This is a genomic window from Bradyrhizobium sp. CCGUVB4N (genome assembly GCF_024199945.1).
Taxonomy (GTDB): Bacteria; Pseudomonadota; Alphaproteobacteria; order Rhizobiales; family Xanthobacteraceae; genus Bradyrhizobium.
Genome location: NZ_JANADP010000001.1, coordinates 848,743 through 962,140 on the forward strand (window position 1 = coordinate 848,743; position 113,398 = coordinate 962,140).

At 65.1% G+C, this 113,398-nt stretch carries 105 protein-coding genes, 1 tRNA gene and 1 other RNA gene (1 of these 107 cut by a window edge); 54 read left to right on the forward strand and 53 right to left on the reverse strand.

What is annotated here, in order from left to right:
- From NLM31_RS03990 to NLM31_RS04005, 4 genes are all read left to right on the forward strand, one after another.
- Window positions 1-481: the final stretch of a UDP-glucose/GDP-mannose dehydrogenase family protein gene (locus NLM31_RS03990; protein ID WP_254191535.1), read on the forward strand. The gene continues 836 nt to the left of window position 1, outside the view; the window shows 481 of its 1,317 coding nt (coding positions 837-1,317); its start codon lies off the left edge, out of view; the stop codon is at window positions 479-481.
- A 142-nt stretch (window positions 482-623) separates the two neighbouring features.
- The gene (gene hrpB, locus NLM31_RS03995; protein WP_254191536.1) at window positions 624-3,098 is read left to right on the forward strand and encodes an ATP-dependent helicase HrpB; all 2,475 of its coding nucleotides are present in this window, start codon (window positions 624-626) and stop codon (window positions 3,096-3,098) included.
- Between the two features lie 239 nt (window positions 3,099-3,337).
- A complete protein-coding gene (locus tag NLM31_RS04000) occupies window positions 3,338-3,850 on the forward strand; it encodes a TIGR02281 family clan AA aspartic protease (protein ID WP_254191537.1) in 513 nt (170 codons plus the stop codon).
- A gap of 201 nt (window positions 3,851-4,051) precedes the next feature.
- Complete coding sequence (locus NLM31_RS04005) at window positions 4,052-5,551, forward strand: phosphomannomutase/phosphoglucomutase (protein WP_254191538.1); 1,500 nt, start codon at window positions 4,052-4,054, stop codon at window positions 5,549-5,551.
- Window positions 5,552-5,702: 151 nt separating this feature from the next.
- Here NLM31_RS04005 and NLM31_RS04010 read toward each other — a convergent pair whose 3' ends face one another.
- The 10 genes from NLM31_RS04010 to NLM31_RS04060 all read right to left on the reverse strand — a co-directional run bounded on the left by NLM31_RS04010 (window position 5,703) and on the right by NLM31_RS04060 (window position 15,157).
- Window positions 5,703-7,172, reverse strand: a complete 1,470-nt coding sequence (locus tag NLM31_RS04010; protein WP_254191539.1) for a methyl-accepting chemotaxis protein — start codon at window positions 7,170-7,172, stop codon at window positions 5,703-5,705.
- A 525-nt stretch (window positions 7,173-7,697) separates the two neighbouring features.
- Window positions 7,698-8,207, reverse strand: a complete 510-nt coding sequence (locus NLM31_RS04020) for an Lrp/AsnC family transcriptional regulator (RefSeq protein WP_200470386.1) — start codon at window positions 8,205-8,207, stop codon at window positions 7,698-7,700.
- Between the two features lie 97 nt (window positions 8,208-8,304).
- The gene (locus NLM31_RS04025) at window positions 8,305-9,228 is read right to left on the reverse strand and encodes a sugar kinase (protein WP_254128020.1); all 924 of its coding nucleotides are present in this window, start codon (window positions 9,226-9,228) and stop codon (window positions 8,305-8,307) included.
- A 6-nt stretch (window positions 9,229-9,234) separates the two neighbouring features.
- Window positions 9,235-10,173 (reverse strand): NAD(+) diphosphatase, encoded by a 939-nt coding sequence (nudC, locus tag NLM31_RS04030; RefSeq protein ID WP_254128021.1) that lies wholly within the window; start codon window positions 10,171-10,173, stop codon window positions 9,235-9,237.
- An 11-nt stretch (window positions 10,174-10,184) separates the two neighbouring features.
- Window positions 10,185-10,604 (reverse strand): HIT domain-containing protein, encoded by a 420-nt coding sequence (locus NLM31_RS04035; protein ID WP_148751635.1) that lies wholly within the window; start codon window positions 10,602-10,604, stop codon window positions 10,185-10,187.
- A gap of 173 nt (window positions 10,605-10,777) precedes the next feature.
- Complete coding sequence (locus NLM31_RS04040) at window positions 10,778-11,905, reverse strand: muconate cycloisomerase family protein (RefSeq protein ID WP_254191540.1); 1,128 nt, start codon at window positions 11,903-11,905, stop codon at window positions 10,778-10,780.
- The gene (locus NLM31_RS04045; protein WP_254128023.1) at window positions 11,902-12,657 is read right to left on the reverse strand and encodes an SDR family NAD(P)-dependent oxidoreductase; all 756 of its coding nucleotides are present in this window, start codon (window positions 12,655-12,657) and stop codon (window positions 11,902-11,904) included. The genes NLM31_RS04040 and NLM31_RS04045 overlap by 4 nt, the downstream gene beginning before the upstream one ends.
- A complete protein-coding gene (locus NLM31_RS04050; RefSeq protein WP_254128024.1) occupies window positions 12,657-13,451 on the reverse strand; it encodes an amino acid ABC transporter ATP-binding protein in 795 nt (264 codons plus the stop codon). Before NLM31_RS04050 ends, NLM31_RS04045 begins: the two co-directional genes overlap by 1 nt.
- On the reverse strand, window positions 13,448-14,110 hold the full coding sequence (locus NLM31_RS04055; protein WP_254123809.1) for an amino acid ABC transporter permease: 663 nt from the start codon (window positions 14,108-14,110) through the stop codon (window positions 13,448-13,450). Before NLM31_RS04055 ends, NLM31_RS04050 begins: the two co-directional genes overlap by 4 nt.
- A gap of 192 nt (window positions 14,111-14,302) precedes the next feature.
- On the reverse strand, window positions 14,303-15,157 hold the full coding sequence (locus tag NLM31_RS04060) for a transporter substrate-binding domain-containing protein (RefSeq protein WP_254128025.1): 855 nt from the start codon (window positions 15,155-15,157) through the stop codon (window positions 14,303-14,305).
- 184 nt (window positions 15,158-15,341) lie between these two features.
- Here NLM31_RS04060 and ffs point away from each other — a divergent pair.
- From ffs to NLM31_RS04085, 5 genes are all read left to right on the forward strand, one after another.
- Window positions 15,342-15,438: signal recognition particle sRNA small type (ffs, locus tag NLM31_RS04065), an RNA gene on the forward strand.
- Between the two features lie 94 nt (window positions 15,439-15,532).
- Entirely contained in the window at window positions 15,533-17,374 is a 1,842-nt protein-coding gene (locus tag NLM31_RS04070) for a DNA polymerase III subunit gamma/tau (RefSeq protein ID WP_254128026.1), read from the forward strand.
- Between the two features lie 27 nt (window positions 17,375-17,401).
- Window positions 17,402-17,722, forward strand: coding sequence for a YbaB/EbfC family nucleoid-associated protein (locus tag NLM31_RS04075; protein WP_027530442.1), 321 nt, complete (start codon window positions 17,402-17,404; stop codon window positions 17,720-17,722).
- Window position 17,723: 1 nt separating this feature from the next.
- Window positions 17,724-18,326 carry a recombination mediator RecR gene (gene recR, locus NLM31_RS04080; RefSeq protein WP_027561562.1) on the forward strand — a complete coding sequence of 201 codons (603 nt, stop codon included), beginning with the start codon at window positions 17,724-17,726 and terminating at the stop codon, window positions 18,324-18,326.
- A gap of 88 nt (window positions 18,327-18,414) precedes the next feature.
- Window positions 18,415-18,852, forward strand: coding sequence for a hypothetical protein (locus NLM31_RS04085; protein WP_254128027.1), 438 nt, complete (start codon window positions 18,415-18,417; stop codon window positions 18,850-18,852).
- 103 nt (window positions 18,853-18,955) lie between these two features.
- Here the strand turns inward: NLM31_RS04085 and NLM31_RS04090 are convergent, their stop codons facing one another.
- The 3 genes from NLM31_RS04090 to NLM31_RS04100 all read right to left on the reverse strand — a co-directional run bounded on the left by NLM31_RS04090 (window position 18,956) and on the right by NLM31_RS04100 (window position 22,027).
- Entirely contained in the window at window positions 18,956-20,320 is a 1,365-nt protein-coding gene (locus NLM31_RS04090; RefSeq protein WP_254191541.1) for an MFS transporter, read from the reverse strand.
- A gap of 113 nt (window positions 20,321-20,433) precedes the next feature.
- The gene (locus NLM31_RS04095; RefSeq protein WP_254191542.1) at window positions 20,434-20,736 is read right to left on the reverse strand and encodes a GIY-YIG nuclease family protein; all 303 of its coding nucleotides are present in this window, start codon (window positions 20,734-20,736) and stop codon (window positions 20,434-20,436) included.
- Between the two features lie 88 nt (window positions 20,737-20,824).
- Window positions 20,825-22,027: a DNA recombination protein RmuC gene (locus NLM31_RS04100; RefSeq protein ID WP_254191543.1), complete on the reverse strand. Its 1,203-nt coding sequence runs from the start codon at window positions 22,025-22,027 to the stop codon at window positions 20,825-20,827.
- Window positions 22,028-22,198: 171 nt separating this feature from the next.
- Here NLM31_RS04100 and def point away from each other — a divergent pair, with 171 nt between their 5' ends.
- The 3 genes from def (at window position 22,199) to truA (ending at window position 24,587) form a co-directional block, all read left to right on the forward strand.
- Window positions 22,199-22,723 (forward strand): peptide deformylase, encoded by a 525-nt coding sequence (gene def / locus NLM31_RS04105; RefSeq protein WP_254191544.1) that lies wholly within the window; start codon window positions 22,199-22,201, stop codon window positions 22,721-22,723.
- Window positions 22,724-22,926: 203 nt separating this feature from the next.
- Window positions 22,927-23,850: a methionyl-tRNA formyltransferase gene (fmt, locus tag NLM31_RS04110; RefSeq protein ID WP_254191545.1), complete on the forward strand. Its 924-nt coding sequence runs from the start codon at window positions 22,927-22,929 to the stop codon at window positions 23,848-23,850.
- Window positions 23,850-24,587, forward strand: coding sequence for a tRNA pseudouridine(38-40) synthase TruA (gene truA, locus NLM31_RS04115; RefSeq protein ID WP_254191546.1), 738 nt, complete (start codon window positions 23,850-23,852; stop codon window positions 24,585-24,587). The genes fmt and truA overlap by 1 nt, the downstream gene beginning before the upstream one ends.
- Window positions 24,588-24,763: 176 nt before the next feature.
- On the opposite strand, the gene dapE is transcribed toward truA, so the two are convergent.
- From dapE to rpmH, 11 genes are all read right to left on the reverse strand, one after another.
- Window positions 24,764-25,930: a succinyl-diaminopimelate desuccinylase gene (gene dapE / locus NLM31_RS04120; protein ID WP_254191547.1), complete on the reverse strand. Its 1,167-nt coding sequence runs from the start codon at window positions 25,928-25,930 to the stop codon at window positions 24,764-24,766.
- Window positions 25,927-26,583: a DUF805 domain-containing protein gene (locus NLM31_RS04125; RefSeq protein ID WP_254191548.1), complete on the reverse strand. Its 657-nt coding sequence runs from the start codon at window positions 26,581-26,583 to the stop codon at window positions 25,927-25,929. The genes dapE and NLM31_RS04125 overlap by 4 nt, the downstream gene beginning before the upstream one ends.
- A 236-nt stretch (window positions 26,584-26,819) precedes the next feature.
- On the reverse strand, window positions 26,820-27,665 hold the full coding sequence (gene dapD, locus NLM31_RS04130; RefSeq protein ID WP_254128035.1) for a 2,3,4,5-tetrahydropyridine-2,6-dicarboxylate N-succinyltransferase: 846 nt from the start codon (window positions 27,663-27,665) through the stop codon (window positions 26,820-26,822).
- A gap of 186 nt (window positions 27,666-27,851) precedes the next feature.
- Window positions 27,852-28,547, reverse strand: coding sequence for a pyrimidine 5'-nucleotidase (locus tag NLM31_RS04135; protein ID WP_254191549.1), 696 nt, complete (start codon window positions 28,545-28,547; stop codon window positions 27,852-27,854).
- 187 nt (window positions 28,548-28,734) lie between these two features.
- Window positions 28,735-29,721, reverse strand: coding sequence for a DUF1036 domain-containing protein (locus NLM31_RS04140; RefSeq protein ID WP_254196132.1), 987 nt, complete (start codon window positions 29,719-29,721; stop codon window positions 28,735-28,737).
- Window positions 29,722-29,876: 155 nt separating this feature from the next.
- Window positions 29,877-30,764 (reverse strand): acetylglutamate kinase, encoded by an 888-nt coding sequence (gene argB / locus NLM31_RS04145; protein ID WP_254128037.1) that lies wholly within the window; start codon window positions 30,762-30,764, stop codon window positions 29,877-29,879.
- A gap of 276 nt (window positions 30,765-31,040) precedes the next feature.
- Complete coding sequence (locus tag NLM31_RS04150; RefSeq protein ID WP_254135207.1) at window positions 31,041-31,400, reverse strand: DUF423 domain-containing protein; 360 nt, start codon at window positions 31,398-31,400, stop codon at window positions 31,041-31,043.
- The gene (gene yihA, locus NLM31_RS04155; RefSeq protein WP_254128038.1) at window positions 31,400-32,053 is read right to left on the reverse strand and encodes a ribosome biogenesis GTP-binding protein YihA/YsxC; all 654 of its coding nucleotides are present in this window, start codon (window positions 32,051-32,053) and stop codon (window positions 31,400-31,402) included. Before yihA ends, NLM31_RS04150 begins: the two co-directional genes overlap by 1 nt.
- Before the next feature lie 89 nt (window positions 32,054-32,142).
- Window positions 32,143-33,996 (reverse strand): membrane protein insertase YidC, encoded by a 1,854-nt coding sequence (gene yidC / locus NLM31_RS04160; protein ID WP_254191550.1) that lies wholly within the window; start codon window positions 33,994-33,996, stop codon window positions 32,143-32,145.
- A gap of 16 nt (window positions 33,997-34,012) precedes the next feature.
- Window positions 34,013-34,417, reverse strand: coding sequence for a ribonuclease P protein component (rnpA, locus tag NLM31_RS04165; RefSeq protein ID WP_254191551.1), 405 nt, complete (start codon window positions 34,415-34,417; stop codon window positions 34,013-34,015).
- Between the two features lie 27 nt (window positions 34,418-34,444).
- Window positions 34,445-34,579, reverse strand: a complete 135-nt coding sequence (gene rpmH / locus NLM31_RS04170) for a 50S ribosomal protein L34 (protein WP_008542748.1) — start codon at window positions 34,577-34,579, stop codon at window positions 34,445-34,447.
- Window positions 34,580-34,941: 362 nt separating this feature from the next.
- Between rpmH and NLM31_RS04175 the strand changes: the two genes are divergently transcribed.
- A complete protein-coding gene (locus tag NLM31_RS04175; RefSeq protein ID WP_254128041.1) occupies window positions 34,942-36,471 on the forward strand; it encodes a sensor histidine kinase in 1,530 nt (509 codons plus the stop codon).
- A 164-nt stretch (window positions 36,472-36,635) separates the two neighbouring features.
- Window positions 36,636-36,712: transfer RNA gene (locus NLM31_RS04180), tRNA-Arg, on the forward strand.
- Between the two features lie 116 nt (window positions 36,713-36,828).
- On the opposite strand, the gene NLM31_RS04185 is transcribed toward NLM31_RS04180, so the two are convergent.
- The 7 genes from NLM31_RS04185 to NLM31_RS04215 all read right to left on the reverse strand — a co-directional run bounded on the left by NLM31_RS04185 (window position 36,829) and on the right by NLM31_RS04215 (window position 50,241).
- Window positions 36,829-37,770, reverse strand: coding sequence for a sensor domain-containing diguanylate cyclase (locus tag NLM31_RS04185; protein ID WP_254191552.1), 942 nt, complete (start codon window positions 37,768-37,770; stop codon window positions 36,829-36,831).
- A 209-nt stretch (window positions 37,771-37,979) separates the two neighbouring features.
- The gene (locus NLM31_RS04190; protein WP_254191553.1) at window positions 37,980-39,761 is read right to left on the reverse strand and encodes a tetratricopeptide repeat protein; all 1,782 of its coding nucleotides are present in this window, start codon (window positions 39,759-39,761) and stop codon (window positions 37,980-37,982) included.
- A gap of 155 nt (window positions 39,762-39,916) precedes the next feature.
- Window positions 39,917-43,027 (reverse strand): efflux RND transporter permease subunit, encoded by a 3,111-nt coding sequence (locus tag NLM31_RS04195; protein WP_254191554.1) that lies wholly within the window; start codon window positions 43,025-43,027, stop codon window positions 39,917-39,919.
- A complete protein-coding gene (locus NLM31_RS04200; RefSeq protein ID WP_254191555.1) occupies window positions 43,024-46,209 on the reverse strand; it encodes an efflux RND transporter permease subunit in 3,186 nt (1,061 codons plus the stop codon). Before NLM31_RS04200 ends, NLM31_RS04195 begins: the two co-directional genes overlap by 4 nt.
- A gap of 8 nt (window positions 46,210-46,217) precedes the next feature.
- Window positions 46,218-47,453, reverse strand: coding sequence for an efflux RND transporter periplasmic adaptor subunit (locus tag NLM31_RS04205; protein ID WP_254135208.1), 1,236 nt, complete (start codon window positions 47,451-47,453; stop codon window positions 46,218-46,220).
- A 196-nt stretch (window positions 47,454-47,649) separates the two neighbouring features.
- On the reverse strand, window positions 47,650-48,747 hold the full coding sequence (locus NLM31_RS04210; protein ID WP_254191556.1) for a glycoside hydrolase family 3 N-terminal domain-containing protein: 1,098 nt from the start codon (window positions 48,745-48,747) through the stop codon (window positions 47,650-47,652).
- 198 nt (window positions 48,748-48,945) lie between these two features.
- On the reverse strand, window positions 48,946-50,241 hold the full coding sequence (locus NLM31_RS04215) for an MFS transporter (RefSeq protein WP_254191557.1): 1,296 nt from the start codon (window positions 50,239-50,241) through the stop codon (window positions 48,946-48,948).
- Between the two features lie 90 nt (window positions 50,242-50,331).
- Here NLM31_RS04215 and NLM31_RS04220 point away from each other — a divergent pair, with 90 nt between their 5' ends.
- On the forward strand, window positions 50,332-50,928 hold the full coding sequence (locus tag NLM31_RS04220) for a TetR/AcrR family transcriptional regulator (RefSeq protein WP_254191558.1): 597 nt from the start codon (window positions 50,332-50,334) through the stop codon (window positions 50,926-50,928).
- A 264-nt stretch (window positions 50,929-51,192) separates the two neighbouring features.
- Window positions 51,193-52,512, forward strand: coding sequence for an aminotransferase class V-fold PLP-dependent enzyme (locus tag NLM31_RS04225; RefSeq protein WP_254191559.1), 1,320 nt, complete (start codon window positions 51,193-51,195; stop codon window positions 52,510-52,512).
- A 19-nt stretch (window positions 52,513-52,531) separates the two neighbouring features.
- Here NLM31_RS04225 and NLM31_RS04230 read toward each other — a convergent pair whose 3' ends face one another.
- On the reverse strand, window positions 52,532-52,930 hold the full coding sequence (locus tag NLM31_RS04230) for a VOC family protein (RefSeq protein WP_254191560.1): 399 nt from the start codon (window positions 52,928-52,930) through the stop codon (window positions 52,532-52,534).
- Window positions 52,931-53,159: 229 nt separating this feature from the next.
- Here NLM31_RS04230 and NLM31_RS04235 point away from each other — a divergent pair, with 229 nt between their 5' ends.
- Entirely contained in the window at window positions 53,160-53,600 is a 441-nt protein-coding gene (locus tag NLM31_RS04235; protein WP_254128053.1) for a hypothetical protein, read from the forward strand.
- Window positions 53,601-53,781: 181 nt separating this feature from the next.
- Here the strand turns inward: NLM31_RS04235 and NLM31_RS04240 are convergent, their stop codons facing one another.
- Window positions 53,782-54,867 carry an AraC family transcriptional regulator gene (locus tag NLM31_RS04240; RefSeq protein ID WP_254191561.1) on the reverse strand — a complete coding sequence of 362 codons (1,086 nt, stop codon included), beginning with the start codon at window positions 54,865-54,867 and terminating at the stop codon, window positions 53,782-53,784.
- Window positions 54,868-55,096: 229 nt separating this feature from the next.
- Here NLM31_RS04240 and NLM31_RS04245 point away from each other — a divergent pair, with 229 nt between their 5' ends.
- Window positions 55,097-55,435, forward strand: coding sequence for a hypothetical protein (locus NLM31_RS04245; protein ID WP_254128055.1), 339 nt, complete (start codon window positions 55,097-55,099; stop codon window positions 55,433-55,435).
- Window positions 55,436-55,471: 36 nt separating this feature from the next.
- Window positions 55,472-55,759, forward strand: coding sequence for a DUF1488 family protein (locus NLM31_RS04250; RefSeq protein WP_309143668.1), 288 nt, complete (start codon window positions 55,472-55,474; stop codon window positions 55,757-55,759).
- A 15-nt stretch (window positions 55,760-55,774) separates the two neighbouring features.
- On the opposite strand, the gene NLM31_RS04255 is transcribed toward NLM31_RS04250, so the two are convergent.
- Together NLM31_RS04255 and NLM31_RS04260 are read right to left on the reverse strand one after the other, a co-directional pair.
- Window positions 55,775-56,797 (reverse strand): LLM class flavin-dependent oxidoreductase, encoded by a 1,023-nt coding sequence (locus NLM31_RS04255; RefSeq protein ID WP_254191562.1) that lies wholly within the window; start codon window positions 56,795-56,797, stop codon window positions 55,775-55,777.
- Window positions 56,798-56,959: 162 nt separating this feature from the next.
- Entirely contained in the window at window positions 56,960-58,660 is a 1,701-nt protein-coding gene (locus NLM31_RS04260) for an ATP-binding protein (RefSeq protein WP_254128059.1), read from the reverse strand.
- 310 nt (window positions 58,661-58,970) lie between these two features.
- On the opposite strand from NLM31_RS04260, the gene NLM31_RS04265 reads away from it, so the two are divergent.
- Entirely contained in the window at window positions 58,971-59,264 is a 294-nt protein-coding gene (locus NLM31_RS04265; protein ID WP_254191563.1) for a DUF718 domain-containing protein, read from the forward strand.
- A gap of 16 nt (window positions 59,265-59,280) precedes the next feature.
- On the opposite strand, the gene NLM31_RS04270 is transcribed toward NLM31_RS04265, so the two are convergent.
- Window positions 59,281-61,302 carry a YgiQ family radical SAM protein gene (locus tag NLM31_RS04270; RefSeq protein ID WP_254191564.1) on the reverse strand — a complete coding sequence of 674 codons (2,022 nt, stop codon included), beginning with the start codon at window positions 61,300-61,302 and terminating at the stop codon, window positions 59,281-59,283.
- A gap of 271 nt (window positions 61,303-61,573) precedes the next feature.
- Between NLM31_RS04270 and NLM31_RS04275 the strand changes: the two genes are divergently transcribed.
- The 3 genes from NLM31_RS04275 (at window position 61,574) to NLM31_RS04285 (ending at window position 63,094) form a co-directional block, all read left to right on the forward strand.
- Window positions 61,574-61,858, forward strand: a complete 285-nt coding sequence (locus NLM31_RS04275; protein ID WP_254191565.1) for a hypothetical protein — start codon at window positions 61,574-61,576, stop codon at window positions 61,856-61,858.
- On the forward strand, window positions 61,839-62,783 hold the full coding sequence (locus tag NLM31_RS04280; protein ID WP_254191566.1) for a DMT family transporter: 945 nt from the start codon (window positions 61,839-61,841) through the stop codon (window positions 62,781-62,783). Before NLM31_RS04275 ends, NLM31_RS04280 begins: the two co-directional genes overlap by 20 nt.
- 110 nt (window positions 62,784-62,893) lie before the next feature.
- Entirely contained in the window at window positions 62,894-63,094 is a 201-nt protein-coding gene (locus NLM31_RS04285) for a hypothetical protein (RefSeq protein ID WP_254191567.1), read from the forward strand.
- Window positions 63,095-63,161: 67 nt separating this feature from the next.
- Here the strand turns inward: NLM31_RS04285 and NLM31_RS04290 are convergent, their stop codons facing one another.
- Together NLM31_RS04290 and NLM31_RS04295 are read right to left on the reverse strand one after the other, a co-directional pair.
- On the reverse strand, window positions 63,162-63,827 hold the full coding sequence (locus NLM31_RS04290; protein ID WP_254191568.1) for a GntR family transcriptional regulator: 666 nt from the start codon (window positions 63,825-63,827) through the stop codon (window positions 63,162-63,164).
- 8 nt (window positions 63,828-63,835) lie between these two features.
- Window positions 63,836-65,248, reverse strand: coding sequence for an FAD-binding oxidoreductase (locus tag NLM31_RS04295; protein ID WP_254191569.1), 1,413 nt, complete (start codon window positions 65,246-65,248; stop codon window positions 63,836-63,838).
- Between the two features lie 181 nt (window positions 65,249-65,429).
- Here NLM31_RS04295 and NLM31_RS04300 point away from each other — a divergent pair, with 181 nt between their 5' ends.
- Window positions 65,430-66,314, forward strand: a complete 885-nt coding sequence (locus NLM31_RS04300) for a dihydrodipicolinate synthase family protein (protein ID WP_254191570.1) — start codon at window positions 65,430-65,432, stop codon at window positions 66,312-66,314.
- Window positions 66,315-66,323: 9 nt separating this feature from the next.
- Here the strand turns inward: NLM31_RS04300 and NLM31_RS04305 are convergent, their stop codons facing one another.
- From NLM31_RS04305 to NLM31_RS04320, 4 genes are read right to left on the reverse strand one after another with little or no spacing between them, the layout of a single operon-like run.
- Window positions 66,324-67,541 (reverse strand): MFS transporter, encoded by a 1,218-nt coding sequence (locus NLM31_RS04305; RefSeq protein WP_254191571.1) that lies wholly within the window; start codon window positions 67,539-67,541, stop codon window positions 66,324-66,326.
- 8 nt (window positions 67,542-67,549) lie between these two features.
- On the reverse strand, window positions 67,550-67,879 hold the full coding sequence (locus tag NLM31_RS04310) for a hypothetical protein (protein WP_254191572.1): 330 nt from the start codon (window positions 67,877-67,879) through the stop codon (window positions 67,550-67,552).
- On the reverse strand, window positions 67,876-68,445 hold the full coding sequence (locus tag NLM31_RS04315) for an isochorismatase family protein (protein ID WP_254191573.1): 570 nt from the start codon (window positions 68,443-68,445) through the stop codon (window positions 67,876-67,878). Before NLM31_RS04315 ends, NLM31_RS04310 begins: the two co-directional genes overlap by 4 nt.
- A 34-nt stretch (window positions 68,446-68,479) precedes the next feature.
- Entirely contained in the window at window positions 68,480-68,932 is a 453-nt protein-coding gene (locus NLM31_RS04320) for a MarR family winged helix-turn-helix transcriptional regulator (RefSeq protein ID WP_254191574.1), read from the reverse strand.
- A 397-nt stretch (window positions 68,933-69,329) separates the two neighbouring features.
- Between NLM31_RS04320 and NLM31_RS04325 the strand changes: the two genes are divergently transcribed.
- The 3 genes from NLM31_RS04325 to NLM31_RS04335 are packed head-to-tail and all read left to right on the forward strand — an operon-like array spanning window position 69,330 to window position 73,949.
- Window positions 69,330-71,666, forward strand: a complete 2,337-nt coding sequence (locus NLM31_RS04325; protein ID WP_254191575.1) for a TonB-dependent siderophore receptor — start codon at window positions 69,330-69,332, stop codon at window positions 71,664-71,666.
- 8 nt (window positions 71,667-71,674) lie between these two features.
- Window positions 71,675-72,697, forward strand: coding sequence for an extracellular solute-binding protein (locus NLM31_RS04330; RefSeq protein WP_254191576.1), 1,023 nt, complete (start codon window positions 71,675-71,677; stop codon window positions 72,695-72,697).
- Entirely contained in the window at window positions 72,690-73,949 is a 1,260-nt protein-coding gene (locus NLM31_RS04335) for a PepSY domain-containing protein (protein WP_254191577.1), read from the forward strand. Before NLM31_RS04330 ends, NLM31_RS04335 begins: the two co-directional genes overlap by 8 nt.
- Here NLM31_RS04335 and NLM31_RS04340 read toward each other — a convergent pair.
- Window positions 73,830-74,693 carry a LysR family transcriptional regulator gene (locus NLM31_RS04340; RefSeq protein WP_254128074.1) on the reverse strand — a complete coding sequence of 288 codons (864 nt, stop codon included), beginning with the start codon at window positions 74,691-74,693 and terminating at the stop codon, window positions 73,830-73,832. The genes NLM31_RS04335 and NLM31_RS04340 overlap by 120 nt on opposite strands.
- 162 nt (window positions 74,694-74,855) lie before the next feature.
- Here NLM31_RS04340 and NLM31_RS04345 point away from each other — a divergent pair, with 162 nt between their 5' ends.
- The 6 genes from NLM31_RS04345 (at window position 74,856) to NLM31_RS04370 (ending at window position 82,912) form a co-directional block, all read left to right on the forward strand.
- The gene (locus NLM31_RS04345) at window positions 74,856-75,767 is read left to right on the forward strand and encodes an alpha/beta fold hydrolase (RefSeq protein WP_254191578.1); all 912 of its coding nucleotides are present in this window, start codon (window positions 74,856-74,858) and stop codon (window positions 75,765-75,767) included.
- 80 nt (window positions 75,768-75,847) lie between these two features.
- Window positions 75,848-77,080, forward strand: a complete 1,233-nt coding sequence (locus NLM31_RS04350; protein WP_254128076.1) for a rhodanese-like domain-containing protein — start codon at window positions 75,848-75,850, stop codon at window positions 77,078-77,080.
- Between the two features lie 239 nt (window positions 77,081-77,319).
- Window positions 77,320-78,564 carry a phosphoglycerate dehydrogenase gene (gene serA, locus NLM31_RS04355; protein ID WP_254191579.1) on the forward strand — a complete coding sequence of 415 codons (1,245 nt, stop codon included), beginning with the start codon at window positions 77,320-77,322 and terminating at the stop codon, window positions 78,562-78,564.
- Between the two features lie 115 nt (window positions 78,565-78,679).
- Window positions 78,680-79,699, forward strand: coding sequence for a patatin-like phospholipase family protein (locus NLM31_RS04360; protein WP_254128078.1), 1,020 nt, complete (start codon window positions 78,680-78,682; stop codon window positions 79,697-79,699).
- Window positions 79,700-79,702: 3 nt separating this feature from the next.
- Complete coding sequence (locus NLM31_RS04365; RefSeq protein ID WP_254128079.1) at window positions 79,703-81,157, forward strand: GntP family permease; 1,455 nt, start codon at window positions 79,703-79,705, stop codon at window positions 81,155-81,157.
- A 93-nt stretch (window positions 81,158-81,250) separates the two neighbouring features.
- A complete protein-coding gene (locus NLM31_RS04370; RefSeq protein WP_254191580.1) occupies window positions 81,251-82,912 on the forward strand; it encodes a tannase/feruloyl esterase family alpha/beta hydrolase in 1,662 nt (553 codons plus the stop codon).
- 28 nt (window positions 82,913-82,940) lie between these two features.
- Here the strand turns inward: NLM31_RS04370 and NLM31_RS04375 are convergent, their stop codons facing one another.
- From NLM31_RS04375 to NLM31_RS04385, 3 genes are all read right to left on the reverse strand, one after another.
- Window positions 82,941-84,662: an ATP-dependent Clp protease adaptor ClpS gene (locus NLM31_RS04375; RefSeq protein ID WP_254191581.1), complete on the reverse strand. Its 1,722-nt coding sequence runs from the start codon at window positions 84,660-84,662 to the stop codon at window positions 82,941-82,943.
- Between the two features lie 111 nt (window positions 84,663-84,773).
- On the reverse strand, window positions 84,774-86,390 hold the full coding sequence (locus NLM31_RS04380; protein ID WP_256561022.1) for an MDR family MFS transporter: 1,617 nt from the start codon (window positions 86,388-86,390) through the stop codon (window positions 84,774-84,776).
- Complete coding sequence (locus tag NLM31_RS04385) at window positions 86,338-87,594, reverse strand: HlyD family secretion protein (protein WP_254191582.1); 1,257 nt, start codon at window positions 87,592-87,594, stop codon at window positions 86,338-86,340. Before NLM31_RS04385 ends, NLM31_RS04380 begins: the two co-directional genes overlap by 53 nt.
- A gap of 90 nt (window positions 87,595-87,684) precedes the next feature.
- Here NLM31_RS04385 and NLM31_RS04390 point away from each other — a divergent pair, with 90 nt between their 5' ends.
- From NLM31_RS04390 to NLM31_RS04420, 7 genes are all read left to right on the forward strand, one after another.
- Complete coding sequence (locus NLM31_RS04390) at window positions 87,685-88,344, forward strand: TetR/AcrR family transcriptional regulator (protein ID WP_254191583.1); 660 nt, start codon at window positions 87,685-87,687, stop codon at window positions 88,342-88,344.
- Window positions 88,345-88,391: 47 nt separating this feature from the next.
- Complete coding sequence (locus NLM31_RS04395; protein WP_254191584.1) at window positions 88,392-88,853, forward strand: MarR family winged helix-turn-helix transcriptional regulator; 462 nt, start codon at window positions 88,392-88,394, stop codon at window positions 88,851-88,853.
- 12 nt (window positions 88,854-88,865) lie between these two features.
- On the forward strand, window positions 88,866-89,636 hold the full coding sequence (locus NLM31_RS04400) for an enoyl-CoA hydratase (RefSeq protein ID WP_254191585.1): 771 nt from the start codon (window positions 88,866-88,868) through the stop codon (window positions 89,634-89,636).
- A gap of 124 nt (window positions 89,637-89,760) precedes the next feature.
- Window positions 89,761-91,842, forward strand: a complete 2,082-nt coding sequence (locus NLM31_RS04405) for a methyl-accepting chemotaxis protein (protein WP_254191586.1) — start codon at window positions 89,761-89,763, stop codon at window positions 91,840-91,842.
- 132 nt (window positions 91,843-91,974) lie between these two features.
- Window positions 91,975-92,913 carry a dihydrodipicolinate synthase family protein gene (locus tag NLM31_RS04410; protein WP_254191587.1) on the forward strand — a complete coding sequence of 313 codons (939 nt, stop codon included), beginning with the start codon at window positions 91,975-91,977 and terminating at the stop codon, window positions 92,911-92,913.
- 378 nt (window positions 92,914-93,291) lie between these two features.
- Entirely contained in the window at window positions 93,292-94,692 is a 1,401-nt protein-coding gene (locus NLM31_RS04415) for a selenium-binding family protein (protein ID WP_254191588.1), read from the forward strand.
- An 83-nt stretch (window positions 94,693-94,775) separates the two neighbouring features.
- Window positions 94,776-95,369, forward strand: coding sequence for a hypothetical protein (locus NLM31_RS04420; protein WP_254191589.1), 594 nt, complete (start codon window positions 94,776-94,778; stop codon window positions 95,367-95,369).
- On the opposite strand, the gene NLM31_RS04425 is transcribed toward NLM31_RS04420, so the two are convergent.
- From NLM31_RS04425 to NLM31_RS04435, 3 genes are read right to left on the reverse strand one after another with little or no spacing between them, the layout of a single operon-like run.
- Window positions 95,347-96,072 (reverse strand): DUF1045 domain-containing protein, encoded by a 726-nt coding sequence (locus tag NLM31_RS04425; RefSeq protein ID WP_254191590.1) that lies wholly within the window; start codon window positions 96,070-96,072, stop codon window positions 95,347-95,349. The genes NLM31_RS04420 and NLM31_RS04425 overlap by 23 nt on opposite strands.
- Window positions 96,073-96,090: 18 nt before the next feature.
- On the reverse strand, window positions 96,091-97,284 hold the full coding sequence (locus NLM31_RS04430) for an alpha-D-ribose 1-methylphosphonate 5-triphosphate diphosphatase (protein ID WP_254191591.1): 1,194 nt from the start codon (window positions 97,282-97,284) through the stop codon (window positions 96,091-96,093).
- Window positions 97,281-97,940 (reverse strand): chloramphenicol acetyltransferase, encoded by a 660-nt coding sequence (locus NLM31_RS04435; RefSeq protein ID WP_254191592.1) that lies wholly within the window; start codon window positions 97,938-97,940, stop codon window positions 97,281-97,283. The genes NLM31_RS04430 and NLM31_RS04435 overlap by 4 nt, the downstream gene beginning before the upstream one ends.
- A gap of 175 nt (window positions 97,941-98,115) precedes the next feature.
- On the opposite strand from NLM31_RS04435, the gene phnC reads away from it, so the two are divergent.
- From phnC to phnE (NLM31_RS04455), 4 genes are all read left to right on the forward strand, one after another.
- On the forward strand, window positions 98,116-98,925 hold the full coding sequence (phnC, locus tag NLM31_RS04440; RefSeq protein WP_254191593.1) for a phosphonate ABC transporter ATP-binding protein: 810 nt from the start codon (window positions 98,116-98,118) through the stop codon (window positions 98,923-98,925).
- Between the two features lie 60 nt (window positions 98,926-98,985).
- Window positions 98,986-99,924, forward strand: a complete 939-nt coding sequence (gene phnD, locus NLM31_RS04445; RefSeq protein ID WP_254191594.1) for a phosphonate ABC transporter substrate-binding protein — start codon at window positions 98,986-98,988, stop codon at window positions 99,922-99,924.
- 75 nt (window positions 99,925-99,999) lie between these two features.
- Window positions 100,000-100,884, forward strand: a complete 885-nt coding sequence (gene phnE, locus NLM31_RS04450) for a phosphonate ABC transporter, permease protein PhnE (RefSeq protein ID WP_254191595.1) — start codon at window positions 100,000-100,002, stop codon at window positions 100,882-100,884.
- Window positions 100,881-101,726: a phosphonate ABC transporter, permease protein PhnE gene (gene phnE / locus NLM31_RS04455; RefSeq protein WP_254191596.1), complete on the forward strand. Its 846-nt coding sequence runs from the start codon at window positions 100,881-100,883 to the stop codon at window positions 101,724-101,726. The genes phnE (NLM31_RS04450) and phnE (NLM31_RS04455) overlap by 4 nt, the downstream gene beginning before the upstream one ends.
- A gap of 169 nt (window positions 101,727-101,895) precedes the next feature.
- Here the strand turns inward: phnE (NLM31_RS04455) and phnF are convergent, their stop codons facing one another.
- Window positions 101,896-102,624: a phosphonate metabolism transcriptional regulator PhnF gene (gene phnF / locus NLM31_RS04460; protein ID WP_254128096.1), complete on the reverse strand. Its 729-nt coding sequence runs from the start codon at window positions 102,622-102,624 to the stop codon at window positions 101,896-101,898.
- 120 nt (window positions 102,625-102,744) lie between these two features.
- On the opposite strand from phnF, the gene phnG reads away from it, so the two are divergent.
- The 10 genes from phnG to NLM31_RS04510 all read left to right on the forward strand — a co-directional run bounded on the left by phnG (window position 102,745) and on the right by NLM31_RS04510 (window position 110,332).
- Window positions 102,745-103,209 (forward strand): phosphonate C-P lyase system protein PhnG, encoded by a 465-nt coding sequence (gene phnG / locus NLM31_RS04465; RefSeq protein WP_254191597.1) that lies wholly within the window; start codon window positions 102,745-102,747, stop codon window positions 103,207-103,209.
- A 4-nt stretch (window positions 103,210-103,213) separates the two neighbouring features.
- Window positions 103,214-103,822 carry a phosphonate C-P lyase system protein PhnH gene (phnH, locus tag NLM31_RS04470; RefSeq protein ID WP_254191598.1) on the forward strand — a complete coding sequence of 203 codons (609 nt, stop codon included), beginning with the start codon at window positions 103,214-103,216 and terminating at the stop codon, window positions 103,820-103,822.
- A 3-nt stretch (window positions 103,823-103,825) separates the two neighbouring features.
- Window positions 103,826-104,941, forward strand: a complete 1,116-nt coding sequence (locus NLM31_RS04475; RefSeq protein WP_254128099.1) for a carbon-phosphorus lyase complex subunit PhnI — start codon at window positions 103,826-103,828, stop codon at window positions 104,939-104,941.
- Window positions 104,938-105,846 carry an alpha-D-ribose 1-methylphosphonate 5-phosphate C-P-lyase PhnJ gene (locus tag NLM31_RS04480; protein ID WP_254191599.1) on the forward strand — a complete coding sequence of 303 codons (909 nt, stop codon included), beginning with the start codon at window positions 104,938-104,940 and terminating at the stop codon, window positions 105,844-105,846. The genes NLM31_RS04475 and NLM31_RS04480 overlap by 4 nt, the downstream gene beginning before the upstream one ends.
- On the forward strand, window positions 105,839-106,636 hold the full coding sequence (gene phnK / locus NLM31_RS04485) for a phosphonate C-P lyase system protein PhnK (RefSeq protein ID WP_254128101.1): 798 nt from the start codon (window positions 105,839-105,841) through the stop codon (window positions 106,634-106,636). The genes NLM31_RS04480 and phnK overlap by 8 nt, the downstream gene beginning before the upstream one ends.
- Before the next feature lie 8 nt (window positions 106,637-106,644).
- Window positions 106,645-107,343: a phosphonate C-P lyase system protein PhnL gene (gene phnL / locus NLM31_RS04490; RefSeq protein WP_254191600.1), complete on the forward strand. Its 699-nt coding sequence runs from the start codon at window positions 106,645-106,647 to the stop codon at window positions 107,341-107,343.
- A gap of 12 nt (window positions 107,344-107,355) precedes the next feature.
- Window positions 107,356-108,513 carry an alpha-D-ribose 1-methylphosphonate 5-triphosphate diphosphatase gene (locus tag NLM31_RS04495; protein WP_254191601.1) on the forward strand — a complete coding sequence of 386 codons (1,158 nt, stop codon included), beginning with the start codon at window positions 107,356-107,358 and terminating at the stop codon, window positions 108,511-108,513.
- Window positions 108,510-109,106, forward strand: a complete 597-nt coding sequence (phnN, locus tag NLM31_RS04500; RefSeq protein ID WP_254191602.1) for a phosphonate metabolism protein/1,5-bisphosphokinase (PRPP-forming) PhnN — start codon at window positions 108,510-108,512, stop codon at window positions 109,104-109,106. Before NLM31_RS04495 ends, phnN begins: the two co-directional genes overlap by 4 nt.
- 25 nt (window positions 109,107-109,131) lie before the next feature.
- Window positions 109,132-109,743 (forward strand): pyridoxamine 5'-phosphate oxidase family protein, encoded by a 612-nt coding sequence (locus tag NLM31_RS04505; RefSeq protein WP_254128105.1) that lies wholly within the window; start codon window positions 109,132-109,134, stop codon window positions 109,741-109,743.
- Between the two features lie 367 nt (window positions 109,744-110,110).
- The gene (locus NLM31_RS04510; protein WP_254191603.1) at window positions 110,111-110,332 is read left to right on the forward strand and encodes a hypothetical protein; all 222 of its coding nucleotides are present in this window, start codon (window positions 110,111-110,113) and stop codon (window positions 110,330-110,332) included.
- A 22-nt stretch (window positions 110,333-110,354) separates the two neighbouring features.
- Here the strand turns inward: NLM31_RS04510 and NLM31_RS04515 are convergent, their stop codons facing one another.
- The 3 genes from NLM31_RS04515 to NLM31_RS04525 form a co-directional block, all read right to left on the reverse strand.
- Window positions 110,355-111,137: an alpha/beta fold hydrolase gene (locus NLM31_RS04515; protein WP_254191604.1), complete on the reverse strand. Its 783-nt coding sequence runs from the start codon at window positions 111,135-111,137 to the stop codon at window positions 110,355-110,357.
- 4 nt (window positions 111,138-111,141) lie between these two features.
- Window positions 111,142-112,437, reverse strand: a complete 1,296-nt coding sequence (locus tag NLM31_RS04520; protein WP_254191605.1) for an O-acetylhomoserine aminocarboxypropyltransferase — start codon at window positions 112,435-112,437, stop codon at window positions 111,142-111,144.
- A gap of 97 nt (window positions 112,438-112,534) precedes the next feature.
- Window positions 112,535-113,329 carry an IclR family transcriptional regulator gene (locus tag NLM31_RS04525; protein ID WP_254191606.1) on the reverse strand — a complete coding sequence of 265 codons (795 nt, stop codon included), beginning with the start codon at window positions 113,327-113,329 and terminating at the stop codon, window positions 112,535-112,537.
- Between the last annotated feature and the right edge of the window lie 69 nt (window positions 113,330-113,398).

Below are 113,398 nucleotides of genomic sequence, written 5' to 3' on the forward strand. Positions count from 1 at the left end.
CGTGTCCTTGCGCATCGTCGAATCCGTGCTGGCGGTCAACGAGAACCGCAAGCGCGCGATGGCACGGAAAGTCAGCCAGGCGCTCGGCGGCTCTTTGCGCGGCAAGACCATCGCCGTGCTCGGCCTCACCTTCAAGCCCGACACCGACGACATGCGCGATGCGCCGTCGATTCCGCTGGTCACCGGCCTCCTCGACATGGGCGCAAAGGTGAAGGCGTTCGATCCGGTCGGCATGGAGCAGGCCAAGGGCGAGTTGCCGAGCATCGCCTATAGCGAGGACGCCTATTCCTGCGCCCAAGGCGCCGATGCGCTGGTCGTCGTCACCGAATGGGTGCAATTCCGTGGTCTCGATCTCGACCGGCTGAAGAGCGTCATGGTGCAGCCCGTCGTGGTCGACCTCCGCAACATCTTCAGCCCCGAAGACATGGCTGCCGCCGGCTTCACCTATGAGAGCGTCGGCCGGCCGTCGGTTCAGGGCTGATAGCCACATATGATTGTCATACCCCGCGAAGGCGGGGTATCCAGTACGCTGGGATCTTCGGAATGGCCGGGATCCGACATGACTGGATCGTCTGCCCCGGCGCATAATTGCGCTCACGGCGGACGATGACGGACCGAGACTTTTGCCCCGCACCTTCGACACGCCCCTCCCCATCGATGCCGTGCTCGACGACCTCTCGCGCACGCTGGAGGCGCACAACGCGGCTGTGCTGGTTGCCCCGCCCGGCGCCGGCAAGACCACGCGGGTGCCGCTGGCGCTGCTCGATGCGCCCTGGGCCAAGGGCAAAAAGATCATCGTGCTGGAGCCGCGGCGCATTGCGGCCCGCGCCAGCGCCGATCGCATGGCCAAGTCGCTCGGCGAGCGCGCCGGCGAAACCGTGGGCTACCGCGTCCGCTTCGGCTCGAAGATCTCGCGGGCCACGCGCATCGAGGTCGTGACCGAAGGCATTTTTACGCGCCAGATCCTCGACGATCCCGAGCTCTCGGGCGTTGCCGCCGTCCTGTTCGACGAATTCCACGAACGCTCGCTCGACGCCGACATGGGCCTGGCGCTGGCGCGCGATGCGCAGCTGGGCTTGCGCGAGGATCTGCGCATCCTCGTGATGTCGGCCACGCTCGATGGTGCGCGCGTCGCAAAGCTGCTTGGCGAGGCGCCCGTCGTCGAGAGCGAGGGCCGCGCCTTTCCGGTCGAGACGCGCTATCTCGGCCGCAAGGCGGATGCGCCGATCGAGCGGCAGATGGCGGATGCGATCGCGTCGGCGCTCCGTGCCGACAGCGGCTCGGTGCTCGCCTTCCTGCCGGGTGCCGCCGAAATCCGCCGCACCCAGAATTTCCTCGGTGAGCGCGTGCAGGATGCCAGCATCGAGATCGTGCCGCTGTTTGGCGCGCTCGATGCCGCCGTGCAGGACCGCGCCATCGCGCCGGCGCCGAAGGGGACGCGCAAGGTGGTGCTCGCGACCTCGATCGCGGAGACGTCGCTCACCATCGAAGGCGTGCGCATCGTCGTCGATTCCGGTCTCGCCCGTGTGCCGCGCTACGAGCCCGACATCGGCCTGACCCGGCTCGAGACCGTGCGCGCCGCGCGCGCCGCGGTCGACCAGCGCCGCGGCCGCGCCGGCCGTACCGAGCCCGGCGTCTGCTACCGGCTCTGGGACGAGCCGCAGACGGCGTCGCTTGCGCCCTATACCCAGCCGGAAATCCTGAGCGCCGACCTCTCCTCGCTGGTGCTCGATCTCGCGCAATGGGGCGTCGCGGACCCTGCCGCTTTGTCGTTTCTCGATCCGCCGCCGCAACCCGCGTGGAAGGAAGCCAAGAGCCTGCTCGAAGAGCTCAACGCGCTCGACGGCGACGGCCGCATCACGGCGGAGGGCAAGAGCCTGCGCGCGCTGGCGCTGCCGCCGCGGCTGGCGCGCATGATCGTGGATTCGCATCGCGCAGGCAGCGGCGAAGAAGCCGCCGAGATCGCGGCCATTCTCACCGAACGCGGACTTGGCGGCGACAGCGCCGATCTCGAGCACCGGCGCGACCAGTTTCGCCGCGACCGTTCGCCGCGGGCGGCAAGCGCGCGCGATCTGGCGCGGCGCTGGGCCTCGCAGGTCGCGGCGTCCGAGAAGTCGGGACAGCAGGAAGACCTCTCGACCGGCCTGATGCTCGCCTATGCGTTTCCGGATCGCGTCGCGCGCAACCGCGGCAACGGCAGCTTTGTGCTTGCCAACGGCCGTGGCGCCGCGGTGGAGCAGACGTCCTCGCTCGCCCGCGCGCCCTATATCGCGATCGGCGAGATGACGGGGACGGCTGCGAGCGGCCGCATCCTGCTCGCGGCCCAGATCGCCGAGGACGACATCGAGCGGCATTTTGCCGAGCATATCGACACGGCCGACGAGATCTCCTTCGACCGCGGCGCGATGGCGCTACGCGCGCGGCGCAAGCGCGTGCTGCATGCGATCACGCTGTCCGAGGCCACGCTTGCCGTGTCGCCCTCCGAAGACACCGCGCGCATCTTTGCCGATGGGCTGATCGCCGCCGGCCTCGATCGGTTGCCCTGGTCGAAGGCCGCAAAGCAATGGCGCGACCGCGTGATGTTCCTGCGCAAGGCGGAAGGCGACAGCTGGCCCGATCTCTCCAACGACGGGTTGATCGCGCGGCGCGACGACTGGCTGGTGCCGGCGCTCTACGACAAGATCGCGCTGAAGGATATCTCCGCCGGCGATCTCTCCGATGCGCTGATGGCGCTGCTGCCGTGGGAGATGCGCGCGCGGCTCGACCGCGAGGCGCCGACGCATTTCGAGGCGCCCACGGGAAGCGTGCTCGCGATCGACTACGAGGCCGAGCAGGGGCCGACCATCGCGGTGCGCCTCCAGGAATTGTTCGGCCTCAACACCCATCCGTCGATCGCTGCCGGCAGGGTGCCGCTGGTGCTGGAATTGCTGTCGCCGGCGCAACGCCCAGTGCAGGTGACGCGCGATCTCCCCGGTTTTTGGCGCGGCAGTTACGCTGCGGTCCGCTCCGACATGCGCGGCCGCTATCCCCGCCATCCCTGGCCCGAAGATCCGGCAAGCGCGCTGCCCACCCGGCGGGTCAAGCCGCGCGGGACGTGAAAGTGTCGACCCTCATGGTGAGGAGCGCGGAACGCGCGTCTCGAACCATGCAGGCCCAGCTCTCGCCCGTGGCCATCCTTCGAGACGCCCGCTTTCAGCGGGCTCCTCAGGATGAGGACGGGTCGCATTAACCGTACGCTCATCCTTTTCGTCAAAATAGCACCGGCTCGGCCGCGGCGTCGCTCGCGAACGGGCGCGCCGCATGGTGAAATCGAGCGTTCCGGCTCGGAAGTGGTGTGATGCGTAACATTATGATCATCGCGGCTGTCATGATCGGCCTCGGCACTTTCATGGCGCAGATGGCGGACAAGATGAGCTCCGCCTCCGCCACGTCGGCGCCGCAGACGACGGTCGCGGTTGCCACCGTGGCGCCGGTCGGCGGCCGCAGCCTCAACATTCCCCGCGATGGCCGTGGCCACTTCCAGACCGAAGGCCGCATCGACGGCCAGCGCATCGGCTTCATGGTCGACACCGGCGCCTCCGTGGTGGCGCTGAACGAAACCTCGGCCGCCCGCTTCGGCCTGCGTCCCTCGCGCAGCGACTACAACGCCACCGTCACCACCGCCAACGGCACCATCAAGGCCGCGCGCACCCGCATCGCCATGCTGGATGTCGGCGGCCTGATCGTGCGCGACGTCGATGCCATGGTGCTGCCGGATGAAGCGTTGTCCGAGAATCTGCTCGGCCTCTCCTTCCTGTCCCGTCTGAAGCGTTTCGAATACGCCAACAGCCAGATGGTGCTGGAGCAGTAAGAGCGCCCTGTCGCGCTGACGAACCGCCATTCGCACGAATTTCCTGGGACGGCCCCAAGCGGAAGGTCTCGCGCCCGGCCGCGCTTTTCCGTTACCAAACTGCCGCAATTATCGGCCATAAGCCTTCATTCCCGCCTTCCGCTGCGGCCCGGCATTCGCTAAGGCTGCACCAAATCCTGCCCTTTTCACGAGATTGTCTCAATGTTTCCCAAGCCGAAATCCGTCTTGTTGCCCAACACTTACGCCTTCGAATCCGAGCCGATGGTGAAGCCCACCGGTTTTCGCGAATACGACGCGCGCTGGTTGTTCCAGAAGGAAATCAACCTCATGGGCGTGCAGGCGCTCGGCATGGGGCTGGGCGCACTGATCGCGGAGCTCGGCGTCAAACAGGAGATCGTGACCGGCCATGATTTCCGCGGCTATTCGGCCTCGATCAAATATGCGCTGATCTCCGGCCTGATGGCGGCGGGCTGCAAGGTGCACGACATCGGCCTTGCGGTGACGCCGATGGCCTATTTCGCGCAGTTCGATCTCGACGTGCCCTGCGTCGCCATGGTCACGGCCTCGCACAACGACAATGGCTGGACCGGCGTGAAGATGGGCGCCAACCGCCCGCTGACCTTCGGCCCCGACGAGATGACGCGGCTGAAGGAGATCGTGCTCAACGCCGATTTCAAGAACAAGGCCGGCGGCTCCTACCAGTTCCACGAGAATTACCCGGCGCGCTACATCGCCGACCTCACCAATCGTCCGAAGCTCAAGCGCAAGCTCAAGGTCGTCGCGGCCTGTGGCAACGGCACGGCCGGCGCATTCGCGCCGCAGGTGCTGGAAGCGATCGGTTGCGAGGTGATCCCGCTCGACACCGAGCTCGATCACACCTTCCCGAAATACAATCCGAATCCGGAAGACATGGAGATGCTGCACGCGATCCGCGACGCGGTGCTGCATCACAAGGCCGATGTCGGCCTCGGCTTCGACGGTGACGGCGATCGCTGCGGCGTCGTCGACAACACCGGCGAGGAGATCTTCGCCGACAAGGTCGGCGTGATGCTGGCGCGCGACATGTCGGCGATCCACAAGGATGCGCAGTTCATCGTCGACGTGAAGTCGACCGGCCTGTTCATCACCGATCCCGTTCTGCAGAAGCAGGGCGCCAGGACCGCCTATTGGAAGACCGGCCATTCCTACATGAAGCGCCGCACCAACGAGACGGGTGCGCTCGCGGGCTTCGAGAAGTCCGGCCACTTCTTCTTCAACAAGCCGTATGGACGCGGCTATGACGACGGCCTCGTCTCGGCGATCGCGATCTGCGACATGCTCGACCGCGCCCCCGGCAAGTCGATGGCCGATCTGAAGGACGCGCTGCCGAAGACCTGGTCGTCGCCGACCATGTCGCCGCATTGCGCCGACGAGACCAAGTACGGCGTCATTGACCAAGTGGTGAAGCACTTCGAAGGCCTGCAGGCCAAGGGCGCCAAGATCGGGGGACAGTCGATCCGCGACCTCGTCACCGTCAACGGCGTGCGCGTCACGGTGGAGGACGGCAGCTGGGGCCTGGTGCGCGCGTCTTCGAACAAGCCGGAGCTCGTGGTCGTGGTCGAGAGCCCGGTCTCCGAGCAGCGCATGCACGACATGTTCGAGATGGTGAACAGCGTGCTGCGTAATCATCCGGAAGTCGGCGAGTACAATCAGAAGATTTGAGGCGCGCGTCTGCGCTTGCCGTATGCTGCGCTGTCATTCCCCGCGAAAGCGGGGAATCCAGTACGCCGCGGCTTCTCGGTGAATCACAGGCGTCTCGGAGTACTGGATCGCCCGGTCAAGCCGGGCGATGACAGCGCTTTTCAAGCGAGACTCACGCCGTCCGCAGCGACCCCAGAAAACCATCCACTTCGGCCTTGAGGCGCTCGGACTGCGAGGACAGTCCGGCGGCGGCCTGGTGCATCTTCGAGGCGGCCGCGCCCGTTTCGTTGGAGGCCTTGCTGACGCTCGTGATGTTGTCGTTGACCTCACGGGTGCCGGTGGCGGCCTGCTGCAGACTGCCGGCGATCTCGCGCGTTGCCAGGCCCTGCTGATCGACTGCGGTGGAGATCTGGCCGGAGATCTCATCGATCTCGGCGATGGTCGCACCGATCGCCTGGATGGCGTTGACGGCATCGCCGGTGGCGCTCTGGATGTTCTGCACCTGCGCCGAGATTTCCTCGGTGGCTTTTGCGGTCTGGTTCGCCAGCGCCTTCACTTCGCTCGCGACCACCGCAAAGCCCTTGCCGTGCTCGCCGGCGCGCGCCGCCTCGATAGTGGCGTTCAGCGCGAGGAGATTGGTCTGGCTTGCGATGTTCTGGATCAGCGTGACGACCTCGCCGATCTTCTGCGTGCCGCTGGCGAGCCCCTCGACCACCTGATTGGTGCGGCGCGCTTCGTCCGCGGCACGCGCGGCGATCTCGGCGGAGCGGGCGACCTGCTGCGTGATGCTGGTGACCGACGCGGTCAATTCCTCGGTCGCGGCGGCCACCGTCTCGACATTGCCCGAGGCGCGGGTCGAGGCTGCCGCTGCGGCTGCGGTCTGACGTGCCGTGTCGGCGCTGTTGCTGCTCATCGCGGACGACAGATGCTGGACCTGGCCGGCTGCGATCGCCACCGCTTCGACGATGCCGCCGATGCTGCGTTCGAAATTGGTCGCAAGCCGCTGCTTGGCCGCTTCACGGTCCTGCTTGGCGCGCTGCTCGACCTCGCCGCGCTCCTGGTTGGCGCGCGCTTCCGCGGCCATCGCGGTCTGCGCCTCGGCGGTCTTCACCGCCGTCGTCTCGAACAGCTCCTGGAGCTTGTGCGCCAGCGCGATCAGCACGCCGGCCTCGATCAGCAGGATCACCGCATGCAGCACGACGCGGCCGAAATCGGAGCCGCCGGGATAGATCGCCGCGGGCAGCAGGAAGTTCAGCGCGATGTGATGCAGCGCGACCGCAACCGTTGCGGCGACGATCGGCCGGTAATCGCAATAGGCGACCGTGCAGGCCAGCGCCGCGAAGAAGTACATGTGCATGTCGATCTGCCAGGGATGTCCCTCGAACTGCCAGGTGAACATCGACACGCCGCTCATCAGTGCGACGGAGAACACCAGACGCGTGGAGAGGCCATTGCCCGACATGCGCCAGGACAGGGTCGCGACGAGCGCGAAGATCGCCATGAAGATTGCGGGGATGAGCCAGGCCTTGCCGAGTGCAAGGCCGACCGTCACGCTGATCGGCACGTGCAACCAGAGCACCGCGACGAGAATTCTGCTGGTGGTCTGACGCAGCGATTCCAGTCCGTCGTTCTCGACAACCATCTCATCCTCTCCAGGACTGCGAGCCGAATGGCTCCACGCCAAAAGGCTACCTACCGAAACATGCTGAGACCGCTTGCGCGTCCATCACGAACCATGCGCCGGCATCATGCAGGCGGGTCAGTCCGTCATGGTCATCCGGGCGGACGACGAGGAGAGTGGGAAGGGCGGTTGCCCCGACGATCGCCGCTTGCGCGGATCCCGCAGCCTGAAAAACCTGCTGCGTGCTCCACCAGGGCGGAAACGCAACCGCGACAACAGTCGCACCCGGACGAACCTGTAGGGTGAGGATAGCCAGCGCGATCCAGCCTGCGACCAGCAATGCAGTCGCATTTGCCCAGGCGGGCCACCGCCGGGACGGATTCGCCGTTCTCCCCTCCATGGCGCGACAATAGGCGAGCGGACCTAATTCTCGGTAAATGCTTGCTTACCGAGGTGCCGAATCGGGCGAGGAATTGGAGTCGAACGGAAATCAGCGGCGCTTTGCCGCTGATTCGAATTGATGGGGTCCGGAGCTGAACGCCGGATTTACGCCGCGACCACGGCCGGGATCGGCAGCGCGGTGACCGACTTGATCTTCTCCATCGCGAAGCGCGAGGTGACGTTCTTCAGCGGCACGGCGCTGATCAGCTTCTTGTAGAAGATGTCATAGGCCTGCATGTCCGCGACCACGACGCGCAGCATGTAATCGACATCGCCGGCCATGCGGTAGAATTCCATCACCTCGGGCATGGCGCTGACGGCCTCGGCGAACTTCTTGAGCCAGGCGTCGGAATGATCGGAGCTCTCCACCGAGACGAACACGGAGATGCCGAGCCCGATCTTGTTCTGGTCGACCAGCGCCACCCGCTTCAGGATGACGCCGTCGGCCTCCAGGCGCTGGATGCGCTTCCAGCAGGGAGTCGAGGACAGCCCGACGCGGTCGCCGATTTCGGCAACGGACAGGGAGGCATCCTCCTGGAGTACCATCAGGATCTTGCGGTCGATGGCGTCGAGGCGGCGGCTGGTCTCGGGGAGTTGGACAGCGACGTCGGTCATTTGAAGAACTTTGTTCCAATATGAGGGCTGAATTCCGTCATATAGAGGAAAATCTTCTACCGCAAGCCCATAATCTCGGCGGGAAGCCAGAATGGCTCTAATACCTGTCTCGTAAAAACCCTTCAACTTCAATGCGTTGCGGCGCGGCCGGGCCGCCGCCATGGCGGGTGCATTTCAGGGCTGCGGCGGCCGCGGCGAATCGCAGCGCCTCCCGCACGCCGCTGCCCTCGGCAAGCCCAAGCGTGAAGGCGCCGTGGAAGACGTCGCCGGCGCCGAGCGTATCGACGGCGTCGACCGGAAAAGCCGGGGTTTCCTCCAGCGTGCCCGCCTCGTTCAGCCAGATCGTGCCGCGCGGGCCGCGGGTGGCGGCGAGGAAGGCAGGCGTCAGCCCGGCCAGCCGCTTCAAGGCCTCGCCGTCGTCAGCGACGCCGGCGGTCTCCTGGACCTGCTCGCTGGAGAACAGCAGATGCGAGGCGGCCGTGAGCAGACTGTCGGTGAGCGCCATCGCGCGGTCGACGCCGACGATGACGGGAATGCCGCGCCGGCGTGCTTCAATGCAGAGATCGATGCAGAAGGTGCCGCAACGGCTTTCGACGAGGACAGCCTGACAATCGGCGAGGAGTTCGTCGGCATCCGATAGCGTCACGGCCCACAGCGCGGGATCGCGATAGATCGTCAGCGTTCGTTCGCCGGTCGCGTCGATGATGATCGCGGAGACGGGCGTGGCCGCATCCCTCATGCGCACGATATGCCCGACGTCGATGCCCTCGGCAGCCATCCGCTCGAGGATGAAGCTGCTCGACGTCTCCCGCGCATCGCCCATCGGCCCGGCAAACGCGATGCGACCACCGAGCCGCGCCATCGCGATCGCGGCATTGAGCGCATTGCCGCCGCAGATCTCGGCAAGATGCGTGGCATTGGCCTTGCTGCCGCGCTTCGGCACCGCCTCGACCCGAAAGGTCAGGTCGCGCACGGGAATGCCGATGCAGAGGATGCGCGGCGCGATCTCGGAGAGCGCCATCGGCGGTCAGCTCTTGTCGTGCACCCAGCGGCCGAGCAGATGATGCGCGATCGCGAAGGGGTGCGGGCCGGCGAGCCCGTCCGGATGCGTGCGCTTCAGCATCAGCGCCGCCTCCTCGCGCGTGAACCAGCGTGCATCCTCGAGCTCGGAATGATCGACGACGACGTCCTCGTTCAGCGCACGTGCGCTGCAGCCGATCATCAGCGACGACGGATAGGGCCAGGGCTGCGTCATGTAATACTGCACGTCGGTGCAGCGAATGCCGGATTCTTCGAGGATCTCGCGGCGCACCGCGTCCTCGATGGTCTCGGCGGCTTCGACGAAGCCGGCAAGGCAGGAATACATGCCCGGCGGAAACTGCTTCTGGCGGCCGAGCAGGCACTTTTCACCGGACGCCACCAGCATGATCACGACGGGATCGGTGCGCGGAAAGTGCTCGGCCTTGCAGGCCGGGCAATCGCGCTTCCAGCCGCCTTCCTTCATCGCGCTGCGGGTGCCGCAATTGGCGCAATAGCCGTGGCGCTGGTGCCAGCTGACCATCGACTTCGCCATCGCGATCGCCGACAGCTCCTCGGGCGGAATCGCGCCCTGCATCGCCATGCCGCGCAACTCGGTGACGGTAAAATCCTCGCGGCCGATCAGCTTTTCGGCGGCCGCTTGCGGCATGCCCATGCCGAAGATCGCCGCGTCGTCGCGCAGGCCCAGAAAGATCGTGCCGGGATTGGCGCCGCATTTCAGCGCCTCGTCGATCGACAGCAGCGCGCGGGTCCTGTCGCCGTCGCGCTTCACCAGCAGCGAGTCGCGGTAGACGACATAGGCGCGCGACGACGGCTTCTGCTCCATCGCGAACAGTTTTTCGTCATCGCGGCGCAGATGCGCGGCGCGGTCGAGGATGTTGGTGACGAAGGCCGGCTGCCCGAGCGGAAACGAGTCGAATGCTGACATTTCTTGTTCTTTCAACCCAACCAGATTTTTCGGCGAAGTGCGCTGATGAAATTCTGTACTTCAGTGGCGTCATGCGCGAGCGGCGGCATCACGCCCCAGACCGGCCGCGGCCAGGCGGCGTCACCGGTGCGGCGCGCGATGATGTGAACGTGAAGCTGCGGCACGAGATTGCCGAGCGCTGCGACATTGAGCTTGTCGCATTTGGTGATCTCCTTCAGCGCGCGCGAGACGCGGGAGATCTCGGTCATCAATTGCGCCTGCTGGACCTCGTCGAGATCGATGATCTCGACCGCATCGGCGCGGCGCGGCACCAGCAGCAGCCAGGGATAATGCGCGTCCTTGATGACGAGCACCTTCGACAGCGGCAGATCGCCGATATCGATGGTGTCCTCTTTCAGGCGGGAGTGCAGCGACCAGGCGGGATCGGACATAGGTGTTTCCAGAATGCCCGATGAGGTCGGGCGCGTTGGGCCGAACCATACGATACCGATTCCCGGAGGGGAAGGATCGGAGCCGCGGGGGCGGCATGCTCCGCTGTCGTCCCGGATCGGCGTTCCGCTGCGCTGACGCTTGCCCGGGACGACAGCGAGGTTGTGGCGCCGTCTTACGCCTCTGCCAGCACCCGCGCATTGGCGCGGATCGAAGCTTCGCTGACACGGATGCCAAGGCCGGGGCCATCGGGCACGACAACGTGACCTGCGCGGTTGGCGACGCGCTCCTCGAGCACGTCCTCGGTCAGCACATGATGCGGCATGTAGAACTCGCAGCCGAGCGAGATGCCCGGCGTCGCCGCGATCAGCTGCGTGCCGGCGGCAAGACCGATGCCGCCCTCCCATAGCGTGCCGCCATAGCCGGGCAGGCCGGCGATGTCGGCGATCGCCATGATCGCCTGTGCCTCGAACAGGCCGCCGGCCTTCATCAGCTTGATCGAGACGGCATCGGCCGCCTCGCGGCGCACCACCTCCATCATGTCGCGGCGGTCGAAGCAGCTTTCGTCGGCGAGCACCGGTGTTTCCAATGCCGCGGTGAGTTGCGCCATCACGTCGAGAAATTTGCGCGGCACCGGCTGCTCGATGAAAGTCGGTGCGAACTCCTCGACATCGCGCAAGATCTTGATGGCGCCGAACGGCGCCAGCGCCTGGTTGTAGTCGACGCGAAGGTCGACCTTGTCGCCGAATTCCTTGCGGATCGCCGAGAGATGATCGAGGTCCTCGCGATGTGGCTTTACGCCGGTCTTGACCTTGTAGATGACGTTCCCGTCCGGAACCATCTTGCGCATGCGTTCCAGATCGGCGGCGAAATCCGGATCCGCGATCGAGAACGACAACGGAATGGTGTCGCGCACGCGGCCGCCGAGGAGATCGGCGACCGACAAGCCGGAGGATTTACCGACAATATCGAGCAATGCCATCTCGATCGCGACTTTTGCTTCTGCGTGGCCGACCAGCGCGCGGTCGAGCTCGGTCATCAGCGCGCGGATACGGCGCACAGGTTTGCCGAGCAGGATCGGCCGCAGATAGATATTGAGCGCGGCGAACGCCGCTTCCGGCGTTCCCGTGAACACCTCCCACGGCGCCGCTTCGCCCCATCCGACCACGCCGTCGCTCGAGGTGAGCTCGATCAGCACGCGCTTCACCGTGCCCTTGACGTTGCCGACGCCCTGCAGGCGCGCCATCTTGATCGGGCTCTCGATCAGGAACAGGCGGAGACGTTCGACGGTTGCTTCGGTCATGTCAGGCCTCCATTGACGTGCCAGACCTGGCCGGTGACGTAGGATGCTTTCGGGGACGCCAGGAAGGCGATGATCTCGGCGACTTCCTCCGGCCGCCCGCGGCGACGCATCGGAATCAGCGCTTCGGTGGCTGCGATCTGCTCGGGCGACAGCCTGCTTTCGCTCGGCTTGTCCTTGACGATGAGGCCCGGCGCGACTGCGTTGACGGTGATGCCATCCCTGGCGAGCTCAACGGCGGTCAGGCGCACGAGTGCTTCCAGCGCGGAGCGGCTCGCAGCGGTGGCCGCGAAGGGCGCGAACTCGGGCCGGATCGCGTGCGCGACGAACGACGACACTGCAACGATGCGTGGATCATTCCCGGCGCGCAACAGTGGCAGCGCGGCATCGACCATCCGCGTGAAGGCCAATGCGGACTCGTCCATCGCTTGCCGAAACTGATCCGTCGGCGTACCGATCGCGCTGCCGCGGCGGGCGTGGCCGCCGACCAGGATCAATCCGTCCAGCCGGCCAAAGGCGCGTTGCGTGGCGCTGAGCGCGTCGGTGACGGCCGCTTCCTCGGCGAGATCGCCGAGACATTTTGCGACTACAGCGCCGTTCGCTTGCGCCTCCGCCGCCGTGGCGTCGAGACCTTCCGCGTTCGAGCGCGTGTGCAGCAGAAGTGCGACGCCCGGCGCCGCGAGCAATTTTGCCGTGGCGCGACCGATGCCGCTGGCGGCCCCGGTGACGAGATAGACGCGGTCAATATCGGGCATCAGGATGCTGTGGTGGCCGGCGGCAGCGCGCCGGTGCGGTGGAAATGGCTGAGGAAGGCGCGCGTCGCGGCTTCCTGCGGATTGTCGATCACCTGCCGCGCCGGGCCTTCCTCGACCACGACACCGTCGCGCATGAAGATCAGGCGGTCGGCGACTTCGCGGGCAAAGGCGATCTCGTGGGTCACGATCACCATGGTCATGCCCTCGGAGGCCAGCTGCTGGATCACGTTCAGCACCTCGCCGACGAGCTCCGGATCGAGCGCCGACGTTGCCTCGTCGAACAGCATCACATCCGGCTCCATCGCGAGCGCGCGTGCGATCGCGACGCGCTGCTTCTGGCCGCCGGAGAGCGTCGCCGGATATTGGTCGGCCTTCTCGGCAAGCCCGACCTTGGCGAGCTGCGCGCGCGCGAGCTTCTCGGCGTCTGCCTTGGCCATGCGCCGCACCGTGACCGGTCCCTCCATCACGTTCTGGAGCGTCGTCATATGCGGGAACAGGTTGAAGTGCTGAAACACCATGCCGGTGGTGGCGCGGAATTTTGCCAGTGTCTTCACGTCGGGAAGCTTTGAGCCATCACCGAACGCAAAGCGCGTGTCGCCGACGCGGACGCTGCCGCCGTCGGGCACGACCAGGAGATTGATGCAGCGGAGCAGCGTCGATTTGCCCGAGCCTGACGGCCCGATCAGCGCCACGACACCACCCTTGGCGACGTCGAGATTGATGTTCTTCAGGACCTCGTTGCTGCCAAAGCTCTTGCGCAGGCCACGGATCTCGATTTTCGAGGTGTCGCTCATTCGCTGACCGCCAGTCGCTTCTCGCCGCGGCGGACGATGATGGTGAGCGGGATCAGGATCGCCGCATAGGCGACCGCAACCGCGGTGTAGGTCTCCAGCGGCCGGTAGCTGTCATGCGCCGCGACCTGGCTCTGATAGACCAGATCGGGCACCGCGAGCACCGAGACCAGCGAGGTGTTCTTGAACTGGATGATCGACTGGTTCATCAGCGCCGGGATCATGCGCTTGATCGCCTGCGGCAGCACGATGCGCCGCATGCTCTGCCCCGGCGTCATGCCGAGCGCAGCGCCGGCTTCCGACTGGCCCTTGTCGATCGAGATGATGCCGCCGCGGATGATCTCCGAATAGAACGAGCCGCCATAGAGCGAGAGCGCCAGCGCCGAGGCCGTGATCGGCGTCATCTCGACACCTGCCAGGATCGGCAGCGCGTAATAGAACCAGATCAGCTGCACCAGGATCGGCGTGCAGCGAAACGCTTCGATGAAGGTGAGGGCGACCAGGCGCACCGCCTTGAACCGCGACAGGCTGCCGAACGCCCCGAACAGGCCGAACACAAGGCCGAGCAGCACGATGACCACCGTGAAGCCGACGGTGACGCCTAGCCCGTTGAGAAAGAGCCAGCGATAGCTCCAGAGGATGCCGAAGTCCCACTGATACATGCGTGCTTTCTTGCTTCACCTCTCCCGCTTGCGGGAGAGGTCGCGTCGCATCGAAGATGCGATGCGGGTGAGGGCTCTTTCCTCTGGGGGAGTCTTGCCAGCGGAGGCACCCTCACCCCGACCCTCTCCCGCAAGCGGGAGAGGGAGAGAAGCGGAGCGCGCCGACAGAGCTCGACCCAAGCTCATCATGCCTTACAGCGAAACGCCCGGCGGAATGTCCGCTTCGGTCACGCCCACCAGCTCCATGTTGGTGATGATCGCGTTGCGGATGAAGCCGAGGCCCTTGTTGAAGTCGATCCAGGTGTTGACGTAGTCGCGGAAGGTCTTGTCGTTCTCGCGGCGGAAGCCGGCATTCGACGTCGTGGCGAAGATCGGCGTCGGCAGCACGAACTGGCCGAGCGAGGGGTTCTTCTTCAGCACCGTCAGCGACAGCATGGTGATCAGGCACTGCGCATCGACGCGGCCCGTCTGCAGCGCGGCGGTGGCGTCGTCGGCGGTCTTCAGCCGCGAGATCTGCGCCTTCGGCGTCAGGCGGCTGACGACCTGGTCGTGCGAGGAGCCCTGGTCGACCGCGATCTTGACGTCGGGCGAGTTCAACTCGGCCCAGCTCTTCGGCTTGAAGTCCTTCTTGCAGAGGATGCCGAAGGCGTTGTTGAAGACCGGCACCGAGAAATCGACCACCAGCGCGCGCTTCGGGGTCGGATTGAGGCCGAAGAAGATGTCGATCTTGTTGGACTGCAGATCGAGCACCGAATTGCCCCAGGTGGTTTCGGTGATCTCGAGCTCGGCTTCCATGTCGTCGGCAAGCGCCTTGGCGATGTCGACGTAAAAGCCCTTCCACTGGCCGCTGGCGAGGTCCTTCATGTAATAGGGCGCGCCGCCGCCGACCGCGCCGATCCGCATCTTCTTGGTGCGGCGGATGCGGGCAAAGGTCGATTCGTTGGGATCGGCCGCCTGGGCCACGGCCGGAGAGGCCAGCGTGCTCGCGGTTACCGCGCCAAGGGCACCAAGTCCGACAATCGATGCAACATCACGACGTGTAACCATTGGGATCAATCGCTTTTCTGGTTAGGTGGAGTTCCGCCACGCGTTCTTACCAAGGCGACGGAGGCTGTGAAAGCACAGCCTATCGGCTGGGCAGGTCAGGAATTGCCCGGATGCTGGGCAAGATCAAGCTGGTCAAAGTGATACCCGCTTGCTTTCCCGACCTTTTGGCCCCAAATAGGGACCGGGAGATTGGCGGTGGACGAGCCACTCGCCAACCGGGTCAGGTCCGGAAGGAAGCAGCCCTAACGAGGTCCGGATCGGGTCGCTCGTCAGTCTCCTACCTGTTTTTTCGAGCGAATTGCGCCGGCGGGCTTCCCGCCAGCGCGCTCCTGTCCGCAAAAGCCAGCCGAGAGACATTCCATTGCGGATTGACCGATGACCGACGCTGGCGACCCTCCAAATCCCGACAGCGCCGGCCAGGCCGGCAACGCACCGTACCGGGTGCTGGCGCGCAAATACCGCCCTTCGAGCTTCGACGATCTGATCGGCCAGGAGGCCGTGGTCCGCACCGTCTCCAATGCGTTCGAGACCGGGCGCATTCCGCAGGCCTGGATCCTCACCGGCGTCCGCGGTGTCGGCAAGACCACCACTGCGCGTATTCTGGCCCGTGCGCTCAACTACGAGATGCCGGACGGCTCGGTGAGGGGCCCGACCATCCACATGCCGACGCTCGGCGTGCATTGCCAGGCGATCATGGAAAGCCGGCACATGGACGTGCTGGAGATGGACGCGGCATCGCATACCGGCGTCGACGACGTCCGCCAGATCAATGACAGCGTGCGCTACGCGCCGGCCAGCGCCCGCTACAAGGTCTACATCATCGACGAAGTCCACATGCTGTCGACGGCGGCGTTCAACGCCTTCCTGAAGACGCTGGAGGAACCGCCGGAGCACGCCAAGTTCGTGTTCGCCACGACCGAGATCCGCAAGGTTCCGGTCACGGTGCTGTCGCGCTGCCAGCGTTTTGATCTTCGCCGCGTCGAGGCCGATGTGCTGATGAAGCATCTCGCCAACATCGCCGCGAAGGAAAGCGTCGAGATCGAGCCCGAGGCGCTCGGCATCATCGCGCGCGCCGCGGAAGGCTCGGTGCGCGATTCGCTGTCGCTGCTCGACCAGGCCATCGCGCATGCGGCGGGCCAGGTGAAGGCCGATGCGGTCAGGCAGATGCTGGGCCTTGCCGACCGCACCCGCGTCATCGACCTCTTCGATTCGCTGGCGCGTGGTGACATCGCGAGCGCCTTCAAGGAGTTCCGCGACCAGTACGATGTCGGCGCTGACCCGATCGTCGTGCTCTCGGACCTCGCCGAGTTCGTCAATTTCGTCACCCGCGTGAAGATCGTGCCGGCGACCGCCGACAACGTCGCCTATGGCGAGACCGAGCGCGTGCGCGCGAAGGATTTCGCCTCGAAGATCTCGATGCGCGTGCTGTCGCGGATGTGGCAGATGCTGCTCAAGGGCATCACCGAGGTGCAGGCCGCGACGCGGCCGGCTGCGGCCGCCGAGATGGTGCTGGTGCGCATCGCCTATGTCGCCGACCTGCCGACGCCGGATGAGGCGATCAGGATGCTGGAGCAGAACGGCGGCGGTTCGCCGGTCGTGGGCGGCGGCGGTGCTGCGCGCAGCGGCGCGCCGGCGGCCCCGATGGCCTCCGCGGCGTCCGTGACCTCTGCTGCGCCGGTTCGCATGCCGACCTCGTCGCCGACTGCGTTCGGCGGCGGTGCCCGGCCGCAGATGGCGGCCCCCGCGCCGGACCCGCAGGCGGCCGCACCCCAGCTGCGCATCACCAGCTTTACCCAGCTCGTCGCGCTTGCCGGGCAGAAGCGCGACCTCATGACCAAGGGCGCGCTCGAAGGCGACATGCGCCTCGTTCGTTTCGAGGAGGGCCGGCTGGAGGTCGCGCTCGAGCCGAACGCGTCGAAAACGATGATCTCCGAGCTCGCGCGCAAATTCGAGCAGTGGACCGGGCGCCGCTGGACCATCATCGTGTCCAACGAGCAGGGCCAGGCGACGCTGCGCTCGGTGAGCCAGGCCGCCAAGCAGGAACATGCACGCAACGCCGAGGCCGATCCGCGCGTGCAGGAGGTGCTGTCGCGCTTCCCCGGTGCGAAGGTCGTCGAGGTCCGCAGGCTTGCCCCCGAGACGCCGGAATCCAATATTAACGCCGACTATGGCTCTGACGATCCGCCCGACGGTTCCGACGCCGACGACGATCTCTAGAGCCATTCTTTCCAAGGACGAAAACCCATGGCTGATTTCCTCGGCATGATGAAGCAGGCAGCGCAGCTGCAATCCAAGATGCAGGAGATGCAGGAGCAGCTCGCCAACGTAGAGGTCGAGGGCATCTCCGGCGGCGGCCTCGTCGCGGTGCGCATGACCGCGAAGATGGACGTCAAGGGCATCAAGATCGATCCCTCGCTGATGAAGGCCGAGGAGCGCGAGGTGCTCGAAGACCTGCTCGTCACCGCGCTCAGTGATGCCCGCCGCAAGGCGGAGACCGCGATGCAGGAGAAGATGCAGTCGCTCACCGGCGGGCTCGGCCTGCCGCCGGGGCTGTTCGGCCAGTAACATGGGCGCGGTTGCAGGTCCCGAAATCGAGCGGCTGGTCCAGCTTCTCGCGCGGCTGCCGGGTCTGGGCCCGCGCTCCGCGCGGCGCGCCGCGCTGCATCTGATCAAGAAGCGCGAAGCGCTGATGATGCCGCTGTCGTCAGCCCTGCAGGTTGCGCTCGACAAGGTTCAGGTCTGCAAGACCTGCGGCAATATCGACACGCAGAATCCCTGCACGGTCTGCACCGATCCGAAGCGTGATCCCGCCATCATCGTCGTCGTCGCCGACGTCGCCGATCTCTGGGCGCTGGAGCGGGCCAATGCGACCCAGGGGCGCTACCACGTGCTGGGCGCGACCCTGTCGCCGCTCGATGGCGTCGGCCCGCAGGACCTCACCATCGACGCGCTGGTCGCGCGTGCCCACGCGGCCGAGGTGCACGAGATCATTCTTGCGCTGAATGCGACAGTCGACGGACAGACCACCGCACATTACATCACCGACCTGCTTCAGGACGCCAACGTAAAAGTAACCCGGTTAGCGCACGGTGTGCCGGTCGGTGGCGAGCTTGATTATCTCGATGAGGGCACGCTATCGGCCGCCATGCGGCAGCGGACCCTGTTCTAGAGCGTTTTCGAGCGAAGTGGATACCGGTTCGCGTGAAGAAAACGCGTCAAAACGAGAATTTCCATCCAGACTTGACGGAACGGACGACATGACGAAACTTTTCGCCACACGATCGGCTTTGGTCGCGACGATGCTGCTGCTGGTGACACCGGCCATCGCCGCGCCGCAGGAGGACGATGGGGCGCCGCCGCCCTCGAAGCCCGGCAAGCTGATCAGCGCCGGCGAGGTGCTCTCGGGCGAGCTCAACGCCATGAAGATTCGCGACACCAAGAACGCCGGCAAGCGGGTTGCGATGTACCAGATCACCTCCGAGCCGCGCCGCCTGCCCGCGCCGAACGGGCTGTGCGATCTCGAAACCGGACCCGAAACCTTCCAGCTCGTCACCTCCAGCGACGCGCAGGCCACGCAGTTGAAATCGTTCGTCGGCAAGGAGATCTCGGTCAAGGTCGACGAAATCGCCTGCGCCAGCGATCCCGGCCAGATGAGCGAAGCCGTGGTGACGAAGTGGAGCTTGGTGAAGAAGTAGGAAGCGGCAATCGAGGTGCCGTAAGATGGGCAAAGGCGCAAAGCGCCGTGCCCACGATTTGGATGCCGTGGGCACGCTTCGCTTTGCCCACCCTACGGGACCGTCAAATCCGCACCGGCCCCAGCGCCTCAAAATGCCCGCGCTTCTGCAGCCAGACGAGCAGCACCAGGCTCGGGATCGCCACCAGCACGCAGATCACGAAGAACAGCGGCCAGCCGGTCGCGGCCGCCACGAAGCCTGCCCCTGACGACAGATAGGTCCGCCCCACCGCTGCAAGCGCAGTGAGCAGCGCATATTGCGTCGCCGTGTGCAACGGGTTCTGGCACAGCGCCGAGAGGTAGGCGACGAAGATCACGGTGCCGATCGCGCTGGTGAAATTCTCGGCGCAGATGGCGAGCGCCAGTGCCCATTGATTGGTGCCGACAATCGCGAGCCAGGAGAAGGTGAGGTTCGCCAGCGCCTGCACCACGCCGCCGATCCAGAGCGAGGTCGCGAGCGAATAGCGCCGCGCGACAAAGCCGCCGGCGAAGCCGCCGATCAGCGTCGCAGCGAGGCCAACGCCCTTCACGATCGCCGCATAATCGTTGCGGGTGAAGCCGAGGTCGATCACGAACGGCGCTGTCATCGTGCCGGAGAACGCGTCGGTGAACTTGAACAGCACGACGAAGGCGAGCGCCGCGATCGCGTCCTTGCGCGACAGGAATTCCGAGAAGGCGCCGATTGCCGCGCGGAGCACGCGCGTGAACGCGGTCTCTTCGTGCGTCGCAGCTTCCGCGCGCATCGATTGCTCGGGCTCGGTCGCGACCAATGCCGTGATCGTCCCGATCAGCACCATCGCCGCCATAACCACATAGCCCCACATCCAGGCCGAGGTGCGCGTGATGCCGGTGCTCTCGAAGCCGGAGACGATGAACAGCGCACCCGCGGTCGAGACCAGCATGCCGATGCGATAGGCCGCGACATAGGCCGCCATGCCCGCGGCCTGCTCGCTCTCGGGCAGGCTCTCGACGCGGAAGGCATCGACCACGATGTCCTGCGTCGAGGACGTCGTCGCCACCAGCAGGGCGCCGAGCGCGACGTAGAACGGCGAACGTGCCGGATCGGTCATCGCCAGCAGCAGGATCGAAATGATCAGCAGTATCTGCGAAAACACCAGCCAGCCGCGCCGCCGCCCGAAGGCTTGCGTGAACAGCGGGACATGCAGCGCGTCCACCAGCGGCGCCCACAGGAATTTCAGCGTGTAGGGCGTGCCGACCAGCGCAAACAGCCCGATGGTCTTGAGATCGACGCCTGCCTCGCGCATCCACACCAGGAGCGTCGATCCCGACAGCGCCAGCGGCAGCCCGGACGAAAAGCCGAGGAACAGCACGATCAGCACCCGCGGTTGCAGGTAAACGGCCAGACTGTCGCGCCAGGAGGTCGCAGGGGCGGATGCAGCGGCGGGCGAGGTCGCGTCGGGTGCGGTCATGGGGAGGTGTTAGCAGATTCTGGGGGCGGCGAGGGAGGTGTCGTCGCTGCCGGCCACAAGGGAAGTGTCGTCGCCCGGCTTGACCGGGCGACCCAGTATTCCAGAGGCCGGTGTTATGGCGGACCCGCGATCTCAGCGTAGAGATCGTTCCAATTCGGATTGTCCTTCTCAATCAGCGCGATCTTCCAGTCTCGCTTCCACTTCTTCAGCCGCTTCTCGCGCTTGATCGCATTCTCTGGATCGTCGAACTGCTCGAAATAGACTAGCCTTACGACGCCGTATTGCTTCGTGAAGCTCTCGATCAACTTCAACTTATGCTCGGCCACGCGGCGGATGAGATCATTCGTCACGCCAATGTACAGTGTGCCGCCGATCTTGCTGGCGAGAATGTAGACGTAGTAGTGGCGTTCACCCATCTGCCGCCTCTGGGATACTGGGTCGCCCGGTCAAGCCGGGCGACGACAGCGAAATTGGAGCGGCAGCGTACCGGACCTGGGAAGAACCTCACTCCCCCGCCTGGAGCTTCCTTGGAAACAGCTCCGGCGCGCCGGTCGATACCAGCCGCGGGCCGTCCGCGGGTGCGTCGGTCTTGCTGAAATCGAGCTCCTCGATCCGGCCTGCGCGCTTTTCGATCTTGTCGGCGGAGATCAGGATCTGGCGGACGTCCTCGTTGGCGTCGGCAAAATGCTTCTGCAGTTTCAGCACGCGATCCCTGAGACGACCCAGATCGTCGCCAAGCTTGATCACTTCGGTCTGGATCTGGTCGGCGGCGTCGCGCATGCGCGCGTCCTTCATGATCTGCTGCATCACCTGGATCGCGAGCATCAAGAGCGAGGGCGACACCAGCACGACCTTGGCGCGATAGGCCTTCTGGATCACGTCGTCGAAACCGTCATGGATCTCGGCGTAGACCGATTCCGACGGCACGAACATCAGCGCCATCTCTTGGGTCTCGCCGGTGACGAGGTATTTTTCGGCGATGTCGCTGACATGCTTAATCACGTCGCCGCGCAGCCGCTGCGTGGCCATTCGCCGCTCCTCGTCGGTGCGGGCATCGTGCAGCGCCGTCATCGCCTCCAGCGGAAACTTCGCGTCGATGCAGAGCGGCCGCTGGTCGGGCAGGAACACGACGCAGTCGGGCCGCTTGCCGGTCGAGAGCGTGAACTGGAATTCGTAGGCCCCCTTCGGCAGGCCGTCCTGGACGATCGCCTCCATCCGAGCCTGCCCGAAGGCGCCGCGCGACTGCTTGTTGGCGAGCACGTCGCGCAACGTCGTCACCTGCGTGGTGAGGTCGGTGAGGTTCTTGTGCGCGTTGTCGATGATGCCGAGCCGTTCGTGCAGCGCGCGCAGGCTCTCCATGGTGTTGCGGGTCGAATGTTCCATGGACTGGCCGACCCGATGGGTCACCGAATCCAGCCGCTCGTTGACCGCCCGCGCCATCTCGGCCTGGCGGCCGGCCAGCGCCTGGGTCATGGCGTCAGCCCGGCCGGCAGCCTCGCTCTGGGCGTGCAGGACCTGACTGAGGCGCTCCTCCAGCTCGTCGGCACGGATGGCATGGGCCATGGCGAGTTCCGCGCCGCGCCGTCCGGAGCGCGCGATCACGATGGCAATGACAATCAGCAGGATGAGGACCAGGGCGCCGAAGCCGATCAGCGCATCAATGGTGCGCACCGGCCAGTCGCCCAGCATGAAAATGATCTCGTTCATGCCAGTCTTTCTAACCGATTCGCCGGGGTGCACGAACGAATAGCGAACATTTATGGTTAACCGATCCCTTATTTTTATGGTTAACAAAAGCTGAAGTTTTATGGTTAGCGGACCGTTAACGCGTTCCCGGCCGCATTGACCGCTTGTCGCGCGCAGCTTAAATCGCCCGCCATGGCCCTCAGAGAAATCATCATCCTGCCCGACAAGCAGCTGCGTCTGGTCTCCAAGCCGATCGAGAAGGTCACGCCGGAGATCCGCAAGCTTGCCGACGACATGTTCGAGACGATGTACGACGCGCCCGGCATTGGCCTGGCGGCGATCCAGATCGCACAGCCGCTGCGGCTGATCACCATGGACCTCGCCAAGCCCGACCCGGACGGCGAGACCAAGCCGGAGCCGCGCGTCTTCATCAATCCGGAGATCATCGCGTCGTCCGAGGATATGTCGGTCTACGAGGAAGGCTGTCTGTCGATCCCCGAATATTACGAGGAGGTCGAACGGCCGGCGAAGGTGCGGGTGCGCTTTACCGACCTCGACGGCAAGCTGCACGAAGAGGACGCCGAAGGCCTCTACGCCACCTGCATCCAGCACGAGATCGACCATCTCAACGGCGTGCTGTTCGTCGACTATCTCTCAAAGCTCAAGCGCGACCGCGTGCTCAAGAAGTTCGAGAAAGCCGCCAAGCGCGCGGAGTAAGTTTTGGTGTTGCCCCACACTCCCCTGCGCTCCCTCCCCCCTTGTGGGGGAGAGTGGGGGAGAGGGGTAGCCCAGCAAAAGGTGCTCTTGATTTGCGGAGCGTAAGCAAAGTGCCCGCGCTCAAACCGATAGAGCACGTCGTGTGGCACCCCTCTCCCTAGCCCTCCCCCACAAGGGGGGAGGGAACGTACCGAGTCCTTGTCATGCCCCTCCGCCTGATCTTCATGGGCACGCCCGATTTCTCCGTGCCGACGCTGCTCGAGCTCGTTGCGCATGGCCACGAGATCGTGGCCGTCTATACCCGCGCGCCGAAGCCGGGCGGGCGGCGCGGGCTGCAGATGCAGCCCACTCCGGTCGAGGAAGCCGCACGAAAGCTCGGCGTGCCCGTGCTGACGCCGAAGACGTTGAAGACACAGGAAGCGCTCGACGAGTTCAGCGCCTTTGATGCCGATGCCGCCGTCGTCGTCGCCTACGGCATGATCCTGCCGCAGGCGATCCTCGATGCGCCGAAGCTCGGCTGCTACAACCTTCACGCCTCGCTGCTGCCGCGCTGGCGCGGCGCCGCGCCTATCAACCGCGCGATCATGGCGGGCGACGCCGAGAGCGGCGTGATGGTGATGAAGATGGATGTCGGCCTCGACACCGGCGACGTCGCCATGGCCGAGCGTCTCGCGATCACCGACAGCATGACCGCGGTCGATCTGCACGATCGCCTGTCCCGGCTTGGTGCCGATCTGATGGTGCGCGCGATGGCCGCGCTCGATCGCGGCGGGCTCCAGCTCAAGAAGCAGAGCGAGGATGGCGTCACCTACGCCGCCAAGATCGACAAGGCCGAGGCGCGGATCGACTGGAGCAAGCCCGCGCGCGCGGTGCTCCGTCACATCCACGGCCTGTCGCCGTTTCCCGGCGCCTGGGCCGAGCTTGAGAATGCGCGCCTGAAAATCCTGCGCTGCGAACTGGCGAAAGGCTCGGGCGAGCCGGGTGCGGTGCTGGACGAGCAGCTCACGATTGCCTGCGGCGAAGGCGCGATCCGCATTATCGAGCTGCAGCGTGAGGGCAAGGGCCGGATGCAGGCCGCGGACTTCCTGCGCGGTGTGCCTGTGAAGCCGCCGATGCGGCTGGCCTGATGCCCCGCTACAAGCTCACCATCGAATATGACGGCGCGCCGTTTTTCGGCTGGCAGGTGCAGGAGACGTTGCCCTCGGTGCAGGGTGCGCTCGAAGCGGCGGTGAAGGCGATGACGGGCGCGGACCTGCGGGTCCATGGCGCGGGCCGCACCGATGCCGGCGTTCATGCGCGCGGCCAGGTCGCGCATGTCGACATCGAGAAGCAGTTTCCGCCGGGCCGCTTTCGCGATGGCCTCAACGCGCATCTGCGCCCGCATCCGATCGCCGTGCTCGAAGCCGACATTGTGCCTGATACGTTCGAGGCGCGCTTCTCGGCCGTGAAGCGCCACTACCGCTACCGCGTCGTCAACACCCGCGCCAATCTCGCGCTCGACGTCGGCCATGCCTGGCGCGTGCCGCGCCGGCTCGATGCGGATGCGATGCATGCGGCCGCGCAGCGCCTGCTCGGCAAGCACGATTTCACCACCTTTCGCGACACCGAGTGCCAGGCCAAATCGCCGGAGAAGACGCTCGACCAGCTCGACGTGCTGCGCGACGGGCGCGAGATCGTCATCGTCACCTCGGCGCGCTCGTTCCTGCACAGCCAGGTGCGTTCGATGGTGGGATCGCTGGTCTGGGTCGGCGAAGGCCGCTGGACCGCGGACGATCTCTCCGCAGCGCTGGAAGCCCGCAACCGCGCCGCCTGCGGCATCGTCGCGCCGCCGGAGGGGCTGTATCTGATGAAGGTGGATTATTGAGGGATGTGAGCCGTAGAGATCGCGCGCCCTCTCGCCACCCCCGCCGCTGTCATGCCCCGGCCTGACCGGGGCATCCAGTACGCCGCGGCCTCTCGGCTCAATCACTGCTATCTCTGGAATACTGGATCGCCCGATCAAGTCGGGCGATGACAGCCGTGTTTGTGGAGGCGACGCGCCTACCCAAAATACCGCGTCAGAATCCCGCGATAGACCTTGGTCAGCTTCTCCAGGTCAACCACCGGCACGCGTTCGTTGACCTGGTGCATGGTCTGGCCGACCAGGCCGAACTCGATCACGGGGCAATAGCTCGAGATGAAGCGTGCATCCGAGGTGCCGCCGCTCGTCGACAGTTCCGGCTTGCGGCCCGTGATCTCTTCGATCGCGGACACGGCGAGATCGGTGAATGGGCCGGGCTTGGTCACGAACACGTTGGAGTTCGACGGCTCCCAGACGATGCGGGCCTTGATGCGGTTGCCGCACGCCTTGGTCAGGCGCGTCTCGACCAGCTCGCGCAGGCTCGCCTGCGTGTGGTTGTCGTTGTAGCGGATGTTGAATTTGGCGCGGGCCTCGCCGGGGATGACGTTGTTCGCCTTGTTGCCGACGTCCACCGAGGTGAATTCGAGATTGGAGGCCTGGAACTGGGCGCTGCCACTATCGAGCGGCTCGTCGGAGATCGCCACGATCAGTCGCGAAATATCCGGCACCGGATTGGCCGCACGATGCGGGTAGGCGACGTGGCCCTGCACGCCGTCGACATAGAGGGTCCCCGACTGCGAGCCGCGGCGGCCGACCTTGATGGTGTCGCCGAGCGTCTCGACATTGGAGGGTTCGCCGAGCACGCAATGGTCGAATTTTTCGCCGCGCTCGGCGGCCCACTGCAACAGCTTGATGGTGCCGTTGATGGAGACGTCTTCCTCGTCGCCGGTGATCAGGAACGAGATCGATCCCGTGCCGTCGGCGCGCGGCTTGCCGCCGTTCGCCGCGAGATGCTCCAGCACCGCGGCGACCGAGCAGGCGATGCCGCCCTTCATGTCGACCGCGCCGCGGCCATGCAGGAAGCCGTCCTTCACCTCGCCGGAGAAGGCGCCGACGCTCCAGGCGTTCTCGTCGCCGGGCGGCACCACGTCGGTATGACCGGCAAAGGTGATGTGTGGCGCTTCAGTGCCGATGCGGGCGTAGAGATTGTCGACGTCGGCGGTGCCTTCCTCGCTGAAGGTCACGCGGTGGCAGGTGAAGCCGGCTGCGTTGAGCGCTTGTTCAAGCACGCCAAGCGCGCCGGCGTCGGCCGGCGTTACCGAGGGGCAGCGGATGAGGTCGCGGGCAATCGAAAGAGCATCGGTCATGAGCCCCGCTTAACATGCATGCCGCCGGGTGGGCTAGCGCTGGGCGGCACGAATTCGAGCTCGCGGCTCTGATCCCAGCTTTTCGCAGGGGAGGCTGCGGGTGGGGAAGAGGCCTCGATCTCGGCGAGCGGATCGGGGCCGAACCGGTTGTGGCCCGAGGTGCCGGGCACGATGAACAATTCGACGAGGCCCCACAGCCACAGCGCGGAGATCGCCCAGTCGAACGGAACGAACCAGCCCGAGGCAGGAAGCAAGTCCGAGAAATGGAAGAACAGTCTCGGGACGAAGACGAAGGGAATGATCCACCATCCGCTCCTGTCACGGTCGTGCAGTCGCTTGATGGCGGTCGCGAGGAAGATCCAGAAGAACAGCGACGTGCCCAGCGCCTTGAGGATCAGCGTCGCGCGATCCGTTGACGCCAGCGAACGGTAGGTTCGGGGATCGACAGCCTTGAAGACGTCGTCGAGGGCGAAATCAAGATCGATGTCGAAGCCGAGCTTGAGGGCGAGGGTCGTGCCGCCTTCGACGGCCCGCATGACTTGACCGACGATCTCCAGCAAGCCCGCCAGCAAGGCCACGATCAGAAGCGCCTGCCACAGCAGGGCACGGTTGACGCGGCCGTCGAAGCGAAAAAGATACCAGCGCCAGTTCATCGCAAAGGCTCCGGACGGGAGGAGCCGCCCGGTTGTTGGTCGCGATGGAGCGCTGGACGGTTCGATTCCGCTCTCCGACCCGTCATCCTGAGGTGCGCGCCATGCGTCGCGAAGCGGCGCATGGGAAGCCTCGAAGGATGGACGGCCGAGATGCAGCCGGGCCGTCGCCCTTCGAGGGCCGCTGAAGAAGCGGCCGCCTCAGGGTGACGGCGAGGGAGTGACGCGCGTAGAGCCGATTAATCCCGCAGCAGCTCGTTGATGCTGGTCTTCGACCGCGTGCGCTCGTCGACGCGCTTGACGATGACGGCGCAGGCGGTGCTCGGGCCGATCTGGCCGTTCTTCATGGGCTTGCCGGGTAGTGCGCCGGGCACCACCACCGAATATTCCGGAACTTCGCCCATGAAGACCTCGCCGGTCTCGCGGTCGACGACCTTGGTCGAGGCACCCAGGAACACGCCCATGGCCAGCACCGCGCCCTTGCGCACGATGACGCCCTCGGCGACCTCACTGCGAGCGCCGATGAAGCAGTCGTCCTCGATGATCACGGGCTCTGCCTGCAGCGGCTCGAGCACGCCGCCGATGCCGGCGCCGCCGGAGATGTGCACGCGCTTGCCGATCTGCGCGCAGGAGCCGACGGTGGCCCAGGTGTCGACCATGGTGCTCTCATCGACGTAGGCGCCGAGATTGACGAAGGACGGCATCAGCACGACGTTCTTGGCAATGAAGGCCGAGCGGCGCACGACGGCGCCTGGCACGGCGCGAAAACCGGCGTCGCGAAAACGGTTCGGGCCCCAGCCTTCGAACTTCGAGGGCACCTTGTCCCACCAGTTCGCCTGGCCCGGGCCACCGGGAATGACGTCCATGTCGTTGAGGCGGAAGGAGAGCAGCACGGCCTTCTTCAGCCACTGATTGACCTTCCACTTGCCGTCGGCCCCGCGCTCGGCAACACGCGCCTCGCCCTTGTCGAGAATCTCCAGCGACTGGTTCACGGCCTCGCGCACTTCGCCCTTGGTCGAGGTCGAGATGCCGTCGCGTGCATCAAAGGCACTGTTGATGGTGGATTCCAGGGCGGACAGGGACATCGGGATTTCCTCTTTGGATCGGGGATTTTGAGGGGATTGGGCGCTTTTTCGGGATTTGAGGGGACGGAGTCAAGCTTGGTTCGGTGTCATCACCCGCGAAAGCGGGTGATCCAGTACGCCGCGGCGGTCGTGATGAATCGGGATGGCTGTGATTACTGGATACCCCGCCTTCGCGGGGTATGACGGCTACTTGGGGTGGGACAGCCGCGCCAAAAACCCCGCCAGATCATCCGTGACGTGGTCGACATGGGCGGCGTCGCGGCCCTCCAATTCCCAGTCCTCGCGCACCACTTCCTTGGTCCCGTCAGGCACCACCAGCACGGTGGTCATGCCGAGCTGATGCGGGACGGTGAGGTTGCGGGCGAGGTCTTCGAACATGGCGGCCTTGGCCGGGTCGACGGCATGAAGGCCGAGAAATTTCTGATAGGTCTGCGCCGCCGGCTTGGGTTCGAACTCGGCGGCGATGATGTCGAACACGCCGTCGAAATGCGAGCCGAGGCCGAGCCGCGCCAGCACCGCATCGACATGATCGACCGAGCCGTTGGTCAGGATCAGCTTTCGTCCCGGCAATTTTGCGATGGCCTCGCCGAGCGCCGGGTTCGGCTCCAGCGGCGAATGGTCGATCTTGTGCACGTAAGCGAGGTAGTCGTCGGCGCGTACGCCATGCAGGGTCATCATGCCGCGCATGGTGGTGCCGAAGCGCTGATAATAGTCCTTCTGGATCTTGCGCGCTTCCTCCGGGCCGACCTGCAGCCAGTTACACACGAACTCCCCGATCCGCGCATCGACCTGCTGCCACAGATTGACGTGATGCGGATAGAGCGTGTTGTCGAGGTCGAACACCCAGGTGTCGACGTGGGCGAAGGTGCGGGGTTGGGTCATCTCAATCTCTTCTGTGGGCCGAAGCAGCAGCTCCGCCTTCAATTGTCGTCCTGGCGAAAGCCAGACCCATACTCCGCAGCCCATCAATGGGGCACTCCGGTCATCGTTCTTCGCCAAACCCAATCCTGGGGTAATGGGTCCTGGCTTTCGCCAGGACGACGGATGAGCAAGAGTAGCCATCATCACCTCACGGCACCGCAAACCGCAGCGTCTTGCCGCCACTGCTCATATCCACCGCTCCGAAACCGGTCGCCGCAAATCCGCGCGCGCCACAATCGGTCTGCTCGTTGGTCTCGAACTTGGTCTCGCGGGTGCAGATCTGCTTGTCGCCGCCCCAGCTCAGCGGCTTGTCGTTCAACTTGATGGCGCGGTTGTCGGCATCAACCGCTTCCGCGAAGCTGTAGATCTGCTTCGGCTGCCCGGTCACATCAGGGTGCAGGCAGGTCTTGGGATCGATGCGGTACCAGCCGCGGCTCGTCACCGACTTGCCGTCGTCGGTCGCGACCGCCGCCATCACCTTGTGCGGCGTGTCGTTACACCAGGTCAGACCGCTCGGGGACGGCGCCTGCGCCGCATCGACCATGGTCTTGAACAAGTTGGGAGATGAGACCACGTCGGTGGACAGGCCGCGGCTCTTCAGGAACGCAGCGAGCGCGGCCTGCGTCTTCGGTCCGTCGACGCCGTCGATCGCGCCGATGTCATAGCCCGCGATCACCAAAAGCCGCTGGATGCCGGCGAGCCGCGCCTGCTCGTCGTCATATTCGGAATCCTCGGCGAGATAGGCGACGAAATTGCCGTCGTCGCCCTGCGTCGGTGTGATCTGGGTGAAGGCGGCCTGGGTCTGTCCGGCGCGGCACTGTCGCGCGGCCGCGATGATGAAATTGTCCTGCGCCACGCACAGCATGTCGCTGCCGTTCTGCGGGATCGGGGAGGCGCCATAGACGCCGAGCGCCCGCGCATTGAGCAGGATGCGGTCGGCGGTCAGCGTGCCCTGAACCACGACGCGACAGGTGGCGGGATCGATCCTGAACCAGCCGCGCGTCGCGGTCGCCGCCTTGTCGTCGATGCCGATCGCGGCCTCGACGACGTAGGACATGCGGTTGCAGATCTTGAGATCGGCGAAGGCCGGCGCGGAGGAGAAGAAGAACGAGACGGCCGCCGCCGGCAGCGTCATCAGCAGACGCGTCAGAGGCGAGCGGCGATGCCTCTGAACTCTCACCTCGTCATGCCCGGGCTTGTCCTGGGCATCCACGTTCTTGGGTCCAGACGAAAGATCGTGGATGGCCGGGACAAGCCCGGCCATGACAATGTCTCTCGTTTTTGCGTCGCTCACTTGTGGATCAGCGTTCCCGTGCCCGTGTTGGTGAAGAGCTCGAGCAGCACGGCGTGCTGCATCTTGCCGTCGATGATGACGACGCCCTCGACGCCCTGCTCCAGCGCATAGATGCAAGTCTCGACCTTCGGGATCATGCCGCCGGAAATGGTGCCGTCGGCGATCAGTTTTCGCGCGTCCTTCACCGAGAGCTGCGGGATCAGCTTCTTCGACTTGTCGAGCACGCCCGGCACGTCGGTGAGCAGCAGGAGACGCTTGGCCTTCAGCGCACCGGCAACGGCGCCCGCAAAGGTGTCGGCGTTGACGTTGAGCGTCTGGCCGTCCTTCGAGGTTGCGAGCGGTGCCAGCACCGGGATCAGCTCGTAGCCGATCAGCTGGTTGAGCAGCGTCAGGTCGACCTTCTCGGGGTCGCCGACGAAGCCGAGATCGACCGCCTTCTCGATATGCGAGTCCGGATCGATGATGGTGCGCGTCGTCTTCGACGCCTTCACCATGTTGCCGTCCTTGCCCGAGAGGCCCACGGCCTTGCCGCCGGCTTCGTTGATGTAGCCGACGATCTGCTTGTTGACGGAGCCGGCGAGCACCATCTCGACGATCTCGATGGTCGCGGCATCGGTGATGCGCAGGCCGGCGGCGAATTCAGAGACGATGCCGAGGCGCTTGAGCATGGTCGCGATCTGCGGTCCGCCGCCATGCACCACGACAGGGTTGATCGCGGTCTGCTCGAGCAGCACGATGTCGCGGGCAAAGTTCTTCGCGGTCTCCTCGTCGCCCATGGCATGGCCGCCATATTTGATGACGATGGTTTCTTCGTCGTACTGCTGCATGTGCGGCAGCGCTTCGGACAGGATGCGGGCCTGGTCGAGCGGGGAGATTTCGGTCATGAGGCGGATCTCGCTGGCGGGACTAACGCGGCCAGCGTTCTATCTGATTGGCGGGCGAGGCGCAAAGTGTGGTGTTCGCTCTTACCCTCCCCTGGAGGGGGAGGGTCGATCGCGCGTAGCGCGAGCGGGGTGGGGTGACGGTCTCTCCGCGACGAACAGTGCCCGAGTGGAGAGATCACCCCACCCCGCTACGCATTTCGCTTCGCTGCATGCGTAGCGACCCACGGGCGAGCTACGCTCGTCCCGGACCCCTCCAGGGGAGGGTAAGGCGAAACGTCACTTCTTCGCCACCACCGCCGCCAGCGTCACCGCCAGCCAGCTCAAGATCATTGTTGTTCCGCCTGATGGCGCAGCCATCGGAAACAGTGAGTGCCCGGCATATTGCCGCAAGGTCAGGTCGCCCGCGAACAGCGCCGCGCCGATCACGAAGCCGATGGCGGCGATCAGGCCAATTCCGCCGTGCAGAAGGCCGCGCGCGAGCAGGGCGACAGCGGCCAATATGGCAGTTGCATGAAACAGCAGCATGGCGCTGGCGGAGGCAAGCCGGCTGGCGTCGGCGCCATGGGCGGAGGCAGCGGCCAGCGCCACGCCGGCGGCGCCCATCAAGCCGGCTAGCGCGATCAGGAGGCGAGCCATCACTTGGTCCGCTCCTCCAGCAGCTTGGCCATGGCGGCGCGCAGTTCGGCCATGCCGGTCGATGAGCGCGACGAGGTCGCGAGCACGTTCGGGAACGCCGCTGGATGCTTGGCCAGCGCCGCCTCGGTCTCGGCGATGCGCGATTGGAGCTCGGAGGCCTTCACCTGGTCAGCCTTGGTCAGCACGATCTGGTAGCTGACGGCGGAGCGGTCGAGCGTCTTGAGCACCTCGAGATCGACGTCCTTCAGCCCATGCCGCGCGTCGATCAGCACGTAGACGCGCGCGAGCGAGGCACGCCCCAGCAGGAATGTGTGAATCAGCTCGGTCCATGATGCGACCTGGCTCTTCGGCGCCTTGGCATAGCCATAGCCGGGCATGTCGACGAGACGCAGGTCGGTTTTCCCGGGGACCTCGAAGAAGATCAGCTCCTGGGTGCGGCCCGGCGTATGCGAGGTGCGCGCCAGCGCGTTGCGCCCCGTCAACGCGTTGATCAGGCTCGATTTGCCGACATTGGAGCGCCCGGCAAAAGCGATCTCCAGCCCCGCCATCGGCGGCAGCGTCTGGATCGAGGGCGAAGCCCAGATGAACTGCCAGTCGCGGGCGAACAGCTTCCGCCCGGTTTCGATCAGCTTGTCGTCTGACTTATCGGTCATCTAAAAATTATCCCCCTCCTAAACGTGGATGCCCGGGACAAGCCCGGGCATGACGCTGTGGAGGCAGTTTGCCTGGCAGTGTCGGACGGCTACGTCGCCTCAGTCGTCACTTTTTTTTTGAACACGTTTCGAATGTTGTCCAACAGCTCCACCTTCACGCCGTTGCGGCGCATGATGAAGCTCTGCTGGAGCACCGAGAGCGTGTTGTTCCAGGCCCAGTAGATCACAAGACCCGCCGGGAAGCCCGCCAGCATGAAGGTGAAGATCAGCGGCATCCAGTTGAAGATGATCTGCTGCGTCGGATCCGGCGGCGTCGGGTTCAGCTTCATCTGGAACCACATCGTGATGCCCATGATGATCGGCCAGATGCCGAGCGCGAGGTAGTGGCCGAACAGCGGAAGCGTGGTCGGATCGAACGGGATCAGGCCGAACAGCGTGAACAGATTGGTCGGATCGGGCGCCGAGAGGTCCTTGATCCAGCCGAAGAACGGCGCGTGCCGCATCTCGATGGTGACGAACAGCACCTTGTAGAGCGAGAAGAACACCGGGATCTGGATCACCACGGGAAGACAGCCGGCGACCGGATTGATCTTCTCCTTGCGGTAGATCTCCATCATCTCCTGCTGCTGCTTCACCTTGTCGTCGGGATAGCGCTCCTTCAGCGCCTGAAGCTGCGGCTGGACCGACTTCATCTTCGCCATCGAGGCATAGGACTTGTTCGCCAGCGGGAAGAACAACAGCTTCACGATCACGGTCACGAGCAGGATCGAGATGCCGAAATTGCCGAAGAAGCGGTAGAAGAAGTCGAGACCGAGGAACATCGGCTTGGTGATGAAGTAGAACCAGCCCCAGTCGATCAACAGATCGAAATGGTTCAGCCCGAGCGCCTTGTTGTAGCCGCCGAGCCCCGCGAACGGGAACACGCCGACGACGCCGGCTTCCTTGGCACCCGCGAACAGCCGCGCGTTTGCGGTCGCCGTGCCGCCGATCGCGACGGTGACGGGATCGAGCAGATAGTCGGTCTGGTAGGTATGGACGTTGCCGACGAGGTTCGAGGAGAACTTCGCCTGAAGCTGGGCACTGGTGTCGGGCAGCAGCGCCGAAGCCCAGTACTTGTCGGTCATGCCGAGCCAGCCATTGGTGGCCTTGAAGTTGACCGACTTGGCTTCGTCGATCTTCTTGTAGGCATATTCCTGCAGGCCATCGAGATAGCCGATCAGGCCTTCATGCAGGATGTAATAGCCCGACACCTGCGGCGTGCCGTGGCGCGAGATCAGCGCGAACGGGTAGAGCGTGACCGGCGCGTTGCCGACATTGCTCACGTCGTCCTTGATGGTGAAGAGATAGTGGTCGTCGACCGAGATGGTGCGGCGGAAGGTGAGGCCTTCGCCATTGTCCCATTTCAGCACCGCCGGCGTGGTCGGCGTCAGGCTGCCGCTGCCCTCCTGCTGCCAGACGGTCTGGGCATCAGGCATCTTCGCCGTCACGCCCGTCGCGGCCACCCAGCCGAACTCGGCGTAATAGGGCTCTGCGGTGCCCGAGGGCGAATAGAGAATGATCGGCGGCGATTTCGGGTCGACCGTCTCGCGGAACTGCAGCAGCGCGAGGTCGTCGATGCGGCCGCCCTTGAGCGAGATGCTGCCGGCGAGGCGCGGCGTATCGATCTTCACGCGGGGGCTTGCGGCAATCGCGGTGTCGCGGCTGACGGTCGGCTGGACCTGCTGGTTCGCGCCCGGCGCGGTGGTGGGCGTCGTGCCGGCCTGCGGGGTGGCACCCGGCGTGGCGGCTGCGGTCGGCTGCGGATTGGCCTTTTGCAGCTCGGCCTGGGCCTGCTGCTGGGCGCGCTGCTTCTCCATCGCCGGCACATTGTAGAAGTACTGCCAGGCGATCAGCACCAGGCCGGAGAGAATGACGGCGAGGATGGTATTGCGATTGTCGGTCATCACTTTGATCTCGTCATCAATCCGGTTTGCGGCTGGCGGCTGGGCCGGGCCTCGGCCCGGGTCCCTTGTCAGGTCCCCTGTTAGGTCCTCTGGCCGTATGCCGCGCGGGCTTCGTGAACGCTATGCGCAGATCGTCGAGCATGGTCGTGAAGTCGCGCGAGAGCGCGTCCCTGCGGCCGACCAGCACATAATCATGATGGGGTTGCATCGAAACCGGATCGAGCCGCTTCACCAGTTCGCGAAGCCGGCGCCGGATGCGATTGCGCTCGGGGGCGTTGCCGTTCTTTTTGGTAACGGTGAAGCCGATCCGGATCGGGCCAGCGTCGTCGCGGATGCGGCTTTGCAGGACGAACGCGGGACTATTCACCCGCGCGCCATTGGCAACGGCGAGGAAATCCGCTCGCTGCCTCAGCCGATCCATAATGAAATCCCAAAAAGGGGGTCCGGCTCAGGCGCTCAGACGCTTGCGGCCGCGGGCGCGGCGGGCAGCCAGAACCTTGCGACCGCCGGCGGTCGCGAGACGGGCCCGGAAGCCGTGGCGGCGCTTGCGCACCAGTTTGCTGGGTTGATAAGTCCGCTTCACGGGTTTTTCTCCGCTGACCGGGCAATTTGCCTGTAGAATTGATGGTAAAGTCCGGAAGATGCGGCCCCAAATGGGTCCTTTCCGGCCCCAGAAGAGCCGCTCCCGGTGTCGCACCGGGTCATCGCGGACAATTTGCGCGGCTTATAAGCGAGCGACTTGTTTTCGTCAACGCCACAGGACCGCGCAGTTCCGGTGAATATCACTGTTTCCTTGGGGTTTTTAACCCTTGAGGTGGCGGATGGCGGTATCAGCGCCTACATCCCACCTTGGCAGATTAGCGATCCGTAATTTGACCACCCCCAGGGTCGGGTCGCATCCTCCACCAGTCGAGCTCTATCAGAAGGCCAGCAGGGGCGAATTTCGTGGTAGCGACAGACCTCCAGCAGCCGACCCAGGATCCGGATCGCGTGACCGATCAGGATCCGGATGGGCCATTGGACCAGCCGGTGACGCGATCCCGCGGACCGGGTGGGCTCGGCCTGTCCGGCAAGCTGTTGCTGCTGACCGTCCCCCTGGTGATGATCGCGGCCGTCCTGCTCTATGTGCCTGCGATCGCGAACTTCTGGGTCAACCGGCTCAACGACCGCGTCGCCGCGGCCAACACGGCGGCGCTGGTGCTCGATGCGGCGCCGCTCGGCATGGTGCCGGATTCGCTGTCGCGCGAAATCCTCAAGAGCATCAATGCGCGCGCGGTCGCGATCAAGATGGGCCAGCAGCGCCGCCTGCTCGCCAGCGACAATCTGCCCGCCACGATCGAGCATGACATCGATCTGCGCGACATGACGGTGTGGCAGGCCATCACCGGCTCGTTCCAGATGATGCTGGAGACCGGCAATCAGCCGATCCGCATCGTCGGGCCCGGCGTCGGCAATGCCCAGTTCATCGAAATCGTGACCGACGACCTGCCGCTGCGGCAGTCGATGTATCGCTTCTCCCGCAACGTCGTGGTGGTCGCGCTGATCATCGGCATTTTAACCGCCGGCCTCGTCTATCTCGCGCTCCATTACCTGTTCGTGCGGCCGATGCGGCGGCTGACGGCGAGCCTGGTCGGCTTCCACGAAAATCCCGAAAGCTCGGCGCGGATCATCGTGCCGAGCCAGCGCAGCGACGAAATCGGCGTCGCCGAGCGCGAATTGTCGGACATGCAGCGCGACCTGATGTCGATGCTGCATCAGAAGAGCCGGCTCGCCGCCCTCGGCCTCGCCGTCTCCAAGATCAACCACGATCTGCGCAATCTGCTGGCCTCGGCGCAACTCCTGTCGGACCAGCTCGCCAGCGTGCCCGATCCGCGGGTGCAGCGTTTCGCGCCAAAGCTGGTGCGCTCGCTCGAACGCGCCATCGCCTTCTGCCAGTCGACGCTGTCCTACGGCCGCGCCCAGGAGGCCGCGCCCGACCGGCGCATGATGCTGATCGAGCCGGTCGTGCTGGAGGTGCGCGAGACCGCCGGTCTTGCCAACGACGTCTCGATTGCCTGGGTCGCCGCGATCGAGCGCGGGCTCGCGGTCGACGCCGACCCGGACCAGCTGTTCCGCGTGCTGCTCAACCTCGTGCGCAACGCCGCCCAGGCGCTGGAGAGCCATGCCTCCGGCGACGGTGGCCCGCAACAGATCCGGATCACCGGAAAACGCGAAGGCGGGGTCGCCATCCTGGAAGTCTCCGATACCGGCCCGGGCGTGCCCCAGAAGACCCGGGAGCATCTGTTCGAGGCGTTCCAGACCTCCGGCCGCCCCGGCGGCAGCGGGCTCGGCCTTGCCATCGCAGCCGAGCTCGTCCGGGCCCATGGCGGCGACATCCATCTGGTCGAAGGCACCATCGGCGCCACCTTCCGGATCGTCATTCCCGACCGTCCCGTGGAACTCCTCTCCATCCGCAACGAGCGGCAGCGGGCCTGATCGGCCAAACGCCGAGCCGAGAAAACCGTCATCTCCCTGCAAAATCTCCCCATCCCGGACCTTGCCAATCCGGCCAAGAGCGGTTAGTCAGAGCGCTCTTTCGCACCCCTCCCGGCGCTGTCTGGAGGCTGCATGCGGGCCCAGCCCGCTGTCCTGCGAAAAACGCGCCCGTAGCTCAGCTGGATAGAGCATCAGACTACGAATCTGAGGGTCGGACGTTCGAATCGTTCCGGGCGCGCCATTCTGCCCCCTGTGCAGAATAAAACTGTCCAACCGCGAGTTTTGATCAGACCGGGCAGCCGTTCGCGCGCGCATGTGCCGCAACGATGCTTCCTCCAGCCGTCTGCGCAATCTGCCCTAGGCCGCCAGGCCCTGCTTGTCGTCCCCGATCAGACGGACCCGGTTGCGGCCGGCGGCCTTCGCGTCATAGAGGGCGATGTCGGCTTCCGCGAACAATTCGACGATCCGCCGACGATGCGGGCGGCCAACCAGGGCAGCTCCGATCGAGGCGCCGACCTGGAGGCGAAGCCCGTTCCAGAATAACGGGCGGCTCAGCATCATGATGGTCTGTTGCAGCACGCGCGCGATCCGCGCAGGATCTTTCGGCGCGCGCAGGATGATCGCGAATTCGTCGCCACCGAGCCGGCCGACCAGGCCGGCATTGTAGAAGGCCCGCCGCAGACGCTGCGCGACCTCGCACAGGCATGCGTCTCCCGCCAGATGGCCCGATGTATCATTGAGCTGCTTGAAGCCGTCGAGGTCGATCAGAACGAGCGCCGACGCAAAGCCGTGATTCAGGCTGTCGTTGACGACCTCGCGATAGCGGGCCTGAAACACCGCACGATTGGCGAGCCCGGTGAGCGGATCGGTTTCGGCCTGCTGCCGCAGGCTCTCGAGGGCCTGCCGGTCGGAGGTGACGTCCTGCTTGGAGCCGAAGATCCGCACCGGCCTTCCGCCCTCTCGGACAGCGTTGATCGAGAGGCGCATCCAGCGCTTTTCACCGCGCCAGGTTCTGATCTCGGTATCGAGCGTGACCGGGCAACCGCTCCGGATCACCTCGGCACGCGCGAGCTCCATGTGGCGCCTGGATTCGTCGATGTAGAGATCGACGATGCTTGCGCGCCGCAGCGGGTTGTTCTCGGGGTAGCCGAAGATGTCGTAGACGCCCTGGGTCCAGTTCAGGCGCTCGGTCTCGAGTTCGCATTCCCAGGCGCCGATGCGCGCGGCATTCAGGGCCTGATCGTAGAGTCGTACGCGAACCTCGTCCGGCAGGGTCGAGGCAGCATGATTTCCTGTCATCGACGATCCGGCAGCATTGTCGCGATTTTGCCCAAGTCCTTAAAGGCTAGGGCGGCTGCGTTAACGAATCCTGTATGTCGGCCTGCATCCGGCGCTGCGGGTTAACATTGAACGGACCGCGGTCGCATTTGCCGCAGGGTTGACGTTCGCTTGTGCCGCGGAAGATAATACCTTTGCCGGCGGAGCCGTCAGGCGCCGCGCATGTGCCTTCAACGCGGGCCCGATCCAAACGCGGCGGCCAGCGCCCGCAATTCCTCCCGCACGCGATCAACCACGCTCTCATAGTCGCGCGTCTCGGTTTGCCGGAACAGCCGCACGCTCGGATACCAGGGGCTGTCCGCGCGATCGAGCAGCCAGCGGTAGTCGGGCGTCCAGGGCAGCAGGATCCAGGTCGGACGGCCGAGCGCGCCGGCGAGATGCGCGACGCTGGTGTCGACGGTGATCACGAGATCAAGGCAGGCGATCAACGCGGCGGTGTCGGTGAAGTCGGTGAGGTCAGCGGTCAGGTCGGCAATGTCGCGTCTCTCCCGCAGCACCGCCGCATCATGCGGGCGCGGGGCCTTCTGCAGGCTGACGAAGCTCGCATTCACATCGAGGATACGCGACAGCGTTCGCAGCGGAATCGAGCGGGTCTCGTCGTTCACGTGGTGTGGATCGCCGGACCAGACCAGGCCGACCCGGAGCCTGGTTCGAGCGCCAAGACGATTCTCCCAGGCTTCAACGAGGCTCTCCGGAGGGGGAGGCAGATATGGTCCGGACGGAATCGTCTCGAGACGGGTCTTGAAGGCGAGCGGCAGGCTGGATATCGGGCAGTGCAAATCGAACGCCGGCAGCGTGCCCATGGCCAACCGCGGAATGCAAAGAGATGCACCGCTCAGCGTCGACATCAGCCGATGCAGCGGGTCCTGCACGACGAGAACAACGCGTGCTCCGCGCTCCGCCAGCATGGGGACGTAGCGGACGAAATGAATGGTGTCGCCCAATCCCTCGTCCGCCGCGACAAGGATCGTCTTTCCCGCGATGCCGTCGTCCCCGAGCCAGATCGGTTGCTGAAACTGAGGGTGTCGTGGTGCCGAAGGCAGTTTCAATCGGGTCTGGCGTCCGCGCCAGCCGGCTTCGAAATTGCCCGTCAGGAGATGGGCCAGGGAGACATTCCACGCTGTCACCGCGCTGCTCAGCCCGATCGCATTCATGCGATCGGACAGCGCGAACACCTCGTCGAAGCGATGAAGCTGGAAAAGCGCCACCAGCTTGTTGTCGAAGGCATCCACGAAGCGCGGCTGAATCGAGATGGCCTTGTCGAACCACGCCAGCGCCTCGTCATTCCGGCCGAGCCGCCGCAACGAGAGGCCGAGATTGTTGCAGATCTCGGCATTGTCGGGATCGAGCTCGTGTGCCCGCCTGCCGTCGGCCGCGGAGCCCTCGAACCGTTTCAGGCAATAGCGAACCCATGCGCGCGTTCGCAGCGTCGGGGCATGGTTGGGGAACAGGCTGTCGCTGAGATCAAGAGCTGCCGCGGCCTCCTCGTTGCGCTCGAGCTTGTGGAGGAGAGCCCCGCTCTTATACAGAGCGTCGTGATGATGTGGGGCGCGCTTGAGCGTCTGTTGAAAGCTCAGCAGTGCTTGATCGAGCCGCGCAAGCTGAATCAAGATGTCGCCGCGCTGTCGCCACAGCTCGGCATCGTCCGGCCGAAGCTGGATCGCCTGGTCAATGACGTTAAGCGCCTCGTCGCAGCGCCCATATTGCTGCAGCACCGTCGCGAAGCTCGCCAGATATTCGGGCTTCGGCGCGCGCTGGATCGCGCGGACGATCCACGCGAGGGCCTCGTTGTATTGCCTGGCCTGGAGAAACAGCAGCCCCATGAGATGCTGCGCGTCGGTGTGTTCCGCATCGATTCCGAGGGCCTGCTGATAGCAGGCACGCGCGTCGAGAGGCCGTCCGTCCCTGAAATGCGCAAGGCCCGCTTCGCAGAAGGCGGCTGCTGTGCTCATCGCTGCTCAAGTCCCGTTCATGGCGAACGTCCACCTCGGTGGCGGCAGCGGCGTCTGACGGGCGCAACCCCGCCGCTCTGGCGTCGCGGTTGATTCGACTTCAGCAGGGGGAGATTGCGCGAGGCTTGCGGCGAGGTTCGGGGTCCCTTTGTGTCTTACCCGCCGAGATCGGGAAGAGCCGGCGCGCCGAAGGCAGCGGATGCCTGAGGTGCGCTCGCCGCAGGCGTCTTCTTCCGGCGCCGCAGCCTGTCCAGCAGCAGGTACATCGCCGGCGTCGAGTACAGCGTGAACAGCTGGGCGACGACGAGGCCGCCCATGATGGTGATGCCGAGCGGCTGGCGGATCTCGTAACCCGGGCCGGTGCCGAAGGCGATCGGGACGGCGCTGAGGAATGCGGCAAGCATCGTCATCGTGATCGGCCGCGCCCGCAGCCGTGCCGCGAGCAGGATGGCGTCATGGGCGTTGAGGCCGCGATGCCGCTCCGCATCGAGGGCATAGTCGACCATCATGATGGCGTTCTTCATCACCATGCCGACCAGCAGGATGCAGGCGATGGTGGTCACCAGCGTGAACTGCGTCCCGGTCGCCCACAGCGCGACCAGCGCGCCGAAGGCGGTCGGTGGCAAGGTCGAGAGAATGGTCAGCGGATGGACGTAGCTCTCGTAGAGCATGCCGAGCGCGAGGTAGATCGCGATCAGCGCGGCTCCGAACAGCGCAGCCTGCTTGACGATCGACTTGTCGGCCTCCTTGGCCTCGCCGCGGAATTCCGCTTTGACGTCGTCGGGCAGCTTTGCCTCGGCCTCCTCCTTGCGAATCGAGGCGATGGCGTCGCCGATCGACGTGCCGGGCTTGATGTCGAAGAAAATCGTCGCGGCCGGAAACTGGGCGCTGTGACGGACCCACATCGCGGCGTGCGCGCGCTGCGGCTTGGTCAAGGCTGTCAGCGGCACTGCTTTGCCGCTGGCGCTCGGTACGTAGATCTGGCTCATGGAGTCGGGGCCGCTCGCGGCTTCGGGCTCGACCTCGAAGATCACGCGCGCATAGTTGGTTGGCAGGAAGAGAAGATTGATCTGACGCTGGCCGAAGGCGTCGTTGAGCGTGTTGTCGACCGCGACGGGCGTGACGCCGAGCATCGCGGCGCGAACGCGGTCGATGGTGAGCCCGGCCTGCAGGCCACCGGTCTCCCAGCTTGCGATGACGTCGATGATCTGCGGAATGCCGCGCACCCGCCGGATCATGTTTTCGGCGGCGCGTATCACCGCCTCTTCGTCGATGCCCCACATCGTATATTGAAACCGCGATCCGCCGGATTGGACACCGAGATTGAGATCCTGGAGCGGCACGAAGAACACCCGGACGCCGTCGATCCGGTTCATGCGTTCGCGCAGGCGCGTGATGACCTGCTGGATCGACAGCTTGCGCACCTCGGGCGGCTTCAGCGCGACCAGCATCTGCCCGACGCTGAGCGCGTTGCCATTACCCTCGCCGATATAGGATGTAAGACCCGAGATCGCGGGATCCCCGAGGATCGCCTCGCCGACGGCGCGCTGCCGGTCTTCCATGGACAGAAACGAGATGTTCGACGGAGCCACGGTCCGCACGAACATGACGCCGGTGTCCTGGGTCGGCATGAAACCCTTCGGCAGTTGCAGATAGAGCCAGACGCTGGCCCCTGTGAGGGCGGTGATCATCAATACGGTGAGAAAACGGTGGCGCAGCGTCCAGTCGAGGCTGCAGGCATAGAACGTGCGGTGGCCGGGGTCTGCGTCGGGGTTGTGCAGCCGCTGCCGGCCGCGATCGAGCAGATGTCCGCACATCATCGGCGTCAGCGTCAGCGAGATCGCCGCCGAAGAGACGATCGCGACCACCAGCGTCACGCCGAACTCGCGGAAGTAGCGCCCGACGACGTCGGGCATGAACAGGATCGGGATCAGCGCCGCGATCAGGGCGACGGTGATGGCGATGACCGTGAACGCCATCTGGCGGGCGCCGTTGATGGCGGCCTGCAGCGCGGGCTCGCCCTCCGACATGCGCCGAATGATGTTCTCGATCATGACGATGGCGTCGTCCACGACGAAGCCGGCGGCGATGGTCAGCGCCATCAGCGACAGATTGTCGAGGCTAAAGCCGCACAAATTCATCACGAACAGCGTCGCGGCCAGCGAGACGGGAATGGTGACGCTCGGGATCATCGTCGCCCAGAACCGCCTGAGGAACAGCGCGATGACGAGCACGACGAGCGCGGAGGCGATCACCAGCGTGAGCTTGACGTCGTTCACGGCGGCCCGGATCAGCGTGGTGCGGTCATAGATCGTGTGCAGCTTGATACCGGGCGGCAGCCAGCGCTGGATTTCCGGCAGCTCCGCCTTGATGGCATCGACGGTCTCGACGATGTTGGCGTCCGACTGCTTGTAGACGAACAGTACGACGCCGCGCTCGGTGCCGTACCAGCCGGCGAGGCGGTTGTTGATGACGCTGTCGCTCACGGAGGCGACATCGCCGAGGCGAACCGGCGCGCCGTTACGCCAGGCCAGCACGATATCGCGATAATCGACGGCTTGGAGCAGCTGGTCGTTGGCTTCGATGGTGAGGCGCTGGCCGTCGACCGAGACCGCGCCTTTGGGCAGGTTCTGCGACGCATTGAGGACAGCGACGCGCGCTGCCTCCAGCGACAGGTTCATGGCGGCGAGCCGGGCCGGCGACACCTGGATGCGCACCGCACTACGCTCCGCGCCGGTGACGTTGATCCGCGCGACGCCGGGCAGTTGCGACAGTTTTGGCGAGATCACGCCGTCGGCGAGGCTGTAGACCTCACCGGGCGTGAACACGTCGCTGGTCAAGGCGAGCGCCACGACCGCGAAGCCCGCCGGGTTCGCCTTCCAATAGGTCGGCGGCCAAGGTCCTTTCGGCAGATTTGGCCCGGCCGAATTGATGGCGGCCTGCACCGCGCCGGCGGCGGCATCGATATCCACGGAGAGCTCGAACTGCACCGTGATGCTGGTGCCGCCCATGGCGCTGAACGAGGTGATTTCCGTCACGCCCGGGATCAGCGCGAGCGTGGTTTCGAGGGGTTGCGACAGCGCATTCGCGACCGTTGTCGGGCTCGCGCCGGGGAATGGCGCGTAGATCCCGATCGTGGGTCGTTCCACCGCCGGCACCGAGGCGATCGGTAAGCGGACATAGGCGACGCAGCCGAGCAGGAATACGCCGATCATCAGCAGCGTGGTCGCCACCGGCCGCAGCACGAACTGTGCGGTGATGCTCATGGCGCGGGCCGTTCGGCCTGCGGCAGCGCCGCCGGATCGTCGGCCGATGCGGATTGCCATCCGAACCGGGTGCGCAGCGAGGCGAACGCGAGATAGACGACCGGGGTCGTATAGAGCGTGAGGATTTGCGAGACGATCAGGCCGCCGACGATGGCGATGCCGAGCGGCTGGCGCAGCTCGGAGCCGGTGCCCGAGCCGATCGCCAGCGGCAGTGCGCCGAACAGCGCCGCCATCGTCGTCATCATGATCGGGCGGAAGCGCAGGATGCAGGCCTGGCGGATGGCGTCGAACGAAGAGGCGCCGTCCTCGCGTTCGGCGGCGAGCGCGAAATCCACCATCATGATGGCGTTCTTCTTGACGATGCCGATCAGCAGGATGATGCCGATCAGCGAAATCAGATTGAGATCCTGCCGGTACAGCATCAGTGCCAGCAGCGCGCCGATGCCCGCCGACGGCAAGGTCGACAGGATCGTGATCGGGTGGATGTAGCTCTCGTAGAGCATGCCGAGGATCAGGTAGACCGTCACGATCGCGGCCAGCAGCAGCCATTTCTCGTCCGCAAGCGAGTTGGCGAACTCGGCGGCCGTGCCGATCAGCTTGGTCGTGACCGCATCCGGCAGTCCGATCTCGCGCTCGGTCTGGCGCAGCGCCTCCGTTGCGTGGCTCAGCGAAACGCCATCGGCCAGATTGAACGAGATCGTGGTGGCCGGAAACAGGCCCTGGTGCGAGATCAGCAGCGGCGCGTGCTGCCGCTCGATCCGCGCGAAGGCCGACAGCGGCACCGGCGCGGAGGCCTTGCTGAAGGCACCGCTGAAGCCGCTGGTCGACTGATCGATGGTGCTGGCTGCGGCCGCCGCGGCGGTCAGATAGATCTTGCCCAGGATGTCGGGATCGTTGCGCAGGGCAGGATCGACCTCGAGGATCACGTGATACTGGGTGAGGGGACCGAAGACGGTTGCGATCTGGCGCTGCCCGAACGCGTCATAGAGCGTCTGGTCGATCGTGTTCAGGCTGACGCCGTAGCTCGCCGCGAGCTGGCGGTCGATGGTCACGGACATCTGCAGGCCTTCGTCCTGGCGGTCGTCCGCGACGTCGGCGAGCTCCCGCCGCATGCGCAGCGCCTCGACCAGACGCCGGCTCCAGAGCCGGAGCTCGTCCTCGTCGAGATCCTGCAGCGCATATTGGTATTGCGTGCGCGCGACGCGCGATTCGATCTGCAGATCCTGCGCCGGTTGCAGATGCAGCGTGATGCCGTGAACGCCCTCGACGGCATGCTGAAGCCGCGCCATGACGGCGGCCGCGGACGACGTCCGCGCGTCGGGGCTGCCGATATCGATGTAGAGCCGGCCGCTGTTCAGCGTCGTGTTGACGGATCCGATGCCGACGAAGCTGCCGACGGTGACGACGTCGGGGTCGCGCGCGATCACGGCGGCGAGCTGCTGCTGCCGCTCGGCCATCGCCGCAAAGGAGATGTCCTGGGCCGCATCGGTGGTGCCGATCAAAAGACCAGTATCCTGCAAGGGCAGGAATCCCTTCGGGATCGCGACGTACAGCATCACGGTCGCGACCAAAGTGAGCACGGTGAAGACCAGCGTGAGCTTGCGGTGTCTCAGCACCCAGTCGAGCCCCCACAGATAGAAGCTGGCGGAGGCGTCGAAGCCGCGTTCGCTGATCCGGTACAGAAAGCCGTGCTGCGCGTTGGGGTCCTCGTGTCGCAGCAGTTGCGCGCACATCATCGGCGTCAGCGTCAGCGACACGAGGCCGGAGATGACGACGGCAAAGGACAGCGTGATCGCAAACTCCCGGAACAGCCGGCCGACCACGCCGCCCATCAGCAGCAGCGGGATGAACACCGCGATCAGCGACACCGTCAGCGAGACGATGGTGAAGCCGATCTGTCGCGCGCCTTTCAGGGCCGCCTGAAGCGGATCTTCGCCGTCCTCGACATAGCGCGCGATGTTCTCGATCATCACGATGGCGTCGTCGACGACGAAACCCGAGGCGATGGTCAGTGCCATCAGCGAGAGATTGTCGAGGCTGAAGCCGCACAGCGCCATGACGCCGAAGGTTGCGATCAGCGAGACCGGCAGCGTGACACTCGGGATCACGGTGGCCCACAGCTTGCGCAGGAAGATGAAGATAACGAGCACGACGAGGGCCACCGTCAGCACCAGCGTGAACTGCACGTCGTGGATCGCGGCCCGGATCGTCGTGGTGCGGTCGCTGACGACGGAGATCTTCAGCGCCGCGGGGAGCGAGTCCTGGAGTTTCGGCAGGATGCTCTTGATGGCATCCACGACCTCGATCGTGTTGGCGCCGGGCTGGCGCTGGATATCGAGCAGCACGGCGCGCTCGCCCTGGAACCAGGCCGCCTGCTCGGCATCCTCGACGCCGTCGATGGCGGTGCCGACATCGCGCAGCAAGACCGGCGCGCCGTTGCGATAGGCGATCACCGCATCCTGATAGGCCTCCGCGGTAAACAGCTGGTCGTTGGTGTCGACGTGAAACGCCTGCCTGGGACCATCGAGCGAGCCCTTCGGATTGTCTGCGGTGGTGGCGGCGATGCCGCGGCGGACGTCGTCGAGCGACAGGCCGAGCCCGGCCAGCCGCGTCGGGTTCATCTGCAGGCGTATGGCCCGAGTTTGTCCGCCTTCGATGCTGACGGCGCCGACGCCCGGGATCTGCGACAGTTTCGGCACCAGAATGGTCGCGGCGTGATCATTGGCCTCGTGCAGCGCCATCGTCTTCGAGGTCAGCGCCAGGATCAGCATCGGCGTGTCGGCCGGATTGACCATGCGATAGGTCGGCGGGCTCGGCAGCTGCTCGACCGGAATCCAGCCCGCCGCCGCATTGATCCGCGCCTGCACATCCTGTGCGGCCGCGTCGATCTTGCGCGACAGGTCGAATTGCAGCGTGATCTGGCTGTAGCCGTACGAGCTGGTCGAGCTCATGTCGGTCAGCCCGGAGATCGTGCCGAAATAATGCTCCAGCGGCGCGGTGATCGAGGTTGCGACGACGGTGGCCGAAGCGCCGGGATAACGTGTCACCACCTGGATGGTGGGGAAATCGACATTGGGCAGCGGCGCGATCGGCAGCTCACGGTAGCCGAGCATGCCCAGCAGCACGACCGCGACGATCATCAGCGTCGTTGCGATCGGCCGGAGGATGAAGGGCGCGGACATGGCGGGCCTCAGTCAACGCGCGGCTCGGAGCGCGGCTGAGTGGTGGGCTGCGCCTTGGCGGTGGGCGTCTGGCCCTCGATCGTGATGCGCGCGCCGTTCTCGAGCCGGTAATAGCCGTCGGTGACGACGCGCTCGCCCCGGGCGAGGCCCTTGTCGATCAGCGCGCGTCCGTCGAAAATCTGCCCCACCGTGACCGGCCGGAAAGCCGCCGTATCGTCCGCCTTCGCGACCCAGACGAAATCGCCGCGTGGACCGTGCCGCACGGCGATCGCCGGCGCGGTGATCGCGTTCTTGCGCGTGTCCACCGTGATCCGCCCGTTGGCGAAATTGCCCGGCCAGAGTTTCAGCGCCTTGTTGGGAAAGGTCGCCTTCAGCTTGATGGTGCCGCTGGCCTGATCGACCTGGTTGTCGACCAGCGTGATCGTGCCCTTGTCGAGCTCGGAGGTGTTGTCGGCGGTGAGCGCGACCACCGGCGCATCAGTCTGGCCGAGGCTGAGCCGGGTCTGGCCGACCGCGACCGCGGCAAGGGTGTAGATCACCGAGATCGGCTGCAATTGCGTGACGGTGACGATGGTCGTCGGCGACACCGCGCGCACGTAATTGCCCTGGTCGACCTGGCGGATGCCGAGCCGTCCGTTGATCGGCGCGCGGATATTGGTGAAGCCGAGCTGCGTGCGCGCATATTCGATCTGGGCGTCGTCGTTCCGGACCTGCGCCTTGTACTGCTCGACCAGCGCGTGCTGCTGGTCCACGACCTGCCGCGAGATCGCGGCGGCCTTCTGGATCAGCGCGTCGTAGCGCTCCATGTCGATCTGGGCGCCGTCCAGCAGCGCCTGGTCCTTCTGCCTCACTGCGATCTGCTGATCGAGCTGGGCCTGGAACGGGCGCGGGTCGATCACCGCGAGGACGTCGCCTTGCTTGACGTCCTGTCCTTCCTGGAAAAGGATCTGGACGATCTCGCCGTCGACCCGGCTCTGCACGTTGACGGTGTTGTAGGCCTGGATCGTGCCGATGCCCGTCAGATAGATCGGGACGTCCTCCGCTTTCGCGGCGGCGACTTTGACGGCGACCGGTGGCCGTGGAGGAGGAGCGGGCGCGACACCGCGCTCGGCCTCCGCCGCCTGCATGAAGGGCAGCGCGAACGGGAGCTTGATGTCCTTGATGTCATTCCTGAAATAATACGCCGCGGTGCCGGCCGGCAACACGACCAGCGCGCCGATGAGGAGTTTTGCTGCGCGTTTCACGTTCAAACCCATCACCTGAGCCGGCCGCCGGGTCGATCGTCCCGGGGTGGAACCTGCTTAGCACGAAGCAACCTGACGTTGATATATCGGCAGGGCACGATATGCTACCATTCGTAACATTAGCACGTGTAGCATATCGAGATCAACGGCGGTTCCGTTGAGAACGTCCGGCTTTCGGATGGATTCTGATGGGGCCCTACACGACCTCGACGGTCGCCGCCTCGAACTGGGCGCCGGCGTTGCGATGGCTGGCAAGCACCTCGGGCGACAGCTCCGAGACCGAGTTCTGCGGGGTGCGATCAAGCATCGCGTGGACGCGCTGGCTCGAGGCCTTCAGAACCGCCGGGTCGAGCTTGCCGGAGTCCACGCCGTCGATGATCGATTGGGCGAGGAAGCGGGCACGCCCGGTGTCGGTCAGAGCCGAGCAGATCATCAGCATGTCGTTGCCGGCGGCCATGAAGCGCGCACCGGCATCCGGCGCGTCCAGCCGACCGGCCATGGCGCGCATGCCGACGTCGTCGGACACGATCACGCCGCGGAAATTCATCGCCTCGCGCAACAGCCCCTGCGTGATCGCGCGCGACAGCGTGACGGGATCGTTGGCATCGAGCTTCCGGTACAGGATATGCGACGTCATCATCATCTCGATCCCGCCCTCGATCGCGGCGGCGAACGGCTTCAGCTCGCGCGCCTTGATCTGGTCGAGGTCGAGATCGATGACCGGCAATTCGTGGTGCGAATCCACCTGCGTGTCGCCATGCCCCGGAAAATGCTTGCCGCAGGCGCGGACGCCGCGGCGCTCCATCGCCTTGGCGAACGGCAGCATCGCCTTGATGACGTCGTCGGCAGTGCGGCCGAAGGCGCGTTCGCCGATGACAGGGTTGGCGGGGTTGCTGTGAATGTCGAGCACCGGCGCGAAGTTGAGATTGCAGCCGAGCGAGGCGAGCTCGACGCCCATGGCGTCGCCGACCTGCTCCGCCGTTCCGGCCCAGCGCGCTGCGTAGGAAAAGCGCGTGATCGGCGCCGGCGTGCGGCACACGCGTCCGCCTTCGTGATCGATGGCGATGAACTGCTTGTCGCGCTGCGAGGCGTCGCGGATCGCGGCGATCAGATCCCGGTGGACCGACAGCCAGTCCCGATAGGGCAGGTCGTGGCGGAAATTGCTCTTGTAGAGGATGACGCCGGCGGGCCGGAGATCCCGCAGCAGCGCGCGGTCGCGGTCATCGAGCACGCTGGTCGGCTTCAGGCCGATGAAGAAATGGTCACCGACCGTTGAAAGGAGGGAAGCGCTCATTCGCCAGGCCGCCACAGATCGTTTCGGTTGATTGGGATGGAGCTGGACGCAACGCGAACTCTCAAGCTCCTGCGCGAGCTTTCGTACGGCTCGCTTCGTCATCACAATATTTCAAATTCCTTAACGGAATCAACCTCCAAATCAAGCGGCACGGGCAGCTGTGCCGGCAAGGTCCGTGCCTTGCCGGCACGTCGTCTCTCACGCCGCAGCGAGCTGTGGCTGCGTCGGCCGCCGTCCAATCATCAGCGACAGCACGGCCGCGACGATGCCGGTGAAGCCGGCGATCATGAAGGCCTGCAGATAATCGCCCTGCGACGAGCGCATGAAGCCCGCGAAGAAGGCGGCGCAGGCCGCGCCCAGCTGATGGCCGGCGACGACCCAGCCGAAGATCAGCGGCGCATTCTTGTCGCCGAAGGCTTCGTTGGCGATACGCACGGTCGGCGGCACGGTCGCGATCCAGTCGAGGCCGTAGAACACCGCGAACACCGACAGGCTGACGAACGAGAAGTCCGAATAGGGCAGGTAGATCAGCGACAGCCCGCGCAGTCCGTAATAGAAGAACAGCAGCTTGCGCGGATCGAAGCGGTCGGTGAGCCAGCCCGACAGCGTGGTGCCGAACAGGTCGAAGAATCCCATCAGCGCCAGCAGGCTTGCGGCCTGCACCTCGAAGATGCCGTGGTCGCCGCAGAACGCGATCAGATGGGTGCCGACGAGGCCGTTGGTGGTGAAGCCGCAGATGAAGAAGGTCGCGAACAGGAACCAGAATGTCTGTGTCTTCGCGGCGCGCACGAGGTTGCCGATCGCCGCGACGAACGGATTGCCCTGCGCCGGTGCCGCCGGCTGGTCGTCATGCGTGCTGCCATAGGAGCGCAGGCCGATCGACGCGGGCCGCTCCGGCACCAGAAAATAGACCAGCGGAATCAGCGCCGCGCAGCAGGCCGCCACCGTCAGCACCACCGGCTTCCAGCCGCCCCATTCGACCAGCGATGCAAGGCCCGGCATGAAGATGAGCGTACCGGTGGCCGTGCTCGCGGTCAGCAGTCCCATGACGAGGCCGCGATTGGTGGTGAACCAGCGGTTGACGATGGTGGCGCCGAGCACGTTGGCGACCGCGCCCGAGCCGATGCCGGAGAGCAGTCCCCAGCTCATGAACAATTGCCACGGCGCGGTCATGAAATAGCTCATCGCCGTCGAGACCGACATCAATGCCAGCGCACCCAGCACGGTGCGGCGGATGCCGAAGCGCTGCATCACCGCCGCGGCGAACGGACCCGCAAGGCCGTAGAGGAAGATGCCGACCGCGGCCGACGACGAGATCACGCTGACGTCCCAGCCGAAGGCTTTTTGCAGCGGCAGCATCAGCACGCCCGGCGTCGCGCGCAGGCCGGCCGAGGCGAGCAGCGCCAGGAAGATCACGGCAACGACCACGAAAGCGTAGTTCGGGCCGAACGGCCGCCGGGAGACGGAGGTGGATTGAAAGGAGGGTTCGGGCATGTTACTTACCGGTACGTATTGCGATGCGGTACTAATACGTACCGGTCAGTAACATTGTCAAGCCCCGTGCCTGAGACGAGACGAAGCGAGATGCCCAAGAAAGCCGAGAAATCCGCCGAAGCGCCGCTCCGGGCCGCCGACCGGATCCGCGCCTCCGCCAGGGAATTGTTCTACCGCGAGGGCATTCGCGCTGTCGGTGTCGACGAGGTGGTGGACCGCGCCGGCGTGACAAAACCGAGCCTGTATCGCGCCTTTGCCTCCAAGGACGATCTCGCCGCCGCTTACTTGCGCGACTACGATCTGAGCTTCTGGGAAAATTTCGAACGCCCCGGCGGCAAGGCCTACGGCAATGCGCGCGATCACGTGCTGGCCTATATCGGCCAGCTTTCGTCGCGCGCCGTGGCCAAGGGCTATCGCGGCTGTGGACTGAGCAACGCCGCGGTGGAATATCCCGCGCGCGACAATCCCGCCCGGCAGGTCGCCGAAGCGCACAAGAAGGTCTTTCGCCAACGCCTGCGCGAGCTCGCCGCCGCCATGGGCGCACGCCAGCCGAACGTGCTTGGCGACGCGCTGCTGCTCCTGATCGAAGGCATCTACGTCACCGGCCAGCAGTCCGAAGACGGCCCCGCGCAGTCGGCGCTCGCAGCGGCGAAGCTGCTGATCGATGCGAGCGTGAAGGCGGGGTGATCGCACATCGCCTTTTGGAAAGGCCTGAGCGCACGCCTCGCCCTTCGAGACGACCGCTTCGCGGTCTCCTCAGGGTGAGGCTAATCGGCATCTGGAGCCGTCGAAGCGGTGGCCACGCCCTCCGTCCTCATCCTGAGGAGCCCGCCTAAGCGGGCGTCTCGAAGGATGGCCGCAAGTAGAAGTCCGCATCGTTGATTGTCATTGCCCTGTCATTCGCGCTCTATTGATTGCGGCTTTCTTTGCCGCGCATCCGTAGAGGCTGATATGAATCTGACTGAAACGATTTCGTCCGACCGTCGGTCGATCTTGCGGGGCCTCGCGGCCGCAGCCGTCACGTCCTTGGCGACACCGGCGTTCGCAGCCGAAGGCTTGCCGCCGCCGCCGACCGGTTCGGCTGCCGCAATCGCCACCGACAAGGCCTATTGGGCCGCCGTGAAGGGCCTCTATGCTGTCACGCCCGATGTCGTCAATTTCGAGAACGGCTATTGGGGCATCATGCCCGAGCCCGTGAGGCGCGAGTTCATCCGCCAGTCCGACATGGTCAACTTCCAGAACACCTATTACGCGCGGCAGCGCGTGGGGGCGGATTTCGAGGCCGTGCGCGCCAGGGTGGCCGAGGCGGTTGGTGCCGCGCCCGAGGAGATCGCGCTGACGCGCGGCGCGACCGAAACGCTGCAGTTGCTCATCGGCGGCTACAACAGGCTGAAGCCCGGCGACGGCGTGCTCTATGCCGATCTCGATTATGATTCGATGCAGTATGCGATGAATTCGCTCAAGGCGCGCCGCGGCGTCGACGTGATCAGGTTCGACGTGCCGGAGCCCGCCACCCGCCAGGCGGTGCTGGATGCCTATGCCCGTGCCATCGAGGCCAATCCGAAGACGAAACTTCTGCTGCTGACCCATGTCAGCCATCGCACCGGCCTGGTCATGCCGGTCGCCGAGATCGCACGGATGGCGAAGGCGAAGGGCATCGACACCATCGTCGACGCCGCGCATTCCTGGGGACAGATCGACTTCCACGTCAATGACCTCGAATCCGATTTCGTCGGATTCAACCTGCACAAATGGATCGGCGCGCCGCTCGGCGTCGGCTTCCTCTACATCAGGAAGGACCGCCTCGCCGCCATCGACCGCGACATGGGCGATGAGGATTTTGCGGAGACCGACATCCGCTCGCGGGTTCACACCGGCACGGTCAATTTTGCGACCGTGCTGACGGTGCCCACCGCCGTCGCGCTGCATCAGCAGATCGGCGCCGCGGCAAAGCAGGCGCGCCTGCGCTATTTGCGTGATTACTGGGTGAGCCGTGCCCGCGGCTTCAAGGACCTCGAGATCCTGACGCCGGATGAAGCCGGCTCCTATGGCGCGATCACGTCCTTCCGCCTCGCCGGCAAGACCAGCAAGGCCGACAACGAGGCGATCGTGGTGAAGCTCCGCGACAGCCACAAGATCATGACGGTGCGCCGCGCCGGTGTCGCCAAGGGCCAATGCATCCGCGTGACGCCGGCGCTCTTTACCGACGAGGCCGATCTCGACCGCCTCGTCGAGGCGCTTGCGGTCGTCACGGGGACGAAGACGGGGTGAGGCGGGAGACGGCCGGGCGTCAACCGCGCTTGATGGATTGGATCAGGTCCCAGCGGTTGCCGTAGAGATCCTCGAACACAGCGACGATACCATAGGCCTCCTGCCGTGGCGGCCGAACGAAACGGACGCCGGCGGCGATCATGCGCGCATGGTCGCGCTCGAAATCGTCCGTTTCCAGGAACAGGAAGACGCGGCCTCCGGTCTGGTCGCCGATGCGCGCCGTCTGCGCCGGACCGTCCGCCCGCGCCAGCAGCAGGCCAGAGCCCAAATTGCCGCGCGGCCGCACCACCACCCAGCGCTTGCCGCCACCGAGCGGCGTGTCCTCGCACAGCTCGAAATCAAGAGCCCGCGTGAAGAACGCGATCGCTTCGTCATAGTCCGCGACCACGAGACTGACGAGGGACAGATGCTGATTCATCGCTCAATCCGGCGAATGACGGCAAGTTCGCCGTCGGCAAGACGAGGATAACATGACGTCGGCCCAGCCGCGCGGTCGCCGGAGGTTGTGCGCCGGCGCTGCCGTATGAGCGCGGTGGGCGGCACCGGGCCGGTATCGGCACGTCCGCGAGCCGAGGCCGCCCCATTTTATCAGCCGGCAGTCTGGTTTATCTCTGTCACTCCGGCGCCCGGCGCAAGGAGACAGACGCGTGCTCGACCATCTTCTCAGGTTCATGACGCTCGGATCGATCATCGTTGGCATGGCCGCGATTTATGCGGCGCTGCATACCAACAATCGGCGCTTGGGCGCGGACATCTTCCTGCGATATTCCGACCGGGTCTCCGATCTGCGACGCCGCCTACCGGTCTCGGTGTTCGTCGATCACGAGGCTGCCGGCGACATCGAGATCACGGCGGAAGAGCGCCGGGCCGTGCACGAGATCATTCACTCGATCTTCGAGCTCTACGAGCTCAAGGTGCACGGCTTCTTTCCGCCGGCGATCTGGAAGATCCGCGAGCCCGACATCGAAAGGCTGCTGTCGCTGCGGGTGTTTCAGCAGGAGCTGGCAAGCATGGAGGGCCGCTATACCAGGCATCCGCGTTTGGCGGCCTGGCTCGCGAAGATCCGGGGTCGGCAAGAAACGGGCTGACTTGCGCAGTGAATCGGACGGCGGTCCGCCACCCGAGCACCGGCGCGACAAGCTTCAGGATCGCCTCGATCGCATGCGCGCAAGTCGGCGCCGAGCTTGTTCGGGATCATCATCAACAGCGTGTTGCGGCGAGGCTGTCCAATGCCCGAAGGACAGAATCCGATCTTCCTCATGGGGCAATCTAGTGGCGATCGGGAGCCTTTGCGATGGGCACCTCGGAGGAAACCTGGTCGCGAGCGGAGCCGTCTCCCGTGTCGTCATCCTGTTCGGGGGTGTCCAGAGTACGCCATTGCCTCGGTGTCATTCCGGTCCAGCGCTTGAACGCATGGGTGAACGCGCTGACCTCTCCGTAGCCGAGCAGCCAGGCGGTTTGCGAGATGGGCAGCTCATTGTCCTTCAGGTAGCTCTTGGCGAGGTCGATCTTCATCTCGTCGAGGATGCCGCTGAAGGTCACTCCCTCCAAGGCGAGGCGGCGCGCGAGCGTCCGATGGCTCATCCCCAAGCGGCGGGCGATCTCTTCGACCCGTGCCTCACGATGCGGGAGCAGGGGGGCGATCGCATTCTCGACGCTTGACCTGAGCGAGGCCGCACCGGATTTCCGGTGCGCGAGCGCCTGCTCGCAATACGTCACCAGCAGGTCGTTCAGATAATGGTCAGCGCTCTCGATCGGGATGAGGCCTGTTGATGTCGGGAAGGTGATCTCGTCGACGTCGCAGCCGAATTCGATCTCGCATCCCATGAACGATTTGATCCCCGCAGGCGTCGTGCGACGGCGATGGGCGACCCGCACCCGACTCGGAACCAGCCGACGATTGGTCAGGGCGCGGTTGATCCGAATAATGGTGGTCAGCCAGAATTCAATCTGGTGCCGATCCGATCGCCTGTTGACGCCGACATATCTCAGCGCAATCGTCATGTCCTTGGCGGCAAATCGCAGCGAAACCCCTTCATTGGCGAGGTAGCAATAACGCTCTGCCTTGGACAAGGCTTCGGCGACCGTGCCGGAGGATGCCGCGACGTAATAGAGCAGGCCGATTTCGCGCAGGTCGAAGTCCCGAGCCAGATGAAATCCGAGCGTGTCATCCTGCAGGACCTCCGCACCAAGCTCCAGAAATCGGATTTGGCTTTCAGCGCCAAGGCGCGCCTTGCGATCTTCGATCTGCTCGCGCGTCAATCCGGCCCTGGATAATAGTCCGTCCGCCTCGATGCCGGCGTCCTGCAAACGTGCCCATACCAGGCGCGCGATTCCGCCGGTGGCACTGGGCATTGTTTCAAAATGGGGCGAACGGGCAGTCGGCACACCGAACCCTTTCGTCGTTGCCGCTGCGGGCCTTGCTCCCTTGGCTCGCAGATCGTGATCGCGGCAGGAGAAATCAAGTTATTGGCTCACGATAACAAGAAACCGGGGGTCGTGTGACTTAAATCGGTTGCCTGCCCTCCGACCAGTCTTGCGTTCTCGGGGGCAGCCCCCTTCCCCGAAAGCTACGATGGTCTTGATGTCCAGCAGCGACGGCGCCGCACCGCCCATCAACGTGAAGATATTGCGAGGGTACGGAACGTTGCTCGGAATTCCCGACGTCGCCCATGGCGCGCGAATCGTCGCGCTCGAACGTGTCGGGGATTGCGAGATCAGCATGTTCGAGGCGCTGGGAGGGGGCTTGCCCCAAAGCCCGTTGTTCTGGATGGAGTTGTTCGACCTTCGCGTTCACGCGTCGCGCGACAGTCGCGGCTGCCACAACATGCGCGATGCAGTCGCAACATTCGAGGATTTTGCTTCGCAAGCGAGCCGCCTGGCTGAGGTATCGCCAGGCATGGTCGGCGAAACGGTGGGCTGACGATTGCCGCGTCCAGGAGCAGCTCCCGTCAAATCCGTGCAACTGACACGTGGCCTGCCACTGGGGTATGATGCGGAGCGGATGGCCTTTCTGTTCACGATGATGCATGGGGCCAGGATGGTCGACTGCGAGGTCAGCAGCGCAGCGCTGGACGACCTCGATGCCACGAAGGGCACCCGTCCCGACGAAAGGGAGGCCCAGTTCCTGCGCCTCCGCGATGTCATCGAGCGTGTCGCGTCATCCGCCTTCGAACAGCACGGCAAGCGTCGCGGCGTGCGGGTCCGCATCTTCTCCAAGCACGTCAAAAGCCTCAGACCTGCCTGAGGCGGCGCAATCGTCTCACCGCCACTCCAACGCCGGCGCGACGTGCGTCAGGATCGCCTCGATCGCATGCGCGCAATAGTCGACGCCGAGCTGGTTCGGGATCGTCAGCAACAGCGTGTCGGCCTCGGCGATGGCTTCGTCCTGCCTGAGCTGCTCGATCAGCGCTTCCGGCTCGGCCGCATAGGAGCGGCCAAAGATCGCGCGGGTGCGCGGATCGATGAAGCCGATCTGGTCTTCGCCGCCGCGTTCACGGCCGAAATAAGCGCGGTCGCGATCGTCCATCAGCGCGAAGATGCTGCGGCTCACCGACACGCGGGGCTCGCGGCTGTGGCCGGCCTCTTTCCACGCCGCGCGATAGGCGCGGATTTGCGCCGCCTGCTGCACGTGAAAAGCTTCGCCGGTCTCGTCGTTCTTCAGCGTCGAGCTCTGCAGATTCATGCCGAGCTTTGCGGCCCATACCGCGGTGGCGTTCGAGCCGGCGCCCCACCAGATCCGTTCGCGCAGGCCTGTGGCGACCGGCTCCAGGCGCAACAGTCCCGGCGGGTTGGGAAACATCGGCTGCGGATTGGGCTCGGCAAAACCCTCGCCGCGCAGGAGGTCGAGAAAGACTTCCGCATGACGCCGGCCCATGTCGGCGTCGCTCTGGCCCTCGGCCGGGCGATAGCCAAAATAGCGCCAGCCATCGATCACCTGCTCGGGCGAGCCGCGGCTGATGCCGAGCTGAAGCCGGCCGCCGGCGATGAAATCGGCGGAGCTTGCGTCCTCAACCATATAAAGCGGGTTCTCGTAGCGCATGTCGATCACGGCCGTGCCGATCTCGATTTGGCTCGTCTTCGCGCCGACGGCTGCGAGCAGCGGGAACGGCGAGGCGAGCTGTCGCGCGAAATGATGCACGCGGTAATACGCGCCGTCCAGGCCGAGCTGTTCCGCGGCAACCGCAAGCTCGATGGATTGCAGCAGCGTATCCGCGGCCGAGCGGGTCTGCGATTGCGGCGAGGGCGTCCAGTGTCCGAAGGACAGGAATCCGATTTTCTTCATGGGGCTATCTGGTGCACGTGGTCTTGGGATCGTGATGTTGGGATGACGTCTGGCGGATTGGCGAAGCGTCACCCGTCCAGCGGTGGAAACGGAGGCGGGTGTAGCACTGGAATGCGTCGAACGAGCACACTATGCCGTGTTTCGATCGAGACGGTGGAGATTTCAATTGCCTCGATGGAGCGCCACGCGGATCATTCGCGCGAGGTCGGATCGGCGATAGGGTTTAGGCAGCAACAGCACGCCCGGTTCAAGCCGGCCGTGACTGAGAAGCGCGTTCTCCGTGTAGCCCGACGTGAACAGGACGCGCGTGGTTGGACGGCGCGCGAGCACGGCCTCGGCCAATTGCTGCCCGTTCATCCCGCCGGGCATGATCACGTCGGTCAGGAGCAGGTCGAAAGCAACATCGTTCGCGACCTGCGCCAATGCCTCTGAACCGTTGGCCGCCAGGATTGCGCGATAGCCGAGATGCGCGAGCTGTGCGCTGACATATTCGCTCACCAGAGGATCGTCCTCGACGACGAGGATGGTCTCGTTGCCGCCGCGGATCTCCACATTTGCCGTCGGCTCCGACCAGGGCCCGGTCCCGCTGGCGCGCGGAAGATAGAGCTTGATCGAGGTGCCGTGGCCCGCCTCGGAATAGATCTTGATGTGGCCGTCGGATTGCTTGACGAAGCCGTAGACCATGCTGAGTCCAAGTCCCGTGCCCTTGCCGGTCTCCTTGGTCGTGAAGAATGGTTCGAACACCTTGTCGCGGATTGCTTCGGGAATGCCGCTGCCGGTGTCGCTCACGGCCACCATGACGTAGTGGCCAGGCCTCACATCGGGATTTGCGCTCGCGTAGCCGTCGTCGAGCACGACATTGCCCGTCTCCAGCATCAGCTTTCCACCTTCGGGCATCGCATCACGCGCATTGACGGCGAGGTTGAGGATGGCTGTCGCCAGATGGTTGGGGTCGATGAAGGCCGGCCAGGCGTCTTCTTCGAGGGATGTCTGAATCTCGATCTGTTCGCCCAGCGAGCGCCGAAGCAGTTTGGCGGTGTCCTCCACCAGGGCGTTCAGGTTCGTGTCGCGGGGCTGCAACGGCTGCCGACGAGAGAACGCCAGCAGATGTTTCGTGACTTCGGCGCCGCGCGTCGCCGCGTCGTCGATCATCCGGGTGATCGACGACAGTTGCGGATTATCGGCCACAGCCTGGTGAAGGATCTCGGTCATCCCGATGATGACCGTCAGGATGTTGTTGAAGTCGTGAGCAATGCCGCCGGTCAGATGCCCGACGGCTTCCATCTTCTGGATCTGGCGTTGACGTTGTTCTTCTTCCAGCCGTTCATTCGCGTCCTTGACTTCGCGCGCCCGGGCGAAGATTTCCGCCTCCATCCGCCCGGTCTGATCGCGCAATTCTCGCGTCAGCTTGTCCTGCTCGACCCCGTGCTGCTTGAGGTGAATGAACTCCGTGACGTCTTCCACGCAATGAATGATATAGGCGATGTGCCCGTCTGGACCGAACACGGGGGAGTTCCGCGGGCTCCAGAAGCGCTCTTGAAATCCGCCGCCTTCCGCCTCCGGCTTGCGGATGTCGTATTTCTGCACCGCCATGGGATCGGTTCGTTTGCTGTGCAGGACCCGGTACAGCGAAGCCTTCAGATTGCGGACGCCGTCGGCGGCCGGATCGTCGGGATTATCCGGAAAGACCTCGAACAAATATCGCCCCAGAATCGAAACGCGATCGGTCATCGTCGCGTTCAGATAGGCGTCGCTCACAGCGACAATGTGGAGGTCGGCGGTGAGGACGAGGTAGAGGCCAGGGACGCCTTCGAAGATTGCCTGGAAATCGGGCGCGTGCTGCAAAGACGGTTCCGTGCGCAAGCTATTCCTCTCCGCGAATCATTGGCAATCACCGCGAAGATACGCCGCGTTGATGGCATGATGCGCCTGTTTTGCCCGACGGGTCAAGTGTTTTGCGGTTTTTCGGAAATTTTGCACCCGCGCGACGGGTTCGGGCGCGATGACGATTCGCTCAAATCTTGACGCGCGATAAGCCCTTGATTTCGCTATCCGCCGCTACTGTGCATGGGGTTGTTTTCGACATTTTGTCTTGGGAGGCGCAAGATCATCAGGTTGAACCGGACCTCGTCCGGTGCCCGCTTTTCATCAATCCATTTTTGGGAGGCGCATCATGCAGGTTTACAATGTGGTCAGGTTCAAGGTGAAGCAGGGTGAGGAGGCTGCCTTCCTCGATGCGCACCGGAACGGCAAGGCCAAGTGGCCGGGCCTCGAGCATGGCGTCATCATCAAGACCGGCGAGCAGACCTTCTGCCTGATCGGCACCTGGTCCAGTCAGGACGCGATGATCGCGGCGCGGCCCGCGATGATCAAGACCCTCGACAGCTTCAGGTCGGTGCTGGAGGACCAGGGCAACGGACGCGGCGTCACGGATGCAGTGTCGGGCGCCGTCGTGCTCGACATCTAGCGGGCGCGATCGCCCGCTACTTCATCAGCCGTATGCCCTTGGTCGTGAACTTCTGCGTCTTGCCGCCGGGGCGCAGGGGACGCTTGGTGCCCGCGGCCTTGCCGGTGCCCGGCGGCTGGTGCGCTGGCACGAGCTGGTCGGGACGGGAGCCGATCAGGTCGCGGCGGCCCATCCCGATCAAGGCCTCGCGCAGCACCGGCCAATTGTCGGGGTCGTGGTAGCGCAGGAACGCCTTGTGCAGGCGGCGCTGGCGCAGGCCCTTGATCGCCTCGACCTTGTCGCTGCCGCCGCGGCGCACGCCGCGCAGCGGATTGACGCCGGTGTGGTACATCGCGGTCGCGGTCGCCATCGGCGAGGGCAGGAAGGTCTGCACCTGATCGGCGCGATAGCGGTTCTTCTTGAGCCAGAGCGCGAGGTTCATCATGTCCTCGTCGGTCGTGCCCGGATGCGCCGCGATGAAATACGGGATCAGGTAATATTTCTTGCCGGCCTGTTCGGCCGCGGCATCGAACATCCGCTTGAACTTGTTGTAGGCGCCGATGCCCGGCTTCATCATCTTGTCGAGCGGCCCTCGCTCGGTGTGTTCGGGCGCGATCTTCAGATAGCCGCCGACGTGATGGGTGACGAGCTCCTTGATGTATTCCGGGCTCTCGACCGCGAGGTCGTAGCGCACGCCGGAGGCGACCATCACCTTCTTGATGCCCTTGGTCTCGCGCACCTTGCGATAGAGCCGGATCAGGTCGTCATGGGAGGTGTTGAGGTTCGGGCAGATCTCGGGGAAGACGCAGGACGGCCGCCGGCACGCGGCTTCGACCTTCGGGTCCTTGCACGCCATCCGGTACATGTTGGCAGTGGGGCCGCCGATGTCGGAGATCACGCCGGTGAAGCCCGGCGTCTTGTCGCGGATCTTTTCGATCTCGCGCAGGATCGAGCCTTCCGAGCGGTTCTGGATGATGCGGCCTTCGTGCTCGGTGATCGAGCAGAAGGTGCAGCCGCCGAAACAGCCGCGCATGATCGTGACCGAGAACTTGATCATGTCCCAGGCGGGGATCTTGGCATCGGCATAGGACGGATGCGGCGCGCGCGCGTAGGGCAGATCGTAGACCGCGTCCATCTCCTCGCTCGTGAGCGGGATCGGCGGCGGGTTGAGCCAGAGATCGCGGTCGCCGTGCCGCTGCACCAGCGGACGCGCATTGCCGGGATTGCTCTCACGATGCAGCACGCGCGAGGCGCGCGCATAGGCTTCCTTGTCCTGCTCGACCTGCTCTAGCGCTGGCAGGCGGATCACGGTCGCGCCCTTCTGGCGCGTCGCGCCCTCGTCGGCGGAATCGAGATCGTCGGCGTGCAGTTCGGCGTAATCTTCGGGCACGCGGCGGAACAGCGCGACGCCCCTGACGTCGTCGAGCTCGCGCGGTGCTTCGCCCGCGGCAAGGCGGTTCGCGACCTCGACGACGGCGCGCTCGGCATTGCCGTAGAGCAGCAGGTCGGCCTTGGCGTCGGCCAGCACCGAGCGGCGCACCTTGTCGGACCAGTAGTCGTAATGCGCGATCCGGCGCAGCGAGGCCTCGATGCCGCCGAGCACGATCGGCACGTCCTTGAACGCCTCGCGGCAGCGCTGGGCGTAGACGATGGTGCAGCGGTCCGGCCGCTTGCCGCCTTCGCCGCCGGCCGTATAGGCATCGTCGCTGCGGATGCGCCGGTCCGCGGTGTAGCGGTTCACCATGGAATCCATGTTGCCGCCGGTGACGCCGAAGAACACCTTCGGCCTGCCGAGCGCCTTGAACGGCTCGGCCGAATGCCAGTCCGGCTGCGCGATGATGCCGACCCGGAAACCCTGCGCCTCCAGCAGCCGGCCGATGATCGCCATGCCGAAGCTCGGATGGTCGACATAGGCATCGCCCGTCACCAGCACGATGTCGCAGGCATCCCAGCCGAGCGCATCCATCTCGGCGCGGCTCATGGGGAGAAACGGCGCCGGCTTGCGCGGGCGCGCCTGGGCCATCAGGGGCTTTTCGGCGGTGATGATCTGGGTGTCCATGGCGCACAGGCATAGGACTCCGGGCCCGCGAATACAACCGACGGACGCGTGAAAGATGAAGGTTCCGTAGTCGTTCGGGCGCGTTAACCGTTCGCAAGCGCCCGCCTCACCTGTGGCACGCCGGCCGGCTCGGTGCCATGTTCGCGGACCATCGGTGGCCCGGCAGCCGCGTCCTCCGCCCACCTGACCAGTGCCGTCCCCTGTGTGATGCCGTCCACATACCAGCGGGCTCTCGCGCGTCATCCTCTCTCCAGTTTCGAAGGAGAGATTCATGTTTCTGGTCGACGCGCTTTTGATCCTGGCGATGTTGTTTTTCCTGTTCCTGCCGATCACCGATCGCAGAACGGTGCGGATGAGGCTCTGCATGATCTGCGCATTGTTTACGGTGCTCTCGGTCTCCGTCAGCCGCACCCATGTCGCACCGGTGCTGCTCGCGAGCCTGTCCGGATCTCCCGGAGCGTTGCAATCGCCGCACATCCTCAGAAAGCCGTCTTCCGGCTTCTCATCGTGGTCCGCATCCGATATTCGGTTGCTGCATGGGCAGGGAAATATCTGAAGGCGGTCACGAAGCGGCCGGCGGCGCCGCGCCGTCGGCTGAGCGCTGGCTCGGCGCCATTGCGCTGATCGGTTTCATCCTGGTGGCGACCGCTCAGGCCTCCAATCAGATTCTGGCGCGCGGACTGGCGGGCTCTGTCCCTCCCTTCGCGTTGGCTTTCTTCCGCTGGAGCATCGTTGCGATCGGGCTCGCGCCGATTGCGCTTGCGGAGATTCGCACCGGCCGCGTGCCGCTTGGCCAAAATGTCTGGCCGATCCTCGCGGCCGGCTTCATGGGCATGTTCGTCTGCGGTGGTCCCGTCTATGCCGCGGGCGTGTCGACGACGGCGATCCACATTGCGCTGATCATGGCGCTATCGCCGATCACGGTGCTGATGATCTCTGCGGTGCTCGGCATCGAGCGTGTCGGCCCGCTGCAATGGCTCGGCACGGCACTGGCGCTGTCAGGCGCGCTGCTCATCATCTCCGGCGGCCATCCAGCGACGTTGTTTGCGCTGGAGACGGCATCGGGCGACGGCCTCGTCGTGATCGCGATGCTCGGCTGGTCGGGCTACACCCTATTGCAGTCGCGCGCCGCGCCAAAGGCCTCCCTGCTTGCGCGCATCAGCCTGTTCTCGGCCGCCGGCGCGTTGTTCTCGCTGCCGCTCGCGGCCTGGGAGATGTGGGCCATGCCCGCCCAGGTTTTCAGCACCAAGGCGCTCGCGGCCTATCTCTTCGCGGGGATCGTTCCGGGCCTGCTCGCCTATGCCGGCTTTGCCTGGCTCGGCGGCAAATTCGGATCGGTGCGGACCTCGCTTGTCCTGTATCTCGGACCGGTCGCCAGTGCGCTGTTGTCGTTTGCGATCCTCGGAGAGCCGCCGAAGTTGATCCATCTCCTGGGCGGTCTGCTGATCCTGGGCGGCGTTTGGGCCAGCCTGCGCCGATAGTTCCATCTCGACGTGTTGTGGTTCACGCGCAGGAACTATCCGCCGCGGCGAACATTGAGGGGAGGGTTTGCAGCGAGCCCGGCCCGCGCGCGCTCGTGTCCAGGATCCGGATGACCTCGATATTCGCCTCGGGCGATGGGGGAGCTGTGAGTACAGTCATAGAGAATTTGCTGTCGCGGAAGCAGAAGCTTGTGGAACAGCTCGAGAAGGCATCGTCGGTCGAGGACCGCGATAAAATTGAGCAGCAGCTCGAGCAGATCAACACCGCGCTGGATTTTCTGGACAGGCCGGGATCGAGAGACGCGCGGTAAGGCATGAACCGGAAAAGCGTGAAGCGGCTTTCCGTAAAGATCATGCTCAAAGAATAGCCTGAATAGTTCAGTCCACCTTCAGCGCCTTGGCGTAGACCAGGCCCGAATTGGTGATGTGCGTCGTCATCGCCGCCTCGAACGCCGCGTGCTGGCCGTGCGCGAACAGATCGAGCAGCTTGCGATGCTCCTCGAAGGAGGATCGGGTGCGCACGTCGATCGGCGAGGTCAGATTGGTGCGGAGCGCTGCGACGCGGCCCGAGACGAGCTGGTAGGATTCGGCAAGGTAGCGGTTGCCGCAATGCGCGAACAGGCCCTCGTGAAAGGTGGCGTCGGCGCGGCCATAGGCGATGTTGTCGCGTGCCTCGACCGCCGGCTCCATCGCCGAGATCGCCTCGCTCATCGTCGCGATCGCACCGTCACGGTCGTGGCGAAAGGCGAGCTCGGCAGCCTTGGGTTCGAGCGCGATGCGGAACGTGCAGAGCGCGGTGATGTCCTCGGCGCTCGGCGTGAACACGAAGCTGCCGACCTGCGGCCGGATCACCACGAGCCCCTGCGCCTGCAACTGGCCCATCGCTTCGCGCACCGGCGTGCGGCTGACGCCGAAGGAATTTGCCACCATCTCCTCGGAGATGGCGGCACCGAGCGCAAACTCGCCGTCGATGATCGCCTGCCGCAGCCGCAGCATCACCCGCTGCGACAGCGATTTCGGCGCATCGAGCTTCAGCGAGCGCATGGATGCCCTCAGATGACCTTGCCGGGGTTGAGCAACTGATCGGGATCGAGCGCGGCCTTCAAAGTCCGCATCAAGGCGATCTCGGGCTCGCTGCGGGCGTGTCCGAGCCACTTCTTCTTCAGCGTGCCGATGCCGTGCTCGGCGGAGACGCTGCCGCCCATGTCGCGGACGAGACCATAGATGATCGTATCCATCTCCTCCTTGGGCTGCTGTTCGACGGGAAGGCCCGTCACCCAGGAGACGAGGTGCAGATTGCCGTCGCCGATATGGCCGTAATAGACGCTCTCGCAGCCCTTGATGCCGGAGGCGAGCGCCGCCTTGCAGCGCGTGGCGAACTCGTCCATCCGCGCCACCGCGAGACCGATGTCGTAGGAGATATGGGGACCCAGCACCTGGCCGAATTCGGCGCAGATGTCGCGAACGCGCCAGAACGCCTGCGTCTGCGCCAGCGATTGCGCCACGGCGGCATCCGCGAGCAGCCCGCGTTCCATCAGTTCTTCGAGCCAGGCTTGGAAACGCGGCGCATCGACGCTCTCGTCGGTGCCCTGCGCCTCGACCAGCACATAGAGACCTTGGCCGGCGGCGACCGGGGGCTTCACGCCGGCACGCGTCGTGATCACGTCCCAATAGTCCGGCCACATCACCTCGAACGCCGACAGCAGCGGGCCGAGCCCGCTGCGTGCGGCATCGAGCAGCGCGATCACCGCGGCGTAGTCCTTCAATGCGCAGAGGGCGGCCATGGTCGAGCGCGGCTTCGGAAACAGCCGCAGCACCACGCGGGTGATGATCCCAAGCGTGCCTTCCGAGCCGATGAAGAGATGCTTCAGATCGTAGCCGGCGTTGTTCTTCATCAGCTTGTTGAGGCTGGTGATAATGGTGCCGTCCGGCAGCACGACTTCGAGACCGAGCACCAGCTCGCGCGTCATGCCATAGCGGATGACGCGGTTGCCGCCGGCATTGGTCGAGAGATTGCCGCCGATCGCGCAGGACCCGCGCGAGCCGAGATCGAGCGGAAAGAAGAAGCCGGCTTCATCTGCGGCTTTCTGGATCGTCTCCAGCGGCGTGCCTGCTTTCACCGTCATCGTCATCGAGGCGCGATCGATCTCCTCGATGCCGGTCATGCGCTCCAGCGAGATCGCGACCCAGCCGGCTTCGGGCGCGGCGCCGCGGCAGAGCCCGGTCAAGCCGCCCTGCGGCACGAAGGGCAGGCGCGCCTGCCGGCAGGTCAGAATCGCATCGGCCACGCCCCGCGCATCGATCGGCCGGATCACCGCGAGCGGCGTCTGCGGCAGGCTCGCACTCCAGTCGTTGCAATTGCGCGCGGGCACGTCGCTGCCGGTCAGCACGGCTGCGGCACCGAGCTTGTCACGCAAGGCGGCGAGCAATGGCTCGGGATGTCCGACGGGGGTCACCATGTTCATGCGAGACCTCCTCCAATTTTGGCTGCGCCTCATGCGCGCGGCGACGGCGGAAAGGATTTGCGTCCATGTTGTATGTAAGGTACAAGATTAAAAGTAAAGCAAAAACAAGGCTCGGTAAGCCCTCTTGGATCGCTGGCGATCGGGGGCTTTATTCCGGAGCTGCAACACAATGGGTGGTGCTATGACGGAGGCAATTCGCGGGTTCTGGGTGGCGTCGGCGACGCCGCTGGCGACGGACGGCAGCGTGGATTCCGCCAAGCTTGCCGCTCATGCCAAAAAGCTCTTCAGCAAGAGCGTGGACGGCGTCGTGCTGTTCGGCACCACCGGCGAGGGCACCTCGTTCAACGTCACTGAGCGCGTCGCGACTGTCGAGGCCGTGCTCAAGGCCGGCGTCCCGGCGGAGCGCATCGGCATCGGCGGCGGCTTCCCCGCCATCAGCGACAGCATCGCACTGACGCGCGTCGTGCTCGGCCTTGGTCTGCGCCACGTGCTGTATCTGCCGCCGTACTTCGACCGCAGCGCGACGCCTGAAGGCATCGAGGATGCGTTCGCGGCGATCTTCGATGGTGTCGCCGACGATCGCCTCCGCGCCTATCTCTATCATATCCCGCAGGTCTCGGGCGTCGCGATCCCGACGACGGTTGCCGCGAATTTGCGCAAGCGTTACGGCAAGGTGGTTGCGGGCCTGAAGGACTCCAGCGGCGACTTCAAGCAATTCCAGGCATTCCGCGCTGCTGCGCCGGAACTCGCCATCACCGTCGGCAACGAAACCGACATCGCGCGTGCGATCGCCGGTGGCGGCGCCGGCACCATCTGCGGCATGGCCAACATTACGCCGGAGCTGGTCAAGGCGATGATCGACGGCAAGGATGTCGAAGCCCGCATGCAGGCCGCGGTCGATATCGTGGTGAAGTCGCCGTCCTTCCTGACGACGCTGAAGGCCATTCTCGCCGCGCAGACCGGCGATGCCGGCTGGTTGCGTGTGCGGCCGCCGCTGCGGGCGTTGTCTGACGGCGCCGCGCTCAAGGCGAAGCTGGACGAACTGACCAGCCCCGCGATCGCCTGAACGCGAGTCTCATTCGCTGTGAACCTCCGCGGTGCGCGCCGACATGGCGCGGGCCGCGACCAGCGCGGCCGCGAAGCCGGCCGCCGCGCCCACGCCGAGCGCCCAGCGCGGGCCCAGATTGTCCGCCACCCATCCGACGATCGGTGCGCCGATCGGCGTGCCGCCGAGCGCGACGCCGAGGCGCAACGCCATCACGCGTCCTCGCATCCTTGGTTCGGTGGAGAGCTGCATCATGGCGTTGGAAGTATTGGTGACCGTCAGCGCCGCGACGCCGATCAGGACAAGGCTGCCGGCGAACAACCAGTAGCTGGGTGCAAGCGCGGCCAGCGTGCATCCTGCCCCGAAAGCCGCGGCTCCCAGCAACAGTGAGACGAACCGCGGCTGGGCGCGCCCTGCCGCCAGCAGCGCGCCCGAGATCGTGCCGACCGCCATCGTCGACGACAAAAGGCCAAAGCCGCGCGCATCGGTGTGGAAGACGCTGACGGCCATGGTCGAGATGAAGATCGGGAAATTCAGCCCGAACGTGCCGATCAGGAACAGCATGATCATGATCGCCCTGAGATCGCTGCGCGCCCACACGTAGCGAAAACCTTCCGTCATGCCGCCCGGTGCCCGCTGCGCCCGCGCATTCGGGCGGAGCTCCGAGCCGCGTAGCATGGCCAGCGAACAGAGCACGGCCATGAAGGATGCGGCGTTGAGCAGGAAGGCCCATCCGGTGCCGATCGAAGCGATGACGATCCCTGCGACCGCGGGCCCGACCATCCGTGCGGCGTTGAAGGATGTGGAGTTCAGCGCGATCGCATTGGAGAGCTCGCCGTCGCCGACGAGTTCGGCCACGAATGTCTGGCGCACCGGCGCATCGAAGGCCGCGGCACAACCGAACAGGAAGGCAAACACGTAAACATGCCAGAGCGCGACCTTCCCGGTGACCGTGAGAAGGCCGAGCACCAGCGCCAGTACACCCATGGTCGCCTGGGTCGCGACCAGAAGCCGCCGCTGGTTGAAATGATCAGCGGCAAAACCCGTCCACGGCATCAACAAAAGCTGGGGCCCGAACTGGAGCGCCATCACCACGCCGACCGCCGACGCATTGTGCCGCGTGAGCTCGGTCAGAACCAGCCAGTCCTGCGCAGCGCGCTGCATCCATGTCCCGGTGTTGGATACCAGGGCGCCCGCGGCCCAGACGCGGTAATTGTAGTTGCGCAGTGAGCGAAACGTGCCCGCCACCGGCGCGCTCACGAACCGGTGGGCCGGTTACCGCCGTGGAACCGGCCGAACCGCCGCGCGAGAAAGAGGCTCAGGAGCAACGCGCCAAGTCCGAGGGCTGCGACATCGCCCGCGTCCCGCAGAGTGAACTCTCCGACGCGCCAGACGAGGAGATAGCCGACGATCACGTTGAAGGCGCCCCAGAGGACATTGACCGTCGAAGAGGACAGACCTTCGCCCGGCGGTTTTGCGAACGGAGTCTGGAACGGTTCCCCGCGCTGCCCGCTGACGAGATGTGGAACGGCGTTCGCCAGAAAAGCGCCGCCCCAAAAATAGGAAACGAGATGAAGCCAGTTCATGCCTGCGCGCTCCGGGTTGCCAGTAGGTCGATAATCGCCTGTGTCGGGCCGCTCTCGCCGAGCCGCGGAAACACGTTTGCGATGCTGTAGTCGTGCGCCTCGGAACGCGGGTCGGTCATGGCATCGGTGGCAAGGGTGACGTTGAAGCCCGCCTCATAAGCCTGCCGCGCGGTTGATTCGACGCCGGTGCCGGTGGCGACGCCGGCGATGACGACCTGCGTGACACCGTGCTGCCGCAACTGGCTCTCGAGATCGGTGCTGGCAAATGCGCCCCATGTCCGTTTGGTCACGGTGAGATCGCTTGGCTGCTGATCGAGCTCGGGAATGAGGTCGGTCCATCCGTCGCGGAACGGGCCGCCAGGGCGCGGCCGCTCGGTGCGGCCCGGTGCGCCACCGGCGACATTGACGAGCACGACCGGCAGGCGATGCCGCCGAAACGCCGCGGCAAGCGCGCTGGCGCGCGACACGACGTCGCCTATCGGGTGAACGGAAGGGAGGTCGACGATGCCGCGCTGCAGGTCGACGATGATGAGCGCGGTGATCGGGTCGAGCAGCGTGAGAGCCATGATCTGTCCTTCCGGCAGCGAGACTGGGGCCGCGTCAGTCGTCGACGAGCCGCTTGAGCAAGGAGACGGCGGCGGCCAGCTCGTCCTGCTCCCGCGGTGAAAGCCGCGCTGAAATGGTGCGCGAGAGCCAATCCTGCCGGGCGGCGCGACCGACCCGGATCCAGTCGCGGCATGCTTTCGTCAGCGACAGAATGGTCTGGCGACCGTCCTCCGGGTCGGGGGCGCCACTGACAAGGCCCGCGGCCAGGAGGGCGGCGACCGCGGTGCTCATCGATTGCGGGCGCATCTTTTCCGATCGCGCCAGGCTCGACACCGTGGCCGGTCCATCCTTTTCCAGGCGGAGCAGGATCGACACCTGGGACGGCGTCAAATCCTCCGGGCCAGCCTGCTCGCGCAGCCGGCGCTTGAGCTTTCCGACCAGCGAACGGAGTTCTTCTGCGAGCGCGCCGGCGCGCGCGGAGGGGCGTTGGTCGGACGAATTGATCATGGTGGAAGGAATGACATATATGAAGATAAGCTGTAAAGATTAGCTGTGCAGTCAATCTGTACAAAAAGATGTGAGCGGACATTCCGGCCACGGCGATGTCGGTGGGGCGCGCTTGCGTGAGCGTCGAGGCCGCGCAGCAACGGTGCGACACGGCGTCGCGTCGACGGAGTGTCGCCAGCATCGACGATGGGCAGATGCGCTCATTTCGTGCGCGTTCCAATCGCGACGTGCCGGTTCCTGCCCACGTAAGCATCACGGCATCGAGCATCGCTGATTGCGCGATCGTCCCCGCTCTTAGAACGATTCAACACTAGAGCGATTCAAATCGCCGCCAGGTTCTCTTCATTCGCAGCGGCTGATAGATGCGCGAACTTCAATGCTGTGACTTGGAAGTGAATTGAAAGTGCGTGCTCCTGTGGACGGCCCTCTTGTCAGCGGTCGTCGAATTCGCGCCGGCAAGAGCCGCGCAAGCCTTCTCATCGGAGCGGCCGTGCTGCTCGCCGGATATCCCTTCGACACCGTGAAGGCGCAAACGGCGCTGCCGCCGGTGAATGTACATGCGCCGACGCAGCGGCCGAAGCAGGCACGAGCTTCGGAGCAGTCGCAGCGACGCACACAGGCGGCTGCGCGCCAGCGCAACCGGAGTGCCGTCCCACCCGCAGCGCCGACGCCGTCGGAACGTGCTGCGGCTGAGGCCGCCGCACAACAAGCCGCAAAGCTCGGCTATCGCGCGATGCCGAGCGCGACCACGCTGCGCTCGGGCGCATCGCCGCTCGACACCTCGCAATCCGTCAACGTCGTGCCCGCGCAAGTTCTCCAGGATCAGTTGCCGCGCAATATCGACGATGCGCTGGTCAACATCAGCGGTATCACCCAGACCAACACGCTCGCCGGCACCCAGGACGCCGTGATCCGCCGCGGCTTCGGCGACAATCGCGACGGTTCGATCATGCGCAACGGCATGCCGCTGGTACAGGGCCGCAGCCTGAACGCCGCAGTCGATAGCGTCGAAGTGTTGAAGGGGCCGGCCTCGCTGCTCTACGGCATCATGGACCCCGGCGGCATCGTCAATACGATCAGCAAGCGCCCGGAACTCTATCAGCACGGCTCGGTCACGCTGCTTGGCTCGACCTACGCCAATAATCGCAACGGCGCCGACGGCACACTCGACGTCACCGGTCCGATCGGTGATGGCGGCCTCGCCTATCGTTTCATCGGTTACGGCGTCAGCGAGGATTATTGGCGCAATTTCGGTCGGCACCGGGAAATGCTGGTGAACCCGTCGCTCGCCTGGTACGGCGAGACCACGACGGTCCAGCTCACCTATGAGCATCGCGAATTCATCTATCCGTTCGACCGCGGCACCGCCTTCGTCGACGGCGCGCCGCTGGCGATCCCAAAGGAGCGCCGGCTTGATGAACCCTTCAACAACATGTGGGGAACGTCGGACCTGGTGCAGGGCTCGGTCGAACAGAAGCTCGACGATAATTGGAAGGTCACGGCAGCGTACAGCTACAACACCGAGACCTACAGCGCCAACCAGCTCCGCATTACTAACGTCAACGCCAAAACTGGCGTCGAGACTCGCAGCAACGACGGCACCCAGAACTCGCTCAGCAATGCCAGCTACGGCACCTCCTATATGCAAGGTGACGTCTGGGTCGGCGGCTTCCGCAACGAGATCCTGTTCGGCGGCGAGGCGATGTATCGCACGATCGATCGCCGCGACCTGATCCGCCAGGCGACGCCGAGCTTCAATTTCTACAACCCGGTCTACGGCCTGGTCACGCCTGGCACGACCGTCTCGGCAACCGACAGCGAACAGACCGACAAGCTCGGTACCCGCGGCTTCTTCGCCCAGGACACCTTCCATTTGACCAACTGGCTGTCGGTGGTCGGCGGCGTGCGCTGGATGGAGTATGAGCAGCTCGCCGGAAAAGGCCGGCCAGTCTTCATCACCAACACCAATCTTGCGGGCGACAAGGTGCTGCCGCTTGGCGGCGTCATCGTCAAGCTGAGCGAGGAGCTCTCGTATTACGTGAGCTATACGCAGTCGCTGAAGCCAACCTCGACGATCGCGCTTTTCTCCGGAGCCCCCACCGGCTTCGTCGTCGACTCCACCATTGCGCCCGAAGAGGGAACCCAGTGGGAGACCGGCGTCAAATTCGACGTCAATAAGCGGTTGTCCGGCACTTTGGCGATCTACGACATCGAGAAGAAGAACGTGCTGGTCCGCGACGATCTTGGCAACAATGTCATCGCAATTCGGACGTCCGCGAAGGCGCGGTCGCGCGGCGTCGAACTGGATGTGACGGGCAAGCTGACCGACGATTGGAGCATGATTGGGAGCTATGGCTATACCGACGCGCGCCTGGAGGGCGATCCCGTCAACGGCAACGCAAAACTGCTGAACGCCGCGATGAACACGGCGTCGCTTTATCTGGTCTACGATTTCGGCGAGCGGTTGCCCGGACGTCTGCGACTCGGCGGCGGCGCACACTATGTCGGCGACCGACCGGGCGACTCGCTCAACTCGTTCTTCCTGCCGGCCTACACCGTTGCCGACGTCTTCGCGACCTACGATACAAAAATCGACAAGGTACCCGTCACCTATCAGTTCAACGTCAAGAACCTGTTCGACAAGGTCTACTATACGTCAACCACCGGCAGCGCCTTGGCCGTTGCGATGGGCGATGGCCGGCGCATTTCGCTGTCGGCCACGGTGAAGTTCTAGCGATGGGAATGCGGCGCAAAGCCATCGCGGTCCTGATCGCGCTTACGTCTGTCTACCTTGCGGCCACACGTGCGAGTCGCGCCGAAGAGATCACGCTCTATTCGACCAGGGAGGCTGCCCTGGTTGCGCCCGTTGTCGCGGCCTTCACGGAAGCGAGCGGCATCACGGTGAAAATCGTCTTCGTCGAGGACAGTCTCGTCAAGCGGCTGGCATCGGAAGGTGATGCATCGCCCGCCGACGTCCTGCTGACGATCGGACTGGACAAGACCACCCAGCTTGCCTCGGGTGGTTGGACACAAGCTTTCGCGTCGCCACGTCTTGAACAGGCCGTTCCGGCCAATCTTCGCGGGGACAGCTCGCAATGGATCGCGCTTGCGATCCGCCCGCGCGTCGTGATGGCGCGCAGCGACAGCCTCATCACGGCGATCGACTATGAAGACCTCGCGGATTCGCAATGGCGCGGCAAGCTCTGCATGCGCTCACCGCTGCATCAGAACAATGTCGCGCTTGTTGCCGCCTATCTCGCTCATCATGGTGAAGCGGCGACCGAGGCCTGGCTCGCCGGCCTGAAGGCCAATCTCGTCCACAAGCCCGATGGCAAGGACAACGACGTGATCCGCGAGATCGCGCAAGGAACGTGCGAGATCGGTATCGGCAACACCGTGGCATTGGCGCAATTGCGTGACGGACGGGAAGGGGCCGATTGGCGCGCCTGGGCGATGGCGGTCAGGGTGGTTCCGACCGCTTTCAAGGGTGGCGGCACGCATGTGAATCTCACCGGTGCAGCCATCGCGAAACATGCGCCGCACGTCGCCGGCGCGCAGAAATTCCTGGAATTCCTGGCCACGCCGCCGGCGCAGCGAATGTTTGCGGCCGCCGAGCTTGAATATCCGGTGCTGGCCAACGCGGAGCGCGCGCCGATCGTTGCCGAAATGGGCACGTTCACGGCCGATGCGCTATCGATCGACGAGATCGGCCGGACTCAGCAAGCCGCCATCGCGCTCATCAGGAAGGCGGGCTTCGATGGGTAGGCTTGGCTCCACAATCAAGGCGTCGCTGCTTCAGGTCCATTCCATTGCCGGCCTCGTGCTCGCGCTGCTGTTGTCCCTGATCGCGCTGACCGGCGTGATCATGAGCTTCGAGGACGAGATCGTCGACCATCTGAATGCCGGCATCATGCAGGTTGCGCCACGGACAACGCCGGCGCTGCTGCCTGACGCGCTGTTGGCGCGGTTGAAGGCGGTGTCGGATACCGGCAAGGTTACGGGGATCATGCTGTCGAGCGATCCGTCGGCGGCCGTGCATGTCCGCTTCGCTCGTGACGAGCAGGGCGCGCGGCCGTCCTCGCTCTATGTCGACCCCTATGACGGCAGCGTGCTTGGCGTTCCGCGCGGCGAGGAGTTCTTCGCAACGGTGCGCAGGCTGCATCGCTGGCTGCTCATTCCCGGCGACGCCAAGGGCTGGGGGCGCCAGATCACCGGTGTTGCCGCGCTGGGCCTGATCGTGATGCTGATCTCGGGCCTCGTGCTGCGCTGGCCGCGCCGGGCAAGCAGCGTGAAGACGTGGCTGAAGCCGAATCTCGGGCTCAGGGGTCGCGGCCTGCATCGCTCGTTGCACGCCGTCATCGGCACCTGGGTCCTGCCAGTCTATCTCGTGATGACCTTGACCGGGCTCTGGTACTCGTTCGATTGGTACAAGGACGGCGTGGTCTGGCTGCTGTCGCGTCCACACGTGGCGTTAGCGAAGATGCAGCCGAAGCAATCGCGTCCAGCCGGCCGTTCCGAACCGGCGGAGCCGGTCGGATTCGATCGCGCATGGTCGACCCTCCAGCAAGAGGAGAGCGGCGGTTTCGCCAGGGCTCAGCTGACGCTGCAGGCTGGCCCGGGCACGGTGATGCGGATCCGGTCATGGCCAAAGGACTCGACGCTCGAGTCCATGCGCGATGAATTCCGCATCGATGCCGTCACCGGCCAGGTCGTCTCGGCGGAGCGCTATGCCGACAAGACGCTTGGCGAGAAGGCGATTGCGGGCGTGCTCGATATTCACCGCGGCGCCGTGCTGGGCTGGCCCGGCAAGCTTGCGTTCATGATCGCCGCGGCGCTGATGCCGCTGTTCGCGATCACCGGCGTGCTGTTGTCCCTGTCGCGCCGCAAATTGCGGCCGTCACGCCAGCGCGCAGTGCTCGGCGATAATGCCGCCGATCGCGCGGGCGAACGGCAGGTTGCAACCCTGGGCGACGCCAAGGGTGAGCTCGACGGCGTTGAGCTGCGGCAGGTCCGCTAGATCGCCCGCGTGCCGCAGCGATTTGCGCTCGCCGAGCCTGATCGGCAGCGCCGCATAGCCAAGGCCTGCCTTGACGGCGCCGACCAGCGCGGAGAGGCTGCGTGCTTCGCAGGCGATGGTCCATTCGCGTTCGACCAGACGCAGGCTGCGCAGTGCTTCACCGCGATAGGCGCAGCCGTCGGCAAAAGCCACCAGCGGAACGGCATCACCGGGTCGGCTCGATGCGGCGGCCTTACCGAACCATGCCATCGGCTCGAACGCGATCGCCGCGTCAGCTTCATTCGAGGGCGCACGCTTGTAGAAGGCGAGATCGAGCCGGCCGTGACCGACGTCCGCCGCAAGCCGTGCCGACAAATCGGTGCGCACCGTGAGCTGCGCCTTGGGGAAGCGTGAACGGATTTCGCCGAATGCCGCGGCGAAATCGCGCTCGAGAAAATCGGCGGGCATGCCGAGCCTGATTCGCTCATCTGACGCCGGCCGGCGCATCGCCGCGACCGCGTGCTCATTGAGCGCGATCATCTCCCGCGCATGTGCGATCAGCTCCGCGCCCTTTTCCGTCGGGCCGAGCACCCGGCCGCGTGCCCGCTCCAGCAGGGGATGGCCGACCAAAGCTTCGAGCCGGGCGACCTGAAGGCTGATCGCGGATTGCGACCGCCCCAATTGCTCCGCCGCGCGCGAAAAGCTGTTCAACTCGACGATGGCGAGCAGCGCGCGCAGCGTATCGATATCGAGGGTCGTCGGCATGGCGAGGCTCCGGACAGTGCCGCCGAATACAGCTGCGGCGAGGCGGGCAGTCAGAATGAGATTTATCAATCAAGCCATTGCAGAAATCAATTTCTCCCGTGCGAAGGCTGCGCGCTATCAGGCATGCAGCGCCAGCCGCAACAGAAGGCGCGGGAGAAACACATGCAACGCCGCAATGTTCTGAGAGGTCTGGGTCTGACCGCCACTGCCGTCATGGCCACCACGCCAGCTCTCGCGCAGGGCGTGGGCAACGCTGCGAGCGCGCCACCATCGCCCGCGCCGACCTCCTGGAAGTCTCCGCAACTGGCGACCGGCAACCGGCTCGGCCACTGCCGCGTCGGCAACGGCCCGACGATCTGCGTGGTGCTGCACGAATGGCTTGGCGATCACGTCAACTGGGAGCCGGTGCTGCCCTATCTCGATCCCGCGCTCTACACGATCGTGTTCATGGATCTGCGCGGGTACGGCTGGTCGCGCGCTATGAGCGGCAGCTATACGCTGGATGAAGCCACAGCCGACGTGCTGCGCACCGCCGACGAGCTCGCCATCGGCCGATTCCATCTCGTCGGCCATTCGATGTCCGGCCTGGTGGCGCAGAAGATCGCGCTTGGGGCTGGAAGCCGGCTTCAGAGCGTGACGCTGTTCTCACCGGTGCCGCCCACCGGCTTCCGCGCCGACGAGGCCGCGATGAAGGCGCTCAATGCCGTCATCGACGAGGACGAGGCGGCCGGGCGAGCGATCACGGCGCGCACGTCAAGCCGCTACGGCGCTGGCTGGCTGCGCCGCAAGCTCGCCATCGCGCGCGAGGCCTCGACGGTCGAGGCCAAGCGCGGCTATCTCACCATGTTCACGTCCTCAGCCATCACCGGCGAGACCCACGGGCTGGCTGCGCCCCTGCATGTCGTGACCGGTGCGCTGGACATTCCGTTCTATCGCGGCGAGCCGCTGCGGAATGCCTTTGCGCTGGCCTATCCCCGCGTGACGTTCGAGATCATCGACGACGCCGGCCATTACTCCATGCTGGAAACCCCGGTGCGGGTCGCCAGTCTCATCGAGAAGCAGCTGGCCGGATGAGGCCGCCATGCGGCGGAGTGACTAGCCAAGTCCGCCGCAATCGTTCAAAAGCCCATGGCCTGTCCACCAGGGTTCACGCCATGAAGCTTTCGACCGTCACACCCGCCGATATCCGCCGCGCGCTGCTGTTGCGCGAGGAGATCGCGCTGCTCGATCTCAGGTACGAGGCCGCCTTCGCCACCGGCCATCCGCTGTTCGCGGCCAACATGGCCGTGGACCGGATCGCAGTCGAGGCTGCGGTGAGGCTGCCGCGCAAGGATGCGCCGATCGTGCTCTTCGATGATGGCGAGGGGCTCGTCGCATCCGGCGCCGAACGCCTTGCTGCACTTGGCTACAGCAATGTCCGTGCGCTCGATGGCGGGCTGAAAGCCTGGCGCGCGGCTGGCTATGAGGTATTCGAGGACGTCAATTCCTACTCAAAGGCCTTTGGCGAGCTGGTCGAGTCGCGCCGCCACACGCCGTCGTTCAGCGCCGACGAGGTGGCAAAGCTGATCGCCGAGAAGGCCAACATCGCCATCCTCGATGTTCGTCGCTTCGACGAATATGCGACCATGAACATTCCTGGCTCGGTCAGCGTGCCCGGTGCGGAACTGGTGCTGCGGGCCGGCCAGGCGGCGCCGGATCCCGACACCACCATCATCGTCAATTGCGCCGGGCGCACCCGCTCGATCATCGGCACCCAGTCGCTGATCAACGCCGGCGTGCCCAACAAGGTGCATGCGCTGCGCAACGGCACGATCGGCTGGACGCTGGCGCGGCACACGCTGGCTCATGGTGCTGACCGGCGCGGCGCGATCGGGTCGTTCGAGGGCGGCCCGGCCAATGCCCGCGACGTGGCCTATCGCGCCGGCGTCCGCCATATCGGCGCGAACGAGATGTCGGCGATGGTCGCCGAGACCAGTCGCACGCTCTATCGCTTCGACGTACGCGATGTGGAGGAATATGCGGCCGGCCACCTCCCGGGCTTCCGGCACTATCCGGGCGGCCAGCTCGTGCAGGAGACCGACATGGCCGCGCCGGTGCGCGGCGCACGCATCGTCCTGACCGACGACAAGGGCGTGCGCGCCGACATGACGGCATCCTGGCTCGCTCAGATGGGCTGGGAGGTCTATGTGCTCGAGGGCGGCTATGCCGGCACTCTCGAGGTCAGCCCGCCGCTGGTGCTGCCCAAGCCCGACCCGGCGCATCGCTACCGCCGCCCCTATGAGGGAACCGACATCGCCGAGCGCGCGATGCAGGCCTATCTCGACTGGGAGTACGGCCTCGTCGATCAGCTGCGCCGGGACGGCACGCACGGGTTCTATGTGATCTGAAGCGGTCGGGTTGATCCACCGAAGTTGCGGGCAAAAACACGTCGCATCGACGATACCGCCATCCGCGGCCAGCAAGTCGCGAAGCGGCTGGGCGCATAAGGCGGATGTTCCGGCGGTTCGGTATGCTTTTAGTGCGTCACCTGGACGGAGCGAAGCGAAATCCCATATCCAAACCCTATTGTGCTGTGCGTCGCCGGCGGTCTATGTGCTGCGGCAAAGCCGCCATTCATGGAGATATTATGCCAGCCCCAGGCCAAAGCCCTGAGCGGAGCGCGAAGGCGCTGCTGCTTGAAGGTGTCAACGACAGCGCCGTTGATCTGTTCAAGAGCGCGGGTTTCACCAATGTCGAGCGTCTGACCAAGGCGCTGGACGGTGAGGCGCTGCGGCAGGCGCTCAAGGGCGTGTCGCTGCTCGGCATCCGCTCCCGTACCCAGATCACCGACGAGGTGCTGGAAGCCGCCGACGGGCTGCTCGCGGTCGGCTGCTTCAGCGTCGGCACCAATCAGGTCGATCTCCTGGCGGCGCGCAAGCGAGGCATTCCCGTGTTCAACGCGCCGTTCTCCAACACGCGCAGCGTCGCCGAGCTCGTGATCGGCGAGATCGTGATGCTGCTGCGGCAGATCTTTCCGCGCTCGGTGTCGGCCCATGACGGCGGCTGGGACAAATCCGCGGCCGGCAGCCGCGAGGTGCGCGGCCGTACGCTCGGCATCATCGGCTACGGCAATATCGGCTCGCAGCTCTCGACGCTTGCGGAAGCCATGGGCATGCGGGTGATCTACTACGATCGCACCGACAAGCTCCGCCATGGCAATACCGAGCCGGTCGAGAAGCTCGAAGAGCTGCTCGCACAGAGCGACGTGGTCAGCCTGCACGTGCCGGAGACGCCCGAGACATCAGGCATGATCGGCGAGAAGGAGCTGCGGGCGATGAAATCAGGCTCGTCCCTGATCAACAACAGCCGCGGCACCGTGGTCGATCTTGATGCGCTCGCCGGTGCTTTGCGTGACGGACACATTGCCGGTGCCGCTATCGACGTGTTTCCGGTCGAGCCGTCCTCGAATTCGGAGCGTTTCAAGAGCCCGGTACAAGGCCTCGGCAACGTGATCCTCACGCCGCATGTTGGCGGTTCGACCGAAGAGGCGCAGGAGCGCATCGGCGGCGAAGTGGCGCGCAAGCTGGTCGACTATTTCATCACGGGATCGACCATGGGCGCGGTGAACTTCCCGGAGGTGCAGCTGCATTTGCGTCCCTCCGGCGTGCGCTTCAGCCACGTCCATCGCAACGTGCCGGGCATGCTGCGCCGCCTGAACGAGGTGTTCCTCCAGCGCGACATCAACATCGCCGCACAATATCTGGAGACCGCGGGCGATCTCGGCTATGTCGTGCTGGACGCCGATCTCGGCGGCGAGGATTCAGGCGCGCTGCTGGCGCAGATCCGGGCGCTCGAAGGCACAATCGGCGCGCGGCTGGTGTTCGAGCACTAGCCCGACGTCACGTTCCGGTTGCATTCCGCGGCGTAAGCTCATTACACTGTCCGTATCATCTTCGGCGTGCTGCAAATCACGTCGAATTTGAGCTTCAGTCGCGTGAGTATCCGCCATGGAACGAGACGCCGTACTGATCGATCTCGCGCTTCAGGGTGGCGGTTCGCACGGGGCCTTCTCCTGGGGGGTGCTCGAGCGCCTGCTGGAGGAGAAGTGGCTCACCATCGCCGCAATCTCCGGAACCTCCGCGGGTGCGATGAATGCGGCGGTGCTGGCGGATGGCTGGACGGCCGGCGGCGCCGAGGGCGCGCGTGACGCTCTGGAGCAATATTGGCGTCGCGTCTCGAAGGCCGCGGCCTTCAGCCCGCTGCAGCGCTCGCCACTCGATCGGCTGATGGGGCGCTGGACGCTCGATACCTCGCCCTTCTACATCCTGACCGACCTGATGTCGCGGGTGCTGTCGCCCTACGATCTCAACCCGACCGGCTACAATCCGCTGCGCGCGGTGCTGGCCGAGAGCGTCGATTTCGAGCGGCTCGCGCGCTCGCCGATCCAGCTCTTCATCACCGCGACGCGCGTGCGTACCGGCCGCGGCCGGATCTTCCGCAACGCCGAGATCACGGCGGATGTGCTGCTGGCATCGGCCTGCCTGCCGACGATGTTTCGCGCGATCGAGATCGACGGCGAGCCCTATTGGGACGGCGGCTATGCCGGCAACCCGACCATCACGCCGCTGGTCCGCGAGAGCGACGCGCACGACACCATCCTCGTCCAGATCAATCCGACCGAGCGGATGGATGAGCCGCGAACCGCCGCAGAGATCCTCAACCGCCTCAACGAGATTTCCTTCAACTCACCGCTGATGAAGGAGCTGCGGATGATCGCGCTGCTGCGACAGGCGGCTGATCCCGGCAGCGGCGAGGGCGCGCGCTGGGCGAAGATGCGGACACACCGGATCAAGAGCGACATGCTGGCGAAGTTCGGCGCATCGTCAAAGCTCAATGCGGAATGGGAGTTCGTCTCGATGCTGCGTGCCGAGGGACGCGTCGCCGCGGAGGCGTTCCTCGCCAAACACGGCATGGATATCGGCCGGCAATCGACTGCCGATCTCGATGTCCTCCTGGCGGAGTGCTGAGGCATGGGGCTTCTTGGCCTCTTCGTCGGGCTCGGGCTGCTCGTCCTGTTTGCCTTTCGCGGCTGGAGCGTGCTGCTGCTCGCGCCGGTCGCTGCGCTCGTTGCCGCGCGGTTTGGCGGCGAGCCGCTGCTGGCGAACCTGACCCAGGTATTCATGGTGAACGCGGCGGGATTTCTGGCGCAGTTCTTCCCGATCTTCCTGCTCGGGGCCGTCTTTGGCAAACTGATGGACGATAGCGGCGCGGTCACGTCGGTCGCCGCCTTCATGGCCAAGCGTCTCGGCGAGCGCCGCGTGATTCTCGCGGTCGTGCTGGCAGGCGCACTCGTCACCTATGGCGGCGTCAGCCTGTTCGTTGCCTTCTTCGTTATCGCCCCGATGGCGCGGTCGCTGTTCCGCGCAGCTGGCATTCCGCGCCGGTTGATTCCCGCCGCGATCGTGCTGGGGACGTCGACCTTCACGATGTCGGCCCTGCCGGGCACGCCGTCGATCCAGAATGCGATCCCGATGCCGTTCTTCGGTACGACGCCCTTTGCGGCGCCGGGCCTGGGTATCGTCGCCTCTCTCATCATGCTCGGCACGGGATTGTGGTGGCTGCATCGCGCCGAGGCCAAGGCCCGGCGTGCCGGGGAGGGCTATGGCGATGACGTCGAGGATGCGACAGAGCGCGCGGCATCCGACGAACTCGTGCGTGAACGCGCAACGACGGCGCGCGAGTTCGATCCGGCGGAGTTGCAGCATGGCCGTCGTAGCGATCAGCCGTCACCGGTTCTGAGTGCCGTCCTGCCATTGGTCGTCGTCGTGGCGGTCAATCTCCTGATGTCGCTGGTGGTGTTGCCGCGGCTCGACGTCGCCTATCTGGCCGAGGAGCGCTTCGGCAACACGTCGCTGGCCGCCGTCGCGGGCGTGTGGTCGGTCGCGGTCGCCTTGACCGCGGCGATCGTCACGACCATCGCGTTGAACTGGGCACGGCTGCCGGAATTGCGGCAGACCATGGATGCCGGCGCCAATGCGTCGGTGCTGCCGGCGTTTAGCGTCGCGAGCCTGGTCGGATTTGGCGCGGTCGTCGCCGCGCTGCCGGCGTTCGCGCTGGTTCGCGAATGGGTGCTCGCGATCGAAGGCGGTCCGCTGGTCTCGCTCGCGGTCGCGACCAACATCCTGGCGGCGCTGACCGGCTCGGCGTCGGGCGGCCTGACCATTGCGCTGGACGCACTCGGCCAGACCTATGTCGAGCTCGCCGCGCGCACGGGCATCGATCTTGCGCTGATGCATCGTGTCGCGGTGATCGGCTCGGGAACGCTGGACATTCTGCCGCATAACGGCGCGGTGGTCAGCCTGCTCGCCATCTGCGGCCTGACCCATCGTGACAGCTATCTGGACATCGTGATGGTCGGCATAGTGACGTCGCTGCTGGCGCTGGTGGCCGTGATCGCCTTGGGCAGCGTGTTGGGATCGTTCTGATCTGGACACAAAAGTCAATGAATTGACGCGCCCGTGAAGGTCGCTTTCAATGCGTCCCTCTGTCGGAACGAACAAAAGCAAGGGTAGGAAACGATGGCGCGAATGGATGCGAGACTGTGTGCATTGCTCGCAGGCGCGGTAGTCACGTTCGGCGCGACCGCCGCATTGGCGGCGACGTTGCCGGAGGATGCGGATACCGTCTGCAAAGGTCTCGCCGGCGGCACTGACGCCGTCAAGATCGACACCGCAACGTTGCAGGCCGCGTCTCAGCTCGCTGTCGCCGAGCGCGGGCCGACGCCGGCGGGACGCGTCACGCCGGCCAATCCCGCCTTCTGCAAGGTGCTCGGTCATATCGAGTCCGTGGATCCCAAGGCGCCGCCGGTCAAATTCCAGGTCAATCTGCCGGTCGAATGGAACGGGCGCTCGGTGCAATATGGCGGCGGCGGTTTCAACGGCGTGCTGATCACCGGCCTCGCTTTGCCGCCGGCCTATCCCTTCGACAAGCCGTCGCCACTCGCGCGCGGCTTCGTCACCTACGGCACCGATTCCGGTCATGAGTCCAAGCCCGGCGAGCCGCCGCAGTTGTTCGCGTTGAATGACGAAGCGTTCGAGAATTTTGCCCACCGCGCCTACAAGAAGGTGCGTGACGCCGCGGTCGCGCTGATGCAGCAGGCTTACGGCAAGAAGCCCGAAAAAATGTACTTCATGGGCTCGTCCGAAGGCGGCCGCGAAGCGCTCACGATGGCGCAGCGTTATCCCGACGATTTCGACGGGATCTTCGCGCGCGTGCCCGTCATCAACTGGGTCGGCCTGCAGCATGCGGGCACCCGCTCCGGTCTCGTCACCATGGGAGCGGGCTGGATCAATCCAGCGCAGGTCAAGCTCGTGGGCGATGCCGTGCGCGCGGCCTGCGACAGGGCGGACGGATCCGACGATGCGCTGGTGCAGGATCCTGTCGGCTGCAAGGCGGCGTTCAAGGTCGAGACATTGCGTTGCGCCGACGGCAAGAGCGGCGATCAGTGCCTCACCGACGCCCAGATCAAGGCGATCGACACGCTGCATGCCACCTACAAATTCCCGTTCCCGCTCGCTAATGGTCTCGACGACTATCCGGGCTGGGGCGTGTCGGGTGAGGATACGCCGGCGATCGGGCCGACCGGCGGCTGGATGGCGTGGTGGCTCGGCGCCGCGCCGCCGGCGCAGCCGCCAGCGCCCAACAACGGTATCGCCTGGATCTACGGTGCCGGCGGCATTCAATACGTGTTCGCGCGCGATCCCAAGCTCGACGTCACCACCTACAAGGTGGAGGACCACAAGGCGCGGCTGCTCGAGGTCTCGGGCCTGATGGATTCGACTGATCCCGATCTCAGCCGCTTCCGCGCCCGCGGCGGCCGGCTGATCATGCTCGAGCACATGGCGGACTACGCGCAGAGCCCCTATGCCGGCATCCGCTATTTCGAGAGCGTCGAGCGCAAGCTCGGCAAGGCGGAGACTGCCGAGTTCGCGCGGCTCTACACCGCGCCCGGCGTCGATCATGTCGGCTCCGGCGCGCCGGCCAATGTCGACATGCTGAGCGCGCTGGTCGACTGGGTCGAGAAGGGCACCGCGCCGGGCGATCTGGAGGTCGCCGAACAGAAGGTCGAGGCACCGTCATTCGCAGTGACGCGCGCGATGCCGCTGTGCCGCTGGCCGGGCTGGCCGCACTACAAATCCGGTCCTGTGACGGAGGCGGCGAGCTTCAGCTGCGCACCGTAGCCGCAATGTGAACAGGGCGGCGGTGGATTTACCCCGCCGCCATGGCCTGTGCGCCGCCGAGCAATTGCGCATTGAGCCGGCCGCCGGAGAACAGCATGTCGTCGAGCGCTTCGTCGATATCGGCTGACGTTACCGAGTTGCCGCCGTCGCGCGCGATGCTCGCTTGTGCCAGCCGTCGCATCAACTCCTTGATGAACGCGCAACTCGTGCCTTCGCTGCGTCTTGCCGCTTCCGCGACGACGGCGTCGTCGAGTGGCAGTCCCTTGCCGTAGAGCCGGACCAGCTTGGCGCGGCCGGTCCCGTCAGGGAGCGGCACTTCGATCGCTTGATCGATGCGGCCGGGGCGACCCGCGAGAGCGCTCTCAAGCTGCTGAGGCCGATTGGTGGTCAGCACGAACAGGATGTCAGCATCCTGCTTCAAGCCGTCCATCTCGTTGAGCAGCCGGTTGAGTAGCGGTTCCTCGCAGCCGCTCATGTTCTCGCGTTGACGTGCGATCAGATCGACGTCTTCGATCACCACCATGGCGGGCTGCAAGAGGCGGGCGAGATTCATATAGGCGCCGAGCAAGCCGATTTGCTCTGCCGTGATGATCAGCGTCGTATGCCCGGGTAGATGGGTCGCGAGATAGCGGATCGTGTGAGTCTTGCCCGTACCGGGTGGGCCGTAGAGCAAGATGCCTTTCCTGGTCGATTGCCCGAGGCGGCGCAGCATGTCCCGTGTGCCCACGAAGTTCAGGACGTTGCGCTCAAGTAGCCGCAATGTCTGTTCAGGCAAGATCACCTCATCGCGACCGACCGACGGAAGCCGGTGCACCGTGATCCCGCGCGAACGCCCGCGATAATCGGAATCGGCATCGAGAGAGAGAATCTTGCCGCGGTAGGTGCGCGCGGCCTGAACGGCGTCCTCCAGTGCGGTGAAGCACTGCTGGACAAGTGTCGAGCCCGCAGCCCCGGCCGGCGCCATGAATTCGATCCGCACGCCAGTCTCGCGGCCATATTCCCGATGAATGGCCAGAAGCACTGCATAGCGAAGGCCTGAGGTCGCGCAAAGCCAAAGACCATTGCCGAGGCATTTAGCCGGTGTCGGTTCGCCGATATCAACGTCGTTGTACTGAAGCGGTGCGATTGCGGTCGCGAAATTGTCGTTCTGCATCAATCGCGACATGGATAGCGTTTCGTAACCGCGGTCCTCGGCGATACCTAACAGGCGGACCGGTGACGCTAACAATCTGTCGAGAGCGGCCTGGACGTCTGCCCGCATGTGGCCGGGAAACTGGCGTACCGTCGTCACCAACTCTCTCAGCGGCACGTCAGCGAAGTGCCAATTCAAGACTCCAAACGTGTAATTGAACTCCTCCGAGGGCAGATCCTGCGACGCGCTTGCTGCAGCGAGCATGCAATCGGCGCAGAGCCACGCTGTGCGATTGACTAATTGCGCTTCCGATTGCGCTTTAGGCTGGCCGCAAAGCTCGCAGCAAGGCTTCACCGTTTCGCTTGTGATATCGAGCTGGTGGCCGGCGGACGCGACGCGCCGCCGTGCGGATTCCAGCAGGGCGCCAGCGACGGATGACGGATAGGGACCACAGGCTGCCGCGCCATGCCTCTCGATGTCGGCAAAAACGGAGTCGGCTTCACTCTCTGACTTGCCGAAGACGCGACGCAACAGATCAACGATGAATGCACGCGGAGTATCTTCGTCGCCGTGCAGGACAAGCTGGGCCGGCAGGTCGGCGACCTGAGTATCGCTCATGGAATATCCCTTTACGCAACCTATAGTCGATATGAACAAATAGGGAACATAAAAAGGCGCGGCCGTCAAGCGTGACGGCCGCGACAATTCGGTGGTTCGTTCTCTGAGGCGTTAGTGCGCGCCGCCGCCACCGGCGGCCTTCACCCGGCGCGTCAGCAGCACCGCGATCGCGGCGAGCACCAGCACCACGCCGATCACCGCAAAGGTGTCGGAGAAGCCCATCACCAGCGCCTGGCGCTTCACCGTCTTGCCGAGCGCGATGATAGCCTGCTCGCGCGCGGCGTTGGGGTCAGGCACGCCATGGGCGATGAAGTAGTCTGTCATCTGCGCGATGCGGCTGCGGACTTCCTCGCGGCCGAGCGTCACGGAGTGGCCGATGATGTTGGAATGAAACTGCTCGCGCTTGGTGACGATGGTCGCGAGCACCGCGGTGCCGATGGCGCCGCCGAGGTTGCGCATCATGTTGGAGATGCCGGAGGCGGCGGGCGCGTCCTGCGGCGCGACACTGCCGAGGCTGATCGCGGACAGCGGCGCCAAAGTGAGGGCCTGACCCACGGCGCGGACGACGTTGGGGATGAAGAACTGATCGCCAGAGTAATCGAGCGACATCATGATGTTCATGAACGAGCTCGCGGCGAACAGCAGCAGGCCGATCGTCGCGATGTAACGGGTGTCGAACCGCTGCATCAGCTTCGGCACCAGCGGGATCAGCAGCAGCTGCGGCAGGCCGGTCCAGGCCAGCACGTTGCCGATCTGCTCGGCATTGTAGCCCTGTACCTGCCCGAGATAGGCCGGCAGCAGGTAGACCGAGCCGAACAGGGCAAAACCGAGGAACACCGCGGCGATCGTGCCGACGCCGAAATTCCACTGCGTCAGCAGGCGCAGGCGCAGCAGCGGCTTCTCGACCACGAGCTCATTATAGATGAACAGCGACAGGCTGACCGCGGCGATGATCGCAAGCCGCACGATGAAGGGCGAGCCGAACCAGTCGTCCTTGTTGCCTTCCTCGAGCACGGCCTGGAGGGAGGCGAGGCCAACCGCCATGGTCGCGATGCCGAACCAGTCGCCCTCGCGCAGCAGGGCGAGATTCATCGGCTGGCGCTCCAGGGTCGCGAACAGGATCGCCACCATGACCGCGGTGGGCAGCACGTTGACGAAGAAGATGGTCTGCCAGCCGTAGTTCTCGGTGAGATAGCCGCCGATGGTCGGGCCGATCGCGGGTGCGAAGGTCACCGCGAGCGAGAACATCGCGAGCCCGATCGGCTGCTGGCCCTTCGGCAGCTTGGTGAAGACCAGCGTGAAGGCCATGGGAATCAGCACGCCACCGAAGAAGCCCTGGAAGCCGCGCATCGCGATCATCGACGGCAGATCGTGGGTGAAGGCGCAGGCAACCGAGAACGCTGCAAACAGCGTCGCGAAGCTCAGCATGATGTTCCGGAACGAGAACACCCGCGACAGATAGTCGGTCAGCGGGATCACGATGATCTCGCCGATCAGATACGACGTCGAGATCCAGGATCCGTTGTCGACGCCGGTGCCGATGCCGCCCTCGATGTTGAGCAGCGAGGCGTTGGTGATCTGGATGTTCAGGATCGCCATGAAGGCGCCGATCATCGCCGCGAAGACGGCGATCCAGACCGTGGCGCTCGCGCGGTTGGGATCGGCTGCGACGCGCTCAGGCGTCGCGGTCGATGTTGCGGGCGTCGAGATTGAGAGGCTGTTTGACATGGCACGACCCTCCGGAAACAAGCTTCGCTCTGGATGTTGCTTGGGGCGTCGTTGCCGCTTGCGCGGGCGGCGCTGAACGGGTTGCGATCGTCGGGATCACGGACATGCCGGGCCGCAGCTCGATCGCAGGCTGCGTTTCGGCATCCAGCGCGATCTTCACGGGGATGCGCTGCACGATCTTGGTGAAATTGCCGGTGGCGTTGTCGGGCGGCAGCAGGGCGAACTCCTGGCCGCTGGCCGGCGCAATGGAGTCGACGTGGCCGTGCACCACCTGGCCGGGGAACGTGTCGACCTCGATCTCGACCTCTTGTCCGGCGCGGACATGGGTGAGCTGGGTCTCCTTGAAATTGGCCACGACGTAGGCGCCTTCGGCGGGCACGATCGACATCAGCTGCGTGCCGGCCTGCACGAACTGGCCGACGCGGAGCGTGCGGTTGCCGATGACGCCGTCGATCGGCGAGACGATGGTGGTGTAGCCGAGATTGAGCTCGGCCTGATGCTGAAGCGCGGCGGCACGGGCGGCGGCTGCGTTGGCTTGCGCGATCTCGGCCTTCAGCAGCTCGACCTGCTTGAGGGCGGAGGCGAGATTGGCGGTGTCGCGCTGGATCGCGGCGTCGGCGCCGGCGTTGCGCGACTGCGCTTGCTGCGCGTTCTGCACGCTGCCATAGCCCGTCGCGGCGAGATCGGTGTAGCGCTTGTTCTCCTGCTGCGCGAAGGTTTTTGCGGCAGTGTCGACATCGATGGTCGCCCTGGCTGCGGCGATCACCGCATCCTGCACATCGAGCTGCGCCTGCTTGCTCGTGATTGTCGCATTCGCGGCGGCGACATCGGCCTTGGCCTGGTCGAGCGCGACGCGGAAGTCGCGATCGTCGATCCGGGCCAGCACCTGGCCGGCTTTCACATGCTCGTTATCGCCGACCAGAACGCGGTCGAGATAGCCGCTGACCTTCGGCGCAATCGTGGTGTTGTCGGCCTTCACATAGGCGTCGTCGGTGGAGACCAGGAACCGGCCGACGGTCCAGTAATCGTAGCCGTACCAGCTGGCGCCAGCCAGCGCCGCAGCTGCGACACCCCCGAGCAATAGCTTGCGAAGGTTCAGCTTTTGGCTTCGCGCCGGTTGCGACTGGGCAGGCAGGACGCCCTCCAGTCCGGGGGGCGGGACCACGGTGGCTTCAGTCTTGGACGGGTTGGTGTGGACGGTCATAGCCGCCTCCCTGAATTAGGAAACTTGACGATTTCCAAAATAGGACTAGCTTTGGGATAGTCAATGGAATGACAGGCATCATCTAAAAACATGGCTCAGGCAAAACCGTCATCAGAGAGCCGCCCGCGCGGGCGGCCGCCGGTGCGCAGCGACGAGGAGACGAAGCGGATCGTCATCGAGGCCGCGCGGCATGCCTTCGCCGTCGATGGCTACGCTGCCACCAGCACCGAAGAGCTGGCGCGCGGCGCCGGCATCTCCACCAAGACACTCTATCGGCTGTTTCCGGGCAAGGCGGCGCTGTTCGAAGCGATGTGCGCGGATCGGCTCGAGCGGTTGCTCTCCGACGTCAATCTCCAGGCCAACAATCAGGCCGACATCGAAACGAGTCTGGCTGCCGTGCTCGTCGCCTGTGCCGATCTCGCGCTCGATCCGGAGGTCGTGGCGCTGCAGCGCATGGTGTTGCAGCAATCGGCCACGTTCCCCGACCTTGCCGCGAATTTCTACAGGGACGGCATCGCCCGCACCGCGGCAGCGCTCGCGGGCTGGCTGCGCGACCAAGTCAGGAAGAAGCGGATCGCGCTCGACAACGTCGACGAAGCCGCCGGCATGATGATTGGGATGATGGTGTCGGCGCCGCAGCGCGCCGCGATCTATGCGAGCCTGACATTGCCCTCGCGCAAGGAGATCGAGAAGCGAGCGCGGATATGCGCGGCGATCCTGCTGGACGGCTGTCGCGGGGCGTCAAGCTAGCGGCCGCAGTCTTTGACAATGCGCCGGAGCTGCCCTATATATTTCGCATGCGAAATAAAGAGCCAGCCGCGAAGCATCACCGGTTGATCTATCTGCTGAACGTCGCGCAGCGCCGTTTGCAGCGCTGGATGGCGGCTCAGCCCTCGCGCGAGGTGACGCCGGCGCAGGCGGGATTGTTGTTCATCCTCGGCAAGCAGGATGGAGCCTTGATGAGCGAAGCGGGTGCGGCCCTCGACTTGGGGCCGGCCGGCATTTCCGGCCTGGTCGATCGCAGTGCTGCGGCGAGGCTGGTCGAGCGGCGGGCCGACCGCGAGGACGGGCGCGCCTTGCGCGTGTGGCTGACGCCAAAGGGGCGCACCGTGCTGGCGCAGGCGAAGACCGACGCGGCCGCGGTCAATGCGGCGCTGACGGAAGGATTCTCCGCTGCGGAGATCGATGTCGTCGCGCGCTGGCTGACGAGCATTCAGGACAAGTTTCCGCGAGACCTGACAAAAGATCCAGAGGACTGAGAGGTGAGACAAATGACCGAGCATGTGCGAGTTGAGACCAACAACGGAATTCTCACGCTCACGCTGGCGCGCCCCGACAAGAAGAACGCGCTGACGGACGCGATGTACGGCAAGCTCGCCGACACCATCGAATCGGCCGAGTTCGATCCGTCCGCGCGCGTGCTGCTGATCCGCGGCGAGGGCGACATGTTCACCGCCGGCAATGATGTCGGCGAGTTTGCGGCCGTCGCGTCGGGCAAGTCCGAAGGCAGCCGCAATGTCGGCCGCTTCATCCAGTCGCTGGCGCGCTGCACCCGCCCGCTGGTCGCAGCGGTGCAAGGCCGCGCCGTCGGCGTCGGCACCACGATGCTCCTGCATTGCGATCTCGTCGTGCTCGCCGACAACACCCAATTGTCGACGCCTTTCGTCAGTCTCGCGCTGGTACCGGAAGCCGCATCGAGCCTGCTGATGCCGGCACGCATCGGTTATGCCCGTGCCTATGAGATGTTTGCGCTCGGCGAGACCGTGCCGGCCAAGGCCGCGCTGGAATGGGGTTTGGCCAACCGCGTGGTGCCGCTCGACAAGCTCGATGCCGAGGCGCTTGCGCTCGCTCAACGCCTTGCCAGGCAGCCGGCCGGCGCGCTCACGGCAACCAAGAAGCTGATGCGCAACGGCGAGGCGCTGGTGGCGCAGATGCTGGCGGAGGGCGAGCAGTTCGCGCAGCGCCTGCGCACGGCGGAGGCGCGCGAGGCGTTCACGGCTTTCGCGGAGCGGCGTCCGCCTGACTTCACGAAGGTTTCGTGACGTCGGAGCCTGATTAAAGGTTTGGCAAACCGGGGAATTCCCGGCATTTGACTAAAACCTTAACTGAACATTGGCATGTCGCGCTGCAAGGTGGCCTCTCCTGGAAGTAGGCCCCTTGTGACTCATGACAATGTTTAAGAAATCGGTAAGCTCGCTTCTCCTGACCCTGATGGCCCTGCTGGCGGCCGGTGCGCTCGCCTCGACGGCGATCCAGATGGTCGGAGCTTTCGGTCGCTACAGCGACAGTCTCGAGACCGCGCGGCTTGCCGCGGCCGACAAGGCGATCTTCCACGGCGTGCTGTCCCTGCGCAACAATCGCGGCGATGCCCAGAGCGCGATCCTCGGCGAGGACGATCCGCGCGCCAAACTCGCCGAAGCCGAGAAGGCAGAGCTGGGTGGCTATGACGGCATCAATGCCGCGCTCGCCACCGTCGATTTCGCCCGTCGCGATGAACTCGCCAGCACGCTGACGCAGCGCTGGGGCGAGGCCGCACCGCAGTTCCAGCTGTTCTACGACGAGGCCAAGCGCCCGCGCGCCGAGCGCAAGATCGAGCGGACCAATTCGTGGTACGACGCCGTCACCAAAGTGATCGACACCGCGAACCTCGCTTCCACCGCAGTGTCGAACCGCGCCTGGATGAACGATCCCTTCATTGCCCGCATGATCCAGGTCCGTCGCCTCGCCTGGCAGGTGCGTGACCGCTACGGCATTCATTGCTCGGTGCTGCGCTCGAACGTCAACAGCAGCAAGCCGCTCGACGACACCCAGATGCGGTCACTGGCGCAGTGGGACGGCACCATCGCCTCCGGCTGGGCCGGCATGGCCGAGCTCCTGGCGGCGCCCGACGTGACGTCGGAACTGGTCACCGCGGCCAAGGAGGCGCAGGCCAAGACCGACGGCGTTCTCAAGCAGATCGGCGATCTCACCAGGAGCTTTGACGGCAGCGGCAAGCCGGCGATGCCCGCGTCGGAATGGAATACGCTCTGCCAGTCGCCGTTCCCGCTGATCGTCGCGGTCGCGACCAAGGCACTCGACCAGTCGATCGCGCGCGCCGAGACGGTGCAGGCCAAGGCACTGACCAATCTCGTGGTGCAGTCGCTTGCGTTCCTCGTCGCGCTCGCCGTGACGCTCACCGGCGTCTATGTCGTGCGCAATCGCCTGATGCGCCCGGTTCGCGCCATTCTCGACGCCATCGCCCGGATCAGCGCCCGCGATTATGCGACGCCGGTTCCGCAATCCCGCTATCCCGACGAATTCGGTACCATGGCGGCCGCTCTCGAAAGCCTGCGCGAGAGCGCGGCGACCGCGGAGCGTCTGGGCCGGGAACGCGAATCGCAGCAGGCCCTGCAACTCGCCCGCTCCGGTACCGTCGACGACGCATGCCGCAGTTTCGACGACACCGTGCAGGCGGTGATCCAGAGCGTCGCGGCGTCGACCAGGGAGCTCGATGCGACCGCGACCGATGTGCGCACGCTGGTGTCGGAATCGAGCAGCCAGACGGCTGCGGTCTCCTCTGCCGCCGAGCAGGCCACCAACAATCTCGAGAGCATCGCGGCTGCGACCGAGGAACTCTCGGCCTCCGTCGGCGAAATCTCGGCGCAGGTGCAGTCCAGCGCACGCGATGCGCGCGAAGCGGTGTCGCAGGTGGAGCAGACCAACGCCACCGTCGAGATCCTCGATCAGACCGCGGGCCGCATCAGCGAAGTCGTGAAGATGATCCATGCCATTGCCGGCCAGACCAATCTGCTCGCCTTGAACGCGACCATCGAGGCGGCGCGCGCCGGCGAAGCCGGCCGCGGCTTCGCGGTGGTTGCCGGCGAGGTCAAGAGTCTCGCGGCGCAAACCGCGACCGCGACCGAGGAAATCTCGCGCCAGGTCGAGGAGATCCAGGGCGCGACCGGGCAGGCGGTCGCCGCGATCCGCTCGATCGGCGGTGCCATCAGCGGCATCGACGAGAAGATGACCGCGATTGCCGCCGCCGTCGAACAGCAGCGTGCGGCCACCACCGAAATCTCGCGCAACTTCCAGCACGCCGCCCAGGGCACCCGCGAGGTCACCGATACCATCGGCAGCGTCGCCAAGCTCAACCAGGAGACCGGCAATGCCGGCTCGGTGCTGTCCCAGTCCGTGACCAAGATGTCGGCCGATGCCGACCGGCTCCGGGTCGCGGTCGAGGGCTTCCTTGGCGCGGTGAAGACCGCCTAGGCTTTCATTCCTTGTTCCAACGGCAAGCGGATCGGCATTGCCGTGGGTGCCTGCGGCCTGTAAATGGTAGCGGTACCAAGCATGCCCGCGGGCGTGTCGAAACTAACGGCAGGACGACAGGGAGTAATTTCGATGCCGGTCACCCCCCACAAGGCTCAGCGCCCCTATCGCGGCGTGTTCCCGGTCGCGCCGACCATCTTCGACGAGCGTGGCGAGCTTGACCTGGACGGTCAGCGCCGCTGCATCGACTTCATGATCGATGCCGGCTCGCATGGCATCTGCATTCTCGCCAATTTCTCCGAGCAGTTCGTGCTGACCGACGCCGAGCGCGAGACCGTGATGCATGCCGTGCTGGAGCATGTCGCCGGCCGCGTGCCCGTGATCGTCACCACCACGCATTTCAGCTCGGCGGTGTGTGCGGCGCGGAGCCAGCAGGCCGAGGCCGCCGGTGCGGCTATGGTCATGGTCATGCCGCCCTATCATGGTGCGACCTTCCGGGTGCCGGAGAAGGGCATCGTCGAATTCTTCAAGGTGCTCTCTGGCGCGATCAACATCCCGATCATGATTCAGGATGCGCCGGTCGCGGGCACGCCGCTGTCGGTCGAGCTGCTGGCGCGGCTGGCGCGCGACTTCGGCAACATCCGCTATTTCAAGATCGAGGTGCCGGGCGCGGCGTCAAAGCTCCGCAGCCTGATCGAGGCGGGCGGCAAGGACATCGAGGGCCCCTGGGATGGCGAGGAGGCGATCACGCTGATGGCCGATCTCGACGCGGGCGCGACCGGCGCGATGACCGGCGGCGGCTATCCCGACGGCATCCGCCAGATCATCGATCCCTATTTCGCGGGCGATCGGGAGAAGGCGAAGGCCGCCTATGAGCGCTGGCTGCCGCTGATCAATTACGAGAACCGTCAATGCGGCCTGATCGCCTGCAAGGCGATGATGCAGGCCGGCGGTGTGATCAAGTCGGATGCGGTCCGCCATCCGCTGCAACCGCTGCATCCGGCGACGCGGGCGGGATTGCTGGAATTGGCCAAGGAGCGTGACGCTCTGGCGCTGCGCTGGGGGAAGTAAGGCTCGCCATTGCGAGGAGCCCTCAACGCGTAAGCTCTCGTAGGGTGGGCAAAGCGTAGCGTGCCCACGACCTGCGTATTATCGAGAAAGGACGTGGGCACGGCGCTTCGCGCCTTTGCCCACCCTACGAGACTGCGCACTCCGCTGTCGTCCCGCAAGCGCGCCTGTGCAGGACACGCTCCAGCCCATCCATCAGCCCATTCTGACTGAAAGCGTCGAATTAACGCGGCTCGGGCGGTTTCCCGTAGCGCGGTGATGACATATTGTACGGCTGCCAACACGCCTGCGGAGCATCTCAAGACATCGCGTAACACCTCTTCATTATGCCGTTATCCCGAGCCAGGTTGGCGCGAACCGACAGAACAGGGAGGCAGTGCCATGACGATGAGGCCGGATCCCACCTTTCACGCATCGCCCAAGCTTGCGATGGAAGCACCTGCGGAGAACTTTGCCTACACCTTGCTGCTGAGCCCCGATTTTTCAAGACCGGATGCTCTCGCGGTCGTCGACGTCAAGCCGGGATCGCCGACCTACAGTCAAATCGTCCACACCGTGACGATGCCTAACAAGGGTGATGAGTTTCATCACTTCGGCTGGAATGCCTGCTCGTCCGCCTTGTCGCCGCTCGCCGGACACGCCTTCATCGAGCGTCGCTATCTCGTCATCCCTGGGATACGCTCGTCGCGGATCTACATCATCGATACCAAGCCCGATCCGACCCAAGCCAAAATCCACAAGATCATCGAACCAGAGGAAGTCTTCAAGAAGACCGGCTACTCGCGGCCGCACACGATCCATTGCGGGCCGGACGGCATCTATGTGAGCACGCTCGGCGGCGGCGGCAAAGACGGCACCAACGGACCTCCAGGCGTCTTCATCATGGATTGCGAGACGTTCGAGGTCCTTGGACGGTGGGAAATCGACCGTGGCCCGCAGACGCTGCACTATGACTTCTGGTGGAATCTGCCGCGCGATTACATGGTGACGAGCGAATGGGCGTTGCCGCCGCAGTTCGAGAACGGGATCGTCCCGGAGGATCTCCTCGCGAACAAATATGGCCATCGTCTCCATTTCTGGGATCTCCGCGCCCGGCGCAACGTGCAAACCATCGACCTCGGCGCCAATCATCAGATGGCGCTGGAGGTACGGCCCGCGCACGATCCGGTTCGCGAGTACGGCTTCGTCGGCGTCGTGGTCGACACCACCAATCTCGAAGCATCGATTTGGACCTGGTGGCGCGAGGGCGGAAAATTCCATGCCGAAAAGACGGCGACGATCCCTCCCGAACCAGCGCCGAAGGAGAAGCTGCCGCCGCTGCTCCAGGGATTTGGCGCCGTGCCGCCACTGGTGACAGACATCGACCTGTCGATGGACGATCGGTTTCTCTACGTCTCGTGCTGGGGCACGGGTGAAATGCGCCAGTATGACGTCAGTGATCCGCGCAAACCGAAGCTTGCGGGCTCCGTCCACATCGGCGGCATCGCGCGCCGCACGCCCCATCCGAACGGCAAGACCTTTGCGGCAGGTCCGCAGATGGTCGAGATCAGCCGCGACGGCAGGCGCGTGTATTGGACCAACTCGCTCTATTCCACCTGGGACGACCAGTTCTATCCCGAGGGAGTTCCGGGCGTGGAAGTCATGGCCAATGTCGGTCGCAATGGCGGCCTCGAGCTCGCCAAGGACTATTTCGTGAGCTTCCCCGACGGATATCGTGCGCACCAGATCAGGCTCGAGGGCGGCGATTGTTCGACGGACTCCTTTTGCTACCCGTCGGTCTAGATTGGGGGCACACGAGCCTCGCGTTTGGCTGGCTCTGGCTCGCTCTTGTTGCGAGCGGTCTCTATCACGGGGTCAATCCGGGGATGGGATGGCCGCTCGCCGTTTCGGCCGGGCTCATGGACAAGAGCCCGCGCGCGCTCTTTCGCGCGTTGTGGGCGCTGTCGGCCGGGCATCTCCTGGCAACACTTTTCGTGCTCCTGCCATTCGCGTTCCTGCTCGTCCTCGCCGAGTGGCAGCGCGCAATCCAGCTCATCGCGAGCCTTCTCGTCATTGGCTTCGGCATCTATCAGCTGATGGCGCGGCGCCATCCCCGTGCGCTGGCACGAATTCCGCCGACGCAATTGGGGCTCTGGTCATTTGCCGTGGCCATTGCTCACGGCGCCGCCTTGATGCTCGTGCCGATTTATCTCGGACTCTGTCAGGCCTTCGAGCTCGATGCCGGCCATCGGGCGGCGGGCGCGCTGATGAAGGCAAGTCTGGGGATGATGTTGCTGGTGTCCGTGGTGCACGTGACTGCCATGGTCAGCGCCGGCGGATGTCTGGCGTGGCTGGTCTATCGCTATCTGGGATTGAAGTTCATCTCGCGAAGCTGGTTCAATCTGGATGCAGTCTGGGCGACCAGCCTGGTTCTGGTCGGCGCGGTAGCGCTCGCCTTCAATCTCGTGAGCTGGCGTTGAGATCCATATGCGCCAGAGCCCACTCGCCGATGATGCGGAAGTGCGCCTTAGCATCATCCTGCTTGAACAGCGTAATGCGATCGATCGCGAGCGTCTCGAGCTTCAGCGCCGCAAACCGTGCCCGCAGCATCTCCAGAATTGGCCTGCGGCGCTCGGCATCCAGCCGCCCCGTCAGCGTCATGTGGAAACGGAATTCTTCCATTACGTAAGGATAGCCCCAGCGGTCGAGATACTCGCGCTGCCGCTCGCTGAGCTTTTCGGGCTTCCGCCGCGCGCGGTCTTCCGCGGTCAGGGCCGGACGAAATGAATCGAAATCGCGGACGCAGTCGGCCGCCAGTTGCTGGAGCGCGTCGACCGGCTCGGCTGGAATGACGGCGATGAACCCGCTGATGGCATCGACCACGGGGCGGATCACCGGGATCGGCCGCGCCTTCTCGGCGAGTGTCGCACAGGCACTCTTGAGCTCAGCCTCGGTCCTGCCGGATGCCAGCGCCATCGGCGCCTTCAGCGTGCCGTGAAAGCCGTATTTGCGGGGATCGGCGGTGATGTCGCGCCAGTCCGGCGCGACATCCAGAGCGCCTTGCGGAAACGAAACCTCGTCGTCCGCATAGGCATCATAGCCAAGCAACTCGGCGCCGAAGCGTGACAGCGCATTGTCGGCGCCGGCGGCAAAATAGATCGCGTAGCGGGGAAAACCTGTCATTGTCGGAGCATAGCCAATTTATGCCGCAACGACAGTCTCGCGCGGCGTCACCGCTGTGCCAAGCAGCCGGCTCGCATCGGTGAGATGCACGAGCGTGCCCGCGGCGATCACCGCGATCAGCCGCGGCCGCAGCGTCACGCTGTCGTCGACCAGCAGGATGTCGGCGCGACGGCCCGCGGCGAGCGTACCGCGATCGGTCAGGCCAGTGGCGTGCGCCGGTGCCGACGAGATCAGTTTCCAGGCCTCGTTAAGCGGCAGCACGCCGTCGGCGACTAGGCGGAACGCAGCGAGCAGCGGCGCCGGATAGTAGTAGTCGGACGCGAGCACCGAGCAGAGCCCCTTGGCGATCATGTCGGAGGCCTTGGTCCAGCCGGTGTGGCTGCCGCCACGCACGACGTTCGGCGCGCCGTAGACGATGGCGTCGCCATGATCCGCGGCTTCGCGCGCCGTCTCCTCGTTGACCGGAAATTCGGCGAGCGTCACGCCCATGGCGCGAAAGTCCCGGCGCATCGCCGGGGTCGCATCGTCATGCGAGAGCATCCGCACTTCGGCGCTACGCGCCGCAGCAGCGAGACGGGTGATGGATGCCGGAACGTCGGCTGCACGCGACACGATCCGCGCGACGAGCGCGTCGAACTCCTCGCTCGACAGGCCGGTGCGCTCCACCATGCGGTTGCGCTTGCGTGGATTGGAGATGTCGGCGACGACTCCATCCATGTGGTCGTTGAAGGCGAACAGGTCGACGCGGCCCTCGGCCAGCCATTGGACGATCTCGGTCTCGGCATCGAGATTATAGGTCTCGTGCCGCAGGTGGAAGCGGGTGTCGGCGGCGAAATGCGGGCGCTGCCGCTCGATCGCCTCAAGCAGGCGCCTTGCATTGTCGCCGCTGCGCAGGCCGGGCTCCCACGACCATGTCGTGGCGTGGAACACCGTGGTGATGCCGTTGCTGATGACCTGGCGATCGGTGTCGGCGAGCGCGACGTCGATCGGAAAGTCGACGCCGGCGCGCGGCATCATCTGCCGCTCGAAGGCGTCGCCGTGCAGATCGACGATGCCGGGCAGCACCAGCAGATTGCGCGCGTCGATCGCCAGCCGTGCGCGGCCGCGAGATGCATCGATCTGCGCGATGTCGGTTCCCGATACTGCAAGGGAGGTCTCGGTGAGCTCGGAGCCGATCAGGGTCCGGCCACCCTCGATGAAAATGTCTGTCACGCGACCGCGCTTCGTTTGCTGGCAGGGGAATGTACCCCTGCTTCATATGTCGTCAGGAAATCTTCAATCGCGAGCTTGCGGAAATCAGGCAGCGCCGCACGCAATTTGTCGTGATCCCAGTCCCACCATGCCAGCCTGGCCAGCCGTCCGGCAACATCTTCCGAGAACCGGCGGCGCACGATGCGCGCCGGATTGCCGGCGACGATGGTATAGGCCGGCACGTCCTTGGTGACGATAGCGCCGGCCGCGATCACCGCGCCGGTGCCGATGTTGCGGCCCGGCAGCACGACTGCGCCATGGCCGATCCAGACGTCATGGCCGATATGGACGTGATGTTGGCGCCGCCAGTCGAAGAATTCGGTGTCGTCGCTCTCGCCCGGAAAGTAGGCGCTGGAGCGGTAAGTGAAGTGCGCCTGCGTGGCGCGATGCATCGGATGATTGCCGGGATTGATCCGCGTCATCGCCGCGATCGAGCAGAACTTTCCGATGGTGGTGTAGGTGATCTGCGCGTCGTTGACGACGTAGGAGTAATCGCCCATCGCCACTTCGTGCAGGATGGTGCGCGCGCCGACCTCGGTATAGGCCCCGAGCCGGGTCTCGTGCAGCTTCGCCGAGGGATCGATGGTCGGTTCAACCGAAAGCACTTTGCCGGCCATGTTGCGTCCGAAAGCTTGAGGGCGAGGCGTTCGTCTTCGAGTGGCTCGATGACAATGTCATGACGATGCAATGACAGGGGATGAGGTGTGTTGGATCGCCGCACCGCATCGCGCATGTCACACAAGTGTCAAGCGCCGGGGATAGCGGTGGGCTCCAGCTACTCTGGAGCCCTGCATGCTGGTGGTTGAAGGTCTGACGTGCCGCTTCGGCGCAAAAGCCGCGGTGGACGACGCTTCGTTTCAAATCTCCCCCGGCGGCTTCGTCGGCGTGATCGGGCGCTCGGGCGCCGGCAAGTCGACCATGCTGCGCATGATCAATCGTCTGGCGACGCCGACGCAGGGCCGCATCCTGTTCGACGGTCTCGACGTCACCGCGCTGCGCGGCAAAGAGTTGCGGCAGTGGCGGGCGCGATCTGCGATGATCTTCCAGCAGTTCAACCTCGTCGGTCGGCTCGACGTGCTGACCAACGTGCTGATGGGACGCCTCGCCACCATGCCGGCTTGGCGCTCGCTGTCACAGATCTGGCCGGAGCAGGACAAGGCGCTGGCGATGTCCGCGCTCGAGCAATTCGATATCGCTTCGCTCGCTGCCCAGCGCGCCGATCAACTCTCCGGCGGCCAGCAGCAGCGTGTTGCGATCGCGCGGGCGCTGGTGCAGCAGCCCGACATCATCCTCGCCGACGAGCCGATCGCCTCGCTCGATCCGCGCAACACCAAGATCGTCATGGATGCGCTGCTGCGCATCAACAAGCATTTCGGCATCACCGTGCTCTGCAACCTGCATTCGCTCGACCTGGCGCGCAGCTATTGCGACCGGCTGATCGGCATGGCGGCAGGCCGGGTGGTGTTCGACGGTGCGCCGTCCGCACTGACCGACCTCGTCGCGCGTGAACTCTACGATCTCGAAGCCGCCGACGTCATGGGCGGCACGCCTGCGCCGATGCCCGAGGGCGTTCCCGCGCTCGGAACGGCCGCGGCCGCCTGAGCGGCACCTGTTGAATTTCCTGTTTCGCGTCAACCGACCCCAACCGATGAAGAGGGTATCATGATCACTCGCAGACTGGTTCTTGCCGGCGCCGCCGCGCTCGCGTTCACCGCTTCCGCTTCAGCCGAGGACTGGAAGGCCAAGTATCCCGAGCTGACCTTCGCGGTCGTCCCGGCCGAGAACGCCTCCGGCGTTACCGAGCGCTGGGCGCCGTTCATGAGCTATCTCTCCAAGGAATTGGGCGTGAAGGTCACGCTGCGCATCGCCAACGACTACGCCGCCGTCATCGAGGGCCAGCGCGCCGGCAACATCCAGATCGCGTGCTACGGCTCGGCCTCGTTCGCCCGCGCCCGCCTGACCGGCGTCAAGACGGACGCGTTTGCCAGCGACCTGAACGCTGACGGCGGTACCGGCTACTACTCGGTATTCTTCGTCAAGGCGAACAGCCCCTACAAGAACATCGATCAGCTGAAGGGCAAGAATCTCGGTCTGGTCGACCCGAATTCAACCTCCGGCAACAACGTGCCGCGCTTCGAGCTCGACAAGATGGGCATCGCGGACGTGGATACCTATTTCAGCAAGGTCGTCTTCACCGGTAGCCACGAGAACGCGATCCTTGCCCTGGCACAGGGCACGGTCGATGTCGCCGCCAATCAGTGGACCAGCGATGACGATTCGACCCTGGCGCAGATGCTGACCAAGGGCATGCTGAAGAATGCCGATGGCTCGCCGATGAAGAGGGAAGATTTCCGCATCATCCACAAGTCGGCGCCGATCATCGGGCCGTCGATGTACGCCTACAGCTCCGATCTGCCTGACGATCTGAAGGCGGCGATTGCGAAGGCGTTCTTCGATTCGCCGACCAAGGACAAGGAGGCGTTCGATCGCCTCTCCGACGGCCAGAAGAAGGGCTTTCATCCCGCCACCACCAAGGACTGGGATGCCACGATCGAGCTGATCAAGTTCGTCGACGCGCTGCGTAAAAAGAAGGCGTCCTGATCTCAGGGCGACGTCACTGGAGCCGGGTCGATGGACCCGGCTCTTTCTCTTTGATCGAGCATTTGCCCTGATCCGATGACGACAGCGGTTTCGATCCTTCCCGAGCAACAGCTCGCCGCGCTCAACGCCGCCTACCGTCAGGCGGTCGCGCGCAAGCGGCTGCGCCTCATGTTGGGGTTGGTGATCTTCGCCGCAGCGTTGGTGCTCGCAGCGATCGGCGCCGAGGTGAATCTGCGCACGCTGTTCACCTATTTCGGCAACTTCGTCAGCTATTTCGACCGCATCCTGACGCTCGACAGTGGCCAGCGCGTCTGGACCGATATCGGCGAGTGGCTGTGGGGCTGGCGCAAATGGCTGAAGATGCTGGGCGAGACGCTGCTGATCTCCTATGTCGGCACGTTGATTGGCGCCACCTTCGCTTTTGTCCTGAATTTCTTCGCGGCCGAAAACACTTCGCCCGGGCCATGGCTGCGCTTCGTGGTGCGGCGCCTGCTTGAATTCGCGCGCACTGTTCCCGGAATCGTCTTCGCGCTGATCTTCGTCATCGCCTTCGGCCTCGGGCCGATGGCCGGTGTGCTCGCGATCGCGATTCACTCCACCGGTGCGCTCGGAAAGCTGTTCTCGGAGATCGTCGAGAACGCCGACATGAAGCCGGTCGAGGGCGTCCGCTCGACCGGGGCGAGCTGGCTGTCCTGCATGCGCTTCGCGATCCTGCCGCAGGTGACCGCGGCCTATGCCAGCTATGCGCTGCTGCGCTTCGAGATCAATGTCCGCGAAGCCTCGGTGATGGGCTTCGTCGGCGCCGGCGGCATCGGCCAGGAACTCGTCGTTGCCATCCGAAAATTCTATTACTCGGACGTCAGCGCCATCCTGCTGCTCATCATCGTCACCGTCTTCATCATCGATATCAGCACGGGCTGGCTGCGCGGTCGCCTGTTCGGCAAGGAGGCGCGGACGTGACGGGACCGCAGGAGGTCGATACCGCTGAGATCCGCGCGCGCCACCCGGATGTGTTCGACCGGCCGGCCTCGGCGCGGCTCGCTATGCCGGCCATGATCGTCGCGGCGCTCGGCATCTTCATCTACGGTCTGGTCGATCTCGACTTCTCGCCGTCGCAGTTTGTCGCCGGCCTCAGCCAGCTCGGCTGGATCAGCATGATGATGATCCCGCCCGATCCCGGGTCGTCGCTGCCGATCTATCTGAAGGCGCTGGGCGAGACGCTGTCGATCGCGCTGCTCGGCACCACGCTGGCGGCCGTGTTGGCGCTGCCGGTCAGCCTGTTCGCGGCCCGTAATATCGTGCCGGGCGTCGTGCGCTTTCCGGTGCGGCGCTTCCTGGATTCGATCCGCGGCGTCGATACGCTGATCTGGGCGCTGGTGTGGATCAATGTCGTCGGGCTCGGCCCGTTCGCCGGTGTGCTCGCCATCGCCGTGTCGGATTTCGGCGCGTTCGGAAAGCTGTTCTCGGAGGCGATCGAAGGCGCCGACCAGAAGCAGGTCGAGGGCATCCGCGCCTCCGGCGGCAGCGCATTGCACGAGATCCGCTTCGGCCTGATGCCGCAGGTACTGCCTGTGATCGCCGGCCAAGTGCTCTATTTCATCGAGTCGAACACGCGTTCGGCCACCATCATCGGCATCGTCGGTGCTGGCGGCATCGGGCTTCAGCTGGCCGAACAGATCCGCGTGCTGGAATGGCAGAAGGTGTCGTTCCTGATCCTGATGATCCTGGTCGCGGTCGCCGCGATCGATTTCATCTCGGGCAAGCTGCGGTTCGCGATCATTGGCCGCAGGGCGGTGGCCTGAGGTCTCCTTCTTCCCTTCCCCCCTTGCGGGAGAAGGTGGCGCGAAGCGCCGGATGAGGGGTTCTCTCCGCGCATTCAATCGAGTGTTGGACTCGCGGAGAGAACCCCTCACCCGTCTCGCCGCTACCGCGGCGAGCCACCCTCTCCCACAAGGGGAGAGGGGAAGAGCCCTACGGCTCCACCAAAAACTCCACCCGCTCCGCCGCGAATCGCGAGTGCTTCGTCACCAGCGGTTTGCCCTCGAGATCGAGGTCGGTCGCGTCAACCACCAGGATCGGCCGCCCCAGCGGCAGATCGAGCCGCGCGGCGTCGGTGGCGTCGACGATACCGGCGGTGATCCGGGTGGCGCCGCGGCGGTAGTCGCGGATCCCGTAATGCTCGAGCATCTTCGTCATCGAGCGCGTGGCGGCAAACACCGTGCCGGCGCCCGGAAACAGCTCTGCCGACAGCCAGGTCGTGGAGACGCAGATCGGCGTGCGGTCGGCGAGGCGGATGGCCTCGATCCGCACCAGCGGCGCGCCGGTCTTCAATCCCAACTCCCGCGCGAGCTCGCGGGTCGCCACATCGTCTGATGCCTCGATCATCTGGCCATGCGGCTCGCGGCCGTCGGCGCCGACGATCTCGGAGAAGCGCGTGCGCGAGCGCAAGGGATAAGCGAGCTTCTGCGCTTCGACATAGGTTCCGCTGCCGCGCTCGGCGCGCACGATGCCGCGCTCGGCAAGCGCCGCCAGCGCGCGCCGCACGGTGTGACGATTGACGCGATAGGTTTCGGCGATTTCCATTTCGCCCGGCAATTTGTCGCCTGCGGCAAAACGGCCGTCCGCGATGCCGCGCTCGATGCCGTCGGCAACGAGGCGCCACAATGCGACGCCTGAAGAGGCGGTGTCCTGCATGCTCATGTCGACGGTCAGCCTAGCCCGAAAATCACACGCTTGTCACGAAACAGTCATGGCGCTTCCGTATCAAGTTGTCTATTATCATAGACAACTTGAATTCGGCAAGTTCTGTCAAAACGGTCGGTGGATCCGGTGACCCAACACAACACCCAGCAAGCCCAGCGCCAGGCCGCCATGGTCGTGCTGGCGCACGCGGAGGCGGGCGAGATCGCCGCCCGCCTCCGCACGATTCCCTTGCCCGGTCATCAGGATCTGCGCGAGCCCGAGAACGGTCTGGTGATGCTGCGCGGCCGGGTCGGCGGCGACGGCGCGTCGTTCAATCTCGGCGAAGCGACGGTGTCGCGCGCCGCGGTGCGGCTTGCGAGCGGCGAGGTCGGCTTCGGCTACACGCTCGGGCGCGACGGCGAGAAGGCGCGGCTGATCGCGTTGTGCGACGCGCTGGTGCAGTCTCGCGATTTTGGTGGGCTGGTGGAGCGCGACGTTATCGCGCCGTTGCGCGAGCAGCTTATGATTCGGCGCAGCCGCGCGGCGGAAGAGACCGCCGCGACGAAGGTTGATTTCTACACCATGGTGCGCGGTGAGGGGTGAGGCCATGACCACGATTGCGGAACTGCCGCCGGGGTTCGTCGACAAGGTGTTGTCGGCGCAATCGACCTTTCGCTCGGTCATGGATGCGATGGCGCGACCGGGCGCGGTCCAGCGCATCGTGCCGATGGCGGGAACGGCCGGCCCGATGATGCGCGGCACCGCCGCGATCGCGCTGACGCTGTTCGACCACGACACGCCGCTCTGGCTCGATGCGCGGATGTCGGAAAGCTCCGACGTCCTGAAATGGCTCAAGTTCCACACCGGCGCGCCGGTGATCCAGGATTCTTCCATCGCGGCTTTTGCGCTGATCAGCGACGGCGTGTTGCTGCCGCCGCTGGAGCGTTTTGCGCTCGGCACCAACGAATATCCTGACCGATCGACCACAGTGATCATTCAGGTCGAGAGCCTGGATTCAGGTCCGAGTTTCGAGCTGCGCGGCCCCGGCATCGACGGTGTCGCGACGCTGCAGGCGTCGTTCAAACCCTTCGACCTGTTTGACCAGCTGCGGTTCAACGAGACGCTGTTTCCGCGCGGCATCGACGTGGTTCTGGTCGCCGATGACGCTGTGGTCGCGATCCCGCGCACGACCCGCGTTACGAGCATGGGAGTCTGACGCATGTATGTCGCAGTCAAAGGCGGCGAACGCGCCATTGAGAACGCCCATCGCCTGCTGGCCAATGCACGGCGCGGCGACCAACGCGTCGCGGAAGTCTCGCTCGACCAGATCTCGGAACAGCTCGGGCTCGCCGTCGACCGCGTCATGAGCGAAGGCTCGCTCTATGACCGTGAGCTGGCAGCGCTCGCGATCAAGCAGGCCCGCGGCGATCTGATCGAAGCGATCTTCCTGGTCCGCGCCTTCCGCGCCACCTTGCCGCGCTTCGGCACCAGCGAGCCCGTCAATACCGCTGCGATGCGTGTGCAGCGGCGGGTGTCTGCGACCTTCAAGGACATTCCGGGCGGCCAGATCCTGGGTCCGACCTTCGACTACACGCACCGCCTGCTCGATCCCTCGCTCGCTGAAGGTTTTGTGCCGGAAGCGCCGGCGACATCGGAGGCGTCAACTGCGGCGACGCCGCGCGTCATGGACATTCTGGGTCGCGACGGGCTGATCGAGACCTCGCCGCAGACGGAAGACGGCGCCAGCGTCGGTGATCTCACCCGCGAACCGCTGAACTTCCCGGCCGATCGCGACCTGCGCCTGCAAAATCTCGCGCGCGGCGACGAAGGGTTTTTGCTGGCGATGGGCTACTCCACCCAGCGCGGCTATGGCCGCAATCACCCCTTCGTCGGCGAGATCCGTTTCGGCGAAGTCGAGGTCGAGTTCGCCGCCGAAGACGTCGGCTTTGCCGTGCCGCTCGGCGCGATCGAGCTCACCGAGTGCCAGATGGTCAACCAGTTCAAGGGCTCCGCGACGGAAGCGCCGTGCTTCACGCGCGGCTACGGCCTCGCCTTCGGCCAGAGCGAGCGCAAGACCATGTCGATGGCGCTGGTCGACCGGGCGTTGCGCGCCCGCGAGCTCGGCGAAGAAGTCGGAGCCCCTGCGCAAGATGAAGAATTCGTGTTGTCGCATTCGGACAACGTCCAGGCGACCGGCTTCGTCGAGCATCTGAAGCTGCCGCATTATGTCGACTTCCAGTCCGAGCTCGGATTGCTCCGCAAGCTGCGCAAGGAATTTGCCGAAGCCTCACCTGACGCCAACGCGCCCGATGCCATGAAGGAGGCCGCGGAATGAACGCGCCCGCCTATAACTTCGCCTATCTCGACGAGCAGACCAAGCGGATGATCCGCCGCGCGATCCTGAAGGCGATCGCGATCCCCGGCTATCAGGTGCCGTTCGCCAGCCGCGAGATGCCGATGCCCTATGGCTGGGGCACCGGCGGCGTGCAGGTCACGGCCGCGATCCTGGGACCGCAGGACGTGCTGAAGGTGATCGACCAGGGCTCCGACGACACCACCAACGCGATCTCGATCCGCAAATTCTTCGCCAAGACCGCCGGGGTCGCGACGACGACGTCGACGGAAGATGCGACCGTGATCCAGACCCGCCACCGCATCCCCGAGGCGTCGCTGCACGCGAACCAGGTGCTGGTCTACCAGGTGCCGATCCCGGAACCCCTGCGTTTCCTCGAGCCGCGTGAGACCGAGACGCGCCGCATGCACGCGCTCGCCGAATACGGGCTGATGCATGTGAAGCTCTATGAGGACATTGCCCGCTTCGGCCACATCGCGACCGCCTACGCCTATCCGGTGAAGGTGAACGCGCGCTACGTGATGGACCCGTCGCCGACGCCGAAATTCGACAATCCCAAGATGGACAATTGCCCGGCGTTGCAATTGTTCGGCGCCGGCCGCGAGAAGCGCATCTATGCGATCCCGCCTTACACCCAGGTGGTGTCGCTCGATTTCGAGGATCATCCGTTCGAGCCGTACCGTTTCAACGCGCCCTGCGCGCTGTGTGGCGCCGAAAATTCCTACCTCGACGAAATCGTCACCGACGACAAGGGCAGCCGCATGTTCGTCTGCTCGGACACCGACTATTGCGAGGGCCGCCAGGCCGCCGGCCATCACGGCAGCATGAGCGCTGCGCCGTACAAGGACAAGGCGCAGGGAGAGGCACAAGGGAAAGCAAATGGCTGACCAGGATCTCCTCGAAACCGATCAGCCGCTGCTGGTCGCTGATACCCTCAGCAAGTCCTACGGCCGCATTGCCGCCTGCCGCGACGTGTCGTTCTCGCTTTATCCCGGCGAAGTGCTGGCGATCGTCGGCGAATCCGGCTCCGGCAAGTCGACGCTGCTGCAATTGCTGTCGGGCCAGCTCGCGGCGAGCGGCGGGCAGGTGTCCTATCGGATGCGCGACGGCGTCACCCGCGATCTTGCCGCGCTTGGCGAAGCCGAGCGGCGCCTGCTGTTCCGCACCGATTGGGGTTTCGTGCATCAGGATCCGGCGCAGGGTCTGCGCATGGCGGTCTCCGCAGGCGCCAATGTCGGCGAGCGACTGATGGCGGTCGGCTGGAATCACTATGGCCGCATTCGCGAGAGCGCTTCCGACTGGCTGACCCGTGTCGAGATCGACGTCGCGCGTATCGATGATGCGCCGCGCACCTATTCGGGCGGCATGCGCCAGCGCCTCCAGATCGCGCGCAATCTCGTCACCGGTCCGCGGCTGGTCTTCATGGACGAGCCGACCGGCGGCCTCGATGTGTCGGTCCAGGCCCGCCTGCTCGATCTCCTGCGCAATCTCGTCGCCGAACTGCACCTCGCCGTCGTCATCGTCACCCACGATCTCGCGGTTGCACGCCTGCTGTCGCATCGCGTGATGGTGATGAAGGGCGGCCGCGTCATCGAGACCGGCCTCACCGACCAGGTGCTGGACGATCCGCGCGAGCCCTACACGCAACTCCTCGTTTCCTCGATTCTGCCGCCATGAGCTCTCCGATGACCGCCATGATCGATGTCGCCGACGCCAACAAGACCTTCACGATGCACCTGCAGGGCGGCATCGAATTGCCCGTGGTGCGCGGCGTGACCTTCCATGTCGAGCCCGGCGAATGCGTCGTGCTGTCGGGGCCATCAGGCGCCGGCAAATCCTCGATCCTGAAGATGATCTTCGGCAATTACCGCTGTGACTCCGGCCGCATCGGCATCCGCCATCGCGGTGAGGTGATCGACCTCGCCACCGCCGAGCCGCGGCAGGTGCTCAACGTCCGCCGCGCCACCATCGGCTATGTCAGTCAGTTCCTGCGTGCCGTGCCGCGCGTTGCCACCATCGACGTCGTCGCCGAGCCCTTGATCGCTGGCGGCCTGGCCCGCGCCGATGCGCAGGCGCGCGCCGGCGAGCTGCTGCATCGCCTCAATATTCCCGAACGGCTCTGGCAGCTTCCGCCGGCGACCTTCTCCGGCGGTGAGCAGCAGCGCGTCAACATCGCGCGCGGCTTCATCTCGGACCTGCCGATCCTGCTGCTGGACGAACCGACCGCCTCGCTCGACGCCGCCAATCGCGCCGTCGTGGTCGCGCTGGTCGCCGAGAAGAAGCGCCAGGGCGTCGCCATGGTCGCCATTGTCCACGACGACGAAATCCGCCATTTGATTGCCGACCGCATTGTCGACGTCACCAGCTTTGCCGCCGCGGCCTGAAGGAAGAGGGACATGAACGCCAAGCCGAAGGACATTGTGATCGCCAACGCCAGGATCGTGCTGGCCGACCGGGTGATCGAACAGGGCTGGCTCGCTCTTGCCAATGGACGCATTGCCGAGATCGGCGAGGGCAGGGCGCCCGCGGGCGCTGAGGATGCAGGGGGCGATCTCATCATGCCCGGCCTGATCGAGCTCCACACCGATCATCTCGAAGCGCATTACGTGCCGCGCCCGAAAGTGTTCTGGAATCCGGTCGCTGCCGTGATCTCCTATGACGGCCAGCTTGCGACCTCGGGCATCACCACCGTGTTCGACTCGCTCCGGGTCTGGCGCGAAGACGGCGCCGAGGAGGTCGATGGCCGCGCCGGCGTGCTTGCCGCCGCGATCACGGCCGCGCGCGACGGCAATCTCCTGCGCGCCGACCACTTCCTGCATCTGCGCTGCGAAATCCCGATGCCGAGCGTGGTCGAGGAGGCCAAGGAGCTGATCGACCGTCCCGACGTCAAGCTGATGTCGCTGATGGATCATACGCCCGGCCAGCGCCAGTTCCGCGACGAGGGAAAGCTGCGCGACTACTATCGCGGCAAGAACGGCGGCAAGACCGACGCCGAGCTCGACGAGCTGTTCGCGAAGCGCTTCGAGTATCAGCAGAAGTACGCTGCAACCAATATGCGTCAGATTGTGTCGCTGGCGCATGAGTACAAAATTCCGCTGGCAAGCCATGACGACACCACTGAGGAGAACGTTGCGGATGCCGTGCGTGACGGCGTCGCGGTGGCCGAATTCCCGACCACGTTGGAGGCCGCGCGCGGCCTGCACCAGGCCGGCATCGACATCCTGATGGGAGCACCGAACGTGGTGCGCGGCGGCTCTCACTCCGGCAACATCGCCGCGGTGGATCTCGCCCGCGAAGGTCTGCTCGACATCCTGTCGTCCGACTACATCCCGTCCAGCCTGCTGATGGGCGCGCTGCAACTGCCCGAGCATGCGCCCTCGATCAGCCTGCCGGCGGCCGTTCGCACCGTGACCAAGGCGCCGGCCGATGCGGTCGGCCTCACCGACCGCGGCGAGATCGCGATCGGCAAGCGCGCCGATCTGATCCGCGTCCACGTTGCCGGCAGCGTGCCCGTGGTGCGCAGCGTCTGGCGCGAAGGAGGCCGTGTCGCATGAGCGAAACCGTCGCGACGGCGAACGACGCGGCGGGCGCGATCGGGCCCGGGCGGCTCGTGCTCGTGGTCGGCCCGAGCGGTGCCGGCAAGGACACGCTGCTGCGGCTCGCGCAGGCGGCCTGTGCCGGCGATCACGATGTCGTCTTCCCGCGCCGGGTCGTGACGCGTGCATCCTCGGCCGACGAGGACAATATTGCGTTGAGCCCGGACGAATTCGCCCGCGCGCGCGATCACGGCGATTTCGCCGTGAATTGGGACGCGCATGGGCATTCCTACGCCCTGCCGCTGGAGATCAACGACGACATCCGCGCGGGGCGCGCCGTCGTCGCCAATGTCTCGCGCACGGTGATCGCTGCGCTACGCCAAGCCTATTCCAATGTCGTCGTGGTTGCCATCACCGCGCCGCCGGACGTGCTGGCGCAGCGCCTTGCCGCGCGCGCGCGTAACACCGACGGCAACATCGCGGATCGGCTCACGCGGAACGTCGATGAAGCATCGGCACATGCCGACGTCACGATCCTCAATGCCGGGAGCGCGGAGTATCACAGCCGGCACCTTTTGCGCGTCATCAGGAACGAATGCTGGCGCGAGTAACGGCCGGCGCAACCAGGAGAACGGAATGTCGGTGATCGAAACGGTCGAACAGCTCGAAGCTATCTACGGCACCGTTGGTGACGCCTCGACCGTGAAAGTCGCCGACCACGTCACCCCGCTCTACCGCATCTTCATCGAGAAAGCGCCGTTCGCAGCCCTCGCCACCATCGGGCCCGAGGGCATCGACTGCTCGCCCCGCGGCGATCTCCCCGGCTTCGTCCGCATCCACGATCAGCATACTCTGATGTTGCCCGATCGCCGCGGCAACAACCGCGTCGATTCCCTGCGCAACATCGTGCGCGACCCGCGGGTGTCGCTGATGTTCCTGATTCCCGGCTCGGGCAATGCGGTGCGCGCCAATGGTCGCGCCCATCTGTCGATCGATCCCGAGCTGCTCTCTTCGTTCAAGGTCGAAGGCAAGGCACCGCGCAGCGTCATGGTGATGAAGGTGGACGAGATCTACTTCCAATGCGCCCGCGCCATCGTTCGCTCCGATCTCTGGAATCCCGACAAGCGCATCGACCCGAAGACGCTGCCGACACCGGGCCAGATCCTCGCCGAGATGAGCCAGAATAAGGTCGGCGGTGATGAGTATGATCGCATCTGGCCGGAGCGCGCCGCCGCGACGATGTGGTGACGCTCTTACCCTCTCCCGCAAGGGGAGAAGGGAAGAGGCACTGCAGTTTTCGCGCGCGAGACGAAACTGCCTGCCTGCGGTTGCGACAGGAGAAGCGCCTCGGCGCACCCGCTACAAATATGGATAGCCATTTCATTGACCAATCGGGCCAATCGATTGATATTTGGAGCATCGAAACTGCTCCTTGAGCCAAAGCCGCGACATGAGAACCGATTACCAGCGCAATCTGAACGACATGCAAGCCTGCATGACTCGGCGCTGTTTCTCTGCGGCAACCGGCGCTTGTTGTTGTTGCTGATCGCGCTCTAGCAACACCTCACATCGCAAATTTCAAGACAGGAACGCCGATCTCGGCGAGCGAGCAGTCATGTCCCAGCTCCAGTCCAACGCCTACATCATCGAAATCCACGATCGCGCCGCCGGTATCATCACAAGAGATGAGCGCGGCTTCCGTTTCTTCTCCTCCGGGCGCCTGTTCGACAGCCTCGAAGGTCGTCAGTTCCGTTCTGCACGCGAGGCCGAGCGCGCCGCCCGCGCCGTGTTCTCCGAGCGCAGCCGGCGCGCGAATTCCGCACTCTTCGCCAACTGATCCAGAGAAAACTGAGTGCGACTCAGCCCTTCAACGCTGCCAGCAACTCATCCGGGCGCTCGGCCATGATCATGTGGCCCGCGCCCGGCACGACGACGGTCTTGGCATGCGGGATCGCGGCCGCAAGCGCCTTGCCGGCTTTGGCTGGTGTCATCATGTCCCGTTCGCCGAGGATGAGGGTGGTGGGCACCTTCACGCTCGCGGCCGCGGTCAGCGCATTTGCGTAGGCATTGCAGGCCGACAAATCCTTGAACAGCACACCCGGCTCGCACGACTTCAGCACGGCCTGTGCGCCGCCATGCATCCACAGGCCCGGGGCGAGGCTGCCGCCGAGTTCGGCGTTGAAGCCGAGGCCCCAGATCGAGACCATGTCGTTGGCATCCTGCGAGTTGGCTTCGGCAGCCTTCAGCAGATCGGGGCCGACCGTCATGGTCGCCGCCGTGCCGATCAGGCTCAGCGCGGAGACCTTGTCGGGATGCCGTGCTGCGGTCTCCAGCGAGATCAGCGATCCCATGGAATGGCCGATCAGATGCGCTTTGGCACTACCGGCCGCGCCGAGCAGCGCCGCCGTCCAGTCGGCCATGTCGGCGACGCTTGTGAGCGAGGGGCCGGCCGAGCGGCCGTGACCGGGCAGGTCGGGCGCCAGCACGCCAAAGCCGTGATGGGCAAACCAGCGCGTATGCAGCGCCCAGGTCGAATGATCGAAACCGGCGCCGTGGATGAAGACGACCGTCGGCAGGGACTTGTCGAATTCGCGGCCGCCGGTTGCGACAAATACTTCGGCGCCGTTGACGGAAAGCTTCATCGTGTCAAACCTTCTGCGAGAGGCGCAGCGCCTGCGCGAGATCGTCGATGATGTCGGAGGCGGTCTCAATGCCGACCGACAGCCGCACCAGCTCCTCGCCGATGCCGGCGGCTTTGAGCTGCTCGGCATCCATCTGCTGATGCGTGGTCGAAGCCGGGTGGATCACCAGCGTCTTGGCATCGCCGACATTGGCGAGATGGCTGATCATGCGCAGCGATTCGATGAACTTGCGCCCGGCGGGACGGCCGCCCTTGATGCCGAAGGAGACGATCGAGCCCGCACCGCGCGGCAGCAGCTGCTTGGCGAGCTGATAGTCCGTGTGGTCTTCAAGTGAGGGATGCAGCACCCAGTCGACCGCCTTGTTGGACTTGAGCGCCTCCAGCACGAGGTGCGTATTCTGGATGTGGCGGTCCATGCGCACGCCCAGCGTCTCGACGCCCTGGAGGAGCTGGAATGCGTTGGTCGGCGACAGGCAGGCGCCGAAATCGCGCAGACCCTCGGTGCGCGCGCGCATGATGAAGGCGGCGGTGCCGAATTGCTCGTCGAAGACGATGCCGTGATAGCCGCCATAGGGCTCGGTCAGCACGCCGAATTTGCCCGACGCACGCCAGTCGAAGCGGCCACCGTCGACGATGGCGCCGCCGATCGCGATGCCGTGGCCGCCGATCCACTTGGTCGTCGAATGCATCACGATGTCGGCGCCAAGCTCGATCGGTCGGCTGAGATAGGGCGTCGCAAAAGTGTTGTCGATCAGCAGCGGAATTTTGGCGTCATGCGCGATTCCCGCGACCTTCGGGATGTCGAGCACCTCTAGCCCGGGATTGCCGATGGTCTCGCCGATCACGAGCTTTGTGTTCGGCTTGATCGCCTTCCGGAACGCATCATGATCGCGCGGCTTGACGAAGGTCGTGGTGATGCCGAAGCGCGGCAAGGTGTGTGCCAGCAGATTGATGGTGCCGCCATAGAGCGAGCTCGACGCCACGATGTGGTCGCCGGCATTCAGCAGCGTGGCGATGGCGAGATGCAGCGCGGCCATGCCGCTCGCGGTACAGATCGCACCGACGCCGCCCTCGAGCGCGGCGAGCCGCTCTTCCAGTACGCCGGTGGTGGGGTTGGAGATGCGCGTATAGATGTGGCCGGCGCGCTCCAGGTTGAACAACGCCGCCGCGTGATCGGAATCCTGGAACACGTAGGACGTGGTCTGGTAGATCGGCACCGCGCGGGCGCCGGTCGCGGGATCCGGATGCTGGCCCGCATGCAGGCTCAGGGTTTCGAAGGCAGGCGGTTTTGGCGCGGGCATGCGTGGCCTCGTTGGTCGATCGGCGATGGCGGTCCTTGTGCCACAAAAACGTGCGCCACGTCAGCCCATTGACAGCGCCGCGCGAGCGCGTGCAGCGCTAGGCAATTGTGCCAATCGCCTGCTCGATTGTGCGGGTCTCGCGCAACAGGATCTCCGCGACCTCCTGCTCGCGGCGCGGACCGAGCCTCGTCCGAACGGCGGAGACGGTCATTGCCGCCGCAGGCCGGCCGTCCGGCGTCTTGATCCAGGTCGAGATCGATTTCGTGCCTTGCACGAGGCCGATCTCCCGCATGCCATATCCACGTCGCCGCGCCGCCGTGACCTGGCCGAGCACGGTTGCGGCGTCGGTGCGATAGGTCTCGAACCGCTTCTCGTTTGCCGTGACGATTTTTCGCGCGTCCGGCGCCGGCAGCGCGGCGAGGATGGCGACGCCCGCGCTGGAGACGCCGAGCGGGCGGCGCGCGCCGACCTCGATCGACAGCACCTGAATCGGATAGGCGCCGATCCTGCGATCGACGCAGAGCGTGTCGTTGCCGGTTCGTACCGTCAGGAACAGCGTGTCGCCGATCTCGGCAGAGGCGCGGCGCAGCGACGGACCTGCGGCGACCAGCAGCGGCGAAGGCCGGGGGCGCGCGAGCGCCAGTTCCGGCACCTGGTTGCCGATCGCGTAGCGGCCGGTCCTGTCGTGGCGCTCGACAATGCCCTCCTCGATCAGCACGTGGACGATGCGATGCACGGTCGGGCGCGTCAGCCCGGTCGCCTGCACGACCTCGGCCAATGGCACACCGTCCTCGCGGCCTGCGGCAAGAATACGCAGCACCGACAACGCGCGCCGGATCGCCTGCGCGCCTTGTCGCGGTTCTGTCGCACTTGAGGTAGTTCTTCCGTCCATAATATGGACAAGAACGCCACAATTCACTCGACAGGTAAAGTGGCATCTGGAGATTGCGCTCCGATCGGG

Coding starts and splice junctions, on each gene's coding strand:
- NLM31_RS04000 (WP_254191537.1), top strand. CDS start 3,338: ATGCGTAACATTATGATCATCGCGGCTGTCATGATCGGCCTCGGCACT.
- NLM31_RS04005 (WP_254191538.1), top strand. CDS start 4,052: ATGTTTCCCAAGCCGAAATCCGTCTTGTTGCCCAACACTTACGCCTTC.
- NLM31_RS04010 (WP_254191539.1), bottom strand. CDS start 7,172: ATGGTTGTCGAGAACGACGGACTGGAATCGCTGCGTCAGACCACCAGC.
- NLM31_RS04020 (WP_200470386.1), bottom strand. CDS start 8,207: ATGACCGACGTCGCTGTCCAACTCCCCGAGACCAGCCGCCGCCTCGAC.
- NLM31_RS04025 (WP_254128020.1), bottom strand. CDS start 9,228: ATGGCGCTCTCCGAGATCGCGCCGCGCATCCTCTGCATCGGCATTCCC.
- nudC (WP_254128021.1), bottom strand. CDS start 10,173: ATGTCAGCATTCGACTCGTTTCCGCTCGGGCAGCCGGCCTTCGTCACC.
- NLM31_RS04035 (WP_148751635.1), bottom strand. CDS start 10,604: ATGTCCGATCCCGCCTGGTCGCTGCACTCCCGCCTGAAAGAGGACACC.
- NLM31_RS04040 (WP_254191540.1), bottom strand. CDS start 11,905: ATGACCGAAGCAACCGTCGAACGTCTCCGCCTGTTCCTGATCGAGAGC.
- NLM31_RS04045 (WP_254128023.1), bottom strand. CDS start 12,657: ATGCCCGATATTGACCGCGTCTATCTCGTCACCGGGGCCGCCAGCGGC.
- NLM31_RS04050 (WP_254128024.1), bottom strand. CDS start 13,451: ATGAGCGACACCTCGAAAATCGAGATCCGTGGCCTGCGCAAGAGCTTT.
- NLM31_RS04055 (WP_254123809.1), bottom strand. CDS start 14,110: ATGTATCAGTGGGACTTCGGCATCCTCTGGAGCTATCGCTGGCTCTTT.
- NLM31_RS04060 (WP_254128025.1), bottom strand. CDS start 15,157: ATGGTTACACGTCGTGATGTTGCATCGATTGTCGGACTTGGTGCCCTT.
- NLM31_RS04070 (WP_254128026.1), top strand. CDS start 15,533: ATGACCGACGCTGGCGACCCTCCAAATCCCGACAGCGCCGGCCAGGCC.
- NLM31_RS04075 (WP_027530442.1), top strand. CDS start 17,402: ATGGCTGATTTCCTCGGCATGATGAAGCAGGCAGCGCAGCTGCAATCC.
- recR (WP_027561562.1), top strand. CDS start 17,724: ATGGGCGCGGTTGCAGGTCCCGAAATCGAGCGGCTGGTCCAGCTTCTC.
- NLM31_RS04085 (WP_254128027.1), top strand. CDS start 18,415: ATGACGAAACTTTTCGCCACACGATCGGCTTTGGTCGCGACGATGCTG.
- NLM31_RS04090 (WP_254191541.1), bottom strand. CDS start 20,320: ATGACCGCACCCGACGCGACCTCGCCCGCCGCTGCATCCGCCCCTGCG.
- NLM31_RS04095 (WP_254191542.1), bottom strand. CDS start 20,736: ATGGGTGAACGCCACTACTACGTCTACATTCTCGCCAGCAAGATCGGC.
- NLM31_RS04100 (WP_254191543.1), bottom strand. CDS start 22,027: ATGAACGAGATCATTTTCATGCTGGGCGACTGGCCGGTGCGCACCATT.
- def (WP_254191544.1), top strand. CDS start 22,199: ATGGCCCTCAGAGAAATCATCATCCTGCCCGACAAGCAGCTGCGTCTG.
- fmt (WP_254191545.1), top strand. CDS start 22,927: ATGCCCCTCCGCCTGATCTTCATGGGCACGCCCGATTTCTCCGTGCCG.
- truA (WP_254191546.1), top strand. CDS start 23,850: ATGCCCCGCTACAAGCTCACCATCGAATATGACGGCGCGCCGTTTTTC.
- dapE (WP_254191547.1), bottom strand. CDS start 25,930: ATGACCGATGCTCTTTCGATTGCCCGCGACCTCATCCGCTGCCCCTCG.
- NLM31_RS04125 (WP_254191548.1), bottom strand. CDS start 26,583: ATGAACTGGCGCTGGTATCTTTTTCGCTTCGACGGCCGCGTCAACCGT.
- dapD (WP_254128035.1), bottom strand. CDS start 27,665: ATGTCCCTGTCCGCCCTGGAATCCACCATCAACAGTGCCTTTGATGCA.
- NLM31_RS04135 (WP_254191549.1), bottom strand. CDS start 28,547: ATGACCCAACCCCGCACCTTCGCCCACGTCGACACCTGGGTGTTCGAC.
- NLM31_RS04140 (WP_254196132.1), bottom strand. CDS start 29,721: ATGACGCTGCCGGCGGCGGCCGTCTCGTTCTTCTTCTCCTCCGCGCCG.
- argB (WP_254128037.1), bottom strand. CDS start 30,764: ATGACCGAAATCTCCCCGCTCGACCAGGCCCGCATCCTGTCCGAAGCG.
- NLM31_RS04150 (WP_254135207.1), bottom strand. CDS start 31,400: ATGGCTCGCCTCCTGATCGCGCTAGCCGGCTTGATGGGCGCCGCCGGC.
- yihA (WP_254128038.1), bottom strand. CDS start 32,053: ATGACCGATAAGTCAGACGACAAGCTGATCGAAACCGGGCGGAAGCTG.
- yidC (WP_254191550.1), bottom strand. CDS start 33,996: ATGACCGACAATCGCAATACCATCCTCGCCGTCATTCTCTCCGGCCTG.
- rnpA (WP_254191551.1), bottom strand. CDS start 34,417: ATGGATCGGCTGAGGCAGCGAGCGGATTTCCTCGCCGTTGCCAATGGC.
- NLM31_RS04185 (WP_254191552.1), bottom strand. CDS start 37,770: ATGACAGGAAATCATGCTGCCTCGACCCTGCCGGACGAGGTTCGCGTA.
- NLM31_RS04190 (WP_254191553.1), bottom strand. CDS start 39,761: ATGAGCACAGCAGCCGCCTTCTGCGAAGCGGGCCTTGCGCATTTCAGG.
- NLM31_RS04195 (WP_254191554.1), bottom strand. CDS start 43,027: ATGAGCATCACCGCACAGTTCGTGCTGCGGCCGGTGGCGACCACGCTG.
- NLM31_RS04200 (WP_254191555.1), bottom strand. CDS start 46,209: ATGTCCGCGCCCTTCATCCTCCGGCCGATCGCAACGACGCTGATGATC.
- NLM31_RS04210 (WP_254191556.1), bottom strand. CDS start 48,747: ATGAGCGCTTCCCTCCTTTCAACGGTCGGTGACCATTTCTTCATCGGC.
- NLM31_RS04215 (WP_254191557.1), bottom strand. CDS start 50,241: ATGCCCGAACCCTCCTTTCAATCCACCTCCGTCTCCCGGCGGCCGTTC.
- NLM31_RS04220 (WP_254191558.1), top strand. CDS start 50,332: ATGCCCAAGAAAGCCGAGAAATCCGCCGAAGCGCCGCTCCGGGCCGCC.
- NLM31_RS04225 (WP_254191559.1), top strand. CDS start 51,193: ATGAATCTGACTGAAACGATTTCGTCCGACCGTCGGTCGATCTTGCGG.
- NLM31_RS04230 (WP_254191560.1), bottom strand. CDS start 52,930: ATGAATCAGCATCTGTCCCTCGTCAGTCTCGTGGTCGCGGACTATGAC.
- NLM31_RS04240 (WP_254191561.1), bottom strand. CDS start 54,867: ATGCCCAGTGCCACCGGCGGAATCGCGCGCCTGGTATGGGCACGTTTG.
- NLM31_RS04245 (WP_254128055.1), top strand. CDS start 55,097: ATGTCCAGCAGCGACGGCGCCGCACCGCCCATCAACGTGAAGATATTG.
- NLM31_RS04255 (WP_254191562.1), bottom strand. CDS start 56,797: ATGAAGAAAATCGGATTCCTGTCCTTCGGACACTGGACGCCCTCGCCG.
- NLM31_RS04265 (WP_254191563.1), top strand. CDS start 58,971: ATGCAGGTTTACAATGTGGTCAGGTTCAAGGTGAAGCAGGGTGAGGAG.
- NLM31_RS04270 (WP_254191564.1), bottom strand. CDS start 61,302: ATGGACACCCAGATCATCACCGCCGAAAAGCCCCTGATGGCCCAGGCG.
- NLM31_RS04275 (WP_254191565.1), top strand. CDS start 61,574: ATGTTTCTGGTCGACGCGCTTTTGATCCTGGCGATGTTGTTTTTCCTG.
- NLM31_RS04280 (WP_254191566.1), top strand. CDS start 61,839: ATGGGCAGGGAAATATCTGAAGGCGGTCACGAAGCGGCCGGCGGCGCC.
- NLM31_RS04285 (WP_254191567.1), top strand. CDS start 62,894: ATGACCTCGATATTCGCCTCGGGCGATGGGGGAGCTGTGAGTACAGTC.
- NLM31_RS04290 (WP_254191568.1), bottom strand. CDS start 63,827: ATGCGCTCGCTGAAGCTCGATGCGCCGAAATCGCTGTCGCAGCGGGTG.
- NLM31_RS04295 (WP_254191569.1), bottom strand. CDS start 65,248: ATGAACATGGTGACCCCCGTCGGACATCCCGAGCCATTGCTCGCCGCC.
- NLM31_RS04300 (WP_254191570.1), top strand. CDS start 65,430: ATGACGGAGGCAATTCGCGGGTTCTGGGTGGCGTCGGCGACGCCGCTG.
- NLM31_RS04310 (WP_254191572.1), bottom strand. CDS start 67,879: ATGAACTGGCTTCATCTCGTTTCCTATTTTTGGGGCGGCGCTTTTCTG.
- NLM31_RS04315 (WP_254191573.1), bottom strand. CDS start 68,445: ATGGCTCTCACGCTGCTCGACCCGATCACCGCGCTCATCATCGTCGAC.
- NLM31_RS04320 (WP_254191574.1), bottom strand. CDS start 68,932: ATGATCAATTCGTCCGACCAACGCCCCTCCGCGCGCGCCGGCGCGCTC.
- NLM31_RS04330 (WP_254191576.1), top strand. CDS start 71,675: ATGCGGCGCAAAGCCATCGCGGTCCTGATCGCGCTTACGTCTGTCTAC.
- NLM31_RS04335 (WP_254191577.1), top strand. CDS start 72,690: ATGGGTAGGCTTGGCTCCACAATCAAGGCGTCGCTGCTTCAGGTCCAT.
- NLM31_RS04340 (WP_254128074.1), bottom strand. CDS start 74,693: ATGCCGACGACCCTCGATATCGATACGCTGCGCGCGCTGCTCGCCATC.
- NLM31_RS04345 (WP_254191578.1), top strand. CDS start 74,856: ATGCAACGCCGCAATGTTCTGAGAGGTCTGGGTCTGACCGCCACTGCC.
- NLM31_RS04350 (WP_254128076.1), top strand. CDS start 75,848: ATGAAGCTTTCGACCGTCACACCCGCCGATATCCGCCGCGCGCTGCTG.
- serA (WP_254191579.1), top strand. CDS start 77,320: ATGCCAGCCCCAGGCCAAAGCCCTGAGCGGAGCGCGAAGGCGCTGCTG.
- NLM31_RS04360 (WP_254128078.1), top strand. CDS start 78,680: ATGGAACGAGACGCCGTACTGATCGATCTCGCGCTTCAGGGTGGCGGT.
- NLM31_RS04365 (WP_254128079.1), top strand. CDS start 79,703: ATGGGGCTTCTTGGCCTCTTCGTCGGGCTCGGGCTGCTCGTCCTGTTT.
- NLM31_RS04370 (WP_254191580.1), top strand. CDS start 81,251: ATGGCGCGAATGGATGCGAGACTGTGTGCATTGCTCGCAGGCGCGGTA.
- NLM31_RS04375 (WP_254191581.1), bottom strand. CDS start 84,662: ATGAGCGATACTCAGGTCGCCGACCTGCCGGCCCAGCTTGTCCTGCAC.
- NLM31_RS04380 (WP_256561022.1), bottom strand. CDS start 86,390: ATGTCAAACAGCCTCTCAATCTCGACGCCCGCAACATCGACCGCGACG.
- NLM31_RS04385 (WP_254191582.1), bottom strand. CDS start 87,594: ATGACCGTCCACACCAACCCGTCCAAGACTGAAGCCACCGTGGTCCCG.
- NLM31_RS04390 (WP_254191583.1), top strand. CDS start 87,685: ATGGCTCAGGCAAAACCGTCATCAGAGAGCCGCCCGCGCGGGCGGCCG.
- NLM31_RS04395 (WP_254191584.1), top strand. CDS start 88,392: ATGCGAAATAAAGAGCCAGCCGCGAAGCATCACCGGTTGATCTATCTG.
- NLM31_RS04400 (WP_254191585.1), top strand. CDS start 88,866: ATGACCGAGCATGTGCGAGTTGAGACCAACAACGGAATTCTCACGCTC.
- NLM31_RS04405 (WP_254191586.1), top strand. CDS start 89,761: ATGACAATGTTTAAGAAATCGGTAAGCTCGCTTCTCCTGACCCTGATG.
- NLM31_RS04410 (WP_254191587.1), top strand. CDS start 91,975: ATGCCGGTCACCCCCCACAAGGCTCAGCGCCCCTATCGCGGCGTGTTC.
- NLM31_RS04415 (WP_254191588.1), top strand. CDS start 93,292: ATGACGATGAGGCCGGATCCCACCTTTCACGCATCGCCCAAGCTTGCG.
- NLM31_RS04420 (WP_254191589.1), top strand. CDS start 94,776: ATGGGATGGCCGCTCGCCGTTTCGGCCGGGCTCATGGACAAGAGCCCG.
- NLM31_RS04425 (WP_254191590.1), bottom strand. CDS start 96,072: ATGACAGGTTTTCCCCGCTACGCGATCTATTTTGCCGCCGGCGCCGAC.
- NLM31_RS04435 (WP_254191592.1), bottom strand. CDS start 97,940: ATGGCCGGCAAAGTGCTTTCGGTTGAACCGACCATCGATCCCTCGGCG.
- phnC (WP_254191593.1), top strand. CDS start 98,116: ATGCTGGTGGTTGAAGGTCTGACGTGCCGCTTCGGCGCAAAAGCCGCG.
- phnD (WP_254191594.1), top strand. CDS start 98,986: ATGATCACTCGCAGACTGGTTCTTGCCGGCGCCGCCGCGCTCGCGTTC.
- phnE (WP_254191595.1), top strand. CDS start 100,000: ATGACGACAGCGGTTTCGATCCTTCCCGAGCAACAGCTCGCCGCGCTC.
- phnF (WP_254128096.1), bottom strand. CDS start 102,624: ATGAGCATGCAGGACACCGCCTCTTCAGGCGTCGCATTGTGGCGCCTC.
- phnH (WP_254191598.1), top strand. CDS start 103,214: ATGACCACGATTGCGGAACTGCCGCCGGGGTTCGTCGACAAGGTGTTG.
- NLM31_RS04475 (WP_254128099.1), top strand. CDS start 103,826: ATGTATGTCGCAGTCAAAGGCGGCGAACGCGCCATTGAGAACGCCCAT.
- NLM31_RS04480 (WP_254191599.1), top strand. CDS start 104,938: ATGAACGCGCCCGCCTATAACTTCGCCTATCTCGACGAGCAGACCAAG.
- phnK (WP_254128101.1), top strand. CDS start 105,839: ATGGCTGACCAGGATCTCCTCGAAACCGATCAGCCGCTGCTGGTCGCT.
- phnL (WP_254191600.1), top strand. CDS start 106,645: ATGACCGCCATGATCGATGTCGCCGACGCCAACAAGACCTTCACGATG.
- NLM31_RS04495 (WP_254191601.1), top strand. CDS start 107,356: ATGAACGCCAAGCCGAAGGACATTGTGATCGCCAACGCCAGGATCGTG.
- phnN (WP_254191602.1), top strand. CDS start 108,510: ATGAGCGAAACCGTCGCGACGGCGAACGACGCGGCGGGCGCGATCGGG.
- NLM31_RS04505 (WP_254128105.1), top strand. CDS start 109,132: ATGTCGGTGATCGAAACGGTCGAACAGCTCGAAGCTATCTACGGCACC.
- NLM31_RS04510 (WP_254191603.1), top strand. CDS start 110,111: ATGTCCCAGCTCCAGTCCAACGCCTACATCATCGAAATCCACGATCGC.
- NLM31_RS04515 (WP_254191604.1), bottom strand. CDS start 111,137: ATGAAGCTTTCCGTCAACGGCGCCGAAGTATTTGTCGCAACCGGCGGC.
- NLM31_RS04520 (WP_254191605.1), bottom strand. CDS start 112,437: ATGCCCGCGCCAAAACCGCCTGCCTTCGAAACCCTGAGCCTGCATGCG.
- NLM31_RS04525 (WP_254191606.1), bottom strand. CDS start 113,329: ATGGACGGAAGAACTACCTCAAGTGCGACAGAACCGCGACAAGGCGCG.